This is a genomic window from Lyngbya sp. CCAP 1446/10 (genome assembly GCF_026130175.1).
Classification (GTDB): Bacteria; Cyanobacteriota; Cyanobacteriia; order Cyanobacteriales; family Microcoleaceae; genus Microcoleus.
Genome location: NZ_JAIGNI010000012.1, coordinates 1 through 104,590 on the forward strand (window position 1 = coordinate 1; position 104,590 = coordinate 104,590).

The 104,590-nt window shown below is 46.3% G+C and carries 79 protein-coding genes, 1 tRNA gene and 1 pseudogene; 49 read left to right on the plus strand and 32 right to left on the minus strand.

Translation table 11 applies throughout. The features are described 5' to 3' along the window. The 3 genes and pseudogenes from K4039_RS07685 to K4039_RS29920 all read right to left on the minus strand — a co-directional run. A pseudogene (locus tag K4039_RS07685) lies at positions 1-360 on the minus strand (RNA-guided endonuclease TnpB family protein); the annotation flags it as partial. Beyond that, positions 338-736: an IS200/IS605 family transposase gene (gene tnpA, locus K4039_RS07690; RefSeq protein WP_265234559.1), complete on the minus strand. Its 399-nt coding sequence runs from the start codon at positions 734-736 to the stop codon at positions 338-340. The gene tnpA and the pseudogene K4039_RS07685, both read right to left, overlap by 23 nt. Before the next feature lie 448 nt (positions 737-1,184). Further along, positions 1,185-1,346 carry a GIY-YIG nuclease family protein gene (locus K4039_RS29920; protein ID WP_375339792.1) on the minus strand — a complete coding sequence of 54 codons (162 nt, stop codon included), beginning with the start codon at positions 1,344-1,346 and terminating at the stop codon, positions 1,185-1,187. 577 nt (positions 1,347-1,923) lie between these two features. On the opposite strand from K4039_RS29920, the gene K4039_RS07695 reads away from it, so the two are divergent. Then, the gene (locus K4039_RS07695; protein WP_265234560.1) at positions 1,924-2,952 is read left to right on the plus strand and encodes a hypothetical protein; all 1,029 of its coding nucleotides are present in this window, start codon (positions 1,924-1,926) and stop codon (positions 2,950-2,952) included. Between the two features lie 187 nt (positions 2,953-3,139). On the opposite strand, the gene K4039_RS07700 is transcribed toward K4039_RS07695, so the two are convergent. Continuing rightward, positions 3,140-3,397 (minus strand): transporter suffix domain-containing protein, encoded by a 258-nt coding sequence (locus K4039_RS07700; protein ID WP_265234561.1) that lies wholly within the window; start codon positions 3,395-3,397, stop codon positions 3,140-3,142. Between the two features lie 186 nt (positions 3,398-3,583). After that, a complete protein-coding gene (locus K4039_RS07705; RefSeq protein ID WP_265234562.1) occupies positions 3,584-4,402 on the minus strand; it encodes a carbohydrate ABC transporter permease in 819 nt (272 codons plus the stop codon). Between the two features lie 180 nt (positions 4,403-4,582). On the opposite strand from K4039_RS07705, the gene K4039_RS07710 reads away from it, so the two are divergent. The 7 genes from K4039_RS07710 to rdgB all read left to right on the plus strand — a co-directional run bounded on the left by K4039_RS07710 (position 4,583) and on the right by rdgB (position 12,208). Beyond that, positions 4,583-5,275, plus strand: a complete 693-nt coding sequence (locus K4039_RS07710) for an aldehyde oxygenase (deformylating) (RefSeq protein ID WP_265234563.1) — start codon at positions 4,583-4,585, stop codon at positions 5,273-5,275. A gap of 143 nt (positions 5,276-5,418) precedes the next feature. Continuing rightward, on the plus strand, positions 5,419-6,438 hold the full coding sequence (locus K4039_RS07715) for a long-chain acyl-[acyl-carrier-protein] reductase (protein ID WP_265234564.1): 1,020 nt from the start codon (positions 5,419-5,421) through the stop codon (positions 6,436-6,438). 292 nt (positions 6,439-6,730) lie between these two features. Then, positions 6,731-7,711 (plus strand): acetyl-CoA carboxylase carboxyl transferase subunit alpha, encoded by a 981-nt coding sequence (accA, locus tag K4039_RS07720; protein WP_265234565.1) that lies wholly within the window; start codon positions 6,731-6,733, stop codon positions 7,709-7,711. A gap of 244 nt (positions 7,712-7,955) precedes the next feature. Then, complete coding sequence (locus K4039_RS07725; protein WP_265234566.1) at positions 7,956-8,681, plus strand: SDR family oxidoreductase; 726 nt, start codon at positions 7,956-7,958, stop codon at positions 8,679-8,681. Positions 8,682-8,872: 191 nt separating this feature from the next. Beyond that, on the plus strand, positions 8,873-9,607 hold the full coding sequence (gene folE, locus K4039_RS07730; RefSeq protein ID WP_265234567.1) for a GTP cyclohydrolase I FolE: 735 nt from the start codon (positions 8,873-8,875) through the stop codon (positions 9,605-9,607). Between the two features lie 275 nt (positions 9,608-9,882). Next, on the plus strand, positions 9,883-11,310 hold the full coding sequence (locus tag K4039_RS07735; protein WP_265234568.1) for a phosphoglucomutase/phosphomannomutase family protein: 1,428 nt from the start codon (positions 9,883-9,885) through the stop codon (positions 11,308-11,310). A 307-nt stretch (positions 11,311-11,617) separates the two neighbouring features. Further along, positions 11,618-12,208, plus strand: coding sequence for an RdgB/HAM1 family non-canonical purine NTP pyrophosphatase (gene rdgB / locus K4039_RS07740; RefSeq protein ID WP_265234569.1), 591 nt, complete (start codon positions 11,618-11,620; stop codon positions 12,206-12,208). 160 nt (positions 12,209-12,368) lie between these two features. On the opposite strand, the gene K4039_RS07745 is transcribed toward rdgB, so the two are convergent. Next, positions 12,369-12,707 carry a P-II family nitrogen regulator gene (locus tag K4039_RS07745; protein ID WP_265234570.1) on the minus strand — a complete coding sequence of 113 codons (339 nt, stop codon included), beginning with the start codon at positions 12,705-12,707 and terminating at the stop codon, positions 12,369-12,371. Between the two features lie 352 nt (positions 12,708-13,059). On the opposite strand from K4039_RS07745, the gene K4039_RS07750 reads away from it, so the two are divergent. The 8 genes from K4039_RS07750 to K4039_RS07785 all read left to right on the plus strand — a co-directional run bounded on the left by K4039_RS07750 (position 13,060) and on the right by K4039_RS07785 (position 21,237). Further along, entirely contained in the window at positions 13,060-14,352 is a 1,293-nt protein-coding gene (locus K4039_RS07750; protein ID WP_265234571.1) for an MFS transporter, read from the plus strand. Positions 14,353-14,690: 338 nt separating this feature from the next. Next, entirely contained in the window at positions 14,691-16,526 is a 1,836-nt protein-coding gene (gene ilvB, locus K4039_RS07755) for a biosynthetic-type acetolactate synthase large subunit (protein ID WP_265234573.1), read from the plus strand. A 315-nt stretch (positions 16,527-16,841) separates the two neighbouring features. Beyond that, positions 16,842-18,599 (plus strand): serine/threonine-protein kinase, encoded by a 1,758-nt coding sequence (locus tag K4039_RS07760; protein ID WP_265234574.1) that lies wholly within the window; start codon positions 16,842-16,844, stop codon positions 18,597-18,599. A 98-nt stretch (positions 18,600-18,697) separates the two neighbouring features. Then, positions 18,698-18,952, plus strand: coding sequence for a type II toxin-antitoxin system HicA family toxin (locus tag K4039_RS07765; protein ID WP_265234575.1), 255 nt, complete (start codon positions 18,698-18,700; stop codon positions 18,950-18,952). Continuing rightward, positions 18,952-19,161: a type II toxin-antitoxin system HicB family antitoxin gene (locus K4039_RS07770; protein ID WP_265234576.1), complete on the plus strand. Its 210-nt coding sequence runs from the start codon at positions 18,952-18,954 to the stop codon at positions 19,159-19,161. The genes K4039_RS07765 and K4039_RS07770 overlap by 1 nt, the downstream gene beginning before the upstream one ends. A 77-nt stretch (positions 19,162-19,238) precedes the next feature. Beyond that, a complete protein-coding gene (locus tag K4039_RS07775) occupies positions 19,239-20,522 on the plus strand; it encodes an FGGY-family carbohydrate kinase (protein WP_265234577.1) in 1,284 nt (427 codons plus the stop codon). 173 nt (positions 20,523-20,695) lie between these two features. Then, positions 20,696-21,040: a hypothetical protein gene (locus tag K4039_RS07780; protein WP_265234578.1), complete on the plus strand. Its 345-nt coding sequence runs from the start codon at positions 20,696-20,698 to the stop codon at positions 21,038-21,040. Next, positions 21,037-21,237 carry a hypothetical protein gene (locus tag K4039_RS07785; protein WP_265234579.1) on the plus strand — a complete coding sequence of 67 codons (201 nt, stop codon included), beginning with the start codon at positions 21,037-21,039 and terminating at the stop codon, positions 21,235-21,237. The genes K4039_RS07780 and K4039_RS07785 overlap by 4 nt, the downstream gene beginning before the upstream one ends. Positions 21,238-21,359: 122 nt before the next feature. Here the strand turns inward: K4039_RS07785 and K4039_RS07790 are convergent, their stop codons facing one another. From K4039_RS07790 to K4039_RS07800, 3 genes are all read right to left on the minus strand, one after another. Beyond that, the gene (locus tag K4039_RS07790; RefSeq protein WP_265234580.1) at positions 21,360-21,524 is read right to left on the minus strand and encodes a hypothetical protein; all 165 of its coding nucleotides are present in this window, start codon (positions 21,522-21,524) and stop codon (positions 21,360-21,362) included. Between the two features lie 15 nt (positions 21,525-21,539). Then, positions 21,540-23,885, minus strand: coding sequence for a DNA helicase PcrA (pcrA, locus tag K4039_RS07795; protein WP_265234581.1), 2,346 nt, complete (start codon positions 23,883-23,885; stop codon positions 21,540-21,542). Positions 23,886-24,143: 258 nt separating this feature from the next. Further along, positions 24,144-24,527 carry a YkvA family protein gene (locus K4039_RS07800; protein ID WP_265234582.1) on the minus strand — a complete coding sequence of 128 codons (384 nt, stop codon included), beginning with the start codon at positions 24,525-24,527 and terminating at the stop codon, positions 24,144-24,146. A 122-nt stretch (positions 24,528-24,649) separates the two neighbouring features. On the opposite strand from K4039_RS07800, the gene K4039_RS07805 reads away from it, so the two are divergent. Continuing rightward, the gene (locus K4039_RS07805; RefSeq protein ID WP_265234583.1) at positions 24,650-25,384 is read left to right on the plus strand and encodes an SIMPL domain-containing protein; all 735 of its coding nucleotides are present in this window, start codon (positions 24,650-24,652) and stop codon (positions 25,382-25,384) included. A 55-nt stretch (positions 25,385-25,439) separates the two neighbouring features. Here K4039_RS07805 and K4039_RS07810 read toward each other — a convergent pair whose 3' ends face one another. Both K4039_RS07810 and K4039_RS07815 read right to left on the minus strand, forming a co-directional pair. Next, positions 25,440-25,589 carry a hypothetical protein gene (locus K4039_RS07810; RefSeq protein WP_265234584.1) on the minus strand — a complete coding sequence of 50 codons (150 nt, stop codon included), beginning with the start codon at positions 25,587-25,589 and terminating at the stop codon, positions 25,440-25,442. A gap of 323 nt (positions 25,590-25,912) precedes the next feature. Next, complete coding sequence (locus K4039_RS07815) at positions 25,913-26,998, minus strand: hypothetical protein (RefSeq protein WP_265234585.1); 1,086 nt, start codon at positions 26,996-26,998, stop codon at positions 25,913-25,915. A gap of 736 nt (positions 26,999-27,734) precedes the next feature. On the opposite strand from K4039_RS07815, the gene K4039_RS07820 reads away from it, so the two are divergent. The 13 genes from K4039_RS07820 (at position 27,735) to K4039_RS07880 (ending at position 57,852) form a co-directional block, all read left to right on the plus strand. Beyond that, positions 27,735-28,916: a coenzyme F420-0:L-glutamate ligase gene (locus K4039_RS07820; RefSeq protein ID WP_265234586.1), complete on the plus strand. Its 1,182-nt coding sequence runs from the start codon at positions 27,735-27,737 to the stop codon at positions 28,914-28,916. Between the two features lie 389 nt (positions 28,917-29,305). Next, positions 29,306-30,622, plus strand: coding sequence for a GNAT family N-acetyltransferase (locus tag K4039_RS07825; RefSeq protein ID WP_265234587.1), 1,317 nt, complete (start codon positions 29,306-29,308; stop codon positions 30,620-30,622). 235 nt (positions 30,623-30,857) lie between these two features. Further along, a complete protein-coding gene (gene ruvX / locus K4039_RS07830; RefSeq protein ID WP_265234588.1) occupies positions 30,858-31,325 on the plus strand; it encodes a Holliday junction resolvase RuvX in 468 nt (155 codons plus the stop codon). Between the two features lie 302 nt (positions 31,326-31,627). Then, positions 31,628-32,203 (plus strand): DUF3727 domain-containing protein, encoded by a 576-nt coding sequence (locus tag K4039_RS07835; protein WP_265234589.1) that lies wholly within the window; start codon positions 31,628-31,630, stop codon positions 32,201-32,203. A 607-nt stretch (positions 32,204-32,810) separates the two neighbouring features. Beyond that, on the plus strand, positions 32,811-33,935 hold the full coding sequence (mltG, locus tag K4039_RS07840; RefSeq protein WP_265234590.1) for an endolytic transglycosylase MltG: 1,125 nt from the start codon (positions 32,811-32,813) through the stop codon (positions 33,933-33,935). A gap of 142 nt (positions 33,936-34,077) precedes the next feature. Beyond that, positions 34,078-34,599, plus strand: coding sequence for a YqeG family HAD IIIA-type phosphatase (locus tag K4039_RS07845; RefSeq protein ID WP_265234592.1), 522 nt, complete (start codon positions 34,078-34,080; stop codon positions 34,597-34,599). A 712-nt stretch (positions 34,600-35,311) separates the two neighbouring features. Then, positions 35,312-36,208, plus strand: coding sequence for a helix-turn-helix transcriptional regulator (locus K4039_RS07850; protein ID WP_265234593.1), 897 nt, complete (start codon positions 35,312-35,314; stop codon positions 36,206-36,208). 588 nt (positions 36,209-36,796) lie between these two features. Further along, the gene (locus K4039_RS07855; protein WP_265234594.1) at positions 36,797-40,750 is read left to right on the plus strand and encodes an SBBP repeat-containing protein; all 3,954 of its coding nucleotides are present in this window, start codon (positions 36,797-36,799) and stop codon (positions 40,748-40,750) included. A 32-nt stretch (positions 40,751-40,782) separates the two neighbouring features. Continuing rightward, the gene (locus tag K4039_RS07860; RefSeq protein ID WP_265234595.1) at positions 40,783-44,760 is read left to right on the plus strand and encodes a calcium-binding protein; all 3,978 of its coding nucleotides are present in this window, start codon (positions 40,783-40,785) and stop codon (positions 44,758-44,760) included. A 539-nt stretch (positions 44,761-45,299) separates the two neighbouring features. Continuing rightward, the gene (locus tag K4039_RS07865; RefSeq protein WP_265234596.1) at positions 45,300-53,633 is read left to right on the plus strand and encodes a DUF4347 domain-containing protein; all 8,334 of its coding nucleotides are present in this window, start codon (positions 45,300-45,302) and stop codon (positions 53,631-53,633) included. Positions 53,634-53,953: 320 nt separating this feature from the next. Beyond that, on the plus strand, positions 53,954-55,291 hold the full coding sequence (locus K4039_RS07870) for a cytochrome P450 (protein WP_265234597.1): 1,338 nt from the start codon (positions 53,954-53,956) through the stop codon (positions 55,289-55,291). Positions 55,292-55,500: 209 nt separating this feature from the next. Then, positions 55,501-56,046: a hypothetical protein gene (locus K4039_RS07875; RefSeq protein ID WP_265234598.1), complete on the plus strand. Its 546-nt coding sequence runs from the start codon at positions 55,501-55,503 to the stop codon at positions 56,044-56,046. A gap of 654 nt (positions 56,047-56,700) precedes the next feature. Continuing rightward, positions 56,701-57,852 (plus strand): matrixin family metalloprotease, encoded by a 1,152-nt coding sequence (locus K4039_RS07880; RefSeq protein ID WP_265234599.1) that lies wholly within the window; start codon positions 56,701-56,703, stop codon positions 57,850-57,852. A gap of 101 nt (positions 57,853-57,953) precedes the next feature. Here K4039_RS07880 and K4039_RS07885 read toward each other — a convergent pair. From K4039_RS07885 to K4039_RS07900, 4 genes are all read right to left on the minus strand, one after another. Beyond that, positions 57,954-58,027 (minus strand) — tRNA-Pro (locus K4039_RS07885). A gap of 37 nt (positions 58,028-58,064) precedes the next feature. Beyond that, the gene (locus tag K4039_RS07890; protein WP_265234600.1) at positions 58,065-58,430 is read right to left on the minus strand and encodes a DUF1818 family protein; all 366 of its coding nucleotides are present in this window, start codon (positions 58,428-58,430) and stop codon (positions 58,065-58,067) included. Between the two features lie 144 nt (positions 58,431-58,574). Next, positions 58,575-59,219: a hypothetical protein gene (locus K4039_RS07895; protein WP_265234601.1), complete on the minus strand. Its 645-nt coding sequence runs from the start codon at positions 59,217-59,219 to the stop codon at positions 58,575-58,577. 147 nt (positions 59,220-59,366) lie between these two features. Then, positions 59,367-59,600: a DNA-directed RNA polymerase subunit omega gene (locus tag K4039_RS07900; RefSeq protein ID WP_106148190.1), complete on the minus strand. Its 234-nt coding sequence runs from the start codon at positions 59,598-59,600 to the stop codon at positions 59,367-59,369. A gap of 79 nt (positions 59,601-59,679) precedes the next feature. Between K4039_RS07900 and K4039_RS07905 the strand changes: the two genes are divergently transcribed. The 3 genes from K4039_RS07905 (at position 59,680) to K4039_RS07915 (ending at position 62,371) form a co-directional block, all read left to right on the plus strand. Then, on the plus strand, positions 59,680-60,372 hold the full coding sequence (locus K4039_RS07905) for a GDSL-type esterase/lipase family protein (protein ID WP_265234602.1): 693 nt from the start codon (positions 59,680-59,682) through the stop codon (positions 60,370-60,372). 540 nt (positions 60,373-60,912) lie between these two features. Next, positions 60,913-62,166 (plus strand): S-layer homology domain-containing protein, encoded by a 1,254-nt coding sequence (locus tag K4039_RS07910; protein ID WP_265234603.1) that lies wholly within the window; start codon positions 60,913-60,915, stop codon positions 62,164-62,166. Then, positions 62,129-62,371 (plus strand): hypothetical protein, encoded by a 243-nt coding sequence (locus K4039_RS07915; protein ID WP_265234604.1) that lies wholly within the window; start codon positions 62,129-62,131, stop codon positions 62,369-62,371. The genes K4039_RS07910 and K4039_RS07915 overlap by 38 nt, the downstream gene beginning before the upstream one ends. Here K4039_RS07915 and K4039_RS07920 read toward each other — a convergent pair. From K4039_RS07920 to K4039_RS07950, 7 genes are all read right to left on the minus strand, one after another. Next, positions 62,357-62,881, minus strand: coding sequence for a pentapeptide repeat-containing protein (locus K4039_RS07920; protein WP_375339793.1), 525 nt, complete (start codon positions 62,879-62,881; stop codon positions 62,357-62,359). The two genes, K4039_RS07915 and K4039_RS07920, sit on opposite strands and share 15 nt — an antisense overlap. 185 nt (positions 62,882-63,066) lie before the next feature. Continuing rightward, positions 63,067-64,416, minus strand: coding sequence for an LCP family protein (locus tag K4039_RS07925; protein ID WP_265234605.1), 1,350 nt, complete (start codon positions 64,414-64,416; stop codon positions 63,067-63,069). Between the two features lie 14 nt (positions 64,417-64,430). Further along, positions 64,431-64,778 carry a DUF6717 family protein gene (locus K4039_RS07930; RefSeq protein WP_265234606.1) on the minus strand — a complete coding sequence of 116 codons (348 nt, stop codon included), beginning with the start codon at positions 64,776-64,778 and terminating at the stop codon, positions 64,431-64,433. A 162-nt stretch (positions 64,779-64,940) separates the two neighbouring features. Further along, positions 64,941-66,143, minus strand: a complete 1,203-nt coding sequence (locus K4039_RS07935) for an aminotransferase class V-fold PLP-dependent enzyme (protein ID WP_265234607.1) — start codon at positions 66,141-66,143, stop codon at positions 64,941-64,943. 146 nt (positions 66,144-66,289) lie between these two features. Next, positions 66,290-66,895 (minus strand): molybdenum cofactor guanylyltransferase, encoded by a 606-nt coding sequence (locus K4039_RS07940; RefSeq protein WP_265234608.1) that lies wholly within the window; start codon positions 66,893-66,895, stop codon positions 66,290-66,292. Positions 66,896-67,132: 237 nt separating this feature from the next. After that, the gene (locus K4039_RS07945; RefSeq protein WP_265234609.1) at positions 67,133-68,197 is read right to left on the minus strand and encodes an anthranilate phosphoribosyltransferase family protein; all 1,065 of its coding nucleotides are present in this window, start codon (positions 68,195-68,197) and stop codon (positions 67,133-67,135) included. 131 nt (positions 68,198-68,328) lie between these two features. Beyond that, a complete protein-coding gene (locus K4039_RS07950; RefSeq protein WP_265234610.1) occupies positions 68,329-69,324 on the minus strand; it encodes a LysR family transcriptional regulator in 996 nt (331 codons plus the stop codon). A 722-nt stretch (positions 69,325-70,046) separates the two neighbouring features. On the opposite strand from K4039_RS07950, the gene K4039_RS07955 reads away from it, so the two are divergent. Then, on the plus strand, positions 70,047-73,445 hold the full coding sequence (locus K4039_RS07955; protein WP_265234611.1) for a PAS domain S-box protein: 3,399 nt from the start codon (positions 70,047-70,049) through the stop codon (positions 73,443-73,445). Positions 73,446-73,791: 346 nt separating this feature from the next. On the opposite strand, the gene K4039_RS07960 is transcribed toward K4039_RS07955, so the two are convergent. After that, the gene (locus K4039_RS07960; RefSeq protein WP_265234612.1) at positions 73,792-75,153 is read right to left on the minus strand and encodes a HEAT repeat domain-containing protein; all 1,362 of its coding nucleotides are present in this window, start codon (positions 75,151-75,153) and stop codon (positions 73,792-73,794) included. A 216-nt stretch (positions 75,154-75,369) separates the two neighbouring features. Here K4039_RS07960 and K4039_RS07965 point away from each other — a divergent pair, with 216 nt between their 5' ends. Then, on the plus strand, positions 75,370-76,239 hold the full coding sequence (locus tag K4039_RS07965) for a lipid kinase (protein ID WP_265234613.1): 870 nt from the start codon (positions 75,370-75,372) through the stop codon (positions 76,237-76,239). 279 nt (positions 76,240-76,518) lie between these two features. Here K4039_RS07965 and K4039_RS07970 read toward each other — a convergent pair whose 3' ends face one another. From K4039_RS07970 to hemW, 4 genes are all read right to left on the minus strand, one after another. Next, positions 76,519-78,072 carry an FAD-binding oxidoreductase gene (locus K4039_RS07970; RefSeq protein WP_265234614.1) on the minus strand — a complete coding sequence of 518 codons (1,554 nt, stop codon included), beginning with the start codon at positions 78,070-78,072 and terminating at the stop codon, positions 76,519-76,521. A 256-nt stretch (positions 78,073-78,328) separates the two neighbouring features. Continuing rightward, positions 78,329-78,601, minus strand: a complete 273-nt coding sequence (locus K4039_RS07975) for a DUF1830 domain-containing protein (protein ID WP_265234615.1) — start codon at positions 78,599-78,601, stop codon at positions 78,329-78,331. Between the two features lie 115 nt (positions 78,602-78,716). Next, positions 78,717-78,977: a hypothetical protein gene (locus K4039_RS07980; protein ID WP_265234616.1), complete on the minus strand. Its 261-nt coding sequence runs from the start codon at positions 78,975-78,977 to the stop codon at positions 78,717-78,719. A gap of 226 nt (positions 78,978-79,203) precedes the next feature. Next, positions 79,204-80,571 carry a radical SAM family heme chaperone HemW gene (gene hemW / locus K4039_RS07985; RefSeq protein ID WP_265234618.1) on the minus strand — a complete coding sequence of 456 codons (1,368 nt, stop codon included), beginning with the start codon at positions 80,569-80,571 and terminating at the stop codon, positions 79,204-79,206. Between the two features lie 373 nt (positions 80,572-80,944). Here hemW and K4039_RS07990 point away from each other — a divergent pair, with 373 nt between their 5' ends. The 3 genes from K4039_RS07990 (at position 80,945) to K4039_RS08000 (ending at position 85,153) form a co-directional block, all read left to right on the plus strand. Then, the gene (locus K4039_RS07990; RefSeq protein WP_265234619.1) at positions 80,945-82,024 is read left to right on the plus strand and encodes a PIN/TRAM domain-containing protein; all 1,080 of its coding nucleotides are present in this window, start codon (positions 80,945-80,947) and stop codon (positions 82,022-82,024) included. 614 nt (positions 82,025-82,638) lie between these two features. Then, positions 82,639-84,018, plus strand: a complete 1,380-nt coding sequence (locus K4039_RS07995) for an MBOAT family protein (protein WP_265234620.1) — start codon at positions 82,639-82,641, stop codon at positions 84,016-84,018. Positions 84,019-84,034: 16 nt separating this feature from the next. Next, positions 84,035-85,153, plus strand: a complete 1,119-nt coding sequence (locus K4039_RS08000) for a GDSL-type esterase/lipase family protein (protein WP_265234621.1) — start codon at positions 84,035-84,037, stop codon at positions 85,151-85,153. 118 nt (positions 85,154-85,271) lie between these two features. Here K4039_RS08000 and K4039_RS08005 read toward each other — a convergent pair whose 3' ends face one another. After that, positions 85,272-87,479 (minus strand): Tex family protein, encoded by a 2,208-nt coding sequence (locus tag K4039_RS08005; RefSeq protein ID WP_265234622.1) that lies wholly within the window; start codon positions 87,477-87,479, stop codon positions 85,272-85,274. 199 nt (positions 87,480-87,678) lie between these two features. On the opposite strand from K4039_RS08005, the gene K4039_RS29785 reads away from it, so the two are divergent. Together K4039_RS29785 and K4039_RS29790 are read left to right on the plus strand one after the other, a co-directional pair. Then, the gene (locus K4039_RS29785) at positions 87,679-88,035 is read left to right on the plus strand and encodes a Uma2 family endonuclease (protein WP_321161582.1); all 357 of its coding nucleotides are present in this window, start codon (positions 87,679-87,681) and stop codon (positions 88,033-88,035) included. Between the two features lie 57 nt (positions 88,036-88,092). Then, positions 88,093-88,464 carry a Uma2 family endonuclease gene (locus K4039_RS29790; protein ID WP_321161583.1) on the plus strand — a complete coding sequence of 124 codons (372 nt, stop codon included), beginning with the start codon at positions 88,093-88,095 and terminating at the stop codon, positions 88,462-88,464. Positions 88,465-88,571: 107 nt separating this feature from the next. Here K4039_RS29790 and K4039_RS08015 read toward each other — a convergent pair whose 3' ends face one another. Then, positions 88,572-89,528: a class II fructose-bisphosphate aldolase gene (locus K4039_RS08015; RefSeq protein ID WP_265234623.1), complete on the minus strand. Its 957-nt coding sequence runs from the start codon at positions 89,526-89,528 to the stop codon at positions 88,572-88,574. Here K4039_RS08015 and K4039_RS08020 point away from each other — a divergent pair. Then, the gene (locus K4039_RS08020; RefSeq protein ID WP_265234624.1) at positions 89,497-89,769 is read left to right on the plus strand and encodes a hypothetical protein; all 273 of its coding nucleotides are present in this window, start codon (positions 89,497-89,499) and stop codon (positions 89,767-89,769) included. The two genes, K4039_RS08015 and K4039_RS08020, sit on opposite strands and share 32 nt — an antisense overlap. Before the next feature lie 107 nt (positions 89,770-89,876). Here K4039_RS08020 and K4039_RS08025 read toward each other — a convergent pair whose 3' ends face one another. After that, positions 89,877-90,602, minus strand: a complete 726-nt coding sequence (locus K4039_RS08025) for a phosphoadenylyl-sulfate reductase (RefSeq protein ID WP_375339794.1) — start codon at positions 90,600-90,602, stop codon at positions 89,877-89,879. A 77-nt stretch (positions 90,603-90,679) separates the two neighbouring features. Between K4039_RS08025 and K4039_RS08030 the strand changes: the two genes are divergently transcribed. After that, on the plus strand, positions 90,680-90,889 hold the full coding sequence (locus tag K4039_RS08030) for a hypothetical protein (RefSeq protein ID WP_265234626.1): 210 nt from the start codon (positions 90,680-90,682) through the stop codon (positions 90,887-90,889). A gap of 17 nt (positions 90,890-90,906) precedes the next feature. Here K4039_RS08030 and K4039_RS08035 read toward each other — a convergent pair whose 3' ends face one another. Then, complete coding sequence (locus K4039_RS08035; RefSeq protein ID WP_265234627.1) at positions 90,907-91,200, minus strand: hypothetical protein; 294 nt, start codon at positions 91,198-91,200, stop codon at positions 90,907-90,909. Between the two features lie 474 nt (positions 91,201-91,674). Here K4039_RS08035 and K4039_RS08040 point away from each other — a divergent pair, with 474 nt between their 5' ends. Together K4039_RS08040 and K4039_RS08045 are read left to right on the plus strand one after the other, a co-directional pair. After that, positions 91,675-92,835, plus strand: a complete 1,161-nt coding sequence (locus K4039_RS08040) for a glycosyltransferase family 4 protein (RefSeq protein WP_321161584.1) — start codon at positions 91,675-91,677, stop codon at positions 92,833-92,835. Positions 92,836-93,297: 462 nt separating this feature from the next. Continuing rightward, entirely contained in the window at positions 93,298-95,673 is a 2,376-nt protein-coding gene (locus tag K4039_RS08045) for an amylo-alpha-1,6-glucosidase (RefSeq protein WP_265234628.1), read from the plus strand. Positions 95,674-95,880: 207 nt separating this feature from the next. Here the strand turns inward: K4039_RS08045 and K4039_RS08050 are convergent, their stop codons facing one another. Next, positions 95,881-96,060 (minus strand): hypothetical protein, encoded by a 180-nt coding sequence (locus K4039_RS08050; protein ID WP_265234629.1) that lies wholly within the window; start codon positions 96,058-96,060, stop codon positions 95,881-95,883. Between the two features lie 14 nt (positions 96,061-96,074). Between K4039_RS08050 and K4039_RS08055 the strand changes: the two genes are divergently transcribed. The 5 genes from K4039_RS08055 to K4039_RS08075 form a co-directional block, all read left to right on the plus strand. Beyond that, positions 96,075-96,440: a response regulator transcription factor gene (locus K4039_RS08055; RefSeq protein WP_265234630.1), complete on the plus strand. Its 366-nt coding sequence runs from the start codon at positions 96,075-96,077 to the stop codon at positions 96,438-96,440. Between the two features lie 23 nt (positions 96,441-96,463). After that, the gene (locus K4039_RS08060) at positions 96,464-96,736 is read left to right on the plus strand and encodes a hypothetical protein (RefSeq protein WP_265234631.1); all 273 of its coding nucleotides are present in this window, start codon (positions 96,464-96,466) and stop codon (positions 96,734-96,736) included. Between the two features lie 257 nt (positions 96,737-96,993). Further along, positions 96,994-97,491, plus strand: a complete 498-nt coding sequence (locus tag K4039_RS08065; protein ID WP_265234632.1) for a chemotaxis protein CheW — start codon at positions 96,994-96,996, stop codon at positions 97,489-97,491. A gap of 189 nt (positions 97,492-97,680) precedes the next feature. Then, a complete protein-coding gene (locus K4039_RS08070; RefSeq protein ID WP_265234633.1) occupies positions 97,681-103,473 on the plus strand; it encodes a PAS domain S-box protein in 5,793 nt (1,930 codons plus the stop codon). Positions 103,474-103,768: 295 nt separating this feature from the next. Next, a partial coding sequence (locus K4039_RS08075) for an Hpt domain-containing protein (protein WP_265234634.1) occupies positions 103,769-104,590 on the plus strand: 822 nt, incomplete at its 3' end.

Genomic DNA, 104,590 nt, shown 5'->3' on the forward strand with positions numbered 1-104,590 from the left:
CAGCTTAAGGCTGTTTTTGCGGTATCCCGGCAGTTTAGGGTGTTGTGTGACCGTACCTTTTTTGATGCCCTTAAGTAGTCCAATATAAGACTGAAATGACTCTGCCACAGTCGTTAAAGTCTGTTGAGCTACGTGAGAATACAATGCCTTGAAATGGGGATTGCCTTTCAACAGTCTGTGTAAAGTGGCTTTACTTGGGAATTTCCCAGTTTTGAAATACAATTGCCGAGAATAGTAAAGCCCGCAATTGGCTAATTTGTTTGATTCTTCACAAACAAATTCTAGGATACTTTTCAAAGCTTGATCTGGGCTAATTAAATTTTGTTGGCAACCATAGTTAAACATTTTTTTGATTTTCAATATACTGCTTAACTACTGAGATAGGCACACCACCGACAGTTGAAATAAAGTAACTGTTAGTCCACAGCGTCGGCAATCGGCTCTTTAGCCAAGGAAATTCTTGGCGAAGAGATCGAGATGAGCGCCCTTTCATGTAACGAATTAGTTTGGCAATCCCAAATTGAGGATCGCATTCGACTAAAAGGTGGACGTGATCTGGCATTACCTCCATCTCGATCAATTCACTCTTAAACTCAGTCGCCACATCTAATAATATCTCTTTCAGACGAGTCTCAACGCCTTCAATTAAAACCTTGCGACGATATTTGGGACACCACACGATGTGATATTTGCAAGAGTAGACAATGTTTTTGTTTGACTTGTATTTAATGCTCATACTATAGTTATACAGCATTAAGCTGTATATGGTGCTAATTCAGCATTAAGCTTTGTTAAATACTGAAGGCGGTTGAAACCGCTGCCGACTTATCCCCATGTCTAAAGCCAGGGGCTTGCATCTCGCTTTTCGGTCATTGTGGGCTGTGCGTCGCTATCGCATCACCTTAAAATAGTAAGGCAGAGCCGTCAATGACACAATACGGTTTACTTAAGACGATCCAGGCGGTAAAAAATTATGAAAAATAAATACTCTTGTTTGCTTCGTTCCTCTCTTCGGACAATCTTAAGTGAACCCTATTGGTCAATGACATACAAAAATTTCAAAACTCATCATACAGATCTTGCCATTGTTTGTTGATACTATTAACTAAATCAATTTTCTTTTGTCTAGAACCAGCTTTAATCTGTTTCTCTCGTTCGATCGCGTCATATACATTTTCAAAGATTTAGCAGTAAACTAACTTCGTGATATTGTATTTTTTAGTAAATCCATCTATTAACTTTTCTTTGTGTTCGTAAACTCTTCTCTTTAAATCACTGGTTACACCTGTGTAAAGCACCCTGTTATGCTGATTCGTCATGATGTACACATAATATTGTTTGCTCATAAATGTCGATCAAAGGATGAGTTTTCAGCTTATACTATAGCCTCTGCGATTGCTTCGCGCGGACGCTCGCAATGACAGTTAAGTGATGATGTCATTGCGAGCTCACGAGCGAAGCAATCGCAGGGACTTGAGATTGCCACCGACAACTCGCAATTACAAACATAGTATAATAATTTTTCGATCGCCATTCAGGGCTCTGAGATTGCTTCGTGGGTACATTTGCAATGATAGTTAGGTAATGATGTCCGAAGAGAGCGTCCTCGCGAAGCAATCGCAGGGACTTGAGATTACCACCGACAGGTCGCAATCACAAATACGTAATCATAATTTTTGTGTCTGCGTTTAAGCTTCTGAGATTGCTTCGCGCGGACGCTCGCAATGACAGTTAGGTAATTATAGCCCGTTAGTGAAGCCGTTGAAGCCGATCGCCCTTCATCGTGCAATAATGATATAACCTGCACAAAAACTCTATCAGTAGTGTCAGCCTTGTCACCTTACTACTACAGATAGCGTCTCAAATCTCAACTTGTGCAAATTCCCAATTAAACCGGCTGTCGCTCTACACAATTTTCTCCTAATGGCTGAAGTCCCCCAATCTCCCGCAGAACTTGCCGAAGCCCTCAAAGGCTTGACCGATATCAACTTCCAATTACCAGACCCCGAAGACGAACAAATACCAGACTTCGACTTTGACAATCAGGTTGACAATGCCTGGAAAGTGTGCGATCGTTTCGACTTACAAACCGACATCTGGCGCGGACGCATTCTCCGAACAGTCCGAGACAGAGAAAAAAAAGGCGGCGACGGACGCGGTACCGGCTTCTTGAACTGGCTAAAAGAACGCGAAATTAGCAAAAGTCAAGCCTATTCTTTGATAGAATTAGCTAAAAGTGCCGAAACTCTGATCGACCAAGGAGATTTAGACCCAGAGTCCATTAGAAACTTCAGCAAAAGAGCCTTTGTAGAAACCGCCAAAGCATCTCCCGAAGTACAGCAAATGGTAACAGATGCTGCATCAAAGGGCGATCGTATCACCCGCCGCGAAGTCAAACAACTATCCGACGAATGGATGGCAATGAACTCAGAATTATTGCCAGAAGAAGTCAAAGAAAAAGCATCTAGCGGTTCTCTTCCTTCTCGCTATCTCGCTCCTTTAGTCAAGGAAATGGAGAAACTCTCTCCATCTCACCAAAGCGAAATTCAAAAAGAAGTAGCAGAAAATCCCGACGTAGATACTGTCAAACAACTAACTTCCGACGCCAAGAACTTATCCAAATATCTCGATGCCGCCGCCCAAGTGCAAGCTCTCAATCAGTCTCACTTAGACATGGAAATGGCTTTAGAAGAGTCTTTGCGAGTCGGCTGTTTGGGTACGACTGCTGATGTTGTAAAACAAGCTGCACTGCTCGAACAAACTGTAGTCAAACTCTACACTGTTTGGAAGCGTTTAGGCAGTTTGGCTGATAGATTGTACGTGGATACAGGAGCAAGTACACCGAATTTGCGCTTACTTTTGGGATGCTTGGACAGTCTTTCGGGAGAAAAAATTGAAGTGGATTTTGGAGACGGAGAACGCTCTATTCGTTTGCAAATTATCAGCGAATAGCTCAATCTTGACCGCAGATAAACGCCAATATCTGGGCTAAGTAGGTAAGGGTGAAAAACCTAGTATCTAGTAGGGGCGGGTTTAGCGTATGATCTATGATAAAAGCGAGTTTATCAGTGCAAAACCCGCCCTCCCCACGTAACGTTTATTTGTAACCACCTACTTAACTATCTGCATCAATCCCTGTTCATTTGCGCTTGAAATTTCGGATTTTTTTCCAAAGATAGCGGGGACTCAAATAACGCCGATATTTGGTAACTACTTCTTTCCCCAAAATTACCACGCTCAGCCAAAAACAAACTTCGGCCCCAACAGCTAGAATGATATTAATTGTAGTTTTTTCGGCGAGGCTCAGCGGCATAAACGGCACAATAAACAAGATTGCCACCCAGGGCACGAAAGATGCAATAAATAAAAACCAGCCCAGCTTTTGCAAATTCTGCATATATTTTATTTATTGGACAATTATAGATCAGACCGCGGTTTTAACCGCGCCTAGACAAAGGAAGCCCGAACGAGGGTGTAAAGAAAATAACGTAATTTCAACCGCCGAGTCTTCAACCCACGCACCATCTGGGTTTTGTTTGTAGAGACGCGGTTTCAACCGCCCGGTCTTCTTCGGACCTCCAACTCAATTCTTAATTCCCGTCGCCGCAATCCCGCGAATAAACTGCCGCTGACCAGCCAAAAACAGCAACACCACGGGCACAGTCCCAATCACCACCGCCGCCATCAACAACGGCCAACTGCTAGTAAACTGTTCCTGAAACTCAGCTAAAACCAACTGTACAGTCCGCAACTCTGGCCTCGTCGTAAACACCAGCGGCTTAAACAAATCGTTCCACTCGCCGATAAACGTAAACAAAAACAGCGTCACCAAAGCAGGGCGGGCTAAAGGTAACATCACCTGCCACAAAACCTGCCAGCGGTTAGCCCCATCCAGCATTGCCGCCTCCTCCAACTCCACCGGAATTGTCATAAAATACTGGCGTAGCAGAAAAATCCCGAAACCGTTAGCTGCCGTGGGCAAAATCAGCGCCCCATAGGTATTCAGCAAATGCCCCCACTTCAAAACCATGAAAATCGGAATCACCAAAAGCTGAAAGGGAATCACCAGTGTTGCCAAAACCACCAAAACTATGGCTTGTCGCCCCCGAAACTTCAGCCGTGCTAAAGCATAACCTGCCAAAGCAGAAGTCACTACCTGAAAAGCGGTAACTGCGATCGCCACTAGAGTAGAATTAGCAAATGCCAACAAAAAATTCCCCCGTCGCCAAGCCTCCTGATAGTTCGCAAAAGTCAGACTATTGGCCTTGACACCAACACCAGATGGTGATAAGGAAACCCAAAAAACAGCAGCCAGTGGCAGCAGCACCAGCGCAGCCCCCGCCAGCAACAAAACAAAACTCAGCAGCTCCAGTGCTTGAGACCGATCAAAGGATTTACCCATAAACTTGTGAATTAATCTAAAATAATAAGCTTGTGAGGCTCTCAAACCCGATCGCCTCCCAGATTCCCACACAATCGTAAATTTTTAGTCGAAAATAGGTAAAGTGTAGTGCACGCGACCCCCAAAATTTTAAGGGGTTTGGAAACATCCTACAAGGTTATATCAGGAGACGACATATCTATGCCCCAGCTTGAGGCCAGCCCAACAATTGACTTTCAAACCGAAACTTACAAAGATGCTTACAGCCGCATCAACGCCATTGTGATTGAAGGCGAACAAGAAGCTCACGACAATTACCTGACGCTGGCCGAACTGTTGGCTGACAAAAAAGAAGAGTTAATTGGCTTGTCCAAGATGGAAAACCGCCATAAGAAAGGCTTCCAAGCTTGTGGCCGGAATCTCAAAGTCACACCGGACATGGTATTTGCCAAGGAATTCTTTTCGGATTTGCACAGAAACTTCCAAACTGCCGCGGCGGATGGTCAGATTGTAACTTGCTTGCTGATTCAATCACTAATTATCGAGTGTTTTGCGATCGCAGCCTACAACATCTACATCCCCGTCGCCGATGACTTTGCTCGCAAAATCACCGAAGGCGTAGTCAAAGAAGAATACAGCCACCTCAACTTTGGGGAAGTCTGGCTGCAAGCTCACTTTGAGGAATCCAAAGCCGAACTCGAAGCCGCCAACCGCCAAAACCTGCCCATCATCTGGAGACTGCTAAACGCTGTCGCAGACGATGCCCGCGTCTTGGGAATGGAAAAAGACGCTTTAATCGAAGACTTTATGATTGCCTACGGCGAAGCCCTTGGCAACATTGGCTTTAACAACCGCGACATCATGCGGATGTCAGCACAAGGCCTCGCAGCCTAGTTAAATGGGAAATAAGGAATGGGAAAAAATGAAAATTAAAAATTAAAAAAGAGGCATCTCATTTTTAATTAGCAAATTTTCCTTCTTCCTTCTTCCTTCTTCCTTCTTCCTTCTTCTTCAATCTTCCTTCATTTGACAACTTAATGTTTGGTCTAATCGGTCACTTAACCAGCTTAGAACACGCCCAATCAGTAGCTAACGAGCTGGGCTATCCAGAATATGCCGATCAAGGGCTAGACTTTTGGTGCAGTGCACCGCCCCAGATAGTTGATCATATCACTGTCACTAGCATTACCGGGCAAAAAATAGAAGGCCGCTATGTGGAATCCTGTTTTCTGCCAGAAATGCTGGCCACTCGCCGGATTAAAGCAGCCACTCGCAAAATCCTTAATGCGATGGCACACGCTCAAAAAAACGGGATTAATATCACTGCTTTAGGTGGCTTTTCTTCGATCATTTTTGAGACTTTCAACTTGCAGCAAATTAAGCAAATTCGCAATCTCAAGTTGGAGTTTGAACGCTTCACCACTGGTAACACCCACACGGCTTACATTATCTGCCGCCAAGTAGAAGAAGCAGCCCCCAAATTGGGGATTGAACTTTCAAAAGCTACTGTGGCGGTTTGTGGTGCTACAGGTGACATTGGCAGTGCTGTGTGTCGCTGGCTCAATGTTAAAACAAATGTAGCAGAATTGTTGCTAATTGCCCGCGACAAAGAACGCTTGCAAGATTTGCAATCGGAATTGGGGCGAGGCAAAATCATGAAATTGGAAGAAGCCCTGCCGCAAGCGGATATTGTAGTCTGGGTCGCTAGTATGCCAAAGGGAGTAGAAATTGACCCCAAGACATTGAAGCAACCTTGTTTATTGATTGATGGTGGCTATCCAAAAAATCTAGCAACTCAGGTTCAGCATCCCGAAATTTACGTACTCAATGGTGGCATTGTGGAGCATTCCCTCGATATTGAGTGGAAAATCATGAAGATTGTCAATATGGATGTGCCGGGGCGACAGTTGTTTGCCTGTTTTGCCGAATCAATGCTGCTGGAATTTGAAAAAATGTATACCAATTTTTCTTGGGGACGGAATCAAATTACTGTGGAAAAGATGGAGCAAATCGGTGGAATTTCAGTTAAACACGGTTTCCGACCCTTATTAATGTAATTTTGATCTTAATAGTCAACAGTTAAAGTTGAAGTTGAATTTTAAAGTTTAACTGTTGACTATTGCGTCTGAATCGAAATATTTTTCTGAGAGCAGCCCGATCGCCCTGCTCAGCTTCGAGAGTATAATTCCGATGTTGCGGAATTTGATATCAATCAAAATTTAAAAATCAAAACTTCCGATTTCCCCCTCTTTTTCAGCATCCCCTAGCACGGTAGGATTGGATAATAGTCGGAAAATAGTCGAAAAATATCGATCGACTAAACCTTAAAACCCTATAGAAATTATCAGCGTGCCCAACTCAGACCGCAAACCACTACTCCTAGATTTTGAAAAGCCGCTGGCCGAACTCGAAGCCCGAATTCACCAGATTCGCGAACTCGCCGCAGAAAACAGCGTCGATGTCACCGACGAAATTCGCAAACTCGAAGCTCGTTCCGCCCAACTGCGGCAAGAAATTTTCAGCAGCTTGTCCCCCATGCAGCGGCTGCAACTCGCCCGTCACCCGCGCCGCCCCAGTACCCTCGATTACATTCAGGCAATTAGCGACGAGTGGATCGAGCTCCACGGCGATCGACGCGGCGGAGACGACCCGGCCCTCGTCGGCGGAATTGCCCGCATAGACGGGCGTCCCACAGTGATAATCGGCCATCAAAAAGGGCGCGACACCAAAGACAATATCGCCCGCAACTTCGGGATGGCTGCTCCCGGCGGCTACCGCAAAGCTTTGCGATTGATGGAACACGCCGATCGCTTCTCGATGCCAATTTTCACGTTTATCGACACTCCGGGGGCTTGGGCGGGCTTAGAAGCCGAACAGCTTGGACAAGGAGAGGCGATCGCCTGCAACCTCCGAGAAATGTTTCGCCTCGACGTTCCGATTATTTGCACAGTCATCGGCGAAGGCGGTTCCGGCGGAGCCTTGGGTATCGGTGTCGGCGAGCGGCTGTTGATGTTAGAACATTCTGTGTATACCGTCGCCACCCCCGAAGCTTGTGCGGCCATCCTCTGGAAAGACTCTGGCAAAGCCAACTTAGCCGCAGAAGCGCTCAAAATAACTTCCTGGGATTTGAAAAACCTCGGCGTTCTAGATCAGATAGTACCAGAACCTGTTGGTGGCGCTCACTCGAATCCCCTCAAAGCTGCGTCCATGCTTAAACAAGCTTTGTTGGAAAACTTAGCAGAACTAAGTCAGCTTACGGGCCAGCAGCGCCGACAACTCCGATATCAAAAGTTTCGGGACATCGGTGTGTTCACTGAAATTGCTGCTTGAGTCGATCGAGCAGAGAGTTATCAGTCAAAAATCTTTGAACTTCAAGCGAGTAACTCATAACTCGCAACCGATAATTCTGCTAATCCGTCAGCAGTGTTATAATTTCTCAGGTGACACCGGCTTAACAGTTCTTAATGTTTATCTCATAATTAACTGTTATCACCCGCAGCCAACAGCTTGCTAATTTGCCGAAGCAGGCTGCAACGCTTGAAAGATTTGCCGATAGAAAGTATCAGGAAATTTAATGAACGATCGAACAACAAAGCAGGCTCTGATTACCGGAGCGAGCAGCGGTATTGGCAAAGCGACGGCTCTAGCGTTCGCTGCTGAAGGCATAAATCTAGCTTTAGTTAGCCGAAAGTCAGAAAACCTAGAAGCCGTTGCCACAGCAGCCAGAGAATTTGGAGTGAAAGCAGAAGCTTATCCCTTAGACTTGGCAAAAATTGAGCAAGTGCAAAGCGGCATCAGCGCGATCGCCTCTCAATTCGGGCCCGTAGATATCCTAGTCAACAGCGCTGGCATGGGGTATACAGGCTCCTTGACCGAAACATCCCTAACCGACTGGCAGAGTGTCCTAGACCTCAATCTTACAAGCGTCTGGCAGTGCATTTTAGGAATTTTGCCGGGAATGCGCGATCGGCGATCGGGAATCATCATCAACGTTTCCTCGATCGCAGGTAGCCAAGCCTTCCCCAACTGGGGAGCCTACTGCGTCAGCAAATTCGGTCTCATGGCTTTGTCCAAGACTTTAGCAGCAGAAGAGCGAGCTGGCGGAATTCGCGTCACAGCCATTTGTCCAGGTTCTGTCAACACTCCCATGTGGGAAACAGACACCATGCAAGCCGACTTCGATCGCACCGCCATGTTAACCCCAGAAATCGTCGCCCAATCAATTTTGCACGCAATTCAGTTGCCGGCAAGTGCAGTAATTGAAGAAATCACACTCATGTCCAACGCCGGAGTTCTGTGAAATTGAGATTTTAGACTGCTGGATTTTTCATGAATTCAACAATCTTTGAATCTCTCGCTCTATCCCCAAATCAAAAATCGAAAATCGAAAATCGAAAATCGAAAATAGATAGCTCTATCCCAATCGAAAATCGAAAATCGAAAATCGAAAATCGAAAATCGAAAATAGATTCACCCTCACACCAACTTCTTATGACAATTGCATCGAACAGCAGTTCCAATGGCTCGAACTCAATCTCTACTGACAGCATGAAACTGTTAGAAACCCCAGACAACAACGCCCCGCGCATCAGCACTCGACCCGATCGCAATTCCTCGAACGGTCAAGAATCCAGCGTACCAGTACCCTCGGAAGTAGGGCAGGAAGAAATGATGGCCGCCGTTCGGACGATACTGCAAGGAGTAGGAGAAGACCCCGAACGCGAAGGATTGCTCAAAACCCCGAAGCGGGTAGCAGAAGCAATGCGGTTTCTCACCAGCGGTTACAGTCAATCCCTCGAAGAACTCCTCAACGGCGCGATCTTTGACGAAGGTCACAACGAAATGGTACTGGTGCGAGATATCAGCGTATTCAGTATGTGCGAACACCATATGCTGCCATTTATGGGCCGAGTTCACATCGCTTACATTCCCAATCAAAAAGTAGTGGGATTGAGCAAATTAGCCAGAATTGCCGAGATGTACAGCCGCAGATTGCAAGTACAAGAACGTTTGACGCGCCAAATAGCCGAAGCAGTTCAAACAATATTGGAACCGCAGGGAGTGGCTGTAGTAATGGAAGCCAGCCATATGTGCATGACAATGCGGGGCGTGCAAAAACCCGGTGCTTGGACGGTGACGAGTGCCATGTTGGGCGTGTTTCAAGAGGAACAAAAAACTCGCGAAGAATTCTTGAATTTGATCCGCCACCAACCGGCATTCTTTTAGTCAGTTGACAGTTGTCAGTTGACAGTTGACAGTTGTCAGTTGTCAACTGTCATTGGGCTGTGGGCTGATTGATGATGACTTTTAACCGCCCAAAAACGGGTACAAGCCCCCGACACTCCATAAATGGAACTCCCAAAATTTAAGAGTCTTGTTCAAGCCCCCAGATTCAAGGCTGCAAGTAAATCTAAAATCTAAAATCTAAAATCTAAAATCGACTGACGATCGACTGCTGAAGCCCATAAAATAGACAAGTGACCTATGGCTTGTGACTAAAAATGAATCCTATTAAATTCGGTACAGATGGCTGGCGCGGCATCATTGCTGACGATTTTACCTTCGATCGCGTAGCATTAGTAGCTCCCCTAGCAGCACAAGTTCTCGCACAAACTGGCGGCAACAATGCCAGCAGCGGTACTGTAATTGTCGGTTACGACCGCCGATTTCTGGCTGAAGATTTTGCTCTCGCAGCAGCTAAGGCAGTCCAGAACGCAGGATTTGACGTGTTACTGAGCGATTCTTATGCTCCAACTCCAGCTTTCAGTTTAGCGGCGAAACAATTAAATGCTTTAGGTGCGATCGTCCTGACAGCCAGCCACAATCCCGGCGCATATTTAGGATTAAAAGTCAAGGGCGGATTTGGCGGTTCAGTATCGCCCGAAGTTACGCAACAGATAGAAGCAAAACTCGAAAATCCGGCGACACTCGCAGCAACTCCCGGAAAATTGGAGAATTTCAATCCTTGGCCAGCTTACTGCAAAACCTTGCGGGAAATGGTAGATATTGAAGCGATAAAAGAGGCGATCGCCAGCGGTAAAATTACAGTATTTGTAGATGTAATGCACGGCGCGGCGGCGGGCGGCTTAGCTCAAATCTTAGAAGTTCCTGTGCAGGAAGTCAATAGCGATCGCGATCCGCTGTTTGGTGGCGGTGCACCAGAACCTTTACCGCGCTACCTGTCGCAGTTGTTCCGGGTGATGCGGACTCACCAGCGAAAAAGCTCTGGTTTGTCGATCGGATTTGTATTTGACGGAGATAGCGATCGCATAGCAGCCGTTGACTCAAGCGGCAACTTTCTCAGTTCACAAATCCTAGTTCCCATATTAATCGAACACCTAGCAAAACGGCGCGGCTTCACCGGAGAAGTCATCAAAACCGTCAGCGGTTCCGACATCATGCCCAAAATTGCCCAACTTTACGGCTTACCATTGTTTGAAACGCCGATCGGTTACAAGTATATAGCCGATCGAATGTTAACAACCAAAGTCCTAGTAGGCGGCGAAGAATCAGGAGGAATCGGCTACGGTACGCACATTCCCGAAAGAGACGCTTTACTGTCAGCGCTGTACTTGTTAGAAGCAGTCGTCAAATCCGGCGAAGACTTAAGCCAAATTTACAGCAGACTCCAAAAAGAAACAGAGTTTACCTCAGCCTACGACAGAATCGACTTGCACCTAGCAAACATGGCAGAAAGAGCGCGTTTGCTGTCGCTGCTGCAAAACCAACCATTAACAGAAATCGCCGGCAAAGCAGTAGTAGACTGCAACAAAGTAGACGGATATAAATTCCGCTTAGCTGACGGAAGCTGGCTGTTAATTCGGTTTAGCGGAACCGAACCAGTATTGCGGCTGTATTCCGAAGCTGCCACATTGAAAGAAGTGATGCACAACTTGAATTGGGCGAAAGGTTGGGCGCATAAAAATTAGAGTTTTTAACCGCAGAGACCACAGAGAACGCAGAGGAAAAGAAGAGATATAGATGAATAATTCCAATGTCAACGGATTTGATATCACTTATTTCTCCATTCTTCTTCTCTGCGTTCTCTGCGCCCTCTGCGGTTAAAAAAAATCTTTCTTATTCATAAATGAAAGAGTATTACTATAGAATCCACATTCGGCTTCCTCAACTATCACAATCGGTTTTTAGTTGTGTTTATTGAACAATTAAGCTGTAAATTATACTTTAGTACCGTAGATCAAAGGAGAAAAGTTTTTTGAAAGGCATAATCGACTGATGACAAATAATAAATTGCTAATTGTGGCTACGGGCAATCCGGGTAAACTTAAGGAAATGCAGCTTTATCTTCAGGATTTGGGGTGGGAATTGCGCCTGAAACCCGAAGAATTGGAAATTGAGGAGACTGGGGAAACGTTTATTGCTAATGCTTGCTTGAAAGCGTCTGAAATTGCCAAAGCAACTGGCCAATGGTCGATCGCCGATGATTCTGGTTTAATGGTAGATGCACTCGACGGTAGACCTGGGATTTACTCGGCGCGGTACGGTTCAAGCGATGCTGACAGGATATCTCGACTCCTCAAAGAATTGGGAAACGAAGCAAACCGGGAAGCACAATTTGTTTGCGCGATCGCGATCGCCCGTCCCGACGGTACAATTGCCTTACAAGTTGAAGGAATTTGCCGAGGCGAAATCCTCCACACTCCTCGCGGTACCGGAGGTTTCGGGTATGACCCGATTTTCTACGTACCCGCACAGCAACAGACTTTTGCAGAAATGACGCCCGATATCAAGCGATCGCACTCTCACCGCGGTCGAGCATTCCAGGCTCTTATACCACAAATGGCGAACATTGTCAACCCATATTGAGGAAAAAAGCCAAAACACAGGGTTACTGTGGCATTGGATATTGACACGCTTGGTATCAGAACTAAACAGGAAAGAGGTTTTTCGTTGGCAGTTACCAATGACCAATGAATGACCAATGAATGACCAATGCCCAATACCCAATACCCAATGCCCCAGTATCTTAGATTGCTTCCTGGTTCTTTTCGCCAGTCCGAATCCGGATAATTTGTTCTACAGGAGAGATGAAAATCTTGCCGTCGCCAATCTCGCCCGTGCGGGAAGCCGCGATAATTTTATCAACCACCATGTCAACCTGATCGTTTTCCACAACAATCTCGACCTTGAGCTTTTGCAAGAACTCAACGGTGTACTCAGAACCACGATAGCGTTCAGTCATGCCCTTCTGACGGCCAAAACCTCTAACTTCAGAAACGGTCATCCCTACAATGCCAGCATTGACGAGCGCGATTTTCACTTCGTCAAGTTTAAACGGGCGAATAATAGCTTCAACCTTTTTCAAGTTTCTCACTCCTAACATTACTACTTTCGTTATATTACTTAATCGGCGTGACATCTTTTAAGATCACTGCCAACAGCAACTATTTTGTAAAACATATTACCTTATGTTGTACTCACGATGAAATAATGCAGGTCAACATTTAACAACATTTCCTGATTTTCCGGCGGCGGTGGCTGTGCGGAGCCGATCGCGGTAGAGTGAAAAAGACCCAAGCCCTCCGCCACGGATCTGCTAAAACAGAAAAAGAACCGAGGAGACAGGATTTTTCGCCCGTTTCCGCTTTGCACTCCTTCAAATTTGCACGTATTGCTGAAAACTATAATTGCCAGAAGCGGTCAGTTAAACTATTCCTATGCACCCAGCTAGCCCTCCCCCTGACCGCAGCGGGCTTGATGCCCTACTGAGAAATCGCCCCTTCCTCACCTTGTGGACTGGGCAGTTGTTGGCCCAAGTGGCGGATAAAATCTTTTACGTATTGCTGATTATTCTGCTGAAAACTGGGGATTACCGACCCTGGCCAGTGTCTTGGCAACATTCGGAAAATTCTATGCTGTCAGCCGTGATGATTGCCTACACCCTGCCGGCGATCGTCTTTGGTTCGGCGGCCGGTATCGTCGTAGACCGCTTTTCCAAAAAGCAAATGCTGATCGGCTGCAACGTGATTCGAGCGGTGTTGATTGGATGTTTGCCGTTTTTGCCCAAAACTTTTGTCGTGTTGTTGACAGTCACGTTTTTGGTCTCTACCGTAACGCAATTTTTTGCTCCAGCAGAGCAGGCGGCAATCCCGCTGGCTGTGGGGCGAGAGGGACTGATGTCGGCAAATGCTCTGTTCGCCTCGTCCACAATGGGCGGGATTATTGTCGGAATGACGATCGGCGAACCGATATTTAGTTGGCTTAAACACAGCTACGGGCCAGCTTCTCAAGAGTTTTTCCTGGGCGGGTTGTACATGATCTCCGCAGGTTTGCTTTATGCCATGCACATCAAAGAAAATCGTGGCGGTAGCAGTGGCAAAAATGTTCATCCTTGGCAAGACTTCAAGGAAGGTTTGCGGTATTTGAAGCACAACCGCCTCGTCAGCAACGCGATGGTGCAGTTGACGATTTTGTATTCGGTGTTTGCGGCGCTGCAAGTGCTGGCGATCGCACTTTCAGGCAAAATAGGTCTCAAAGAAACTCAATTTGGGTTTTTGCTGGCTGCTGCGGGAGTCGGAATGGTCTTCGGCGCGGCGTTTTTGGGCCACTGGGGCGATCGAATGCACCACAAACCTTTGCCGTTAATTGGTTTCGTGATGATGGGTTTTGTGTTGGGAATGTTTGCCTTTACGAGACAGCTTTGGCTGGGATTCGGATTGAGTGCTCTGTTCGGTTTTGGCGCTTCCTTAATTAACGGCCCGATGCAAGCTCTGATTCAAGAAAAAACTCCTGAATCAATGCGGGGAAAAGTCTTTGGCTTGGAGAACAATGCGATTAATATTGCTCTCAGCTTGCCTTTAGCACTGACCGGCCCGCTGACGGATGCTGTCAGCAAAGCCGTGGGTTCCGATGATTTGGGCTTGCGGATTGTGCTGATGAGTTTGGGCTTTTTGGTTCCAGTGATGGGCTTGGCAGCTTGGCACCATACCCGCAAAGTCTTAAAGGCTTAAGAGTATCTTTAGATCACACGGCGGTTGAAACCGCGTCTACAAAAACGAAGTCCGCCTCTGCGGACTGGAGAAAATAAGGTAAATTTAACCGTCCGTTTTTTAACCCGCGCACCATCCGGTTTTTGTCTGTCTAGACGCGGTTTCAACCGCCCGGTCTTCTTCTGTTTGTTTTCTTCCTCTGCTGTTTCACAAATTCTCGATCGTCCGATCGCAAACCGTCGCAGCGCGAAACTTTTTGTAAAATATCAGCCGTTAAATTTTCAGACTTTGATTATTGAGATTAAAGTAGTATAAAAGCTTTCATTAAAAATCCTAATTAGTTTAAGGAAGGAAATTCTGTGCAACTAAAAACTAAAGTGGCCATCAAGCGTGCAACGGGTGGATTTGCTTTGATCGACAGCTTGATCCGCCACGGTGTCAAGCATATTTTTGGTTATCCCGGCGGCGCAATTTTGCCGCTTTACGACGAACTATACCGGGCTGAAGAAACTGGCGCGATCAAACACATTCTAGTGCGGCACGAGCAAGGTGCTGCTCACGCCGCCGACGGATACGCCCGCGCTACCGGACAAGTTGGGGTTTGTTTCGCGACTTCCGGGCCCGGCGCAACTAATTTGGTGACGGGGATTGCGACGGCGCACATGGATTCGATCCCGATGGTAATTATTACCGGTCAAGTGCCCCGTCCGGCGATCGGCACTGATGCGTTTCAGGAAACTGATATTTACGGCATTACTCTGCCCATTGTCAAGCATTCCTATGTAGTGCGCGATCCGAGAGACATGGCCCGAATTGTGGCTGAAGCTTTCCACATCGCGAGTACCGGGCGGCCGGGCCCGGTGTTGATTGACGTGCCCAAGGATGTCGGTTTAGAAGAGTTTGAGTATCTGCCGGTGGAACCCGGATCGGTTAGAATTCCGGGCTATCGTCCGACTGTGAAGGGAAATCCCCGCCAGATTAATCAAGCAATCCATTTGCTGAAGGAAGCGAAGCGTCCTTTGCTTTATGTGGGCGGCGGGGCGATCGCAGCGGCGGCCCATGAGGAAATTAAGGAACTCGCCGAGATGTTCCAATTGCCTGTCACAACAACGCTGATGGGCAAAGGCGCTTTTGACGAAAAACATCCTTTGTCGGTGAAAATGCTAGGGATGCACGGCACTGCGTATGCTAATTTTGCCGTTACCGAGTGCGATTTGCTGATGGCTGTAGGGGCTCGGTTTGACGATCGCGTGACGGGAAAATTAGACGAATTTGCAGCGCGGGCGAAGGTAATTCACATCGATATCGATCCGGCGGAAGTAGGCAAAAATCGCGGCCCAGACGTGCCGATTGTCGGAGATGTCCGGCAAGTTTTGATTGATTTGCTGCGTCGCTGTCGGGAAACTGGTGTTTCGGGTACTCCCGGACAAACTGGGGAATGGCTGCACAGGATCGATCGCTGGAAACAGGACTATCCGTTAGTTGTGCCTCACTACCCCGACATTTTGTCTCCGCAAGAGGTGATTTGGGAATTGGCTACTCAAGCGCCGGATGCTTACTACACGACGGATGTCGGTCAACATCAAATGTGGTCGGCTCAATTCTTAAACAACGGGCCGCGCCGCTGGATTTCCAGCGCTGGTTTGGGAACGATGGGTTTTGGGCTGCCGGCGGCGATGGGCGCGAAAATGGCGCTACCCAACGAGCAAGTCATTTGTATTGCTGGCGACGCTAGCATACAAATGAATATTCAAGAGCTCGGAACCTTAGCACAATACGGCATTAATGTCAAGGTTGTGATTGTAAATAATGGCTGGCAGGGCATGGTGCGGCAGTGGCAGCAGGCGTTCTACGGCGAGCGTTATTCGTCGTCGAATATGACTGTGGGGATGCCGGATTTTGTGATGCTGGCTGAGGCCTACGGCGTGAAGGGGATGCTGGTTTCAGGGCCGGATGAGTTGCAAGGTGCGATCGCTCAAATGCTCGCTCACAACGGCCCTGTGCTGATGAACGTGAAGGTGACGCGGGACGAAAACTGCTATCCGATGGTAGTTCCGGGCAAGAGTAATGCTCAAATGGTTGGTTTGCCGGAACGCAGCACGTTGCCATCTGCGGAGTTGATTTATTGTCCGAGTTGCGGCGCTAAGAATGTTTCGAGTAATAAGTTTTGTCCTGAGTGTGGGACAAAAGTTTAAGTAGGGACACGGCAATCATTCGTGTCAATTTAAGGTTAAACGTAGTCACAGATAGCTATCTGGTGATTAAGGGCTAGAACCCCCCTAGCCCCCCTTGCTAAGGGGGGGACAAGAATCTTCTCAAAGTCCCCCTTTTTAAGGGGGATTTAGGGGGATATGGCCTGGGATAACAGCGAGAGATACAAAGGTTTTCGGGATTAATTTGACACATATCGGCAATACCACGTCCTTACCTGGATCTGCTGTTCCACATTTAACACCATGTCCGCTGGCATCCCATCGAGAGCTTTAATCTGTAATTAATAAACATATTTTATGAGCCACTGTCTAAACCCTGATTGCCTATGGCAAAACTCGTCTGGCTCTACAAACTTCTGTCAAAAATGTGGGAATAAACTGCTATTGGGCGATCGCTACCGATCGCAAAAAATCATTGGACAAGGAGGCTTTGGGCGCACTTTTCTAGCTGTTGACGAGTATAAACCCTCAAAACCACCCTGCGTTATCAAACAATTTTACCCCCAAGCTCAAGGCACTTCTAGTATCAAGAAAGCCACTGAGTTATTTGAGCAGGAAGCAGTACGCTTAGAACAATTGGGTAAACATTCTCAAATTCCCGATTTATTAGCATATTTTAGTCAAGATGGACGGCAGTATTTAGTCCAAGAATTCATCGACGGTGAAAATTTAGCTCAAGCACTAGAATCTCAGGGATATTTTCGGGAAACACAGATTCGCGACTTGCTTAAGAATTTATTACCCACCTTCGAGTTCATTCACTCTCGCCAAGTAATTCACCGGGATATCAAACCAGAAAATATTATTCTTAGGCCAGATGGGCAACTGGTTTTAGTTGACTTTGGCGCGGCGAAATATGCGACACAAACTGCTTTATCTGTAACTGGAACGGTGATTGGGACTGCTGGATATACGGCACCGGAACAAGCCGCGGGCAAAGCCATTTATGCTAGTGATATTTACAGTCTGGGTGTCACTTGTCTGTATCTGTTAACTCAGGTTGAACCGATTGATTTATTCGATACAAGCGAGATGGAATGGGTGTGGCGAGAACACTTAAAAGCATCTGTCAGTTCGGAACTGGGTCTGATTTTAGATAAAATGATACTACCTGCTAGTAAGCGACGTTATCAATCTGCTACTGAAGTTTTGCAGGATCTTGGTACTCAATCACCTCAATCATCACCTCAACTGCCACATCAAACATCACCTCAACCATCACCTCAACCATCACCTCCACCGCCACCTCAACCATCACCTCCACCGCCACCTCAATCATCACCTCCACCGCCACCTCAATCATCACCTCAACCATCACCTCAACCGCCACATCAACCATTATCTCAACCATCACCTCAACCATCACCTCCACCGCCACATCAACCATCACCTCAACCATCACCTCAAACACCGCCTCAAACACCGCAACCGCAACCAGACTCCCTTAAATCTGCCCAGGGAGTTGACTATACTTATTTGCGAGATTTATTAGCAGCAGAAAAGTGGAAAGAGGCAGATCAAGAAACTCTCAAGGTGATGCTGAAAGCTGCTGGAAGAGAGAAGAAAGGTTGGTTTACTAGGAAATCAATTGATAATTTTCCTTGCGACGATTTACGCACCATCGACCAACTTTGGGTAAAATATAGTCAGGGTCACTTTGGCTTTAGCGTCCAGAAGAAAATCTGGTTAAAAGTTGGTGGTAAAGTTGATATTGAGACTAAATGTAAGCTAGGCGATCGTGTAGGTTGGCGAGAAGGAGAGCGTTGGTTGAACTACTCAAACATAACTTTTAATAAGCAAGCACCACAGGGACACCTCCCGGCTTGTGGGGTGTGGTTGTTTCGGCGGGTTGTGGTGGCGGTGTTATCTCTCGCTATTTTTGGGTTGGTTGGTGTGGTGGGTGTGTTTTTTTGGTTTTTGGGCTGGTTTGAGTTGAGTGTGTGTATTATTTTTCTTTTGTGTGTGTGGGAGTTGGTAGTGTTGAGAGGGGAGGGGGAGTGGGGGGGGGTTTTGATCTCTTCTCTCGCATCGAGAACTGTAAGCTGTAATCTATAACGATTTCAGCCCCTTGTCAAATCTTTTTGATCGAACCTTTTTTGACTAATTTATCGGATTTTAATCATTTCATTACCTGCTAATTGGATTAGTAATAAATGCCAATCAAAGTTAGAGATATCATTAAACAAATAGAGGCCGACGGTTGGTATCTAGCTAGAACGCGAGGGAGTCACCGCCAGTACAAACATCCTACTAAATCGGGTTTAGTTACAGTTCCCGGTAAACCATCTGATGATTTAGCTATCGGTACATCCAATAATATTCTCAAACAAGCTCAATTGAGAGAAGTCAAAGAGCAACAAGAACCTAACGAAGTCGAAACAAATCATCAAGATGAGGATCTCAACTAATGCGTTATGCCATTGTGATAGAAAAAACACCGAATAACTATTCAGCTTACGCGCCAGATTTACCCGGATGTGCCGCCACAGGCGCAACCCTTGCAGAAATACAGCAGCAAATTAAAGAAGCGATCGAATTTCATTTAGAAGGATTGCGAGAGGAAGGTTTACCAATTCCCGAACCAACTACGCTTTGTGAATATGTGGAAGCACGATAATCTCAGAAACCCGGTTTCTTGCTGACACACCCTACAACTACTGTCAACTGTCAACTGTCAACTGTCAACTGCTATAAATGAATCTTTATTTGGGAATAGATTTCGGTACTACGGGCGCTCGATCGACAATTATCGACTCCCAGGGTACAATCCATTGTGAGACAGAATACACTTTTGCCGACGCACAACACCTGGAATTGCCCTCGGTGTGGCAAAATGCACTCTCGGCTGTAATTGAGCAAATCCCCCCAACCATCCGCAATCAGGTAAAGGCGATCGCCCTTGACGGCACATCCTCCACAGTCATGCTGTGCGATACTGACGGTATACCCGTATGCGAACCAATTTTATACAACGATGCGCGCGGTGCAGCCGTTACAGAGAGATTGCGGGCGATCGCACCACCAAACCACACAGTATTAAGCGCTACATCCAGTCTGGCAAAACTCCTGTGGTGGCAAAACTTTCGAGGCTTTACCAGCCCACTTTATTTCCTGCATCAAGCTGATTGGCTAGCATTTTTGCTGCACGGAAAATTAGGAATTAGCGACTATCACAATGCTTTAAAACTCGGTTTTGACGTTGATACTTTGTGCTATCCCGATTGGCTGATCCAGGGAATTGCCGGCGCTGTAACGCCTAATTTACCGCACGTTGTCGCACCGGGCACGCCTGTGGGGGAAATTAAAGTGGCATTGGGCGATCGCTTCGGATTCCCCCCAGATTGTACAGTTTATGCTGGTACAACCGATAGTATTGCAGCATTTCTAGCAAGCGGTGTCAATTCACCAGGAGAAGCAGTAACTTCTCTCGGTTCTACATTAGCCGTCAAACTGTTAAGTTATACCCGCGTAGATGATGCGAAATACGGGATTTACAGTCACAAATTAGGCGATTTGTGGTTAGTTGGAGGCGCTTCTAATACGGGAGGTGCGGTGCTGCGACACTTTTTTACTGATGCTGAGTTAGATAATTATAGCACACAAATCGATCCAGAGCAAGGGAGTTTGCTGGATTATTACCCATTATTGAAAAAGGGTGATCGCTTTCCAATTAATGACCCGAATTTGTCGCCCAGACTAGAACCGCGTCCCGCTGATTCTGTGGAATTTCTGCACGGTTTGCTAGAAAGTATCGCGCGGATTGAAGCGCGGGGATATCAATTATTGCAGGAGTTGGGTGCAACTCCTTTGACAAAGGTTTATACTGCTGGCGGTGGTGCAAAAAATATGGTTTGGAGTGCGATCAGAAAGCGTTATTTGAAAGTGCCTGTGGTGACTCCCGTTAATACTGCGGCTGCTTATGGAAGTGCGTTATTGGCGAAGCAGGGAAGTGAATCGATTTTAGATATTAGATTTTAGGATTGAAGAAAGCGACCTCACGGATCAATGCGGAAAATTGTAACGTGGATGCTTTTAGTTAGGTTGAAAAGTGGTAAATTTGGACTGCGATCGCTCTTGATTAAAACTAAAATGAGAGGAAGCAAACATTCTGATATATTGTGTTAAGTTGTTATCCCTAAAAATCAAGGACAATGGCAAAGCTACCTGATGACATCCTGAACACAATTTTCACATTGCAGCGACGGCTAGTGGAAATCCTCAACGAAACAACTGCCACAGAATATATTTTAATGCAGCAGTTTGGCGAGACAGAAGCAACACTCCCCGAACTAGAATCCCTGGATAATGTTAAGGAAAGGTTGAGAAACCCTTACAATCGTTTGTACAGGCTTTTGCAGCAGGTGGCAGAATCTCAACCCGCTGCGACTGCGGATACGTTAAACTTTCTGTATAGAACGATAGAACAAACAGAGGCGGCTGTCGATGCCTCAGAAGCAACTATCCGAGAAATCAAAATGGATTGGAATTTGCAATGAATCAACAACCTAGAATCCCCGACGCTGAAACCAGAAAGCGACACGTTGACAAGATGCGTGAAGTCTGCCAACAGCTTGACGCTTTGACTCTAAACCTGGATGAATTAATCGCCATATTTGAAGCTGACAACCGCCGCCAGCGTCGAGAACGTTTGGCGGGTAAATACAGGCGTGTGGAATCTCAGGTAGTCGAATAAGATATAAGATATTGCATCATTCATTCTTAATAAGTCTTTTATGAACAGGCATCTTGCCTGTTCCACAAAGAGTGAATTTTATTGTGGAAAAGGCCGGAGATCCTGTTAAGCGATAAGATTTCCTACGCGATCGCCTCAAGATGCAGACGGCGGTTGAAACCGCGTCTATACAAACGATGTCCGCCTCCGCGGACTGAAGAAAAAAATGTAATTTTTACTGTAATTTTAACCGCCCATTCTTCAACCCGCGCACCATCCGGGTTTTGCCTGTATAGACGAGGTTTCAACCGCCGGATTTTCTATTACACTCGCTGCAACTTCGCCGTTCTCGGATCGATGATTTTGCGGCCCAAACCTTTAAATTTAATTGCCAGATTAGTTTTATCACCCACTCCCAAAACGTGGGTAATTTCTCCAACTCCAAAAGCATGATGAAAAACCCGTTCCCCAGTTTTCCACTCTGATGGAGAACTCCCAGAATGGGCTACTGAATTATTAGTCTTTCCCTGCGATGCAGCCGTTTTGGCCGTCTTAGTTTTCTTCGCACTTCCAGCCAGCAAATGTGTCGGTAATTCGCCCAAGAATAGCGAAGGCGTGCAGTGTTCGCGGTATCCTCCCCAGAGGCGGCGTTCGCGAGTGTGGGTAAGAAATAGCAATTCCTGGGCGCGAGTGATGCCGACATAGCACAAACGGCGTTCTTCTTCAACTGCTTTTGGGTCATCCAAACTGCGGAAATTGGGAAATAAACCCTGTTCCATTCCGACTAGAAAGACTACGGGAAATTCTAACCCTTTCGCGGAGTGCAGCGTCATCAGCGACACGCGGGAATCGTCTTCTTTCAAGTCATCTAAATCGGATGCTAAGGATGCTTTTGCTAAAAATGATGTTAGCGTCGGTTCTTCGTTTTGTTCTTCAAATTGGATCACCGCGTTGTACAATTCTCGAACGTTGGCGATGCGATTTTCTGCTTCCTCGGTTCCTTGATTTTTCAAATCGTCAATGTAACCAGAATCTTCGATAATTCCTTGGACAATTTGCGACGCGGGCGTAGTTTCAAGTTTTTGTTGCCAATTACTAATCATTTGGGCAAACTTAATGATAGCTTTTGCCGATCGCCCTGCGAGAGTATTTACAGAAGATTCATCGCTGAGGATTTCCCATAACGGAATCCCCAATTGGGTTCCAGCGTCTTCGATTTTACCAAATGTGGTATCGCCAATGCCGCGGCGGGGAGTGTTGATGATGCGTTTGAGGCTGACGCTATCGTCGGGATTGGCGATCGTCCGCAGGTATGCTAGGATATCTTTGATTTCTTTGCGATCGTAAAACTTCAGGCCGCCGACAATATTGTAGGGAATATCCAAGTACATTAACGCTTCTTCAAAGGAGCGAGATTGAGCGTTGGTGCGGTACAGAATCGCAAAGTTACTCCCGTGTTCGTACTCCGAGTTTTGGCGCTTCAGCGACTGAATTTGACCCGCTACAAATTGCGCTTCATCTATTTCGTTGTCAGCGCGCCATACCACAATCGGAGCTCCGGGTTCGCGAGTCGGCCGCAGAACTTTCTCGATGCGTTCGGTATTGTGTTCGATCAAGTGGTTGGCGGCTTGCAGGATGTTTTCGCGCGATCGATAATTCTCCTCTAATTTTACCATCGTCTGAGTTTTTTCGTCCGACAAACCATCGCCGAAATCCTCTTGAAATTCCAGCAAGATGGTATAATCCGCCATCCGAAAACTGTAAATAGATTGATCGACATCGCCCACCACAAAAATCGAGCGATTTTGCCATTTATCAAACTCTTTCGGGTCAACATTATTTGTGACCAACATCCGAATCAAATCATATTGAGTGCGGTTCGTATCTTGGTATTCATCAACTAAAATATGTCTGAATTTGTGATGCCAATAACTTAATACTTGCTCGTTTTGGGATAAGAGTTTAACCGGAACCAGAATTAAATCGTCAAAATCTAAGCCGTTGTTGGCGGCTAAAGCATCTTGGTAGCGGCTGTAAACATCCGCAATTACGCGCCCTCTGTAATCCGGTTCTGCGGCTAGGAATTCTTGAGGCGACCAACCTTTATTTTTAGCGTTGCTGATGACATAGCGGACTTTGCGCGGGTCAAACTTCTTGTCATCGAGGTTAAGGACTTTGGTAACAATTTGTTTGACGAGAGTTTGAGCATCTGACTCGTCAAAAATTGAAAAATTCTTCTTCCATTGGCGGCCTTTTTCGTCTTGATATTTCTCAATGTCGTAGCGGAGAATGCGGCCACAGAGAGAGTGAAAAGTCCCCATCCAAATCTGTTTGGTGATTTTTTGATAAATTTGCGATCGCAATCTGGTTTGCACATCCGGCGCTAAATCTGCCAAAGGTTTGCCATATTCAGCTTCAGCTTGCTGAGTCGCCAGCAATTTCTCAATTCTTTCTTTCATCTCCCTAGCGGCTTTATTCGTAAATGTCACCGCCAAAATATTTTCGGGATCGACTCGGTTGGTGCGAACTAAGTTTGCTACGCGGTAAGTTAGAGCTCTGGTTTTCCCCGAACCAGCCCCCGCTACTACTAACAGCGGCCCGTTGTAATGGACGACTGCTTGGCGCTGGGATGGGTTGAGGTGGCTGAGGTGATCGGTAGTTTGAGTCATAGCTGAAATGTTAGTTGTTGGATTTTTTTAAGGGATAAATAATACTTAGTATCGGATACGGGGAGTTTTTTTAAGGTTGGGTGCGATCGCTATATAATATAATATCAGATAAGACGGCGGTTGAAACCGCGTCTACACAAACGATGTCCGCCTCCGCGGACTGAAGAAAATTACGTAAAACGTAATTTTCAACGCCTATTCTTCAACCTGCGGAGGCGGGTTTTGTCTGTGTAGCCGCGGTTGAAACCGCCGGGTATTCTAACGTTTCAATATTTGTTTGAGCAAAATAGCTGTTAATATTCCCAAGCCGATCCAAATAGCAATAATTACAGCAGCGGTGGCCCGATTTATCGGTTTTCCTCGCTCTATTTCTGCGGCTGCTTTTTCCCGACACTCGGCTAAAACCTGTGGTGGAATCATCTTGAGTACCAGCCAAATCCCCAAGGGTACAATTATCAAATCGTCCAAGTAGCCGAGAATTGGGATGAAGTCAGGAATTAGGTCGATCGGGCTAAAGGCATACGCAACCGTAACACCCGCTAAAACTCTCGCATACCAAGGTACTCTCTGGTCTATACTGGCTAAATAAACAGCGTAAGTCTCTTTTTTTAGTTGGCGGGCAGCTTGTTTTAAGGATTGCATATAAAAACTAATGACACATGACTAAAAATTTTAGTTGCTAAAAATGTAACAGGCTGAATATTTGGCAATTCCAGTGCGAAGGTAAAGTATAGCATCTGTTGTATGTGAGGAGAATCGACTTTATGAATTCAAATTTGCAACGCGGTACTAGAATCAATTTCCGTAGTCTGCTAACAGCGTTATGTTTAACGTTAACTCTCGTGAGTTTTGTGAGATTAGATCCGGCGGTGGCTCAAGAACAGCGGATCAGAACGCTGACTGTGACTGGGCGGGGTATTGAAGCGATTCCGACAACTCAAACGCAAGTGCGTTTGGGGGTTGAGGTACAGGGGAAAACGGCGGCTGCGGTGCAGCAGGAAGCGGCGAGACGATCGTCCGCTGTGGTAGAGTTGCTGCGATCGCGCCAAGTGGAAAAACTCGAAACCGCCGGCATCAACCTCAGCCCGAATTACAGCAACGAAAACAATCAGCAGCGGATAATAGGGTATACTGCTACAAATACCGTCAGTTTTCGCATCAATACTCAATCTGCCGGCACTTTGCTCGACGATGCGGTGACAGCCGGAGCAACACGAATTCAAGGTGTGAGTTTTGTGGCCGCCGAAAGTGCGATCGAACAAGCTCAAAAACAAGCACTCAAAAAAGCAACTCAAGATGCTCAAGCGCAAGCAGATGCAGTCCTGAGCGCCCTAAACCTCAAGCGGGGAGAGATTCTAGGAATTCAAGTCAACGGTGCGATCGCGCCGGCTCCTGTGTACCAGAAGTTGGAGGCTCGCAGTGCTAGTTTTGCTACAACGCCCGTGGTGGGAGGGGAACAGGAGGTAGATGCTTCTGTGACTTTGCAAATTAGCTATTAAATAGTGAGGGGTTGAACTGGCCACCTCAGCTTGACCCTAACTATTTCTCGATTTATCAAGCAGCTTTTTCTACAAAAAACTTTAGCCGTTTTAACCATTTCTGCCAGTAGTCGAGCAATTGTTCGCGTCCCAACACAAATATTTCCGTATCTTCGGCCCCAAGAGCCACAACAATCAAAGCCTTAACAATTTTAGCGCCAAACAAAGTTTCACTCTAACTAAGTCGGTGGAAAAATTCATAATTATCTAAGGAAATATTAAGTGGCGTGCTCTGAGTTAAAGTGTAACTGCTCACCGCAACTTTATTGCGGTGAGCAGTTACGACAAATGGCTACAAGCTATTATGAACTATGAACGGAATCTCTCCTTCTTCAGGGGGAGAGTTCCTCAATAAATAGACTGTTCGTTAAACCCTAGGCGATCGCCGTCCTCCTACACAAAAAAGAGTGGACTCTTTTCTCAGATCCACTCTCTGTTAAACTCTCTTAGTGCTAGCTTTAACAAGCTGGAGTTAAGTCCTTAGTTTACCTAGTTCTTAATGATTCTCTTGTCATGAATGACCACTTTGTCCTTGAGTTCAGGACTGCCAGATATCTGAATATCGCTATCCTTATTTCCCTCTGCGGCGGATTCGGCTAGATATTGGGCAGATGGCTTAACATCGTGCGCTGCACCTTTAGCAGATTGGGCTGCATTTTGGGCAGATGACTTAACATCCTGCGCTGCACCTTTAGCAGATTCGGTTGCATTTTGGGCCGATGACTTAACATCCTGCGCTGCACCTTTAGCAGATTCGGATGCGCTTTTAGCAGATGACTTGATTGATTCGGCTGCACTCTTGCCAGATGACTGAAGCGATTCGGTTGCACTTTTTATAGATGGCTCCACTGCCTTCGCTGTATCTTTTACAGTCGATCTAAGATCCTTAGTGGCACCCTCAATTTCCTGAGCTACAGCTTTGGCAGAAGGCTTAACTTCATCGGCAGTGTTCTTAATAGAGTTCGCTGCACTTTGTATAGAAGGCTTGACACCTTCGACTGTCTGCTTTACTGAATCTTTTACTTCTCTAATCGTAGGTTTAACTTCCTCGGATGCGCTCTTGACTGCATTTACTACAGAAGGCTTGGCTTCCTTCACTGTCTGATCGACAGATTCGGCTATACTTTTAATCGAAGGCTTAGTTTCCTCAACAGTCTCCTTGACTGCTTCTGCTGTAGCTTTGATAGATGGTTTAACTTCCTCAGCAGTTTCCTTTGCTACTGTCTCTAGCTCTTCTATAGTGTGTTTAATACCGTCTGCTACAGTGTGTGCGGCATCCCCTAAATTATCTACAGCACGGTTAACAGTATCAGCAGTACCTTTACCAATCATAGCGCCAGCAACTGAGCCTGCTACAGCACCAAGAATGCCCCCAGAGCGAGCACCCAGTATACCACCGACTGCTGCTCCAGCTATCCTCGCACCAAGGCCAGAGCCTGATGATTGATCTTCCTGTGATTCTGCATTTTCGTTAGTCTGAGCCTGAAGCTGCTGGTTCTCGCTATTGTCAACATTCTTTTCCTGGAAGTCAGGATTGGCTTCAGGCTGGTTAAAAGGCTGCTTATTATCAGTCATAAATATCCTTGGGTATTACTGCTACATTTACTAGGTTAACTATATATTTCTCAGAAAGTCTACTGCCTAAGAACTAGATTTTGACTGTTACTTAAGAAGTAGATTCTTAAAGGTACTGACCACTACGGCGCTAGCGGATAGCTGTTCATTCGACCTTGAAGAAGCTGGAGGTGCGCGTTAGCGAAGCCCGCCCCTACGGGAGGCTCATCAACGAAGAGGATCGCACATCTGGAACAGTCTTAGCTTAGCTATCCAAAAATAACTCATGTATACAGACTTGTTTACCGATTAAATGATTAATAAATATTCTAAAAAAATGTGGAGAACCAGCTTACAAATTAACGTTTTAAAAAAATATATTATATATATTAGAAAAATTTTACTATTAAATTATTGAATTAAGTGATTTTTTGGTAGACGTTGCTGATTTACGGTAGGAAAGGCTAAATATGCAAGTCATAGAAACCAGTATCCACAAAAATTCGGGATTTTCAACTGATTTTTTTTATACCCTGATTAAGCAACGCTAGATTTTGGAGTGATCTAACTCACGAGGAGAGCTCTTTGAACAGCAACTTGACCGCTTTAGCCACCAGACGCGATCGCACTTACGTGTAATTGGGCATAAGTTCGATCGCCCTCAACAAACTCAGCAAATCCAATTACTACCGGATCGTCACTCAAAGTACCCGATATCGACTACAGTAAACACAAAATATTATTGGCGGTGATTTGAGTGATTGAGAGTTTAGCAACAGGAATCGCAGCAGCAGGTTCGCTGCTAGCATTGGGCGGATTGGGCCTAGAGTTGAACTATCGCCGGACTGGGAGTGCAAATAAACTAGAACTTACAGCCGGAGAATGGCACTTAGCCATAAACGAACCCAATCGCTATCTTTTAGTCGGCGAAATGGAGTTCCGCAACCTGACACAGCGGTTCGAGGTGATGTTGCCGGAAGTGCGCGCACAGGTGAAACTGCTATCAGACGGAAGCTTGGATGGCGTGATTTCCCAGACAAAAGTCATTCCTTGCCACAAAGACGCAAAAGCCCGATCGGACGATTACTGGTTCGGCTATATTGTTAAAGCCCAACAAAACACCAAAATTAAAGTTTCCGTAGACATTCAAGGGCAAGATTTAACCAAATTGCAGTCAGCTTGGGTGCAAATACATTTCATCACCTACGGCCCCGGCGGGCGCATCCCCAAAGTCCGCAACGTAGTAGTCCCGCTGCAATTTCCCAACTCGGACACCGTACCCGTCGCCCGCAATGTCGGAGTTGCAGAAGTCTTACCGATTCGCACGCACATACTGGCCGAACTCGACAATCCCGTGGAAATTGTCAAGCGTTACGTTTTGCCGCGCGCCGAGAAAGGCGATATCGTCGCCCTCGCAGAAACTCCCCTAGCCTTGATGCAGGGGCGCTACCGCCATCCCAGCGAAGTTAAACCCGGATGGGTAGCTAAGCGAGTTTGCTTGTTTTTCTTGCCGATGTCGAGTTTGGCCACGGCTTGCGGGATGCAAACTTTGGTGGATGTAGTCGGGCCTTGGCGCGTAGTTGCAGCATTTGCGATCGGCGCTGTGGCTAAAATATTCGGTAAACCGGGAGTCTTCTACCAACTTGCAGGGGAACAAGCCAGACTAATCGACGATGTTACGGGGACTTTGCCTCCCTTCGACCAATTTATCGTGCTTGGCCCGGACAATCCCCAGCAAGTTGTAGAAGAAATTCAACGAGAAACGGGACTTGCGGCGGCGATCGTAGACGCTAACGACTTAAAAGCAGTTAAGATATTAGCAGCGACCTCCGATTTATCGATCGCATTTTTAGAGCAAGCCTTACGCAGTAACCCCGCCGGGAATGCTGACGAGCGAACACCGGTCGTTTTAATTCGACCTCTGCCACAGAAATCTTGAATTGAAAAATGAAAATTGAAAATTCAAAAACACGATTTGAAATTTTTAATTTTTGCTTGATCGAGAAAGGGTGAAGAATTAAAAGTTATAAGTTTTGAGTTCAAAACTTCCCTAACTCTTCCCCTTTCTTAAAAAGGTTTGATTTTTCAATTTCTATTCACCACTTTCGTGCTGTTACGGTTCTGAACTTTCGTTAGAGACTCGCCAGCGAATTACCAATTAAGCTGTTCTACATTTAAATTGTGTGTTAAAAAAATAATCATACTCTTGTGGTATAGGCTTCGACGCCGTACCGAATATGCAATTTAAATGCGCGACCAATTACCAATTACCAATCACTAATTACAAATTACCAATTACCAATTTATACCTCACCTGAGAACTTCTATATGACTTCATTTCCCTCTCAAAACCAAAACCAGGTTGTAATTCGCCCGTTTCAGTACCGCGATATCGAGGCGATGGAACAACTGTGCGCGGAAACAGCCGAACAATCAGAAAAACGCAAGGATGCAAGCTGCGACTTGGTACTAGGTAAAAAGTTGCAGCAGATTCGTCGCTGGTACGGACTGGTAAAGCTGTTTAGCTTGTTTCCCAACCCTTGTCAATCCCTGTTTCGGGCTCACGTTGCTGAGGAAGAGGGGACAGTTAAGGGCATAATTCAGATTTCTCCGTTCAACCGCACCCGCAGCACTTGGCGGATCGATCGCGTCGGAGTAGACCCAGAAGCCCGCAGCAAAGGCATTGGTTCGATGCTGATGCGCTACTGCTTCGAGGCAGTCTGGGAGGCACGCACCTGGTTGCTAGAGGTGAATGTGGGCGATAACACTTCCCTGGCTTTGTATCGCCAGAACGGGTTTCAGCCGTTGGCACAAATGACTTATTGGTCGATCGCCCCGGAACGCCTCCAAGAAATGGCCTCCGCGACGCCAGATTTGCCCAACCTGCTGCCTGTAAGCAACGCGGACGCTCAATTCCTATATCAACTCGATACCGCGTCTATGCCACCGTTAGTACGTCAAGTATTCGATCGGCATATTCAAGACTTCAAAACCAGTTTTTTGGGCGCATTGTTTGAAGGTGTCAAACAATGGCTGGGCAAAACAGAGGTAGTCAGCGCCTACGTATTTGAACCGCAGCGCAAAGCCGCGATCGGCTATTTTCAGGTACAGCTATCCCGCAACGGCCAACAGCCACACGTCGCCCAGTTGACTGTACACCCGGCCTACACTTGGCTGTACCCAGAACTGCTATCCCAGATGGCGCGCCTCGTTCAAGATTTCCCAGTTCAAAGCCTGCAACTGGCTTCCGCCGACTATCAGCCGGAACGGGAAGCTTATTTAGAGCAATTTGGAGCCGTGCGTCTGGAACACAGTTTGCTGATGTCGCGATCGGTGTGGCACAAATTGCGCGAGTCCAAATTAGTCTCTCTCGAAGGACTCCAGCTATCAGAAATGCTGCAAAGCTTCCAGCCAACTCGCAAACCAGTACCGGGCCGGATGTCCTGGCTCGGCCCGATGGCTGGAGAAGCCGCAACAGGGCCCGCGTCGTCCGAGATTAAACCCTTTTTGTTAGACTCAGGAAAAAGTCAAGCCGAGCGAGTTAACCCATTGAACAGCCAGAATTCCGAATCAGAAGTAACAGATGCTAGCAGCATTTTGCCTCCTTATTTGCCGGAATTACCTCTAGACGGCGTGCAAGAATAAGACTTAATTCCTGATAGAAAAAAGCAGAAAGTAGAAACTCGAAAAAAAACTACCTTCTGCTTTTTGTTGATATCGAGCCAAAAATACCAATCTTACTTCTGACTTTCTTCCCTTCTTCCCTTCTTCCTTCGCGTTTTTCGCGGCTAAGCGCTTCGCGCAGGCTACGCCAACGCGGTTTGTTAAATCATAATTATTGCCGCGAAAAAGCAGTAAATCTACAAACTAAAATTGATTAATGTCCAACGAAAAATTATGGATTTCTGCCCTCGGATTAGATATCGGCAGCAAACGAGTCGGCATCGCCGGATGTGACGGCACTGGTTTAATCGCTACGGGGATTACTACTCTGGTACGATCGTCCTTCGATCGAGATGTAGCTTACCTCAGAGGGCTCGTGCAAGAGCGGAGAGTGGAAATTTTGGTTGCTGGCTTGCCCTACTCCCTGAACGGAGAAGTGGGCGCTCAAGCCCGACAAGTCCAGAAATATGCTAGTCGCATCGCCACCGCCTTAGATCTCCCCCTAGAATACGCCGACGAGCGCCTGACTTCTGTTGGCGCAGAGGAACTGATCCGAGATCAAGGGATGTCGCCCTCGCAAAATAAGGGTTTGATCGATCGCAAAGCAGCGGCCTTGATTTTGCAGCAGTGGCTAGACGAGCGCAGGCAAAAGATCGGCGCAATTCCCAATCCTGATAGGTTGTAACACAGGCATGATATCCTAGTTGTGCAAGTTTGCTACGCACACCTGTAAGCGTTGACAGATGGGAGAAAATTCCCCAGAACCTCGGTACTGAAGCAGCACATAATTGTGATTTGTCCTCAGTGTCGCCGGCGGACTCGGCTAAGATTTAAACGCTGCACTCCTCGCCTGTGGAAAATGCCGCGAGTCTCGCGGTTTAAGTTTGTGGAATAGCGATCGCCCGATCGACCAGAAGATCGCCACGAAAACTCCCAGTTGTCAAGCAAACATTACTGAATTATTGACGGAAAATTAAGATACACGCGATGTCCTCATCCCCAAACCGCAAAGAGAATGGCAGTTCCAATGAAGAGTCCGTCACCCTGACGGATGAACTTGGGCGCAAGCTGACTTGCAACATAGAGCATTCGATGAGCCTAGAAGGTCAAGAATACGCTTTGCTGATTCCCATAGACTCTCCCGTAGAAATTTTTACTTGGCACGGAGACGAAACCGACGAAGCAGCAATTCCTGTAGAAGACGAGGCCGAAATTGACAAAATTTTTGATATCGCTACAGTTGTCCTGCAAGAGCAGAACTTGAAGCTACGGCGCACGGCAGTCACACTCACTGTGGTTGGCGAATTGCCGGAATTTCCCGACGAGGATTTGGCGCCTGATGTCGATCCTGATGAGGAGTCGGAGTTTGAGGAACTAATGTGGTTGACCAGCTTCTATCACGAAGAACAGGAATATGCCATTTATACGCCTCTCGACCCGTTCTTTATCTTGGCTAGAATGAATGATGATGGCGAGCCAGAATTACTCTCGGAAGAAGAGTTCCAAAGGCTAGAACCGATGTTACCTATGCTAGAAGATCAATTTTTTGACGAGCTTGATTAAATATTAATTGCAGTCAAAAGGCATGAGGCAAAAAGCAGAATATTTGACTATTTTATAAAAAAGTCAACTGCTCGCCCGATCGAACTTTTGCGAGATTGCACCTTAGCCCTGTCAGCTCAGGCTGTAGAACTGGGCAGCGTGAAGGGGATCTTTTCAAAGGCTAGTATCCGTAACTTTTCGGTCATCAATCGCAGGTCATCAGTCATTAGTCGCTACTTAATCGCCGCTTATCGAGGACAACGGACTTTGACATCCTCCACTGCCTAAAGGCGAGTGGATTCCCAAACCTCACGATTTAAGTTTCTGCTTCATCCACCGTTGCATACCACAGTTAAAAACCATGTACCGTCTTACACAGAGTCCACAGACTTTTATTCCCATTTCAGACTCATCCGATCCCGATCGTCCATCGGTACGGTGTCAGCAAAAGCTTTTTGTACTTGTTGCTTAAAGTTTTTACCTGTACAAGCATTTCTGTACAGAACCCCCTAACTTGAGTTTTCAAGGTGCATTGCCTACTGCTTGATTTTCGCTTTTCGGCAACTTAAGTGTACCACACAAAATATAAAGCCGTCCTTTTAGGACGGGGTTTCTACCCAAATTTTCGATGAGTAAAGAAGAACTGACAAAAGGCAGCGCGCGCGAGAGCCGAAAAGGTACTCGGCAAGTCTCTAAATGGTTGTTTTATCTGGCGTTGCTGCCGGCAATTTGGGGCGTTTGCGCTTGGCAAGGCTGGGCTTGGTGGAGCTGGGCTGCGGCGCCACCTAAAACAGCCACTCAGTCAACTTCCCCAGGACAGGATGCTGCTGTTTCAATCCAAATCCCCCCCGGTACTTCCAGTCAAAAAATCGGCCAGGATTTGGAAGCGGCGGGCTTAATTCGATCGGCAGGAGCATGGAATATGTGGGCCCGCTGGCTGACTATGCAAAACCGCGACGGAGGTTTTAAAGCCGGAACTTACCAACTGTCGCCGACTCAGCCCTTGAGTGCGGTTGCCGAGAAAATTTGGAAGGGTGAAGTCGTACAGCAGAGTTTTACCATCCCTGAAGGGTGGTCACTGCAACAAATGAGCACTTATTTTGAAGCGCAAGGTTTTTTTCCGGCTCAGGATTTTATGGCAGCGGCAAGTCAAGTTCCTTACGCTCAATACCCTTGGCTGCCGAGCGGCTTGCCTCATTTGGAAGGGTTTTTGTACCCGGATACTTATCAGCTAGACGGCGATGCAGTGAGTCCGCAAGCTGTCATTAAACAAATGCTCGATCGTTTTGAGCGGATAGCTTTGCCGGTCTATCAAAAAAATCAGAACAATACTAAGCTTTCTTTGAAAGAGTGGGTGACGCTGGCGAGTATTGTGGAAAAAGAAGCTGTGGTGGCGAGCGAGCGCAATCGCATTTCAGGCGTGTTCAATAACCGTCTGAAACTAAATATGACCTTGGGTTCCGATCCTACAGTTGAATATGCCCTCGGCATTAGGCAAACTAAGGAGAAGCCTTTGACTTTTAAGCAGGTGGAAACGCCTTCTCCTTACAATACTTATATCAATGTAGGGCTGCCCCCAACTCCGATCGCAGCTCCGGGAATTGCCAGTTTGGAAGCGACTCTGACTCCTGAAAATACGGAATATCTGTATTTTATGGCTCGGTACGACGGCACTCACATTTTCAGCCGCACTCAGGCGGAACACGATGCTGCTGTGGCGAAAATTGACCAAAAAGTGCGATCGGGTCAATAGATAGGCAATGACTAATACATAAGTAAAAAGTCAAAAGTTACAAAGCCAAAGCCAAAATCATTGACTTTTGATTTTTTACTTTCTCAATGTTGAACTTTCCATGTCTTATTTCTCAATCTAAAATCTAAAATCTAAAATCATTATGACTTGGGGCAAACTACTACAGCCTGACTTAGTTTTAGGCAATTCGGTCGTAAATTTAACGGCTGATATTCTTGAGAAATATCATATTAAAGGATTAGTATTGGATGTGGACGAAACCCTAGTTCCCATGACAGCAATGAATGCTTCTGAGGAACTCAGCCTGTGGGTGGAAGAAATAAAACCGGTAGTATCGCTGTGGTTGGCGAGCAATAATTTAAGTCAGACTCGGATCGGTAGAATTGCTGAGTCTTTGAATCTACCTTACATCACTGGTGCAGCTAAGCCGTCGCGCCGCAAGTTACGCAAAGCTGTGACGGCGATGAATTTGCCTGTGGAACAAGTGGCGATGGTGGGCGATCGACTTTTTACTGATGTTTTGGCCGGCAATCGTTTGGGTATGTTTACTATTTTAGTCGAGCCAATGGTTGATGCAGGCTATGCGATGCGGAAATATCCGGTGCGTTCTTTTGAAGTTTGGGTGTCTCAAGCTTTGGGGGCATCTCTTGATCACAGAAAGTAGTCATTAGTTATTAGTCGTTATTCATTAAACTGTTGCACATTTAAATTATGGGCGTTGCTGAATTAGGGTATGATACGGGCAAAAATATGAGAGGGGAGCCGCAAATGATTTCTGGGATTTTGATGGGAATTGGAACATCTCCAAATTTGAGATAATGAATTAGTAATTTAGGCGTTGCTTAATCAGGGTATGAAATAAATAATTTTAAAATCCAGAAGCTTTGTAGACGCTGGTTTTTATGAATTGCATATTTAGCCTTTCATACCGTAAATCAGCAACGCCGACAAATCTTTCACCCTGGGTCTGTTCTAAAATTCACGGTTGCTTAAATTTGACACCCGCGGGTTTCCTGTAAAGTGCTTTTGTACTGTTAGGAAACTTTAGCGGGCGTCATTTTATTTGAGATTTGAGATTTGAGATTTGGGGATTTGAGTTCTAAAAGTTAATAATTTCAGTTCTGGACGGATGGGGGGCTAGAAACCCGGTTCTGAGGTCTGCGTGCGCAAGTTTTATAATTGTAGGCGCAACGGCTGCGATGAAAGTGCTGATTATCGACTCCCCTCTCCACCGCTTTATGGTCAATTTCCATTAAATTTTCTTACAAATGCTTGACAAAAAAACCGATAATATATAGATTAATTCCTGGTATTTTTTGTATAACTGCGGGAACTTCAGACATATAGAATAATAGCAACTGCCGCAGGTGCCAGCTATGTCCTCAGAGAAAGCATTAATTCTTGATTTTGCCCAGACAGAGGCGATGAAATTGATTTTGCCGCATCCGGCAATTCTATCTAGTCACGGCGCAAATTGGGAGGGGATTCATGTCGAATATCACCATCAGCCGCCAAACGAATCTCCCGAACACTCTCTCCAACAGCACAGCATTGGCATAATACTCTCTTCAGCTATCGGGGGAGTAGCACTGAACGGGAAACGCTACGGTAGCCAACCCTGCCAAAGTGGAGAGATGTTCATCGCTGCTGCTGGTACTGATTTTCAGTCATACGCAGTTGAAGAACAGGAATTTATGGCGATCGCCCTTGAACCAGACCACTTCGACAATACAGTTCACGAATCCACAAACGGGAATCTCATTGAAATTATACCGCACTGGCAAACCCGCGATCCATTAATTTTCGGCATTGGCTGGGCCCTCAAAACCGAACTTGAATCAGGTGGATTAAACGGTACTCTCTATGTCGATGCACTGAAAAACGCCCTTTCACTTCATTTGTTGCACCACTATTGTGCACAAAAACCCAAGCTACAAGATTTTGCAGGCGGTCTCGATCCTAGCAAATTGCAGATAGTTATTGACTACATCAATGACTATCTCAACCGAGACTTGCACTTAAGCGAACTTGCTAATCTAGTCCACATGAGTCCTTATTATTTCACTCGTTTGTTCAAACAATCTACTGGAATCCCGCCGCATCAGTACGTCACAAAATGCCGGATTGAGAAAGCCAAATTGTTGTTAAAACAGCCAGAATTTTCCATAGCATATATCTCCCAGCAAGTCGGGTTTAAAGACCAAAGTCACTTTAGCAAAACTTTCTGTAAAATCGTCGGTTTGAATCCGAAGAAGTATCGCGATCGACTTTAAATTTAGCAAAAGGAAACAACGCTGTGTTGTGTCCCTACATATAATATTTATTTTCCCATTTGTAGGGACACTCCAAGAGCCCATTGGTGATAACAATCGCCTAAAACCCCTGAGAAATCTCGCTTTTACCTGAGTCTAGATCCCCCTAAATCCCCCTTAAAAAGGGGGACTTTGATCGGACTCTTGTCCCCGCCTTTTTTAAGGGGGGCTAGGGGGGATCTGGCCCTAATCGTCAAACAACACTCTGTGACTGGGTTTGACGTTAAGTTGACACCAATGAGCTCTTGGAGTGTCCTTGACTGCCGTGTCCTTGACAATCGCGTGTTCCGCAGTCAAAGGACACAACAGTGTTGTGTCCCTACATATATGCCTTCAGGACTGGATAATATCTCGATCAATCCACATGATCGTCGATTTGTATGAGAGATTATACCGAGCCCGTAGCCCGTGTTACAATTTTTAATCAAAAATCCGAGAAATTTCGCAAGAAAATTGTATTTTTCGTAAATTATTCGCAAGAATTTACTATACAGCAGAGCTGGTGCTTGTATATACTTAGTCGCATAACATCAACCAGGGGTACCAGCTATGAGCTCTCAAAATCAACAGGCATCTTACGGTCAGATTCCCTTAAGTTTTATTGCAAATGCTGGACAAACTGACCAAAATGTGCAATTTCAGGTAAAAGGTGCCGGTCACAGCATCTTTTTCAGTCCCAACGAAATCTCCTTCACTGCTTTCTCTACACCAACTGAACCGGGAAATCCAGCAACAGCAACTTCTGCGACTGTCCGCAGCAGCTTAGCCAACAGCAACCCCAATCCCACAATTTCCGGCTTGCAACAATTGCCGGGAGTTGCTAACTTTCTCTTAGGCGAAGATTCCAGTCAATGGCACACCAACGTCCCCACATTTAACGGCGTAGTTTATCAAAACGTATATCAAGGAATTGACCGCGTTTTTAAAGGGACAGAAGGACAACTTAAAAGCGAGTTTTTGGTTGCACCTTTGGCAGATCCGAGCCAAATTCGGATGAACTATAGTGGAGTTAGCGATATCCGGTTGCGAGACGACGGAGCACTGATATTAGAAACACCGCTGGGCGAATTAATTGATAACGCACCGATAGTTTATCAAGATATCAACGGACAGCGGGTGAATGTTCCCGCCGCTTACAATTTATTAGGAAACGGTCAAGTTAATTTTACTTTGGGAAATTTTGACCCCACTCAACCCCTCGTTATTGACCCGGTTTTAGCTTACTCGACTTACTTAGGCGGCAGCGGAAGTGAGGGTGCTAACCGCCTCGCGGTAGATAGCACTGGTGCTGCTTACATTATTGGAACTACTGTTAACAATTTTCCTACTACTCCTGGTGCTGTCCAAACTACACCAGGAGGGGGTTTAGTAGATTTCTTAGTTACCAAAATCAATCCTGAAGGAACCGCATTAGTTTACTCTACATATATCGGTGGTGATCGCGATGATTACGGTTTTGGGATTGCGGTAGACAGTCAAGGTAATGCTTATTTAACCGGACAAGTCGATCCGGGTTATCCAACTACACCAGGTGCTTTTCAACCGACAATACCTGGTTACAATACTGGCGTAACAAAACTAAATGCGGCTGGGAATGCTCTAGTTTATTCTACTTTTTTAGGCGGTGGCGGAAATAGTCTCGGCAACGGCATTGCTGTAGATAGTAGCGGGAATGCTTATGTTGCTGGGCTGGCGGGCTCCGGTTTCCCCACAACTCCCGGTGTATCACAGCCTACATCCGGGGGCGACATTGATGCGTTTATTACTAAAGTTAATCCAACTGGCAGTGCTTTAGTTTATTCTACTTATTTCGGCGGTACCGCTCGCGAAGATGCTCAAGCCATTGCCATAGACAATAACGGTAATGCCTACGTTACCGGACTTACTTATTCTTCTGACTTACCGGGGACAGATTTAGGCTTTCAAAATGCCATTTTAGGTGGCTATGATGGTTTTGTCGGTAAATTTGATGCGAATGGTGCGCGCGCTTATTCCACTTATTTAGGTGGCACCGGCGATGATAAAGGTGCTGACATTGCTGTAGATAGTGCTGGAAATGCCTATGTTGTGGGAATTACCACTTCAACTGATTTTCCTATAGCTAGTACGACAATTCAAGCTGCTAATGCAGGTGGTGCTAATGATGCTTTTGTCGTCAAGTTAAATCCTAATGGTGTTAATTTGACTTATTCAACTTATTTGGGCGGCAGCGGAGATGACAATGGCCATCGCATTACGGTAGACAGTGCGAATAATGTTTATGTGACGGGGGATACGACTTCGACTAATTTCCCGATTAAGAATGCTCTTCAAAGTGTCAGCGGTGGCGGCAAAGATGCTTTTGTCACGAAAATTAATTCATCGGGTTCTGCCTTAGTTTATTCTACTTATCTTGGCGGCAGCGGCGACGAGTACGGTAATGGTATTGCGGTGGATAGTTCGGGTGCAGTTTATGTTGCTGGTTCTACTGCTTCTACTAATTTGCCAACAGCAAATCCTTTCCAAGCGGCGAATGGGGGAAGTGCCGATGTTTTTATTACTAAACTAATTCCTGGGGGACCGCAGGTAAAGATTATTGAGTCGGGCGGCAGCACTAATGTTGCAGAAAGTGGCACGACGGATACTTATACAGTTGTTCTGACTAATCAGCCTACTGCAAATGTGGCGATCGCGCTCAACACCGGCACAGAAATTAAGCCGATTGCTGGCCTTAATTTCACTCCAACTAACTGGTTTTTACCGCAAACCGTGACAGTCAGCGCAGTTGATGATACTGTCGCAGAAACTTCGCCGCACGCTGGCCCGATCGCCCATACTGCTATCAGTACCGATGCTAATTATAACGGCGCGACTGCAAGTTTTACAGTTAACGGTACTGCGGGCAATGCTGTCAATGCTAACATCACCGATAACGACATCGCAGGCGTTACCATTACTCCTGCTACTACGACTGCTACGGAAGGCGGTGTCAATGGCAGTTATACCGTTAAATTAAATACTCAACCGATCGCACCTGTGACGATTAACGTGGCTACAGGCAGTCAAATTCAACCAATTACAGCACTGAATTTTACTGCAACTAATTGGAATGTCGCTCAAACTGTGGCGGTGGCTGCTGTTGACGACAATTTAGTTGAAGGAAATCATACAGGTGCGATCGCCCATACTGCTACCAGTAGCGATGTTAAGTATAATGGCGTCACCATTGGGGGTGTCAATGTCGCCATTACCGATAACGATACAGCAGGTTTCAGCGTTGCACCTACGAACATAACAGCTACAGAAGGCGGTGCCACTGGCAGTTACAAAATCCAACTCACAGCCCAACCGACTGCACCAGTTAATATTAGCTTTAATACTGGCAGTCAAATTAGCCCGATCGCCACACCGATTACTTTTGACAGCACTAACTGGAATGTTGCCAAAACTGTGACTGTGACTGCGATCGATGACAATCTAGCACAAGGAACCCACAGCGGCACGATCGCTCACACAGCTACCAGTACCGACGCCAATTATAACGCCAAAGCGATTCCCGATGTGACGGCATCGATTACTGATAACGATAGCCCCGGTGTGTCGATCGTGCAAGCGGCAGGCAGTACAAATATTGCTGAAGGAGGTGCAACCGATACCTATGGCGTAGTTTTGACTACCGCACCTACTGCAAACGTGACGATTAATTTTGACGCGGGTACTCAAATTAGTACGATCGCACCTATCACTTTTACGCCGACTAATTGGAATGTTGCTCAAAATGTGACTGTTAGCGCGATCGATGACAGTATAGCCCAAGGAACCCACAGCGGGACGATCGCTCACACTTCTGTCAGTACCGATACTTTGTATAATGGGCTGACAATTTCTCCCGTGACTGCGACGATTGCTGATAACGATACGGCTGGTGTGACTGTTTCACCGGCAAGTACAACTGCGACAGAAGGCGGTGCAACTGGCAGTTATACACTTAAGCTAAATTCGCAGCCGACGGCGTTAGTTACTCTCAGCTTTGATGCGGGAAATCAAATAAGTGCGATCGCCTCTGTTAGCTTCGACTCTACTAACTGGAATGTGGCGAAGTCAGTCACAGTCACGGCTACAGATGATGCGGTTGTCGAAGGAAATCATGCGGGCAGTATTTCTCATAGCGCTGCGAGTGCTGATAGCAAGTATAGTGCGATCGGCATTCCGGTTGTCAATGTCGCCATTACCGATAACGACACTGCGCCAACGCCAACGCCTGTTACCCCAACGCCAACGCCTGTTACCCCAACGCCAACGCCAACACCTGTTACCCCAACGCCAACACCTGTTACCCCAACGCCAACACCTGTTACCCCAACGCCAACACCTGTTACCTCAACGCCAACACCTGTTACCTCAACGCCAACACCTGTTACCCCAACGCCAACGCCTGTTACCCAACGCCAACGCCTGTTACCCCAACGCCAACACCTGTTACCCCAACGCCAACACCTGTTACCCCAACGCCAACACCTGTAGGCATTACCGATAACAAAACCCTATGGTGCGGTTTGGAAAAAGGATTAGACAAACTGGAAAACATTGTTAACGAACAACTCAATGTGTTCAAATTGCCAATTTTAGGGCGACTCAGCGGTATTTCTCCTAATTTTATTAGCGATTTCAAAAATAGTCTAGTCAATACGGTTAAAAATGCAACTGATTTCACACCTAGTCAGCTAGAAAATAGCATTCAGGAGGTTGTTGGTTCGGCATTCGATGTTAAAGTCGAGAGTAGTTCAAATCCCAATGACACTAACTTAGTCATTAAAATCGGCAAAAAATATCAGCTCGATAATATTAATTTTGCTGAAGATTTAGGGCTGCCAGCACTAGGCTTAAAAGTCAAAAAAACTCCGAAGCCCGGGAGTCAAATTTTCGCGGCACCGACGGCAAATCTATCTCGTTTTACCAATTTATCCAATGAGATAGAAGCATCAAGTATCAATTCCACTATCAGCGATTCAGACACATTAGCAACTATTATAGATAGTGGTAATGTATCTCGTTTTAGTTCAAGCGTTCCTTATCAAACAGCGATTTCACCAGTTGCTTCTAAATTCTTAAATCTACCTGAGCAATTACCCAACTTTGACTATGAGTTATCTATTGGTGTCGGTTACAACAAAGATTTTGGCTGCTACATCGATACTGACAATACCAAATTAAATGCTAACTTTAAGTTAGGACTTCCTAAAAAATTCAAACCTCAAGCCAACCTCGCTTTTTTACAAGCTGAATTCACCGACGATCCGGAAAACCCAACTCAACTAGATGCCAACTTTGAAGTCAAGTTGAATGACTTAGATAATCTGGGCGGCGCTGATGATGGCAATCGTTTAACTTTGTCTGAGTTAGACGGCAGTTATCAGTTAGAAGACTTATTTCAATCTAGCTTAACCAGTAATGCCAATCTCGGTTTGCACGGCAAAACTAGCATCGACGGAGATGCTGCTTTTCCATCTTTTGACTTCGATTTAGCAGTCAATTGGCCGCTGATTGATTATAAGAATGGTAAATTAAATAATTCGCCTTCATCCTCAACTTCTCCGTCAAGTTCATCGAGTATATCAAATTTCAATTCAGCACTTTTATCTAGCCCAAATTTTTCAGCGTTAAATCAATCGCTAGGTTCCGCAAATTCAAACACAGGCACGACTTCAAATTCATCTTCATTCTTGCCATCAAATAATCAGGGAAATATAGGTTCGCCAACCACCGACAATCCCTTTGGCGGATTGCCTAACCCGAAAGTCGAATTCAACAACCTCAAACTCGATTTAGGAACCTTTATCAGTAACTTAGCTAAACCAATACTCACCACTGTTTCTGATATAATCGATCCTTTTAGACCTGTTATCGATTTCCTGAATACAGACACTAAGTTACTGTCAGAAATTGGCGTTGCTGGCCCCTTCGATAACAATGGAGATGGCAAAGTTTCGATATTGGAACTGGCAACTAAATTATCCACGGGTAATGTTGCTACTGACTTCTTAAATGCAGTTGTCAAAATCGACGAGATATCGCAATTGGCAAATAGCCTGTCAAACTCTTCAGGAAATATTGCGATCGATTTAGGCTCCTACAGTTTAGGGAATATTAATGTTGCCAAGCCCAACTCTAGCCTCAAAAACAAAACACCGAAACTGACAAACTCAGTGTCGGATATTTCTCAACAAATTAATTCTAAAACAGGCGGCAATCAAAAAAAGTTTGTCAATAAATTTAAGAGTGTTTCTGGCTTAGATTTGCCAATTTTAACGAAGCCAGAAACAGCGATTCAACTCCTTTTAGGAAAGCCAGATGTTGTCCTTTTCACCTACGATATGCCTCCCCTGGGAATAGACTTCAATTTTAGAAAAGAGTTTCCTATATTTGGGCCGATATCAGGATTGATTGAAGGCAACTTTAATGCGTCAGCACACCTCGCATTTGGGTATGATACCTACGGATTAAAAGAATGGAAAGACGATGAATTTTCTCCGTCATCAGCCTACAGAGTTTTAGATGGTTTTTACGTGAGCGATCGCGCAAATGCCGATGGTACTGGTGCGGATGTTGATGAACTTAAAATCAATGCTGGTATTAAAGCAGGTGTCGGAGTAAATGCAGTGGTTGCCAGCCTTTATGGAACGGCTGGAATAGAAGGAAGCATAGGCATTGATTTAGTAGATATTGGAGAAAACAACGGCACAAGCGACGGTAAAATCCGAGGTTCTGAAATTGGCTCCCGCATTAGCAAACCCTGGGAACTTTTTGATATATCAGGTCAAGTTAATGCTTTTTTAGGGCTAGAGGTTCAAGCTATAGTTCCTTGGGAATTTTGGGAAGGAAAACAAACAGTTTGGAAAAAAGATTTTGCCACATTTGAGTTAGCAAAATTTGGCACTGGAGAAAGTTCAAGAAAGAGCGGTAGCGGTGTTAACAGTTACCTGACTGGAGCCAAAGTTTTCTTTGATGCTAACTTTAACGGCATCCAAGATGAAAAAGAACCTTTCACAATTTCTAACGTCGATGGCAGTTTTAACTTAGATGTCTCTCTCCCCGAATTTGACAAAAACAACAGCGGCGAACTCGAACCGGATGAAGGCAGACTTGTCGTTACTGACGGCATCAATACGGCGACTTATTTACCGCAGCAAACGCCACTAACTGCAACACCAGATGCTACGGTGGTTACTCCTTTAACCACTTTGATGGAGAAGTTGGTTGCACAAGGTATTAATCCTAATGAAGCAGAGACTAAAGTTAAAGCAGCATTTGGAGTATCGCCAGCAATTGACTTGACTAGCTACGATCCGCTACAAGCAATTACCCAAAATGACTCTAACGGTTTGGCTGTTTATGCAGCGCATATTCAGGTACAAAATGCAATTGTTTTGACAACGAATTTGATTAGCGGTGATTCCAATATTGCTAAAACTGAAATTGCCGATCGCCTAATTTCTACCATTGCTAACCAAATTCAATCCGGCGCTGTCGATTTAACCAATCCCGCGCAATTACAAACCGTCATTCAGTCAGCCGCCACTCAACTGCAAGCACAGACAGCATCTAATCTTGCACCGGAAGTTGCTAAAATTATCGCAGAAGGGAATCAGCGGGTACGGGCGATCGCCTCCAGCAACCTCCCATTAGCAGACGCAGCAACTAAAATTGCCAAGGTACAACAAGTAGAACAAGGTGAAGTTGCCAAAGACTTGCAGCAAGTCGCGATCGGCAGCAAGACAATTCAAGAGGCGATCGCCGAAAATACAGGCACATCTTTAGACGCACAAATTCAATCAGCAACCGTCAATAACCCAACAATTCGCCAGAGTGTAAACAGTGACTCCACTCCTGCCCAACCTTTCCCCGACAGCGGCATAGAATTAGTCAACAATTCCCCCAATCAAAAAATCGGTACTGATGGCGACGATACTCTAGGCGGCGACAGCAGCGACGATGTTTTCAGCGGCAAAAAAGGGAATGATTTGATTTTCGGGTTTAACGGCAATGACTGGATTAATGGCAATCAAGGCAATGACTTAATCAATGGCGGTTTTGGCGACGATACCCTTTACGGTGGCAAGGGAATTGATACTATCACCGGTAGCGACGGTGGCGATATCATCTTTGGCAATCTAGGTGATGATATCCTAGACGGTAGCACTGGCAATGATACCTTGCGCGGCGGCAAAGGCAACGATCTGCTCAATGGCGGTGATGGCGACGACTTCCTCAGCGGTGAAATGGGAGATGATAGCTTGATTGGAGGCATCGGGAGCGATCGCTTCCTACTATCTGCCAATTCTGGCATTGATACGATCGCCGATTTTGAAGATGGCACAGATTTACTAACACTCGCCAGCGGCATTACTTTTGCACAATTGGCGATCGCTCAAAATGGCGGTGCAACCTTAATTCGCTTGGCGGCAACCGGAGAAATTTTAGCTTCTCTAAATGGGGTGTCGTCCAGTCTGATTAGTGCAGTCGATTTCAACTGATATCTTGCACTGATCGCAATAGTCCTTTGACCCCTCTCCCCTCCCCTCGATCGGAGAGGGAAGCCCAATTCTTACTCCCCTTCCGAATAACAAATTTATTCCTTTCCCTCTCCTTGTTCATTGCCTTAATAGACAAGCACAGCTATTCCTGACAAATGATTAAGCGGGGTAAGTAGACAAGCGCGAAAAAACAATAAAATATTTTAGGGGCGGATTTAGCCTGGATCGCGAGATACAAGAGAGTTTATTAGTGCAAAACCCCCCCCGACCCACGTTTTGTTTATTTGTACCCACTTACTTATAGAAGCCGGATTTGGTATAAATTACACTGCTTAATTTCGGTATATTACAAAAAATTAAGTAATTTCACGACAAAAATTATAATTAATGTAAATTTTTGATGAGGATTTCAGTAAAAAGGCTATGTTCGATTCACATGAATTTCTTTGCATGCGCCAGATATTAATCAAACCCCTTGCATAGCTGCCAGCGGTCTAGACATCAGCTATGACAATTGTTAGCCGATCGGTAGGTGTATTATGTCCAACTCAATCACCCAACCTTCTAGCAGATCGATCGCATTTATCGACACAGCCGTACCAGACTATCAAACTTTAGCAGACGGCGTTATCCCTGGAACCGAAGTAATTCTATTGGATTCTAACTGCAACGGCTTAGAACAAATTGCAGAAGCGTTGCAGGGAGGTAAATTTTCAGAAATTCACATCATCTCTCACGGCACACCTGGCAGCCTGGAACTAGGTAAAATTCAGTTGAGTTGGGAAAAGTTGAGCGATCGCGCCGACAATTTCCTCAAAGCAGTCAAGGCATGGACGCGCTGGCTAACACCAAATGCTGAAATTCTTCTCTACGGCTGCAATGTTGCTGAGGGAAATTTAGGTAAAGCATTTGTACAGCGCTTGAGTCAGCTAACAGGAGCTAGTGTTGCAGCTTCTTCCAGGCTTACAGGCATTGCAGCATTGGGTGGCGACTGGGAATTGGAAGTGACAGTAGGGAAAATTAAAGCACCTTTAGCATTTTGGCCACAAGTTCTGACAGGTTACAACTACGTTCTCTCCAGCTTCAGTGCGGCCACCAACTTCAGCGCCGGCTTGACTGCGACGGCAACTCCCATTTCGATCGCACCGGGCGACTTTAATGCAGACGGCTTCCCCGACTTAGCCGTGGCAAACCTTAACTCCAGAGATATTTCTATATTGTTAGGGACTGGTACGGGCAGCTTTGGTACTGCTGCCAACTTATTTAACCCTGGCAACGAGGTTCCCAATTCCATTGCAATCCGCGACTTTAATGCAGACGGCAACCTCGATTTAGCTGTGGCGAATCCTACCACTGGCACCAACGGCAATTTCGTTTCGATCCGGTTGGGGACAGGTACAGGTACTTTTGGTAATCCTACCAACTTCGGTCTGGGAATAAATCCAAAGGCGATCGCTGCGGGCGACTTTAATGGAGATGGCAAGCCCGATTTAGTCACAGCCGGTAGCAACATTTCAATTCTTTTGGGAGAGGGTACCGGTAGCTTTAGCACTCCCACTAGCATTAATGCAGCGGCATTTCTTTCGATCGCCACAGCCGACTTTAACGGCGACAACAAACTCGATTTAGTCGCATCGAACAATAGCCTTACTAACAACATTTCCGTGATGTTGGGAGACGGTATTGGCAACTTTAGCGCCCCCGTTAACTTTAGCGCGGGGACAGGGAATCATTCTGTCGTTACAGGCGACTTTAATGGTGACGGCAAACTCGATCTCGCCGCATCGAACACTGCCACTAACAACGTCTCAGTCTTGTTGGGGGATGGTACGGGTAATTTTGGTACAGCCATCAACTTTAGTGTCGGATCGTCTCCCGAATCTGTGGTAACGGGCGACTTTAACGCCGACGGCAAACTCGATCTAGCTGCATCCAACGGCGGCGATAACAACGTCTCAGTCTTGTTGGGGGATGGTACGGGTAATTTTGGTACGGCCACTAATTTTAGTGTCGGGACAATTCCCCGTTTCATGGCTGCGGCAGATTTTAATGCAGACGGCAAGTTGGATCTAGCTACGCCGAACTTTTCCTCTAAAGATGTCTCGATTCTGTTGAATTCACCCAATACAGTCAATTTTGGTGCGGCTACTTTCAGCGGTACAGAAGGAACAACAGACACAGTAATTAATATTCCCGTTATCATCAGTGGTGGCACTCCCTTAAACGATGTAGTTGTACCAATTGTTATCGATCCGAGTAGCACAGGCACCCAAAATTCAGACTACACGATTTCCCCTAACTCGATTACTTTCGCCGCAGGTGCAACAGGTTCGGCACTTACCAAGAATGTTGCATTTACTATTAAGCCTGACAATATTCCAGAGAACGCCGAAACCGCAATTCTCAATTTGGGTACAATTACTGGAGGCGTTGCTGGTACAACAAAACAAACAACACTGACAATTGCAGCTAACGGTCAAATTTCTTACGCCATTGCTGCTGGTATTCCCAGTATCCTCGAAGGCAACACAGGCACAACTCCTTTAACTTTTACTGTGACTCGCAGCGGCGGCACTGGTGCGGCGAGTAGCGTCAATTATGCGATCGCCGGAACTGCTGTCAACGGTACTGACTATAACAAGATCGGCGGTACTTCCGGGGCAACCGGTCTGACTGGTACGGTTAATTTCGCTGCGGGCGAGACATCCAAAACTTTGACGCTGGATGTTTTAGGCGATAGTGCGATCGAACCTGACGAAACTATTACTGTCACGTTATCGAATCCAGTTGCACCCGGTCAAACTCCGACAATTACAACTGCTAGCGCGACAACGACTATTACTAATGACGATACTGCCGGAATTGCAGTCAATCCCGTTAGCGGATCAGTGACGACAGAAGCGGGTGGCACTGCGACATTTACCGTCAAACTTAATACTCAACCTAGTGCTAGCGTGAGCATTGGTTTGAGTAGTGACAATCCGGCGGAGGGAAAAGTTTCTAGCAATAGTTTAACCTTCACATCTGCTAACTGGAATCAACCGCAAACGGTAACGGTGACGGGTGTTGACGACACCATTGCTGATGGCAGTAAAACTTATAATATCGTTACCGCTGCGGCTGTTAGTACCGACAGCAATTACAACAATGTCAATCCTTCGGATGTCAGCGTTACTAACAGCGACAACGAAACTCCTGGGATTACCGTTAACCCGACAGCGGGATTAACTACGACTGAAGCAGGCGGTACGGCTAATTTCAGCGTTGTCCTGAACACGCAGCCGATCGCACCAGTGGCGATCGCACTCACCAGTGACAATCCCGCAGAGGGAACTGTTTCGACAAATAGCCTAACTTTCACTCCCAATACCTGGAATACTCCGCAGCAGGTAACGGTAACAGGTGTTGACGACAGTGTAGCCGATGGCGATCGCGCTTACACTATTGTCACCGCTGCCGCTGCGAGCACTGATAGCAATTACAGCAACCTCAATCCCACCGATGTCACTGTTAGCAATAGCGATAACGATACAGCAGGTGTCAGCATTTCTCCTGCGAGCACAACTGCTACAGAAGGAGTTGCGACTGGCACTTATACACTTAAACTAAATTCGCAGCCAACTGCACCGGTCACAGTTAGCTTTAATACGGGCAGTCAAATAAATGCGATCGCCGCGATTAATTTCGATGCAGCTAACTGGAATGTCACGCAACCAGTCACTGTCACCGCTGTTGACGATGCGGTTGTTGAAGGAAATCATACGGGCAGTATTTCTCATACGGCTGCGAGTGCTGATGCTAAGTATAACGGAATTGGGATTGTGGACACGACGGTGGCGATTACCGATAACGATATAGCGCCGACACCAACACCAACTCCAACGCCGATACCGACGGGAACGCCATCACCGACACCAACTCCGACACCGACGGGAACGCCGACTCCGACACCGACGGGAACGCCGACTCCGACACCGACGGGAACGCCGACTCCGACACCGACGGGAACGCCGACTCCGACACCGACGGGAACGCCGACTCCGACACCAACTCCGACGGGAACACCGACTCCGACGGGAGCACCGCTACCGCCAGACTCAAATTCGCCGACACCGACACCAGTCACGCCAACACCAACGTCATCTGCACCGCGAAGGATTGGCAATGACACCATTGCTGGTGGCATCGATGCAAAGAATTGGTGCGGTGTAGAAGCTGGATTGGATAAACTTGAGAAAATTTTTGACAATCAATTACAGGCAGTTAACCTACCCATTATCGGCCCACTCAAGAACATTTCCCCAGATTTTATTAGCAACTTCAAGACTAAGCTAGTCGATGCAGTTAAAAATGGGGCAAATCAAACGACAGATCAGTTAGAAACAACTATCCGCAATGTACTTGGGTCAGAGTTCAAGGTTAAGGTAAATCAAAATTCTACTCAAGATGAAAATACTTTGCTAATTTACATTGGCAAACAATATCAAATTGCCGATGCTAACCTCTCCCAAAATTTAGCAGTACCAGGATTAGGTTTTACTACAGATGGAAAAGGACAATCAAAAGCGGATTTTGACTTGTCAATAGCTGTGGGTGTCAATAAAGATTTTGGTTGCTTTATAGATACCAACAAAACCAAGCTGACAGCTAATTTTGACGCAGGAATCGATGACAAGTTTAAGGCGAAAGGCAATTTAGGCGTTTTACAAGTTGACCTGAATAATCAAGCTCAAAATCCCACTAAGACTGAAGCTAAGTTTGCCGTCAATTTGAAAGATTTAGATAATTTGGGAGGTGCGAATGATGGCGATCGCTTAACTCTCTCAGAACTGAACGGCAACTATCAGTTGTCAGATTTATTCGATTCTACCTTAACTGCGAATGCTAATCTAGGTCTCCAAGCTAAAACTAGCATTAAGGACAATCCTGCTTTTCCTTCCTTCGGTTTCGATTTGGGTGTTAAGTGGCCGATCGTTAATTATGCTAACGGTCAATTAACGACACCGCAACAGCCAACAGTTAACATCGATAATGTCTCTTTTGAATGGGGGCAAACATTAGAACAGTTAGGTCAACAATTAAATCAGCTTCAGGACAATCTGAATCAAAATTTAATGCAAGTTAACTTGCCAATTTTAGGGAAACTGAAAGATGTTATCCCAGGCAATTCAGATGCTTTAAATTTCATTGACACTGTGAGGGAGAGTACGGTTAATGAGTTGAAGTCATTGAGTGTTAGCAGCCTCAGTTCTACCCTTCAATCTCTCATCCAAGACTCGATTGGTGGTAATTTCAATTCCGAAGCATTAGGTTCAAAATTAACTTCTGAATTTAGCCAGCGCTTTACTCAAAAACTTGCCAGCAATTTGCAAGAAGGATTAAGAAAATATTTCCCTGAGTCCGTCTCGACAAAATCTTTTCTAGGTCTCTATTTCCCCAGACCGAGTTTGAAGGTAATTGGTAATGGGACTCCAGACGATATCAACCTGCAAATTTCTCTAGATCGAAATTATGATTTCCCAGATGTTAACCTTTCTGGAGATTTAGGAATTCCGGCATTAGGTTTAAATGTCAATGGTAAAGCGCAATCCAAATTTGACGGCAATTTGTCCTTGGGATTTGGCGTCAATAAAGATTTTGGCTTCTATGTTGACACCAACAAAACTAAACTGGCAGCCAATGTAGAAGCTGGTCTCGATGATAATTTCAATGCCCAAGGTAACTTAGGATTTTTCCAAATAGACCTTGCCAACGATGCCAAAAATCCTACCAAAGCTCAAGCAAAATTTGCAGTAAAATTAAATGATTTGGATAATTTGGGAGATAATAATGATGGCGATCGCTTAACTTTCTCAGAACTGACCAGCAACTATCAGTTGTCAGACTTATTGACTCCCACCTTAAATAGCAGTGCTAATCTCGGTTTAAAAGCTAAAACTAGCATTAACGGGAATGCAGCTATCCCCTCCTACAACTTCGACTTAGCAGTCAATTGGCCGATTTTCAATTACGCCAACGATCAATTAACCGGGCCGCAAAAACCAAATGTTGCATTCAAAAATATGCAGCTCGACTTGGGTAGCTTTATCACGGGTTTTGCCAAACCTATTATTACCAAAGTCAATGATGTTGTTAACCCGGCTCGTCCTATCATTACTGCACTCAACAGCGATATTAAACTGCTGTCTGAATTCAGTGCTATCAGGGATTTCTTTGACCAAAATAACGATGGCAAGGATGGCAAGGTGACGCCGAAGGATGGTAAGGTGACGCTGGTCGAAGTGGGTGCAAAGCTGGCAGGCAAAAAGATCGATACTCGATTCCTAGATGCCCTTCAGTACATCGGCGAAGCAAGTCATTTGCTCAAGAGTCTTTCATCTCAAGAGGGCAACATTGCTATAGATTTAGGTGACTACGCGATCGATTTCGATGCCACAGATCCCAACGCTGATACTAAAACCGCTAAGACAACTAAAACCAAAATCCCGGCATCTCCCACTGACCAAGCTAAATCAAAGTCAAAGGGCAAGACTCAAGAGTTGCTGACCCTCTTTCAAAAGATGGATGGGCTGAGTTTTCCGATCTTGACCAATCCTCAATCTGCCATCGACTTGCTGATGGGTAAACCGGATGTCAACTTGTTCACCTATAAAGTGCCAAAACTAGACTTTAACTTCAAGATTGATCAAGAGTTTCCTATCTACTCCATTCCTAAGGTAAATGTAGGTGTCAACGGCAAGTTAGAGGGAGAGTTTGAAGCTAAAGCTAACTTTGCGTTCGGCTTTGATACTTCTGGACTTTCTCAATGGAAACAATCTGGCTTTAATGCCTCAGATGCCTATAAAGTTCTCGATGGCTTCTACGTGAGCGATCGCCAAAATGCGAATGGTACGGGAGACGATGTAAATGAACTCAAGCTCAAGGCTAGTATTAAAGCTAGCGGCGGGGTTAATGTTTTGGTAGCTAAAGCTTATCTCACGGGCGGTATTGAGGCGAATGCTAAGTTAGACTTGCTCGACGTGGGCGAAGACCTGAGCAAGGGCACCAGTGGCGATGGCAAAATTCATGCCTCAGAAATTACTTCCGGTATCAGTAATCCGCTGAACCTGTTTGAAGTCAATGGCGATGTAAAAGCCGCCCTAGATTTTAAGGCTGATTATCGCTCGGTCAAATTGAGCTGGACGGAACTCCCTAAGGTTACATGGAACACAGCTTACGAGAAGCACCTGGGTGAAATCAAACTGGCTGACTTCCGATTGGGAAGTGGTTCGACGCGCAAGAGTCGTGCCATTGACGGTTACATAACGGGTGGGCAAGTCTTCTTTGATGCCAACTTCAATGGGGTGCGAGATGATAATGAACCCTTCGCCTTTACTAACCCTGATGGCAGCTTCGACCTCACAATAGAACTAGAAAAGTTTGACAAAAATCAGGATGGCAAGATCGACTCTACCGAAGGCAAAATTATTATGACCAACGGGATAGATGTCTCGACCTATTTGCCTCTAGACACTCAGTTGTCTTCTACTCCCGAGTCAGAGGTGGTGACACCTTTAACTACCGTCATCGCTGAGTTAGCCCAGCAAGGTACTAACCCTGAAACTGCTGAAACTCAAGTGAAATCGGCGCTGGGGCTGCCGGCTGATGTTGATTTGGGCAGCTACGATCCGCTAGAAGCAATTACTCAAAACGATCCGAACGGGTTAGCTGTTTATGCCGCCCACGCCAAAGTACAAAATACCATTGTCTTGGTAACTAATTTAATTAGCGGTGCTTCAACCACTGCTAAAAATGAGATTGCCGATCGCATTATTTTCACCCTTGCCAACCAAATAAAATCTGGCACTCTCGATTTAAGCAATCCAGCACAATTGCAGACCATTATTCTGTCGGCGGCAGGCGAACTGCTTTCCCCGCAAGTATCTCCCATTGCCTCCGATGCTGCAAAAATTATTGCAGAGGGCAATCAACGGATTGGCGCGATCGCATCCAGCAATTCCTCGTCTTCAGATGCAGCCACCGAAATAGCCCGCGTACAAAAAGTCGAACAAGGCGAAGTCGCCAAAGACTTGCAGCAAGTAGCAGCAGGAAGTAAAACGATTCAGCAGGCGATCGCAGAAAATACAGGCGCATCCCTAAATACCCAAATTCAGTCGGCGACAGTTAACAACCCTACTGTCCGCAATACTGTAACAGATGATTCCAGCGCACCTTCAAATCCCGAAGAACCCTTCCCCGATAGCGGTATAGAATTAGTCAAAGATGGCCAAAACACTGTCGAAAGCACTGATGGTGATGATACCCTAGTCGGTAGCGCTGCTGATGATTTGTTGCGCGGCAAAAAGGGAAATGATTTCCTGTTTGGCCTTGATGGCAATGATTGGATCAACGGCAATCAAGGCAACGACTTGATCGATGGCGGAATCGGCGACGATACTCTCTACGGCGGTAAGGGTTTTGATACCTTGACAGGTGGTGCTGGCAATGACTTCATTTCTGGCAATCGAGGCGCAGATATCCTGATGGGTGAAAAGGGCGACGATACCCTCTACGGCGGTCAAGGCAATGATATTCTGCTAGGAGGTGAAGGCAACGATTACCTCAGCGGCGATTTGGGCGATGATACCTTGATTGGAGGCCTGGGGAGCGATCGCTTCTTACTATCTATTGATGCGGGCATCGATACTGTTGCCGATTTTGAAGATGGCAAAGATTTGCTGATTCTCGGTAAAGGAGTGACTTTCTCGCAATTGGCGATTACTGAAAGTAATGGCATAACTCAGATTAGTTTTGCCTCAACCGGAAAAGTTTTTGCTTCTCTAACTGGGGTATCTTCGAGTCTGATTAGTGTCGCCGATTTTGCCTCAATCTAATAGCAAGTAGTCGCAGATAACCGTAGTTATCTGCGACTCTCAGAAATTGGCGCTAACACTTAAAAACTAGAGAGTATATATACTTACCAGCAATCGTGATCAATTACAGTCAATCTCCGGAACCAGGCTAGACTTGGACGCAAACATATTCAGTAGAATTAATCTATATTGCCACGACGTTCACCAATAAACATGGCTATAGTTATACTTACTGATTTTCGCATTTCTGGGGGTATTGAATCCTACTCAATAAGGACTCAATACCCTCTTGCTGCTAAAGGCGAAGCGTGTTATAGCCAGAGGATCTCGGAGGAATTATCATGAACCTAAATTTAGATACTATTTTCTCACCGCTGATGAACCCGGCCCTGAATGAGTTTCAGGCTTGGGCTTTGCAAAACCCCCAGGAGGGCCTCAGCAAAACGATGCTGCCCGCGATCGCCCTAATTGAGGGTTTAATTGCCAACGAACCCACCTATTTGCAAATCAAACGGCTGGCTTTCGGGGCGAATTTTTGCTGCGCGGGACAAGTGGTGATGGGAGAGTTTGCCACACTCGAAGCAGCACTCACATCGCCCCAGGCGCGCGGATGGAGGCTGGGTACTTCTGTGCTCGATCCGGATCTCTCCCCCAACCAAGATGTCGGCGGTAGGAACCTGTTTTTGCTGTCTTTGTCCGATCGCGAACCAGACGGTAGCAGCAACCACGCAGCCTTCCGAAGCTGTATGCAGAAGTATCTCTTCAACAGTGCGACAACCACTCGCCAAGGAGACGAAATCAGCAGACGGTTACTCGATCGGCTAGCAGCAGATTATACCGAGATGCCGCACGGCGCGGGGGGAGCGTTTTTTACGGATGTGAAGCGCGGTTGGATGGGATTTTTAGTCCCATACCTGCACTACGTAATTTTTGGGATTAACCCAGATGACAAGCCTGCGATCGAACTTCTCACCGATTTACACTACATCCGCCAAAGCCCCGCGCACTACTTCGCCGTCGCCGGCAGCCTGCTGCAAAGCCTGAACCTGTTTGGACACGGGGATTTGTCGGCTCTCATCGAGCGCGCGGCGACGATTTACGAAAATTCTCCCGCTTTAGCCGACTTCGAGGAGAACTCGGAAAACAACGGGATGACTAGGCGGGAATTGGCGAAGCTGATGACAGCGATTATGGGGATAGCGGGACTGCAAGGCCCCCTGCACTTAGGTTACACGGCTATGGGATACCGCCCTCTACCCGCGTATAAAGGAACACAGACGGCTGAAATTAATCCGACTGAGTTTTGGGACGATCTCGATTTGGACGATCGCCAGTCGATCGAGCTTTTCCTCCTGGAATGCGCGCGCCTCTGGGCTCCCGTCAGCGCCACCCACCGAGTCGCCACAGAGCCATTTACCGCCACGCTAGGGGGCAAAGAACGCACTTTCCCCGCCGGCACCAAGGTACTGATACCGCTCAGTCTAGGGCTGCTTGACGGGAGTTTCTGGGGCTCTACGGTGTACGAATTCAACGCTAACCGCGAGAATTTGTGCCCTTATCATATGGGTTTTCATGCGGTGGGCGATCGCAGCGCGGGACGGATTTGCCCCGCTAAAGACGTTGCAATGAATATGCTGGTGGATGTGGTGAGTACAGTTGGTAGAGTTCGGCGATCGTAACAGGCAAGATGCCTGTTCCACAACACATCAAATTGCTTGTGGAGTGTCTCGCCCTTGCAACAGGCAAGATGCCTATTCCACAAGACATCAAATTGCTTGTGGAGTGTCCCGCCCGGCCTTGAAAAGAAGTCCACCTTCACGGACTAATAAATAAAGGGGGTATCTAACCTGACAGGAAATCACAACTATTTTCGAGGTTAAATAATACCATGTTAATCGAAACAAAAAAACTAAAAGACATCGCAACTTGGATGAAACCAGAGCATCCACCCGAATTCCCCGAAGCCCTGCAAGGTATCTTCTTTATGGACGGGAATATTTTGCCAGACTATTGTCTGACGATGTACAATTCAGAATGGAATGCTAACCAACGAACGTTATTGCTGCGGATTTATGATCCAGTTGTCTGGACATTTCATTCATCAATGGCGGGACGGATGTTACTTTATGCCGTCAAATTTTCTCGCTTCAGCTACTTGTTCCGCTTCTCGGATGCAGCTTTGCAGCACGGGCACATCACGCCGATCGTGTTTGGATTGTCTGTACCACCGTGGCTGATGGATTTTTTGATCGATCGAGATCCGAATACTCCGAATGGGGATATTTGGGATCGCAGAAACTCGTTTTTCGGCAGAGCTCCTGAAAAAGGCTATACACTCCGCAGAGTTGTCAACAAAGATGGAAACCCCACATCAGCGTTTCCAGATTTTTTGTCGAAAGTTGGCAGTGATTGTTTAATCATTGCTCAAGAGTGAAAATATTTAGGTTTAGGAAAACTACAAAACCCGCTTAATTCGGCGGGTTTTTGCGATCGCAGCGGCGGGATTTGAATCGGCGACCTCTACTATGCCAAGTTTGATATGATAGCCTATAAAGGCTATGCAGTAAGCTCTCCCAGGCTATTGTCAATTATTGATATCAATACTTTGGATAGTGTTTGATTGCCAACCTTAAAATAAGGGTTTCAGGGCGATTGCGCCATCGAGATCCGAAGGAAAAATCAAGGGTTTCAGACTCCTGTTTAAAAACTGTCCGGACTATTGATCCTTTACAGTGTAAAGCGGGAAACTAGAATGGGATATCACGAGTTCCCTGTAAAGTGCGATCGCCCTCTCCTCATGCAATATTGAGGGTAGGAAGTCTATCCGAAGCCACTTATCAGCCCAACAAAAAATCAGGGTTTCATAAGGATCTAAGTCAGTCTACACAAGCTCAGGACATCGCATTTATCTAGGTCAGTGTTTACAGGTTTGTAGTTTCTATTTGCTGAAGCTACTGCGTTCCCACTTGATTCAGGTAAATGAAAATAAACATTCTCAAAATAGCTGGTTCTTTGGAAGGACTTTTGCCGCGATTCAGCACAGGTTGGGAATTAAACTCCCTAGGTATTCACTTGGAAGGAATTTGTCATGACTAAAATTTCACAAATCGACTCTGATCAAATTGAGCAATTACTAAAACGCATCGAACAACTTGAAGCTAAGATGGAAGATGGTTCAGGTAGCGCAGAATCTGGCAAGGAAGCACAACATTTTTGTGCTATGCCAAAGGTTCCTCTACGCACCTTCGATGCGAGCGTGTCCCCGGAGCGCGCTCGTCTAATACAGTTCATCCAGAAGAAGTGGGTTAACGGTACAAAATTACGTTATTACTTTTTTGATAGTGGCCCAAATTCAGGCCCGAATGAGCAGAAGGAGATTGTCCGCCAAGGGTTTGAGGTGTGGAAAAAGGTAGGGATTGGTATCAAGTTTGAGGAGGTTCGGAACATCAGCGAGGCAGAGATAAGAATCGGCTTTCTGCAAGGGGATGGAGCTTTCTCATTTCTTGGCCGCGATGCGCTCGATATTCCTAAGCAAGGCGAGCGAACCATGAACTTTGGCTGGGATCTTCGGCAAGATCCCCGTGGGGTAGATGTCCCTGTTCACGAGATAGGCCACGCTTTAGGTTTCCCTCATGAGCACCAAAACCCGTTTGCAGGTATGGTATGGGACGAAGAAGCCGTTTATAAATATTTTGGCGCTCCTCCTAACAATTGGGATCGAGATACAACTTTTTATAATGTGCTCCAAAAGCTTGAAGTAGGAGAAGTTGAGGGGTCAAAGTGGGACCCGAACTCAATCATGCACTACGCTTTTGCAGCCGGACTGATTGAGAAACCTGTGGAGTACCACAAAGGATTAAAGCCTGCTGGCGGACTTTCTAAGCACGATGTGTCGCAGGTACAATTATTTTATCCCCCGCTTGATGACTCGAATTATACAGAACTTAAACCGTTCCATTCGGAGATTCTGTCCCTCGCGCCTGCTGAACAGAAAAACTTTGCGATTAACCCTTCTGCTACTCGAAGCTATACAATTGCGACTTTCGGCAAAGCAGATACAGTCATGGTTCTGTTCGAGGATCAGAGTGGTGATTTGAAGTATGTTGCTGGTGACGACGACAGTGGCACAGACTTGAATTCACAAATCAATGTTCGGCTTTATCAAGGTCGGCGGTATGTGCTGAGAATCCGCTTATACTCTAACTTGGCTCCTGGCGAAGCCTCAGTGATGCTGTGGTGAGGATTTCTCGATCGCACGCCATCAAATTCACCGCTGATTGAGAATAGGCAAAAATCCCTAAAAACAACAAAACCTTCTCGTTTGAGAAGGTTTTATCACGATCGGAGCGGCGGGATTTGAACCCACGACCCCTACTACCCCAAAGTAGTGCGCTACCAAGCTGCGCTACGCCCCGACAGCTTTAATAGCTTAGCATGGAATTCCCAAAAAAGTCAAAAAACTTTTAAAACTTTTGCAGCCTGCACCAAACTCGGAACCGCAGCCGCCGCCCAAAAACCCTCGCAGCGACGGCCAGTATTCAAGATCAACTGCACGCTGTAAGCTGCGGGATAGCCTTCTACCTGCACCCAAACCAAATCGCTTTCGGCCTCAATGGCGATTTTTTCCTCGTCCATCAACTCAGAAGCCATTTGACTCATTGTGGCGGCCAATTGTCCCAACAAGCGGCAAAAATCGTTTAACTCAGCCTCCGTAAGTTCGATCGCCCAACCCTCCCCAGCCACCAAACCCTGAAACTCCTGGGCCTCTGGGTTCCATCCCAAACGCCAGCCCGCACCAGTCTTAATTACACGTTCCATCGATCGATTTTAAATTTTTGATTTGGGATTGATTGGGTGATTTTAGGACTTATCCGCTGCTGTTGAGAAACCGGGTTTTTCTCGCGTTTACTTCGTACCAGGCAGCCGCCGCCCAAAAACTCGGTTTCTAGGCCTCGTCCAAGCTTACGGTGTCAGCAACTTTGCATCTCCCGGCTGCGGCTGCGGTGTTTCGGGGGAAGTCTCGCGCCCTTCGGGTTTTTGGCCCGCCGCCGGTGCGCGCGATGACCCGGAATTTTCCGTAAAAACATCCACCAAAGCTTGAACCAAAGCATCCCGCTGTTTTCTATTTAAACTTTGAATAGCAGTGCGATCGCGTTCCATCGGATTCGATCGCAAAACGTCTTTTCCCGGATACACGCCTTCCACCAAATAATCGGGAGTCGCCCCCAGATAGTCAGCTAAACTCAACTTCCAATCAAAACGGTAATTCGGCGGCCGTCCTTTGACAAACACGTGATATCGAATCAAGCGCCCGACTAAAGTATTGTTGGGATCGACTTTTCCAGTTTCCTTAGAAACGTAGTTATTCTCGATCGGGAAATCGGGCAATTTTTCATATACAAATTTCCAAGCATCTTGCACCCTCAATTGCTGTGGTGCAGATCGCCCCGCAACCAACGGCACAGACGCAGAACTCGCCAACAGCGAAGGTTCCACCGCCGACACACTTAATTTACCCGATTCCAATACCCCACTCAAAAGCGTGAAAATCGCCACACTCAAAGTAACTAACAGAAAACTTAAGCCCAGCTTGAATTTCTTTTTCACAGTTTTGACAATTTCAAAAATAGAATAATTTCATAAATAAACCTAATTTATCGCCCATCCACGCCATTCTAGTTTGAGAAAGTTTTGAGTTTTGAGTTAACAAAAATTGCTGGCAATTCAACACTCAAAACCCAAAACTGCCGAAGTCTAGATGTCTCCGATAATTTCCGGCTGAGTCAGTTCATCCGACATCTCAAATATCGCCCGCATCACAGGCTTCATCATTTGAGTGTCATCCATATTCTCGAAATCTTCATAGCGGCGGCGTTTGGCGCGATTCGCCACCTGCACCGTGATCCGATAGCGGTTGGATGCAGCACCGATCAACTCTTCCGCCCGACGGGTTAGCTGAGTTGAATCGAAGGTTGGACGCTTAACCATGAGATTACCTACTTTATCTAATGTTACATTCTAGTCTAGTATGCGAAGATTCAAAATTACTAACTGAGTATCATTGCTTATGCAGGCAACAACAGCCTATTCCTTTGGTCACTTGCATCGGGTAAATTCTCATCCCCTCAAATTGGTTGCTTTCGGCGACAGCTTAATCTACGGTTTTGGCGACGGTGTAGGCGGTGGTTGGGTGGAAAGATTGCGGCGCCAGTGGATGTTAACGGAGAGCGCAGGACACGTTTTATACAATTTGGGCGTTCGGGGCGATCGCACCTATCAAGTCGCCCAGCGCCTCGAAAACGAGTTTCGGCACCGGGGCGAGCTCAGAAACCGCGTCCCCGATGCGATTATTCTTTCCGTAGGCCTCAACGATTCGGCGAGGGTGCAGTCGCCTACCGGGCGCAGTTATACTGATTTTGAACATTTTAAAACTGTTTTGGATAATTTGTTAAACCTGTCCCAACAACTTTGTCCGGTGATATTTGTCGGGATGGTGCCTGTGGATGAAAGTAAAATGCCTTTTCAAGATTGTTTGTACTACAATCACGCCGACCAATATCGGTATAAAGAGGCCACAAAGTTAGCTTGTTTGGAACGGGAAATTCCCTATTTAGATATTTTTGATAAATGGATCGATCGTGGTAATATTTGGTGGCGTTCTTGTCTAACTTCGGATGGTCTTCATCCGAATGCAGCGGGGTATCAATCTTTATTTGAAGATGTGACAAGTTGGGAACCGCTATTAGTCATTAGTCATTAGTCAGTTGACAGTTGACAGTTGTCAGTTGACAGTTGACAGCTTGCCCGATCGCTTAGAGAAGGGTTGACAGTTGACAGTTGTCAGCTCTCGTAGCCGAAGGAAGTCGAAGGGTTGTCATTAGTCAGTATAGGATGTACGGCTAATCAAGAAACCGGGTTTTTTCACAGACATAGTTTGTCGCAGCCCACAGTTGCGGTAAAAAGCCCGGTTTCTGCATACCCGTGCGTCCTCTTCACTTACCTGAAAAGTGTTCTGCGGCGCACCATACATATAGAGGTTCTGCGTAATTCCTGTATAAGTTCCAGGTAGATAAGGGGGATAAGCAACATAAGGATTTTAAGGAATTTAAGAATTTTAAAATCCACACATCGGTTTCAAAATATTTATTTTAAAAGACCCTATCTTCCCCTCACCACAAATAAAAGCATTCCATAATGGTTACATAACTGAGGAAAAGAGTAAGCTAGGCAGGAATTAATCAGCCTAAAATAAGCTTACTTATCCTTAATAAAAAACTTGTGTAAATTGGAGAATCAAAAAATGTCTGTATTACATCGCATTAAATCCGGTACATCTGTTTTATTAACACTGGGAACCGTTGCCGCAAGCGCAGCGCCGATGCTAGCTCCCGCGCCTGCTTTTGCTCAAACAGCTTTTTCGGATGTTAGTAATAACTATTGGGCAAAAGACTTTATTCAAGATTTGTCAGAAAGAGGAATTATTAAAGGATTTCCCGATCGCACTTTCCGCCCGGATGCACTGGTAACACGGGCTGAATTCGCGGCAATGATCCGTTCTGTGAAAAAGGCGAAAACTCGCGGTGCTGTAGGGTTTGCCGATGTTCCGTCTAATTTTTGGGCAAGCGGGGCGATCGCAGAAGCTTATGAAATGGGATGGATGTCTGGCTATCCCGGCAATGTTTTCAGGCCAATGCAGCAAATTCCTCGCGTGCAAGTTGTAGTCGCTTTAAATAACGGACTTGGGTATGAGCCTACTTGCAATTTTCAAGATGTTCTCAGCTACTATAATGATGCGGGTGAGATTCAAAGTTATGCTGTCAAAAGTGTGGCTGCTGCTACTGAAAAACAGTTGGTTGTCAGCTATCCCAATCCTAAATCTCTGAAACCAAATCAGTCAGCCACGCGGGCGGAAGTCGCTGCTTTTATCTATCAAACATTAGTCAGTACCAATCAAGCAAAAGCAATTAATTCTCCTTATATTGCTAAGATTAATGTTAGCGATTCTGTGGCTGTGAAAATTCCTAGTGGGGTGACTATTCCTATCGAATACGCCAAAGGCAAGATTTTGCTCGCCCCCAATGACAAGTCTCCGATTACTCTGACTGTGGCTGCGGATATCACAGGGAGTAATGGCAAAGTCCTGATACCCGAAGGCTCGAAAATTAGCGGCGAATTGCGATCGACTGCTGCGGGCGTTCAGTTTGTGGCCCAAGAATTAAGTATCATCAACGGTAGCAGAGTGCCTCTGAATGCTACTTCGCAAGTGATTACTCGGAAAGAAAGTGTGACTAAGGGCGTGAATGTTGGTAATCTGATTAAGAATACGGCTTTGGGTGCAGCAGCGGCGGCGGCGATTGCAGGAGTTACGGGCGATCGGGCGATCGCAACTGAAGAGGTGCTAGGTGGCGCGGGAGTCGGGACTTTAGTCGGAGTCTTTTTGGGGCGAGATAAAGTTGATTTATATGCTGTTAATCCTGATACTGATTTAAATTTGCTGTTGAATTCTGACTTGGTATTTGGCACTGCAAACACAGGCATTTGTAGCGCTCGATAGAGCAGAAGGAAGAAGGAAGAAGGAAGAAGGAAGAAGGAAGAAGGAAGAAGGAAGAATAATCCTCGACACAGAACCTTTATTTGTTGTCCGAAGAGAGGAACGAAGCAATCACAGGGCCTTGGGATTGCTTCGTTCCTCTCTTCGGACATACTTAGCCAATCGTGCGTCAGCCCTGTTTAACTTTAAATTTCTACAGACATCCTAAACTTTCTCGTGTAGAAACTCCCGTCACGGGATTGACACCATCTGCTTTTTCGCACATCATTGTTACTTGATAAGCGTCGATAATCGCGTCTGTAAAATCAGCGCCGGAAATTGCCGCATCAAAAAACCGAGTTCGAGTCATAATTGCTTCGGTGAAATTAGCATTCGTCAAATTAGCGCCATCAAATGTAATTCTATCTGCCAAAGCACCGGAGAGATTCGCACCTGACAAGTTGGCCTTCCACAAAACTCCCTTAGTCAAAATCGCATTGGTTAAATCTGCGCCTTGAAAGTTGGTTCCCCGCATCTCAGCAGCGACGAATGTTCCGCCCGCTAAGTCAGAATTGGAGAAATCGCGATCGGACAAATTAATATTTGTATAATTAATAATTTTTTTCGGTAGCGCAAATGCCGGAGTAGCACTCAGCATTACCCATCCAAAGGCTAACGCTACACTTAAAATTAGGCTCAGTAAAATTCGGAATACACTTTTCATAGATTTTTTACTCATGGTATTTGACTGATGATTAAGTTACAAATAGACATTACATGGGGAGGGCGGGTTTTGCATTGATTAACTCGCTTTTACCAGAGATTCTACGCTTAACTCGCCCCTACAATTTACCGCGAAATAAATATTTTTTTGCGTTTACCTACTTAATGACTACTGACAACTGACTACTGACTACTGACTAATTAAAATCGCTTTACTAAATCTTCGCCGACGCGAAGTGTCAAGTCAGATTCGATTTCACCAGTAGAAGATGCTTCAATTTTACCGTCGCCTAGCGCTTTTTGCAGGAGATTTGCTGCTTCTAAATCGCCTTGCTGTACAATAATTTGACTTTGACGCTGCTTGTCGGGCCAATCCTGCACTACAGATACACTAGAAAAGCCCTTTTTTGTGAGAAATTCAGCGACTTTTTTGGCGGTTTTTGGGTTGCTAGAAGCGTTTTGGACGGCGATTTTGAGGTTGCTGGGCAAAATGGACTGGCTGGGATTGCGAAATCGCCCTTGGGCAAAATCGGGTACGCTTTGCTTGAAATATTGTGTCATAATCCGATCGCGCCCAGCAGCATCTAAAATCCAATAACTCCTCAAATCCCCTTGTGCTGAACTCGAACGTCCGGGCAACATCACCATTTTAAAATTATCTCGCTCCAATTGCAAACCGAAATTTGCGATCGTCAATATTTCCTCAAAATTTAGGTTTGTATCCACATATTTTTGCATCAATCGCACAATTTGTGGCAAGCGCACCCATACTGATGGACTGGCGAGGCGGTTCCGAATAGCTTGAATTAAAGATTGCTGCCGCTGAATGCGGCCGATATCTCCCAAACCGTCGTTGCGGAATCGAGCAAATTGTTCTGCTTGTTCTCCGTTGAGAGTTTGCCATCCCTGTGCTAAGTTTATTTTTAACTTTTGGGCGGTATCTGTATAGGACATCGCGCGAGGTACAAATACCTCAAGGCCGCCCAACAAATCGACTAATTCCCGAAACGCACCGCTGCTGATTCGCACGTATCTTTCAATAGTCGCATTGTTCAGGATACTGCTAATTAATCGCGTCGCCAAAGCTGCTCCTCCTCTGGCATTAGCTTCATTAATTTTGCTGAAGCGAATTCCGGGAATTTCAACTTTTGTATCTCGCGGAATTGAAAGCAAACTAATAGATTTATCTCTTGGATCGATGTGAAATAAGAGTATTGTATCGCTGCGACCGTTAAAAATTTCACGGGAATTGGCTGATGCTTCCGGCACGCGGTCAATTCCCAGAATCAAGATATTCACAGGCCGCGATAGACGGTATCCAGATGGCTGGGATGATGTATAGTTAAAGCCTGTAATATCTAGGACTTTGCTAATAATTGGCGGTTCCACGGGGGCTAAGAGGGCGGTAATTGCCCCAATTGCTGCGGAGATGGCTGCTATGAAAATTAGCAAAAAGAGCCAAAATACATACAGGGCTAATTTAGGCTTTTTTCTAGTTTCGCGATCGACTGGTTTAAGAAAGTTTCTTTTAAAGATTGACAAGTTTTTCATTGACTTGCTGTTGATTATTGCAGTTTTTCAGCTTTGCAGTAAAACTTGGGCGGTGCTTCTGCAAAGTATTTGAACAAAGCCGGACACAGCCAGCCTTCCATATTTTGGGTTTCCCACCGATACCAGTTACCGCCGTATTCTGCTTTAAACCACAGCATTTCTGCTTGATATCCGGGAAATGGATTGGCTGAGAATAAAAGTCGGAAACCTCGATCGGCATTGGGAATGTCTGCGACGATCAGGTTAATCATTTCGGGGACGCCCTGAACAAATGGTTCTTGGATAAGTCCGGCTCGCTCGTCGTCAAAAACCCAGGTGTACTGTTCACGATAGGGGTAAATTACCATCATGGCATTTGACATCGTATTCTCCTCTTTTCATTTCGTTTATTTGGGCTGGGAAATGTGATTCTGAATACATTATATTCTCCAAACTGCTTCGTAGTCAGGACTTTAGTCATTATTTATTGATGGGAAGAAGACTGAAGTCCTCACTACGAACCTCTGAATGTTTGTAGTTGGGTGTTATGTTTTTTGAATGGGATTTCCCGCTGAAATTCCCGTAAGCTCAACTAGCGCCTTAGCCAAATATTCATATTGCGGCAAAGTATTGTAAAACTGAGCTGAAATTCTCACCAACCGCTTGCTAGTATCCGGCCAAGGAATCACCGGTACTTCAATTCTAAAAATCTGCCACAGCGCCTCTTGCAAGGGTGGAATTCCTCCCTTTGCAACTGCATCAGATTTGTCATCTAGCAGTGGTACAACAGCCATAGAACCCACCATTTCATCAGGACAAGGCAGTGGCAAATCTAATTTATCTGCTAATATCTGTCTACCAGCCAATGCTAAAGTATGATTTTTTGCCATCAATTCTGGCCAGCCACCGCTCAACAAAGAACCCATAAAATTAATAGCTACAGGTACGCACAAATAGGGACTTGGATCGACTGTTCCCATCCAGTCAAATTCTAGTTGAAAGCGCGATTTGTCAGCGCGCGGTGAGTTTGCCCCGTGACTGATGGTAGTTGGCCGAATGCCATCTTGTTTGTCGCGCCGCACGTACAGAAAAGCCGCACCTTTCGGGGCGCACAGCCATTTGTGGCAATTTCCTGTATAGTAAGCTGCGCCAATTCCTTCTAAATTCAGTGCTACCATTCCGGGCGCGTGAGCTCCGTCTACTAATACATCTACGCCGCGATCACCTAATTCGCTGACTAACTGTTTGATGGGAAAAATTAAACCTGTTTGGCTGACAATGTGGTCTAGTAAGGCTAATTTTGTTTGCGGGGAAACGCATTTAATTATGGCTGCAATAATTTGTTCTGGCGATTCAATTGGAAATGGTATTTCTGCGACTATCACTTTAGCGCCTGTGCGCTCTGCTATGAAATCAAGTGTGTTGCGGCAGGCGTTGTATTCCTGATTTGTGGTTAGCAATTCGTCGCCGGGAGCAAAAATTAGCGATCGCAAAATGGCATTTATTCCCGTTGTGGCATTCGGCACAAAGGCTAAATCTTGCTCACCCGCGCCGATAAAGGCGGCTAACTGGTTTCTGGCATTATCTAACAGCGGTTCAAATTCCCGCATTAAAAAGCGCAATGGTTCTCTTTCTAGTTGTTCTCGAAAACTGGTTTGTGCTTCCAGTACGGGAATCGGACAGGCCCCAAAGGAGCCGTGGTTGAGGAATGTTATTTCGCGATCGAGTAACCAGTGTTCGTTAATCATTAGGAAGAAGGAAGAAGGAAGAAGGAAGAAGGAAGAAGGAAGAGGGAAGAAGGAAGAAGGAAGAAGGAAGAAGGAAGAGGGAAGAGGGAAGAAGGAAGAAGGAAGAGGGAAGAGGAAAATAAATATTACCAATTACCAATTACCAATTACTCATTACCAATTACAGATTTTAACTTGTCAAACTCTTCTAATGTATTGCAATTTGATAACATTAGTGCTTCTGTTTCCCCTACGGGTAGAGGGATTGCTTGGATTTGATTTAACCACTGTTGAAATGAACGTCCCCCTCGGTCAATAAAACTTTGTAAACTGGGGAGAGATTGTTGGCGGTAGAAGCCGCACAATGGCTCCCAGCGCGAATTCTGATAGGGCACAACTGCTAAGGTAGATGGGGGAAATGCTGTTAGCTGACTAGCCCAATTCTGAACAATCTGGGCATCTAACAAGGGCAAATCGCAAGCTAGCAGTAAAATCCATTCGGCGGCAATTTCTGTTAATCCCTGAGTTAATGCGACTAAGGGCCCGGAGCCCGGATTGTACTCTAGCAGAAATTGGGATTGTTGGGTTAAGGTCGATCGATAGCGATCGGGCCAAGCAGTCAGAACATACACTTGTGGCGTTACAACTGCTGCAACCTCACACGCCCGCTGCAATAGGCTTTTACCCTCAATTTCCAGCAGAGCTTTATCTCTACCCATCCGCGAACTTTGACCGCCTGCGAGCACAATTACTGCAATTTTATAGTTAGTCATTGGTCATTGGTCATTGGTCATTGGGCATTGGGCATTGGGCATTGGGCATTGGGCATTGGGCATTGGGCGAAGCGGAGGGATTGGGCGAAGCGAAGCGGAGGGATTGGGCATTGGTGATTGGTCATTGGTCATTGGTCATTAGTGCTATCCCCGCTCGCGAACCTTATCATTAGTCACAAAGAAGAAATTTTTATCATTGTATTGTGTACAATACGCACCCAACCTGATTATTTATTCTCAATTTAAAGCGCTAACTGCTTTGCTAACTTCCTCAAGTTTTTGCACGACTTGACCGCTGCTTAATAACGTTTCTGCTTCAATCAAACCAGAGTTTATATCCAAACAAACTCCGCTGCGCCACAGATGAAATCCACCGTTCCAGATAGCTGATTGCATCAATTCTGAGGGTTTTCCCAGCAATACTTCCTGCATTTGTTTGAATAACTCAGATGCTGATTCAAAGGCGGGATTTGTGCTGCTAAAACCGTAATCTCCGTGGGCTAAAAGCATTCGCTCGAACTCGGCACCCGGTTTAGCAATGCCGATAATTGCAGTCCGATCGCGCGGCAAGTCGCAACTGCCCTCCAATCCCTTGACTGTGGTATAATTTTTGACTCCCCGCAACTCAAAGGCTGTTTGAAACATACCTTCTGTCGGCGGGTGCACGTAGCCGGAGATGACGTTAACGTCGCCGGCGCAGGGACACCACATCAACTCCATTGTCGAAAAAGGTGGCCGTTTGCCGATTTCGCGGCGGTAGGGAACTAAACTCGCGGCTTGAGGAAAATGCTTGGGAAGGTAAACAAAACCTAAACCGGTACTGTCAAAAACTTGCTGGACTTTTTCTAAACTAAGTTTTCTCCAGTCAACTCCCAAACCACGCCAAATTTCAATCAGGGGAATGCCTTCTTTGGTTGGCGTGATATCTCCCCCGTGCATGACGGTTGGGACGCCAGAGGCGGCTAATATTAGGGCGGTTAAAGGGCTAATTGGAGCGGTGCGCGATCGCCCGTCGTAGGCAACGCCAAACACTGCCACGCTAGAGACGGCAAACCCTTTTTCTCGGTTGGGAGGGGCCAGCATCGGCCCCAATTCTTCATACGCATCGAGCATTCCGGCTAATTCTTCGCCGGTGGGCCGTTTGATGCGGTGGGAAATCATGAAAGCTCCGATTTGAGCTGGTGTGGCTTCTCCCAGTAGCATCATCCGCGTGGCTGCTGCTGCTTCCGATCGAGTTAGGTTTTCTCCTGTGTGTACTCCGCTGCCAATTTTTCGCAGCAATTCTCTAAATGCGTCACTCATAATTCTTGAAGTTGGTAATTGGGCATTGGGCATTGGGCATTAGTCATTAGTCATTAGTCATTGGTCATTAGTCATTGGTAACGCCCTAAAATCTCAAATCTCAAATCTCAAATCTCAAATCTAAAATGGTATTAACTTCCTGATTTTTCTACCTTGATGACATCAACTGGTGGCACAAATTCGCGTACCAGATTCCAGAAATGGGCGATCGGCGGAATTTGCATTCGATCGTGTGTTGTCACTAACACGACTTCGCGAGTCCAAGTCGGATAGATCGCCGATTTTCCGTTAGCGAAGCCCTCGAAGAGGATCGCCGAAACCTTTAAATTTGCGCTTTCTTGGGCGATCGGCCGAATTGCTAAAGTGCGATCGTCCCTAGCGTCTAGCAAAGCTGAATGTGGCAGCAAAGCAATCAATTCTCCCTGGCGCACCACACCTCGAAAAGCATCGAGAGTGTTGAGTTCCAAAACAGCATGAAGTTTAGCACCGATGCGTCCGAATTGTTCTTGCACCATGCGCTGCATTCCGTACCCGTCCTTAAATACCACTTGCGGGTAACAAATCAATTCCGGCCAAGGTACTCGATCGTACTGGGCGAGGGGATGAGCCGCTGCCATCAATACCTCGATCGGCTCATTGTAGAGCACCTCAACCAACATTTCCGGGGCTTGAGTAAAATAGCGGTTGTTCATCACCACCGCGATGTCCACCAAACCGTCTTTGAGAACTTTCAAAGCTCGATCGCTCCCCAGCGATGTCACCCGCAACTGCACGTTAGGATAATCGTGGCAAAACCTTTGCAGCACAGGCGGCAAATAAGCAGCGCAAACCGAGTGAATCGCAGCCACGCAAAGTTCCGGCTGTTTTCCCGCCAACAAGTCTCCCAATTCGACCGCAGCATTTCGCCAAGTCTGACAGATTTTGCGAGCGTGAGGTAACAGGAGTTCCCCTCCCACAGTCAGCTTGGCGTAGGCGGTGCGGTGAAACAGAGATAAACCCACTTCTGCTTCTAGTCCTTGCACTTGACGGCTAATAGTCGATTGGGTAACGCCGCATTTCCGGGCTGCTTGCTGAAAGCTACCGGTTTCAGCAACTGAAAGAAATGCTTGAAGCTGCTCTAAGCGCATGGATGTTTAATTGGAGATGGTTTCAGAAATTTGACTCGGAGATCATCAGAGAGATTAACCGATTTAGTAGAAGAATTTAGTACACCTTGATACAGGTACAGATTAGTAGACAGGATTGCATAAATCTTTGATTAATACAGGAACCGCAGATGGACACAGATGCAACCCAGATAATTTCAAGATAATTTGTAAATGAGTGCAAGAGGTCGAGTTTTGATTGTGGTGCCAGAGGCGCGGATGCTTGGCTCTACGAATTAACTTGATCGGGCAGAATTTATTCAGCCCAATTAGATTTCGATCCTCTAATTATCCAATTTTTAATCCATTTATGAGTTGGTAAATTTATCAAAAAAGCGATTTTATTAAGCTTGCTCGAAATTTTTAAATTTGTAGCTAAACAGCTTTAATGAACTGCACAGTCAAATTCGCTTCATTAATTGTGCTAACTAACTTATTTGTTGGGAAGGTTAAAACTCAAGAAATAGCATTTCTTATGGGACATCTTTGACTCTTATAGTACCTCGCTATTCCTATTGTTGTCAATAAGTGTCCGAATATTGCCGCCTGAATGAAACCTCCGATGAACTTTCATGCTCTACCTAAAATCACTGTTATTTTCTGTTGGTTTTTGTATAAACTAGGAATTGGCGGGTCAGCAAGACAAGTGCAAGTAGGATCGATCGCACAGGAAAGGCGAAATGCTGCAATTATCTCTAAAGATTATGTCATTTAACTACAAATTTATTCCCCAAGATGGATTGGAAGAGTGGCAACCTCAGCTAATGGGACTGCACGCGGTCAGCGATTTGTTAATTGCCTTGTCCTATTATTCAATTCCAGCGATGCTGATATACTACTTTGCCCGGAAGCAGCATGATGTGCTTTTGAGCAAAGGGTTTATCCTATTGGGAGCGTGGTTTTTCTGCGGCGGGACAACTCACCTGATGCAAGTTTGGATGCTGGTGCATCCCAGCTACTTGCTCTCAAGTTCGATCGCCGCCATTACCGCTATCATCTCTTTGTGGGCTGTCGCGGAACTGATGCCATCGCTTTCTCAAGTGTTGGCTGCGGCTGGGGCGACACAATTAGCAGCAAATACAGCGCTGGGAAGTGCAAAGGTCGATCGACCGCAAGCCAACTCTACCATTAAAAATCCCGCCGCCTCCCCCACCACCGAACTCCAGCAAATTAACCAGCAATTGCTCGCAGAAATAGCGCAGCGCCAGCGAGTCGAGGAATTATCACTTGAAACTGCCCGAAAGCTGCAATCAAGCGAAGAACGCTTTCGGGCTTTTCAGGAATTATCTCTAGACGGATTTAACGTGTTCCGCAGCATTCGCGACGGCTCCACAATTGTGGATTTTGAATGGGAATACGTCAATCCCGCAGCGGCAAAAATTCAGCAGAGCACTCCTGAAGAATTAACCGGCAACCGATTGCTGCAAGTGCTGCCTGGTCATCAAGAGAGCGGTTTGTTCGATCGTTACGTGCAAGTTGTAGAAACAGGAATTCCCCTCGATACCGAGATTTCTTACAACAGCGAAGGCATTGTCGGCTGGTTTCGGATTATGACTGTTAAATTGGGCGACGGTATTGCTATTTCTTTTAGCGATATTACTAGGCGCAAGCAAGTAGAAGCATCCCTGCGCGACGCGCTGCAAAAACTGACTTCTCATTTTGAAAATACGCCTTTAGCAGTGATAGAGTGGGATGAAAATTTTCGACTCAGCGGGTGGTCTCCGGCTGCCGAGAAGATTTTTGGCTGGAAGGCGACAGAAGTTTTAGGCAAGCATTTTAGCGAATGGAACTTTATTTCAAACGGCGATGTTGAAGATGTACAATTGGCAATTGATAGTTTAAAGAACCAACAGGCTCCGTGCAATGTTGTTCACAATAGCAATTATGATAAGTCGGGTGCGCTGGTGCATTGCGAGTGGTACAATTCGGCTTTTTACAGCGATTCTGGACAGTTAATATCGATGCTGTGTCTGGTTTTGGACGTGACGGAACACTTTAAGTTTATGGAAGTGCTGCGACAGTCTGAAGAGCGGTTTAGGATTGCTGCTGAAAGTGCCAGCGATTTGATTTACGAATGGGATATCGAGACTGGTATTGTGCTGTGGTTCGGTCACGTAGATGAACATTTGGAGTACGAAAAAGGTGGATTTCCCAGGACGAGAGCAGCTTGGAACAGTATCTTGCATTCGGAAGATAGCGATCGAGTCGAGGCTGCGGTCGATCGCTATTTAAGCGCGTCAAACCGTTCTGCTACCCCATTTTTTCAGGAATACCGCGTGCAGTGCCAGGGCGGCGGCTTGCTCCACTGGATTGATCGGGGAAAAGCAGTGCTTGACAAACAAGGCCATCCCTGGAAATGGATCGGTGTGATTAGCGACATCAGCGATCGCAAACTAGCCGAAGAACAGCGGAATCTAGCCTTAGCGCGGGAACAAACCGCCCGCCGCGAAGCCGAAGCCAGCGAACATCTTTACCGCGTCCTCGCTGAAGCCATCCCGCAAATAGTTTGGACTGCTTTGCCCGACGGCTGGGTTGACTACTATAACCAACGCTGGTTTGAATACACGGCCTTGACACTAGAGGAAACTCAAGGCTGGGGGTGGCAGCCAGTTTTGCATCCAGATGACCTGGAAAATTGCCTAGAACGCTGGAATTACTCGGTGCAGACCGGGGGGACTTATGAGGTGGAATACCGCTTTAAACGGTCATCTGACGGGGCTTACCGCTGGCATCTGGGTCGGGCAGTGCCGGTGCGGGACGCTCTTGGGAACATCGTCAAGTGGTTCGGGACTTGTACAGATATTGACGATCGCCAGCGATCGGCCCAAACAGCCGATTTCCGCGCCCGATCCTTAGCTTTACTGTCCTCGGCTTCCCTCGATTACCAGGAAGCGCTGCAAGGTTTGGCAGATTTAGCAGTGCCAGGGCTGGGAGATTGGTGCTGCGTGCACTTAATCGAAGCTGACGGCTCGATCCGCTTGCAAGCAGTTGCTCACAGTGATCCGAGCAAAGTGGCTCTATTGTGGCAAATCGACCGCCGAATGCCCGTAGACCCCGATGGACGACACGGAGTAGCCAAGGTGCTGCGGACTGGGGAGTCGAAGCTTTACTCAGAAATACCGGATTGGGCGATCGAGGCCATTGTACCAGACAGGGATCTGCTGTTCGTGCTGCGATCGCAAGCCCCGCTATCAGCAATCTGCGTGCCACTGATCGCTCGCGGGCGGACTCTGGGAGCGATTTCGCTGCTGTGCGGAGAGTCCGGCCGCCGCTGCGAGCACGGCGATTTGGTTTTGCTCTCGGATTTGGCGCGGGATGTGGCGGTGGCGATCGATAATGCGCTGCTTTACCGGGAAGTTGCGGAAGCCAATCGGATTAAAGACGAGTTTTTGGCAACGCTTTCTCACGAGTTGCGGACACCTTTGAACGCGATTTTGGGCTGGGCCCAAATACTGCGGCAGCGCCAGTTGAGTGCCGAAAAAATGGCTGTGGGTTTGGAGACTATTGAGCGAAACGCGCGGTTGCAGACTCAGATGATTGAGGATTTGCTGGACGTTTCCCGGATTGTGAGCGGTAAAGTGTGTTTGAAGCTGCGCCCGGTGGATTTGGTGCCGATTCTAGAAACGGCAGTGAAGACGCTGAGTCCTGATGCTGAAGCTGGTGGAGTTGAATTGGTGAGTTTTTACGGCGAAGGGGTGAGAATTTTGAGGGGCGATGCTATTCGTTTGCAGCAGGTGGTGTGGAATTTGCTCTCGAATGCGATTAAGTTTACGCCGCCGGGGGGGCGCGTGGAAATCAGGCTCTCGGAAGAGGGGGAACCGCGATCGCCCGATAGCGCTATGTTGTCTCTGTCTCCGGTTCACTCTCTGGCGATCGCCTTTAGCGATACGGGAATTGGCATCAGCAAGGAGTTTTTGCCGTTTGTGTTCGATCGCTTCCGCCAAGCTGACAGCAGTTCTACGCGCCATTACGGCGGGCTGGGACTGGGATTGGCGATCGTCCGCCATCTCGTGGAACTCCACGGTGGCAATGTCTGGGCAGAAAGTCCTGGGGAAGGACTCGGCTCGACTTTCGGGGTGCGATTGCCGATCGATCGTAGGTAAATTTGACTGTTGACTGTTGACTGTTGACTGTTGACTGTTGACTGTTGGCTGGTAAAGAAGACGGCGGTTGAAACCGCGCCTACACAGACAAAACCCGCCTCCGCGGGTTGAAGAATATCCGGTTGAAATTATCTTATCCTCTTAAGTCCGCGGAGGCGGACATCGTTTGTGTAGGCGCGGTTTCAACCGCCGTCTTTTCCTAATTCTCCGTCTTTTCCTAATTCGCCGTCTTTCCTAATTCTCCGTCTTTTCCTAATTCGCCGTCTTTCCTAATTCGCCGTCTTTCCTAATTCGCCGTCTTTCCTAATTCGCCGTCTTTCCTAATTCGCCGTCTTTGCTAATTCTCCTACCATTCTTGCAGGGCGATCGCCATTCCTTGTTTTAATCTTGGTTCGAGACTTTCTTGTTTAACTAAACTTTCTAATTGCTGCCGCACCTCCGCCGCACCAAGCCGTTTGAGCGCTGCCGCGCCGTGCAGCCTGACACTATTATCGCCGTCAGCTAACAATTGAATCAACACGTCTAGCGCTCTGATATCTCCTAATTGTCCTAACGCTAAAGCTAAAGATTGTTTGATTTTGGCAGGCTGCACCGCCGGATGATTCCCCTCCAGCAAACCGATCGCAATTTCAGCAGCTTTTACTTTTAACTCCGGCTTTTCCACTCGCCCTAAAACAGCGGCAATTTCTTGACAAACAGCAGGATTAATGTTATGAATTTGCAAAGATTCGCTGGTAGTTAGCACTCGATCGCTATTTGTGAATTCGCCCGGTTGTACGTTAAAAGGCGATCGCCCAATCAGCGCAGTTTGCAAATATTCTAAAGCAACTGCGGTTTCGCTCCAGCCTAGGGCGCGCACAGTTTCGATTTGCAATTCAAGGGGAGTTGCGGGGTTTCGCAGCAATTCAAATAAAGCAGCCGCTGCTGCATCGGTTTTCAGTCGCCCGATCGCGATCGCCGCTTCCTGACAAACTTCTAATCGAATATCCCAAAGCAAAGGTTTAAGCAACTTAACTAAATCCAATTCTGCATCTAAATAAGCACGAACTCCCAGAGCTCGCACCGCTTCTTTTCGGACTGATGTCGCCACATCTGTGAGCGCACCTACCAGTATCGGCGGAATGCGGGAGTCGTGAAAACTACTCAGCGCCTCGATTGCAGCCACCCGCACCGCAACTTGAGAATCTTTGACGACACTCAACAACGGTGCGATAATTTCGGGGCGGCGAATTTGGGCGAGGGCTGCTGTGGCAAACTGTCGCGAGTCTTCCTGCTGTAAGAGAGTTGCTAGGGATTCTATGGCTGTCGTGCCGAAATTCGCGAGGGTTTCCGCCGCAATTTGGCTCAATTCTTCCTCGGAATTTTCGATTAATTTTACTAAAGCTGGTATCACTTCCGGGCGATCGAACTTTCCGAGGATGCGGGCGGCAAACCACCGGGGCTCGGTGTCTGCGTCTTCGTCTTCGAGCAGGGCGATTAAAGGTGCGATCGCGCCATTTCCCAGATTAGGCAATACTTTAGCAATTTCCCAGCGGTCTTGAAAATCCCCCAATTCTAAGGCTGCGATTGCTAAACTGACAGCTTGCTCTAAAATATGTTGTTCCGGCTGTTGGCTGCCCTTGGCTGTCACTTGCTGCAAGCATTCGACTAAAAGAGGCCAGTTTTGGCGATCGGCAGCAGCTTGCGCTTGTTCTACAATATTAGACATAATTTTAATTTAGCTTCAAGAAGGTAGATGACAGCTAGCTGAGAATGAAAAATACTTTTCAGCTATATTCTGCTAAAATTATCCATTTTTTGACATTTTTGTCAATCCATCATAACTGGCAAAATGGAAATCAAGCATTAATTTCATACAGTTAAGCAATCAAGCTATACTTTTCGTAATTTAAAACGCTCAATATCCCCAATTTGAAATTACCAGATGAAAAAAGCTCTACTTTTAGTAAACCAGCACTCCCGAAAAGGGCAAAAATCATTATCTCAAGCCACTATAAAATTACAATCACTAGGCTTTGAGTTAATTGTAGAATCTACCAACCACCCCGACGAACTTTCCGACACAATTCGGCGCTACAAAAATCAAGTCGAATTAGTCATCATCGGCGGTGGCGACGGCACACTAAACTGCGCCATCGAAGGTTTAATCGACACTAAATTGCCCCTCGGTATTTTGCCAATGGGAACTGCTAACGATTTAGCCCGCACTCTCGAAATCCCTACAGATTTATCCGCAGCTTGCCAAGTAATTGCCAGAGGTAAAGTTCGCCTCATAGACTTAGGTTGGGTAAACGGACAGCATTTTTTTAATGTGGCAAGTTTGGGATTGAGCGTGCAAATTACCCAGCGGTTGACTAAAGATGTGAAGCAGCGCTGGGGAATTTTAGCTTATGCGATTACTGCTTTACAAACAATTTTGAAATCGCGACCATTCAGAGCAGAAATTAAGGTAAATAACCAATGTTTTTATGTTAAAACAATTCAGATTGCCATTGGCAACGGTCGCTATTACGGCGGTGGCATGACAGTTGCCGAAGATGCCACAATCGACGACAGACGACTAGATTTGTACAGTTTAGAAACACAACATTGGTGGGAAATCATTGCTTTGCTGCCAGCGATGAGACAAGGAAATCATAGCAGTTGGCCAAACGTTCGCGCCTTGCACGCTCAAGAAATCGAGATTAATACTAGCAAGCGCCGTCGGATTAATACCGACGGTGAAATCACAACTCACACACCTGCAAAATTCCGAGTAATTCCCCAAGCTTTAGCAGTTATCGCTCCTGCATAACTCACAACAGCTTATTAGGGACGGGCAAGATGCCCGTTCCACAAAAAATTAATTTTCTTGTGGAATAAGCCGTTCACTTAACGCTTTTTTGTCCGAAGAGAACGTCCGCGTGTTAGCAATCGCAGTATATATTTTTCACATGGTTTGATAGACCCAACAGTCTTAAGTGAACCGTATTGAATTTTAACCGCCGCTTCTTCAACCCGCGCACCATCCGGGTTTTGTCTGTATAGACGCGGTTTCAACCGCCCAGTCTTCTAAAAATCAAATTACTGAGAATTAATAATCCCCTCCAGCGCCGTATTCCCACGCTTCAACTAATCGGTGAAAATAATATTGCTGTTCCACACCTAAATTTTTCACCTGCGGTTCTACCGCTTTCCCCAAAGGCTGCAATCCCGTATAAATCCCTAGATTAACATAATGAATCATCCAATCAAGTAAATTAGCTATTCCCACCTGCGGGATAATTTTCAAAACTAATCCAGGATGGCTAATTGCTGTTTTAAACAAAGTTTTTGACAAAGCCGGGAACAGCACGATATCCTGAAGAAACGGTTTGAGCACTGGTTCTCCCAACTCTTCCATTACCTGAAATACAGTAGCCAAAAGTTGATTGATTTGATTGGGATCTATTTTTTGATTCATCGCAGCACTCATCGAACGCTGAAACAACCAGGTGACTGATAAATTGGGTTGATAAGGTTGCAAAAGTGCCAGGGAATTTTTGTCGAGACTTTCGCTTGTCAAAGCTTCGTCAATTCCGAAAGTTAATCGTTTGAGGTGGCGCACCATTGCCCCGAAACCACCGAAGCTGAGGGGCGATTGGCTACCACTGCTATCTCCAACTGGAAGTATCCGATTCCAAGGCATTTTTAGAGGGCTTTGGCGGTAGCAGGGAAAGAATCCGTAGAGTGCTCTTTGGAATTTTAACTGTTCGAGTTCGACGTTTTGATATTCGGGCAGCAAGCGCAAATATTCTTCAAATAATGTTTCTAAACTGAATCTTTCTGTGTCAGCGTCTATGTAGGTAAATAAGTAAGTGGTGCGCCCGTCTCTAGCGGGAAATGCTTCCCAAAAGTATTGGCATTGATTTTGCATTGGGGTGAAGGATGCAAATATGTCGCCAGTCTCATTGTTGGGGTATCCTTGGGCGCAACTGCCGACTACTAAACATACTGCGTCGGGTTTTTTGCCTTGTCTGGCTTGGCGGACAATGGGCGAAAAATGTCCCATTGCATCTAATAATAATCGAGTTGCAAATAAATTGTTTTCGGTATTTTCGGATTCTACGAGAACTCCGTTGGGATGAATTGTTGCTGTTTTAAATGGTGTATTTTCAAATAGTTTGCCTCCGGCTTGGATAAATTTTTGTTTGAGGGTTTCGAGGAGGTAAACTGGATAGATTCCGATGTTGAGTACGTCGCGCACCCAGATGTCGGGGGTGTTGGTAAAGCTGATGCGGGCTGGGTTGTATTCGGTGGCTATTGCTTTGTCTATCTCAGCAGCCGTCAGCAAATTTAGTTCGAGGAATGCGTCTAATTCTTTGCGAGAAATGTTCCATTCTTGTTCGCGCCCTCGCAGGATGCCGCGTTCGAGTAAGGCGACTCGCCAACCCCGCACGGCTAAGGCTGTACCGATTAATATTCCTAGGGTTCCGCCGCTGATAACTATGTCGAAATCGAGGGTTTCTAGGGGTTGTTGGCTGTGTTTGACGGCTTGGGGTGCTGGTGCGGTGTTTTGTTTGAGGTTTTCCCAGAGTCGATCGACCTTTCGCAGGCCTCCAAGGGCATCTCCCGGCACTTGGGAGAGGATTTTTTCGGTGAGGGACATCAGGTTTTAGTATTAAACAGTGGTGGATTTTATATAATTTAACTTAGATCAACATTTCGGACAGTCTCAGGGCTGATGCGCATGGGGCAAGAAACCCGGTTTCTACGAGTTTTGGGCTTCGTAACGAGAAATAGACGAAGAAACCGGGTTTCTGAGGTGTGCGTGCAAGATTAAGTTTTTATCATCACACCCAAAAACCCGGTTTCTGAAAAAAACCGGGTTTCTACCCCTCGCTACTAAGTCTGGGGAATCATTTTCAATCAGCCGCGCTTAATTCTTCAACTCGCAGCCGATCGCACAAAATTCCATCGCACACAATAGCACCCGTCTCCGCACACCTGCAAACTTCTAACTGAGCTTCTGGTAATGCTTCAAACAAAAAACGTTCCCCCGGAAATACCGTCCGCTCAAAATACCAATTAGGTATATTTGTGATCCGAGCAATTTGTACTTTGCTGGTATTATTCAGATACCAACACAAAATGCGCGTATCACCTTCGCAAATTACCTCATTTAGTGTCAAATTCATATTTTTAAGTTGTTTGTGAAATTGTGCGAGCGATCGGCGACGAACCTAGAATAAATATAGCATATTCCCAGTTAAAACACAATTTTTTATACATTTTTTTTTTACATTGTTTGGGTTAATTAATCAATTTCGCCGTGGAAATATCAGCGCCTTCCACGTATTCCCAAGAAGGTGCAAAAGCAGGCATTGCTAAAGTGCAAGATTTCCATCCTCCCCTCACAGGTGCGTTCAACAATTGACAGTGACCGACTGAACCTCTTGCCTGTTGGTAGTGACCGCAAAAATTACACTTGGAAGCCAGATTGCCAACGCGATCGCTAATTACAAGGCAGGGCTGGTTTTGGGTTTGGTTGCGCTCGATAGTTAAAGTGTTCATTAAATTACTTTTTAAATGTTCAGTCTTAAGTATGACGGCTGGAGTGCAGTCGTGGCCTCTATCTCAAGGCTTAGTTCGCCTTTAAGTTTTGTGTAGGGATCGATAGAAAATATATTATTTTTGACAGGATCAAGCTAGGGAGCAATTGAATTTCCTTTCGGTGGTATTGGCGGCCCCGGCTTTAGGGCCGATCGCGCTTGCTGGGGATATACTTCCTCAGACAGAGCTAATTATCCTCACCTAACTTGCTGAACAAATCGGCTAAAATTGTATTAGAAAATAAAAAACCTTCGGGATCGCTCAACCTCAAATTGCCCGAAAGTGGCAGTTTCCCGGCCTCGCCTAAAATTGCGTGAAGCGGATCTATCCCGTAGGGAATCGCCCCATCCACCGTCACAATTTCCACCCATCCTTGTCGCCAATAGGGCTGCAAACAACGCCAAATTTTATCAACCGTTTGCTGAGTAAACTTTTCAGTCAGCGCCGACAGGCTAACTCCTGCTGCTAAACGCAAACCTAGCATCAGCGTTTCCAACAAAATGTCATTTTCTGAGACTTGAAAATTTTGCTCAATTTCTCGCTTAATATCTGGCTGGGTTTCCCCACTAAGTTTTGGGGTAGCTGGAGAATTGACGGCAGAGATCGATCGCACCCACTGATAATATTCTTGAGTTTTGCGAGGCCTTGTCACCCTGCGGCCTTGTACGTAACTAGCCGCCCCCATTCCCAAACCGTAATAAGGGCGATTTTCCCAATAAACGCGGTTGTGGCGACACTGATAACCGGGCTTAGCGTAATTAGAAATTTCGTAATGTTCGTAGCCAGCCCCAGTCAAAATTGAGCGCGCCAAACGGTACATTTCAGCAGCGGTTTCATCTGCTGGTAACGGCTGCGCGCCTGCTTCAAAGTACCGCCCGAAAGCTGTTCCCTGTTCCACAATTAAGTCGTAACTCGACAGATGAGTCGGGCAAATTTCTACTGCCGATTTTAGGGAAGTTTCCCACTGTTCTAAAGTTTGGTGCGGCAATCCCGAAATTAGGTCTAAACTGAAATTAACAATCCCAGCCGATCGCACTATTTCTACTGCTTCAAAAATTTCGGCCACCGAGTGCGATCGCCCGCAAGCTTGCAGCAATTCATCCTGAAAAGCTTGCACTCCCAAACTAATTCGATTTACTCCCGCCGCTGCATATCCCCGCAACTGTTCTAAAGTAAAAGTACCAGGGTCTATTTCTATAGAAATTTCCGCCCCAGCATCAATCCCAAATTTTTCGTCGAGAGTCTCTAAAATCTGGCTCAATTGACCAACAGAAAGCAGTGAAGGCGTGCCGCCACCAAAAAAAACTGTCTTCAGAGACGCGCCGAAATTTTCAGTTTCTTGAATTTCTTGACACAGTGCGGCAACGTATTGCACGATTGTGCCGGAATTTTCGCCATTTTTGCGATCGCCCACCACAAAAACCGGAAAATCGCAGTAGTAACAGCGACGGCGACAAAAAGGTATGTGCAGGTAAGCCGAACTGGGAGTCCCCCAATTTACTGCTTGCACACTTTTTTTAAATTCAAATGTTAAATAATCTGTGGTATTGTCCATTACTTTTTAGCCCAACTTGCCAGTTCAAATCTAAAATTTTAATTAAACTGTCATAAATAATTATGTATATTATGACGAATTTTTAATAAAAGCACAATGTCACGGATGAGCTTTTCCAGTTTAACCGCAATCGGTTTTGAGTAGCAGTAATTCCCGAATTGACCGCTCTCTGGGCCGTTGGTACCAATTTATCAGAGCTAATCGGGCGCGCTGAATGCCCGAAGGCTCTATCGCAGATCCCTCAAATGGTACAAGCGCGAAATATAAATTAATGAAAATCTCTAAGTAAATATAGCGATATCCGATCGCAACTAGGAAAAAACTATCAGCACTGTAAAGATATAATGTAAACAAATTCATTAACCTAGAACTAATGCTAGACGCAATCATAATTATCTCATTCATAATCGCAGGCGGAGGCATCGGCTATTACGGAGTCGAACTCCTGCCGAGCAATCTGCTGGAGCAAGTTACAAATATACAAGGTTTAAGTTCTGTACTAGGTTCGTTTGGAGCATTAATCGGCTTCGTGATGGGATTAGTGGCTCAAACAACCTATCGACGCTTGGAAAAACAAGTCCGCGATATGCCGGTGGAGATGCTGCTGACGCGGGCGATCGGCTTAATCATCGGACTGCTAGTCGCGAACTTAATGCTGGCTCCGCTGTTCCTGCTGCCAATCCCCCGCGAATTCGGCTTCATCAAACCTCTAGTCGCAGTCTTGGGAAGCGTCATGTTCGGCTTCACAGGTGTTAGCTTAACCGACACTCACGGCCGCGCTTTCTTGCGACTGATCAACCCCAAAAGCTTAGACACGGTGTTGGTAGCCGAAGGCACTTTCAAACCAGCCGCTGCCAAAGTTGTCGATACAAGCTGCATTATTGATGGTCGGATTGAAAACCTACTAGAAACAGGTTTCCTTGAAGGTCAAATTATTATCCCACAGTTCGTCCTGCAAGAATTGCAACTGGTAGCTGATTCCGCCAACGATCAAAAGCGAGTGCGCGGGCGACGCGGGTTAGATATTCTCAACCGCATCAAAGAAACATATCCAGAACGGATTCAAATTCACTCTGCTGACTACGAAGATATAGCTACAGTCGATGCTAAATTAGTCCGCTTCGCTTTGGAGATAGACGGCGTTTTGCTCACCAACGATTACAACTTATCGAAAGTAGCTACCGTCCAAAAACTACCGGTTTTGAATATCAACGATTTGACTCATGCGGTTCGCCCGACTTATTTGCCCGGAGATACGATCGAACTAAAAATCCGCAAAGAAGGCAAAGAACCCTCTCAGGGCATCGGTTACTTGGATGATGGCACAATGGTTGTCGTAGAAGCAGGTAGCAGTTACGTCGGTGCCGAAGCACGAGTGGTAGTCACCAGCGCCCTGCAAACCAGCGCAGGCCGCATGATTTTCGCCCGCCCTCAAGAGTCCGCTATTGCTTGAAACTCGCAAACAATGGCTAGGGCAATTAGGATTAAATTTTGCGATCGTTCCAATCTGCCTCGACTCTCTACCGCGCCCGGTATGACGAGTCGGGGCAGTGGTTTTTTTTGTGTCTTAAATGTTGGGAATCAGTAAGTAAAAATAATCCTTTTTACTTCTACGGCGGCACTTGGAAAGCCAGCAAGGAAAAATAATCAGCTTCTTCTTTTTCTTCTTTTCTCTTGCTTCGCGTGCTTCGCGTCTTCGCGGTTCAATAATATCAATATTTAGAAACGAGGAAGCACCCATAGCCTATCTGTATTTCGGCAAAAACACTATTAACTCTTTCTTGATTAACACATAAATTACGTTCTCTTCCTGAGTCCCTCCCTCGGACATCATTTCACCCTTGGGCGGTTTCCACCGCAGTCCGCTCTTTTAAAAATGTTACCGAACATTCTGATCACGATCGATAGCAATTCTCAATCAATCGTAAGGTTTTATACTTTTCGATCTGACCCTGCACGTTCGCGTCTTTGCGGTTTGTTACGAAAAAAAATGTTCCGATCATTGACAACTGGTATCTCTCTAGATACGATTCATTTAGCGATCGCTAAAATTTCAAATTTCAAAAAATGTTGTTTAACTCCACATTATTTTTGGTCTTTTTGGTCGTGGTGGTGTATGTCTATTACTTGCTGACACCGCAATACCGACGTTGGTTTTTGTTATTGGCTAGCTACTGCTTTTATTGGGTGTGGAGCGTACCGTACTCACTGCTAATGGTTGGCTATACCCTGCTAGCCTATATAACAGCTCGCATTATCGACTCATCAACTAAAAATAGAGACAGAACTACTGCGTTAATTAGTTTTCTAGTTGTAGTTTTAAGCACTCTGTGTTTGTTCAAGTACGCAAACTTCTTTTCGGATTCGGCTTACTCCCTGTTAGGATTTCATCCTTGGCCTCAACTGAATCTGCTATTGCCTCTGGGCATTTCTTTTTACACCTTCGAGACGATCAGCTACGTAGTCGATGTTTACAAGCGCATTACACCGGCTGACAAGTCACTTCTGGACATAGCACTGTACGTTATTTTTTTCCCTCATCTTGTGGCTGGGCCGATCATTCGTGCAGACGATCTCGTTCCGCAGTTGGCGTGTCGGGCATCGGTAGATTGGGTTCGGATTCGCAGCGGCATTGCCCAAATCATCTGGGGGATGCTGAAAAAAGTTTTTATAGCTGACCCGATGGCACCCATTGCCAGCGAGGCTTTTAGCGCGCCTGAAAGTGTTTCCGGGCTGGGGCTGTTATTGGGTACCTTCGCCTTTGCAGTTCAAGTCTACTGCGACTTTTCTGGTTATTCAGATATTGCGATCGGGTCTTCTCGCCTATTGGGAATTGAACTGCCACCAAATTTTGACAGACCTTATTTGGCCTACAGCATTACTGATTTCTGGCGCCGCTGGCACATTTCACTGTCAACTTGGCTGCGCGATTACCTTTACATTCCCCTCGGTGGCAACCGGCAGGGCAAACTCCGTACTTATGTCAACCTGACGATCACAATGCTGCTGGGAGGTCTCTGGCACGGTGCTGGATGGAACTGGGTTGTTTGGGGGGGTTTGCAAGGGGCAATGCTCTCAATGGAACGAGTGTTTGGACTCGCGTCGGCGCCCAAGTCGAAAGCGAGTTATTTAATTCGCTGGCTGTTTACCTTTTGTCTAATTTCTATTTCTTGGGTACTCTTCCGATCGCCTGATTTGAACAGTGCTGGTGCGGTATTGGGGCGGATATTTACCTTTGCTGACGGCCGGATACCTATTGACTATCGCCCGCTGTTATACCTGGGCTTAGTTTTGCTAGTTGAATGGGCGGATGTGAAGCAACGGTGGATGAGCTGGGCTCAGATGCACCCAAATTTGCTCAAGTGGATTGCTTGGGCGATCGCAATTGCGCTGATGTTTACCTTCGCCGGTGCCTCAAGTTCAAATTTCATTTACTTCCAGTTCTAATTCGGATTGATAAGTTATGCTCCAGATATTTAATGACCAGGCACTTTCTCATGTAAAAACCGCATTTCGCCGCACTTCAATAGACTTGTCAAAACTATTGTTAGCAGCTTTATTATTGGAAGGAGTTCTGCAAGTTATTGCTCCTGAGTACGCGAATAACGTGTTCGATCGCGAATTTACAGGCGGCCATCCCATCGCCATGAGCAGTGCGGGAAATCGCGGCCCGCTGCTGCCCATCCAGAAAGCTCCCGGCGAAGTGCGAATTCTCGGCATGGGGGATTCCACAACATTTGGGACTGGGATTGCAGCAGAAGATACTTGGCCAGCTCAACTAGCAACTGTTTTCCAGAAAAATGGTGCCAAGGCAACCTATCTCAACAGCGCGATAGAAGGTGTTACCCTCAAAGAAATTAACTATGTTTATCGCAACCAGTGGTCTGCCTACAAACCAGATGTAGTAGTGCTAGCAGTAGACAACAACATGGTATCGATGACGTGGTTTCGCCGGGAGGACAAAGCTGTACCGAAAAACCCCTATCTAGAGCCTGCCCCTGAATCCAAACTGGAAAATTTGAAAAACGGATTAAAACAAGTTACTCGCGTCTTAGCTTCTCCTTCCTGGCTCAGAATCAACTCCCAAAAAGGCTTGTATTTGTTGGGTTTATCCAATAACAACATCAAGCCGGAAGTTCCTTTGGGCGCAACGCTAGCCTCTGGCTGGAAGCAGGCTAATCTGCCTCCAGATCTCCCTGAACGCGCTTGGAAGCAGTTTGAAACAGATTTGAGTGTACTCCGGGACTCGATTGCTGCTGACGGTCGATCGTTGGTTGTACTTTATTTGCCGGCTCGTTTTATGGCTTTTGACGGGTTTTCTGACAATGAGCAGCAAGTGCCCAAAAATCGGTTGACTATTGACGCGGGGAAGCGACTGGGGGAAATTAGTCAGTCACTGGGTGTGCGCTATCTCGATGCTACTGAACCAGTCCGCCGCGGTAGGGCGGAAATTGCCCAAAAAGAAGGTCGTTCTGCTCCGATGTACATTAAGTTTGATAGTGTCCACCTTGACAAAGACGGCAATCAAGCTGTTGCAGAAGACTTGTTCGGGCTCCTTAGCAAATCTGAAAAAGCTCGATAAAATCTGTCTTTAGTGTTGATATCATGTCCGGTCGATCGCTATAACAAAAATGATTTGTAGTGCGGACTTTAGTCCGCTTTCATGTTGCGGACTGAAGTCCGCACTACGAACCCTAGTTTTAGCGTCGGCGCGGGGTCGGAAGCCGAATATCGCTCTTTTGCGGTTGCGGTTTTTCTTGCAGCTTCATCGTCAAACTAACCCGTTTTAATTTCTCATTCACCTCCAAAACCCGCACTTTCACAACTTGTCCGACTTTGACAATTTGTGTAGGATCGTCCACAAAGCGATCGGCTAATTGAGAAACATGAACCAAACCATCTTGGTGGACTCCCACATCAACAAACGCTCCAAAGTTAGCTACATTAGTGATGATGCCTTCCAATTCCATCCCAACTAGCAAGTCAGAGATTTCGTTAATTCCGGCTTGGAAAGTGGCATATTTAAACTCAGCCCGCGGGTCTCTTCCCGGCTTTTCTAGTTCCGAAATAATGTCTCGGAGTGTCGGTTCTCCGACTTTTTCTGTCACATATTTCTTAATATTTACAGTCTTAATTTTTTCCGATATTTGTGTTATTCCGGTCAGCGGCAAACTTAAATCTTTGGCGATCGCCTGCACAACCGGATAACTTTCGGGATGAACTGCTGTATTGTCCAGCGGGTTTTCGCCGCCACGAATGCGGAGAAATCCGGCTGCTTGTTCAAAAGCTTTCGGGCCGAGTTTTGGAACTTTTAGCAGTTGGCGACGATTTTTAAACGCGCCGTTTTCGTTGCGGTAATTAACAATATTTTTGGCAACTGTTGCTGTCATTCCCGACACAAAAGTCAGCAGTTCTTTCGAGGCTGTGTTTAAGTCAACTCCGACATAGTTAACGCAGCTTTCGACTGTTTCGTCGAGTTTCTTTTTGAGCAGCTTTTGGTCAACGTCGTGCTGGTATTGACCGACTCCGATGGATTTCGGGTCAATTTTCACAAGTTCGGCTAAAGGGTCTTGCAAGCGCCGTCCGATGCTGACTGCGCCGCGAATTGTGATGTCGAGGTCGGGAAATTCGGCGATCGCCACATCACTCGCTGAATAGATCGATGCACCGGATTCATTCACCATGACTTTAATCGGTTTTTTGTCCATATCTGCCAAAACTTCCGACACAAAGTCGTCTGTTTCGCGGGAAGCTGTACCGTTGCCGATCGCAATTAATTCAATTTTATATTTTTCAATCAAATGCTTGACAATTTTACCAGCTTGCTGTCTTTGACCTACGGCTTGGTGGGGAAAAATTGCTTGATATTCCAAAAACTGCCCAGTTTCATCGAGGGCGGAAACTTTGCAGCCCGTGCGAAATCCCGGATCGATCGCCAATGTGGGTTTCATTCCCGCCGGCGCTGACAGCAGCAACTCGCGGAGGTTGGTTTCAAAGGTGGCGATGGACTCGATGTCAGCGATGGCTTTGTTGTGCGATCGCACTTCCGTAATCAACGAAGTCTTCATCAGACGGTTGAAAGCATCCCTCAAGGTCGATCGATAAAACTCCTTAACTTCGGGTATCCTAGTTCTAATTTCGCGCTCTTCCAAATAAGCCATCACCGCCGATTCATCAAAGGCAAATTCTAAATCTAAAACCCCCTCCGTTTCCCCGCGAAACAGCGCCAACATATTATGTGACTGAACATTTCTCGCAGCAACTTGATAACTGCGGTACATTTCAAATTTCGTACTTCCTTCCGGGAAATCAGCTTTAATTTTCGAGACAAAAACCCCAGTTTTCATCAAAAAATCTCGCAAATAAGCTCGGTATTCAGCTTTTTCGGAAACTGCCTCCGCCAAAATATCCCCAGCACCTTTAAGAGCATCTTCAGCAGTTTTTACGCCCTTTTCTTCCGAAACATATTTAGCTGCTTCCGCTTCCATATCGGCAGGTTGAGCCGTCGGCAAGTTCAGACACTTAATAAAAATTGCCAGCGGTTCCAAACCTTTTTCTCTTGCAATTGTCGCCCGCGTCCGCCGCTTGGGTTTGTAAGGCAGATAAAGGTCTTCGAGTTCATTTTTTTGCAAGCACGACTCAATTTTGGCTTGCAATTCTGCCGTGAGTTTGTCCTGGGAGGCGATCGTATCTAAAATTGACTTTTTGCGGTCTTCGATTTCCGTCAAATAGGTAAAGCGATCGGAGATATCCCGCAAATGAATTTCGTTTAGTGAATCGGTACGTTCTTTGCGGTAGCGGGCAATAAACGGAATAGTTGCGCCCTCGGCGAAAAGTTCCAGAGCATTATTGACTTGGGAGAGATTGATGGAAAGTTCTTGAGCAATCAGTTGAGGAATGTTGAGCATAGTGCAAATTTTAGAGTCAATTGCTGGCGGTTACTCAATTATTTATGAGTTGCGCTAATTAAGAGGGAAATGAACCGCAGAGGCGCAGAGGACACAGAGGAGGAAATGAGATGAATAAGACTTTGAGAGAGAGTTTTATCTGTGATCATAGCACTGTTACAATGATGTTAGCATAAATGCAGTCTTTTCTCAATATTATATGTTGCCTTTTAAATATCCAGTGCCGCAAAGCGATCCGCCGCGATCGCCCAGAGAAACGCTACCGACAATGTACGATTTGCCTAGCGAAGACCCGGAGGAACCTAGTTTGCCCGACGAATTTCACGATTTGCAGCCGCAGTTATTAACCCTGGCGTTTCGCCCTCCAAATTATCAGGCTTCTGAGATATTTAGCAGCACCGACATCAACCTGTATTATGACGTGCAGCACACTCTGTGGCACAAGCGCCCGGATTGGTTTGGAGTGGTGGGAGTTCCCCGACTTTACAATCGATCAGAACTACGGATGAGTTACGTTACTTGGCAAGAAGGTGTGAATCCTTTTGTAATTGTATAACTGCTTTCGCCGGGAACAGAAAAAGAAGATTTAGGCGCAAATATCGATGATGAAAAGTTGCCCAGTCAGCCGAATGCTGTCGGTAACGGGCAAGTTTTGCGGCCGGAGACGAATGAGAAACCCCCTAGTAAATGGGAGGTTTATGAGCAGATTTTGCGGGTTCCTGTTTATGCTGTTTTCAGCCGCTATACTAACAGGTTGCGAGTGTTTGCATTGAATGCCGGACGCTATCAAGAATTAGAATTGTCTGACTCGCGAGTGTGGATTGCTGACCTAAGTTTGGGCTTGGGTTTGTGGGAAGGGGAGTTTCAGGGAATCGATCGCCTGTGGTTACGCTGGTATGATGTTGATGGCAATTGGATTCTGACTGAGGCGGAACAGCGGCTGCGGGAATCTGGCATCGATCCCGATCAATTTTTAAACCGTTAGAAAGGACGGTTGAAACCGCGTCTACACAAACGAAGAGAAGACGGCGGTTGAAACCGCGTCTACACAAACGAAGTCCACCTCCGTGGACTGAAGAAGATAACGTAATTTTAACCCGCGAAGGTGGGTTTTGTGTGTATAGCAGCGGTTTCAACCGCCCGGTTTTCTTGTTTATTACTGGCACTATTTGCGGTCAATTCGTCCGCATAAGGCGACTGATGCAAATAAGCTTTACCCGCAGAACCAAAAAGTTGTAGTTTGCCAGAAATCACCGATCGCATAGCATCGATCGCCTTTTGCATCACTTCCAACAAATCCGGGTCAGACAAAGAACTGCTAGTTTTCAAAACATCCATATAAGCATCGCGAACTTCCGTATTTACATTAAACTTAGACACACCTAATTTAATAGATTGATTAATCATTGATTCCGGCAAACCGCTAGCACCGTGCAACACTAACGGCACCGAAACTGAAGCACGAATTTTTGCCAAACGCGGAAAATCGAGTTTTGGTTCGCTGAAATATTTACCGTGAACGTTGCCAATTGTTACCGCTAAAAAATCCACCTTAGTTGCTGCAATAAACTCTACAGCTTCAACTGGATCGGTCATCTTTGCGGCTTTTTCTTCAATTGTCAAACCATCCTCCGTGCCGCTAATTCTGCCGATTTCCGCTTCAACTACCGCACCGTTAGCGTGCGATAATGTAGTCATTTCGCGCGTAAATATTAAGTTTTGTTCGTAGGACAAAGGAGAACCGTCTGCCATGATTGACTTGATGCCGGCGGCGAGGGCGAGGTGAATGTCCTTTTCTGAGGTGCTGTGATCTAAGTGTACTGCGATCGGCACTAAAGACTTCCGTGCTGCTTCCATGCAAAGCGCGACTAAAGGCGATTTTCCGTACTTAAGCGCGCTGGGGTGAAGTTGCAGCATCGCAGGACTTTGCAGCGCTTCAGCGGCATCAATCACGGCTTTTACTCCTTCGAGGTTGTACACATTAAAAGCGCCGATCGCATAAGCATTTCTCCGGGCCGTGTTCAGCAATTCGCTAGTTGAGGCGAGCATAAGTACCTGGCATAAAAAATTTTCAGAAGGAAGAAGGAAGAAGGAAGAAGGAAGAAGAAAGAAGGAAGAAGGAAGAAGGAAGAAGGAAGAAGGAAGAAGGAAGAAGGAAGAAGGAAGAAGGAAGAAGGAAGAAGGAATCCGTAGGGTGCGTCGCTATCGACAATCCCTAAACAAACATCGACAATCTCACAGCGACGCACCTTATACAATAGTTATTGTTGGGTGCGTCAGGGCTGAATAATTTGACAAAAAACCAATAATTCTCCCCCTGACGCATCCTACATTTAGCTACACTTTGTATGCGAATTCTTTGGTAATGTGCGCGCTGCACACCTACGAATTCATTTACTATTTTTGTGCATTACCAGCGTGCAAACCGCACTCTTTCATTGTCGATTCTTCCCACCACCAACGACCTTCGCGTTCGTGTTGGTTTGGCAATACTGGTTTCGTACAAGGTTCGCAACCAATGCTGACAAAACCGCGTTCATGCAGCTTGTTGTAAGGCACATCCAAAGCGCGAATGTAATCCCAAACCTCTGCCGAAGACCAGTTTGCCAAGGGGTTAAATTTAATTAACTCATGATCCGGAGTTGAGAATCCACCGTCAACTTCAATCACCGGAATACCGTTGCGGGTACTGGGACTTTGGTCTTTGCGCTGACCGGTAATCCAAGCATCGAGAGTATTCAGTTTGCGGCGAAGCGGCTTGACTTTTCGCACACCACAGCATTCTTTGTGACCGTCTTGATAAAAACTAAACAATCCCTTTTCTTCTACTAGGGCTTGTACTTCTGCTGCATCGGGAAACATTACTTCTAGTTTAATGCCGTAATGTTTTCTGACTTGATCCAAAAACTGATAGGTTTCTGAGTGCAATCGTCCGGTGTCTAGCGTAAAAACGCGGAAGTTTTTCGTAATTTTTGATGCCATATCAATCAGAACTACATCTTCGGCACCGCTGAAAGAAATTGAGATATTGTCAAAATTGTCTAGGGCAAATTTGATAATTTCTCGCGGTGTTTTTTGACTGTATTCTGCTTCTAGGGTGGCAATGTTGAGATTTCTCTGGATGGCAACCATATTTTCGCGCGATCGGTGTTCTTTTCTCTAACCCTCGATTATAGCCGATCGCAGTATCTATCTCACAGATGAATTTTACTGCATCTTGCGACAGTCTTTTCGGCTGGGCCCACGATCGAACTCAAGAATGGCGATCGCCCGTTTGTCGCAATTTGGGTCAACCCAAAACTCCTCTACCGGGGAAAATTGGACTAAGCTGTTCTACATTTAAATTGTGTGTGAAAAATCAATCAAACACTCTTGTGGTACGTTGCTCCGACGCCGTACCGAATATGTAATTTAAATGCGCGACAGCTTACCCATTTAAACCGACTGCTACATCAACATTGAATTCTGAGCCGGAGAAAAAACCTACTTGAAAATTAAATTGGCGCCTGACTTCTAATAAAATAGGTGCGATAATTAATTCGGCGCGAGCCTTTTCGGTATTAATTGCAGTGGCTAAAGACACATTTTCATTTAAGGTTGTTTGCAAATAGGAACTTGCCGGCAATTCTGGGATATCCGCAAACAAATCCAAGGGTTCCTCTACTGTTAAATTAAACGATTTTCTAACTTTGGCTATGGTTGTGAAATTACTGTATGCCATAGGTTATACCATTTGAGATTTTCGATTTGGGAATGACTAATGACATAAGGGTTAGGAGCTTTCCTGGGGTTGCATTCTTTTTTTGAAATGCTATAATTTCCTCTATTATTATTGCACGAATTAATCGGTTTTTTTTTGACAAAAATCTCTCGCGAGTGCGCGATCGCTCATAATTGAAAAACCAGGTTGATTCGATCGCCAGCGCATAGCTCCTGTGATTGTAATATTTTACACAATTTTCGATTTGAAGGGAAGGCACCACTGGGAAAACTAGCTGGCGTTGCGTGTTATTCTCTCTTTCGGCAGAAGTCAATTCAGCTTGTCCGTGCCGTAGTAGCTAGCGCGCTTTCAAAAGCGAAGGACAAAAGGGCGATCGCCCGACCTGACAATCTCCCTCCCAGGTAGCATAGACTAAATTGGTAAATTGTTATTAAATTTAATTGTACGCGACAACAACTCGAAAATGAAGAGACATTGCCAACACTACCTACGGCAACAACCCTGTCTCGCGTAGCAAATTTTACAGTAGATAAAACTAGAAGGTTTGTGATGAGAATTGCCCAAATTGCCCCCCTATTCGAGCGAGTTCCGCCCCCAGCTTACGGAGGAATTGAACTGGTGGTCAGCCTCTTGACTGAAGAATTAGTCAGAAGGGGACATGAAGTCACCTTATTTGCCTCCGGCGATTCAATTACTTCGGCTAATTTAGAATCAGTTCACCCCAGAGCGTTGCGTCTAGATTCCACTGTTAAAGAATACGGCATTTACGATATGATGCAACTGAGCAAAGTATATGGAAAAGCCGGAGAATTCGACATCATTCACTCCCACGTAGGCTGCGCAGCTTTGTCTTACTCGCACTTAGTAAAAACGCCCACAGTTCACACCCTCCACGGCATTTTTACCCCAGACAACGAGAAGATGTTTAGCTTGGCCCGCACTCAGCCCTATGTAAGCATTTCCAACTCTCAGCGAGAAGATAGATTAAATCTAAACTGCGTCGCCACAGTCTATAACGGCATCGATCCGGGAACCTACGAATTTCACCCGCAGCCGGACAATCCTCCTTATTTAGCTTTTCTCGGTCGAATTTCATCGGAAAAAGGGGCGCATTTAGCCATACAAATTGCTAAGGCTTCCGGCTGGCATTTAAAGATGGCAGGCAAAGTTGATGTTGTCGATCGCGAATATTTCGAGCAAGAAATCAAGCCGCACATCGACGGCGAACAAATAGAATATTTAGGCGAAGCCAACCACGCTCAAAAAAGCGTGCTGATGGGCGGTGCAGTAGCGACATTATTTCCCATTACTTGGCGCGAACCTTTCGGGTTAGTTATGATTGAGTCAATGGTAACGGGAACGCCCGTGATTGCCATGAAATTAGGCTCGACTCCAGAAGTAATTGTTCACGGAAAAACAGGTTTTCTGTGCGAAAGCGTGGCAGAATGTATAGCTGCTATCGAACCTTCCCGGCAACTAGATCGCAGCGCTTGCCGCCAACACGCAGTCGATCACTTCAGCGTTAAAACAATGGTCGATGGCTATGAAGCAGTTTACCGACAAATTTTAAAAGAGCGCTTTTCCCAAAACGGTCATGCGCATCATTTGACAGAATTAGAACTGCACAGCAGATAGCTGCGCGAGGACAAGTTAAACGCACGGCGGCTTTAGTCATTCAAAATTTACGTACAACATTTAAAAAGCTGGGTTTTTTACTAAAAAGCCCGGTTTTTACCTGAGTTTAATTGGGATTTTAGTTGTGGTAAAGCCAGGATCAAACTCTCAGCAGCAGTAATAAGTACATGGCAGTGGCGTGTCCATACAGAATTTCATTTGATTGAAAACAGCAATATTAGTTGAGTAGATATTCTGCTGATTTTCTCCTAATCGCTTCAATTTTTGGGGGGATTAGGAGAAAAATTAAATTTATTTGATTAATTTAACTGTTAGTTGGCAGCAGGCGAAAAAAATGGTATGATGCCAAGAGTGAAGTATTACATCAGGGCGGTTCATATTTAAATGTAATGTCAAAAGTCAAGAGTCAAAAGATCTAGAAAGTTAAACTTTTGAAAAGATGGGAAGCCACTTTTAGTAACAATGATTGATACATATGAACTAGAAGGAAAAATATTTGTCGCCGCTGCCGAGGCACCTATAACTGAGTGGCCTTGCGCGATCGCCGATCGACCTCAACCAACACTCACCCTCAAAGACGACGATTTATTTCTGATTACCGACACCCTCGGCAACATCTCAGGCTGCTTAAAAGACGACAGCGTGGCCAGCCTCGGATTGTTTTGCCACGACACGCGCTTCCTCAGCCGCCTAGAATTGCAAATCGAAGGGCGATCGCCAATTTTGCTCAGCAGCAATACCGAAAAAGGCTACCTGCAAACAGTGTTGTGTTCAAATCCCTGCATTGACGATCGCATCCGCGCCGAAACCATAGGCATCAAGCGAGAAATGGTGCTCAACGGCGGTTTGTTTGAAGAAATAGAAATCACCAACTTCACCACAAAACCAGTAAGCTTTGAAATCAGTCTCAGCTTCAACTCAGATTTCTTAGACTTATTTGAAGTCCGGGGTTACGGGCGCTCCAAGCGCGGCACAATCCTGCGCCCGGTACTCGAAAAAACCAACGGATTATCCCAGGGTTCTACAGCCGAAAAACCAGCCCTTCTCGCTAACGAGAACGCCAATAGCGACGAAAATCAGGCAGCCGAAAACCCAAATTTGCCAATTTCGGCATCAGAAACAAACCCGATCGATCGATCGGCGATCGCCCAATATCCATCCTGCCACCTCCAAGACAATTTAACCCTTGCCTACCAAGGTTTAGACGGTTTGGTGATGGAATCTCGCATCGAGTTTTACAGCCAACCGCCAGCAATGCTTCAGGGAAACACAGCAGTGTGGGGCATCTCCCTAGAATCCCACCAAACAATCAAATTGGGATATCGGCTCAAAATGCTGATAGACGGCAAATCCATCTCCCAAGTCAGCACTCCCGCAACTTTAACTCAAGCCAAAGCAGCAGAACTTTTAGAAGAGCGAGAATGGCTGAGCGAAATTACCCGAATCAAATCGGGGGAAAACACCTTTAACCGACTTCTCAAATGTGCCGAACAAGACATTTATTCCCTGCGGCAAACCTTTGGTAAAGGCAAAGCAATTTCAGCCGGAGTTCCCTGGTTTTCAACATTATTCGGCCGCGACTCGATCATCGCTGCTTCTCAGATCTTAATTCTCGATCCAACTTTAGCCCGAGAAACCCTGACAACTTTAGCTCACTATCAAGGCAAAAATGACGATGATTGGCGCGACGAAGAACCGGGCAAAATATTGCACGAAATTCGCATGGGAGAAATGGCTCGCTGTCAGGAAATCCCCCACACTCCCTATTATGGAACAGTGGATGCAACGCCGCTGTGGTTGATGCTTTACGCTGAATATTATGCCTGGACTTACGACAGCCAAACTTTAGATCTTTTGTGGCCAAATGCCTTGGCAGCGATGGAATGGATCGATCGCAAATGTGCCGCAACAGGCTACCTTAGCTATTACAAAAAATCCCAGCGCGGCTTAGCAAATCAAGGCTGGAAAGATTCAGGGGATTGCATCGTCAACCGCGACGGCGTAATGGCAGAAGGATCGATCGCCCTTTGCGAAGTCCAAGCCTATGTTTACGCTGCCAAAACCAGGCTGGCAGGGATTGCCCGCATCAAGAAACGCATCGATTTAGTCGATCGCTGGGAAGAAGAAGCAAAAGACCTGAAAACCCGATTCAACCGTGATTTTTGGATCGAAGACTTAGGTTATTGCGCCCTAGCATTAGACGGCGAAGGCAAACCCGCAGACAGCATTTCATCTAATCCCGGACACTGTTTGCACCTCGGCATTTTGTCGCGAGAAAAAGCTCGCAGCGTAGCAGAAAGATTGCAAGCTCCAGATATGTTTAGCGGTTGGGGAATTCGCACCCTATCCTCAAAATCTCCCGCCTACAACCCCATCGGCTACCACACAGGCTCAGTCTGGCCGCACGACAACGCTTTAACAGCTATGGGATTGCGATCGCTAGGCCGCGTCGAACAAGCCCTAGAAGTAGCTCAAGGCTTATTTGACATGACATTGCTGCAACCCTACGAGCGTCCCCCCGAACTTTTTTGCGGCTACGAGCGCAACAGCGAGAGCGATCGCCCCGTGCAGTATCCTGTAGCTTGCTCGCCCCAAGCTTGGGCAACCGGCAGTATTTTTCAACTCTTGCAAATGATGTTAAATCTAGTTCCTGATGCCCCTAACAACCAACTGCGAATTATCGATCCAGCCTTGCCAGAATCCATTAATAAATTGTCGCTAAACAACTTAAGGATCGGCTCAACTTTGCTGGATCTAGAATTTGAGCGATCGGGTTCTTCAACCGCTTGTCGGGTGATGAAAAAACGCGGTAATTTACGAGTAATTATCGAAGCTTAAATTGAAGAAATTGGGAATTAGAAATTCCCAATTTTCAATTTCCTCAAAATCGGCTAATATCAATTTAATGTGAAGTTGTACATATCTCGATCCCCCTAAATCTCCCTTAAAAAGAGGGACTTTGATCGCAATCTTGTCCCCCCCTTATTAAGCTATGCTAGGGGGTATCTAATTCTATGCAGCCTCATAAAAAATCGGCTAAATCCGTTATACAATCCGTTGTCGAACTTCCCTCTTCCCTTGGGCCATGCGATCGGCTATATTATATTTAGAAGTGCATTTATTTGTTTGCTGGCGTGCCGCAGTCAAACAGCCGTAGGGAAGCGGGGCAAAAGCCATCGCACCACAAGCTTCTGAATCAAGATTGTCAGCAGTCAATAACAGCAAGGAAGTGTGGAATTATGTCAAAAATTTTAGTAGTGGACGACGTTCCCAGCGAACTGGAAATCATCTGCCGCATTCTTCAAAATGCTGGAATGCAGGTGATCCGGGCTGGCGACGGCGAAGAAGCGATCGCCCTGATCCGAAAAGTGCCCCCGGCTCTGGTCGTTTTAGACGTAGTGATGCCACGTATGAACGGATTTGAAGTGATCAGAGAATTGCGGGGCGATCGCGCAACTGCACACTTACCAGTAGTATTTTGTACTCATAAAAACACTGATATCGACAAAGCCTGGGGAACCGATTTAGGCGCAGATGCTTACGTCAGCAAACCCTTTGAACCTCAGCAACTCGTCAATATCGTACAGCGCTTGCTTTCAGCGTAAACAAAATATATCTCTTCTCAAGAGTGGGAATTGGGAATTGGGAATTGGGAATTGGGAATTGGGAATTGGGAATTGGGAATTGGGAATTGGGAATTGGGAATTGGGAATTGGGAATTGGGAATTGGGAATTGGGAATTGGGAATTGGGAATTGAAAATTGGGAATTGGGAATTGAAAATTGGGAATTGGGAATTGGGAATTGAAAATTGGGAATTGGGAATTGGGAATTGGGAATTGGGAATTGAAAATTGGGAATTGGTCATCGATCATCGCTTGCGCTTGACCAAACTAACTTGAAAAGCGCTATATCAAGTATTCAGAAGCTTTCATAAAACATCATAGCGAGAAACTACATTTTTTCAAATACACTGGGTTTATGAATCCATTAAAAATTGTATCTATAATGATAGCAATCATTCCCGTTGCCCAACCCGCGATTTATTTAACCATTTGATCCTGCAAAACTAATGCTGAAAAACTTGCAGCGAGCGATCGGCTTTCCTGACCAACCAAAATCCTAATTTGTAAGATACACTAGAAACAAAAAATCAGCAATGAAAACAACTGCTCCCCCGGTGGGGAATCAGACAAGTGGAACAAAGCAATTTCTCCTTTTCGGTCAAGGAGGCAGTCTCTTTGGCGTAGAGTTAGAAGCAGTGCGGGAAGTCCTTTCCCTCAAAGAACAACCGATTTCCCCGGTTCCCAACACCCTGCCATTTTTGCTGGGATTAACCAACTTGCGGGGCGAAATCTTAGCAGCAGCAGACTTTGGACGGTTTGCAGGTATCGAGCCGGTTGACACCCACCACCCAAGCAGCCGCATCCTAGTGGTGGAAGCGCCAGATCCGCGAGACGTGAGATTGTCGAGAATGCGGATGGGCTTGGCTGTCTCCCGCGTCGAAGGAGTTTTACCTTTAAATCCCGATCGCATTGTCTCAGCAATCGATGTCAGTCCTGATCTAGCTCCATTCTTAAAAGGTTTGTACAATTCCGAAGGACGCTTGCTAATGATTGTCGATGTAGAAGCGATCGCCCATTCCGAACGCTGGTAAGTAGAAGGAAGAAGGAAGAAGTCAGTAGTCAGTAGTCATCAAGTAGAAGGAAGAAGGAAGAATATGGAGTCAATCTAAAATCTAAAATCTCAAGTATAAGGAAGAAGGAAAAATATGGAGTCAATCTAAAATCTAAAATCTAAAATTGATCCATCGCCCGCATTTAAGTTGCCAACTATAAATTTTATCATGAAACTTCTCTATAGCTCGATCGCAACAACTTTCACCCTCACATTACCTGACATCTCCCCATCGCTGCTAGCTGGGGTTGCTAATTGCATCATTTGTGTCTGTTACTTTGCCATTGCTGCGCTGATCAGCTTAGGTTTGTGGCGAAACCGTCAATTTGGGTTCGATATCTTCGCCACAGTCACAGCAGGCATATTTTGGAGTTGCGCTTTCGGACACAGCGGCCACGCCGCCGAATACCTGGGACTGCCGCACTCCCCGGTAATGCAAACTGTCTCCGATTGGATAACTGTCATTCCGGCGATCGGATTTTTGAGTTTGTCCAACCGCTACCAGTTATTAGTAGGTTCCACCCAAATCCTGAACTCCAAAAAAGAAACAGAACAAGCGCTGAGCGAAACTACCCAGCGATTTCAGGCAATCTTCGACCAAGCTTTTCAAGTGATCGCATTATTGCAGCCAGACGGTACTCTGCTCGAAGCCAATCGGACAGCACTAGAATTGGGCGATTTCCAAGCATCAGAAGTGCTGGGGCTGAAATTTTGGCACACACCTTGGTGGGCCTCATCCCCAACCAACCAGCAGCGCCTAAAAACCAACATTCAACAAGTCTCGACCGGCAAGTTTGTGCGGGAAGAATACGAAATCACCGGAGCCAACAACCAGGTGACAGTCATTGACGTGTCGTTTAAACCGCTGTTAAATGAAACAGGAGAAGTATATCAAATTCTCGCCGAAGGCCGCGATATTACCCAGTTGAAAGAGACAGAAGCCCAATTGCAGCAGCTCACCGCAGAACTAGAGCAGCGAGTCAAAGAAAGAACCCAGCAGATTCAGGAAACCAACGCACTATTGCAACAGGAAGTTCGCGATCGCACCGCTGTTCAAGAGCAATTAAAAGCCTCAGAAGAATTCTTAAACAACATCCTCAACGCCATCCCAGACCCGATTTACGTCAAAGACGAACAGCACCGCTGGTTAACATTAAACGATGCCTTTTGTCAATACATGGGTCGCAGCAGATCAGAACTAATGGGCAAATCCTACGACCTGTTCTTGCCCAAAGAGGAAGCAGAGATATATCGAGAAAAAGACGAATTAGCTTTCTTGTCAAATACCAGCACCGAAAGCCAAAAAACTATCACAGACTCAGCAGGAAACACCCGGTTTCTTTGCGGCAAAAAATCAACATTTGTAGATGCCTGTGGCAGGAAAGTCCTCGTTTGCGCGATGAGAGATATCACCAAGCGCCTGCAAATGGAAGAACAAATGCGGCAAACACTGGCAAAAGTAGAAAATTCCCAACGTTTGCTGCGGACAGTAATTGACGCCACCCCAGACTGCATCTTCGTCAAAAATCAAGACGGCCGCTACGCCCTAGTCAATGCAGGTTTCGCCGCCGCCTTCGGCAAAACTCAAGCAGAAATTATCGGCAAAGACGACGCAGAAATCGGTATATCGGTCGATCATCGCATCTTCGGTAACACCCACGCCGAAACAGACTCCCAGAACCAAATCCAAAACTTCCGGGCCGACAACCAGAGTGCGCCGGCTCCCAACGACTCCGCCACCTTAGCCGACGGCAAAATACACGTCTTCGACACCCAGAAATTGTCCCTCAAAGACGCAGAAGGCAACATTATAGGCGTTCTCGGCTTCGCGCGCGATATCACAGAAAGCCGCGAATCCGAACAGCAGCTACTGCGGCTTAAAGCCATCCTAGAAGCCACAACAGACTGGGTAGGGATGGCAGACTGCCAGCAGCGCACCATCTATCTCAACCAGGCCGCCAGAGAAATGTTAAAAGTTGGCGCGGACGCAAGTTTAGCCGAAGTCAGAATTTCCGACCTGACATCGCCCAAAAGTGTTGATACTATTATGAACGTCGGCATCCCCGCAGCTAGTCGGGATGGGGTGTGGAGCGGCGAGACAATTTGGCAGACTTTAGACGGCGAAGAAATACCGGTTTCTCAAGTAATTATTGTCCACAAATCCGAGAGCGGAGAAGTTGAATTTATGTCAACGATCGCCCGCAACATCAGCAATCGCAAGCGCGCGGAACAATCCTTGCAGCAGAACTTGCAAATGCTCGACCTAGCCAGCGATGCTTTGATTATTCGAGAACTCGACGGCACGATTGATTACTGGAATCAAGGCGCTGAAAAAATCTACGGCTGGAAAAAGCAAGAAGCTTTAGGAAAAGTTACTCACAGCTTGTTTGATACGAGATATCCCCAACCTTTAGCATCAATTTCAGCACAGCTAGAACAGCAGGATTATTGGGAAGGAGAACTGATTCACACCACTAATTACCACACCAAAATTACCGTATTCAGCCGCTGGACTTTGCAGCGGGATGAACAGGGAAAACCCAAAGCAATTTTAGAAATTAACAACGATATTACAGATCGCAAGCTGGCTGAAATCGAAAACCAAAAATTGATTTTGCTCGTAGAAAGCAGCTCTGATTTTATCGGCATGGCAACAATGGAGGGAAAGCCAAAATACATGAATGCCGCTGGAATTAAGCTCGCGGGATTGCAAAATATTGAAGAAGTCCAAAGCAAAAGTATGTATGAATTCTTCACACCAGAAGACGCTAAGATTTTCAGAGAAGAAATCGTGCCTGCTACTGTGCGAGACGGTTTTTGGCAGGGCGAATTCCGCTTGAGGAACTTTCAAACCGGCGAAAATATTCCCGTTGACTTCACCCTATTTACAGTCAAAAACCCAGAAACTGGCGAGCCTATGGGGTTCGCAACAGTTAGCCGCGACATTAGCGATCGCAAACGCGCAGAAGAGATGCTGCGCGATCGCGAAAGACTGTTCCGAGCCATTTTCGACCAATCGTTCCAATTAGTCGGGATGCTAGAACCAGATGGCACCGTCTTAGAAATCAACCAAACAGCCATGACAATCGCCGGAATCGGGCGCGAAGACTTCGTGGGCACGCAGTTTGCCGACAATCTGTGGTGGCAGATTTCCCCAGAATCCAAGCAAAAAATCGAAGCTGCGATCGCCTCTGCCGCCGCCGGCGAATTTGTCCGCTACGAAGCCGACGTGCTGGTTGCTGGAGGTGCTGTGATGACTGTGGACTTCTCCCTCAAGCCGATCGTAGACGACAGTGGCAAAATCGTGATGCTGATCCCAGAAGGCCGCGACATTAGCGATCGCAAAGCCTTAGAACGAGAATTAGTTTTGCGTCAATCCCGCTTTGACGCATTTTTTGCAGCCGCCCCGGCCGCCATGTTTATCTTTGACGACCAGTTGCGGTTCGTGCAAGCAAACGAGAAATTAGCCGAAACTACCGGCGTTTCAGTTGCCGAACACCTCGGCAAAACGGTGAGGGAAGTTTTACCGGACATGGTTGATACCCTAGAGCCGATTTTGCAGCAGGTTCTCGCCACCAACCAACCGTTTTTAAACGTTGAGGTGTCGGGAACAACTCTCAACCAACCGGGCGTTATCCGAGATTGGCTGGCGTCTTACTTTCCTTTGGCCGGAGAGGACGGCAAACCGATGGGTGTCGGCGGTGTGGCGATCGAAATTACCGATCGCAAAAAAGCAGAAGTAGAGCGCGATCGGTTTTTCACCCTCTCCCTCGACTTGCTTTGCATCGCCGATTTTGAAGGCAAATTCAAGCGCCTCAATCCCGCTTGGGCAAAAACCCTCGGCTACACCGTAGAAGAACTGCAAGACCAATCTTTTATCGATTTCGTCCATCCCGAAGACTGCGAAAAAACCTTAGCAGAAACGGCAAAAATAGCTAACGGGGCCGAAGTAATCGCTTTTGAAAACCGCTACCGGTGCAAAGACGGTTCCTACAAATGGCTGTCGTGGAAGTCGCGACCGCTAATAGAAGAAAAGATCATGTATGCAGTCGCTCGCGACATTACCCAAAGCAAACAGGCGATCGTCCAACTGCAAGCAACAACAGCCCAATTAGCCAGCTCCGAAGACAAATTTAGAGGCCAAAGCAATCTTTTGCAACTGTTAATTGACAGCATTAGCGACGGCGTAGTTGCTGCCGACGAAAATGGCAATTTTGTTTTATTCAACCCCGCCGCCGAAAATATCTTTGGCTTGGGTTCGACAGATACTCCCCCCGACGAGTGGTCGGGAAAATACGGCTTATTTTTGCCAGATGGAGTCACTCCCTATCCCACAGCCGACATACCTTTAGCGCGCGCAATTCGAGGAGAATCAGTACGCGAAGTAGAGCTTTTCACTCGCCACGCAGCCCAGCCGGAGGGCCTGTGGATAAAAATTAGCGGCAGCCCGCTCAAAGACGAAACCGGAGCAATCAAAGGCGGTGTAGTCGTTTGCCGCAACGTCACCCAAGAAAGAGCATCCCAGCAGCAGATGCAGGAGTTGGCCGAGACACAGCAACGCTTGCTGCAAGAACTCAAAACGCGGCAAAATGCCCTAGACGAAGCTGCGATCGTCAGCGAAACTGACATCAAAGGCCTGATTACCTACACCAACGACAGATTCATTCAAATCTCCGGTTACAGCATGGGAGAATTGCTGCACCGCGACCACCGCATCGTCAATTCCGGCTACCATCCCAAAGGATTTTTTGCCGAAATGTGGCTGACAATTTCGCGCGGCTTGGTGTGGAAAGGAGAAATCAAAAATCTGTCTAAAAATGGCTCATTTTATTGGGTAGATTCGACGATCGCCCCCATCTTCGATACCAGCGGCACAATAATCAAATATATCGCCATCCGCTTTGACATCACCGAGCGCAAAGAAGCAGAAGAACGGCTGGAAAAATTGGCAGCAGAACGCAAAGCAGAAGCCGATTCGATGACGCAGCAAGTCCTCAAATTGTTGGGAGAAATTAAAGGCGCGGCTCAAGGCGATTTGACAGTCAGGGCGGAAGTTACCAACGATGTTTTAGGTGCTGTCGCCGATTCTTTCAACTTCTTAATCGGTTCTCTGCGGAAGGTGGTAACGGGGATTCAAACTTTAGCCGAACAGGTAACATCTGCCACTGGCGAGTCAATCAGCAATACCAGCCAACTCACCCAACAGGCGGAAGTTCAAGCAACAAAAATATCTGCGATCATGCGGGAGATCGAGCGGATTGTGAATTCGATCCGCGACGTGCGAGATGTTTCGGTGCGGGCTGAAACAGTCGCCCAGCAATCTTCTCACACCGCAGAAGTCGGCGGTATGGCGGTCGATCGCGCTGTCGAAGGCATTAACGGACTCCGGTTGACGATCGCCTCAACCTCAAAAATGATGAAGCGTTTGGGCGAATCTTCGCAGCAAATTGGCAAAATTGTCACTTCGATTTCTCAACTGGCTTCCCAAACCAATTTGTTAGCTCTCAATGCTACGATTGAAGCGGCACGAGCGGGCGAACAAGGTTTGGGTTTTGCGGTTGTCGCCGAAGAGGTGCGGAAGCTTGCAGAGCGATCGGCCGGCGCTACTGAAGAAATCTCGGAAATTGTCGGTACAATTCAAGAAGAAATCAGCCGCGTGATGAAGGCAATGGAATCGGGAACTTTGGAGGTAGTGGAAGGCACTAAGCTAGCCAGCGAAGCTAAAACTCACCTGAATGCCATCATCGAAGTTAGTCGAGAAATGAATGCTTTGGTGCAGAATATTACTCGCGCTTCAGCGAAACAAACTGTTTCCGCTGAGGAAATTTCTAACAGTATGCAGCAAGTCAATGAGATTGCGAATACAACTGCACAAAAGGGTTCGGATGTCAAAGCATCTTTGGACGATTTGTCCGGTTCTGTTGACAAATTGCAAAAGTCCGTGGCCAATTTCCGCAGTTAGTAATCAGTCAAAGGTTTGTAGTGAGGACTTTAGTCCTTAGAAAATGCGGACTAAAGTCATCACTACAAACCAATCTTAATAAAGTTTGTTGAGATCAAATTATTAAGAAAGAACCGAGGCGATCGGTAAGAGTTAAAAACTACTGGTTGCCGATCTTGGTATTTATAGCAACCGCCACATCTGGCGCTGACATAAATAACCTGATGAATAGATCCGATATCCGTTAAGCATAAATGGTTAGATTCCTGTACTGTGCAACTGTCAACTGTCCACTGTCAACTGTCCACTGTTATATATGAATGACGATGATTTAAACGAATTAATAGATGCTTTTACCGCAGAAACGCAAGAGTTTCTTCAGTCAATGGAGACTCACTTGCTGGCGATGGAATCCGCCGATTTGAAAGGGCGACAAGCGGCTGTTAAAGAAATGTTTCGGGGCGCTCACTCGATTAAAGGTGCGGGCTCGATGTTGGGGTTTCAAAACGTGTCGGCGGCTGCTCACAGGCTGGAGGACTGTTTTGTCATTTTGCGCGATCGCACAGACTTGTCGGCCCTGGAACAGGCAACTGTGACTATTTTGCTGCAAGGTGTGGATGCTCTCAAAAAGATTGCGATCGAAGCCATCCAGCACTCGGATGTCACCACTCCCGATCAAACGGCAAACTTGGAGGCGATCGCCCAAATTCACGCCCAGTTCGAGGCAAAATACGGTAAGCCCGAACCGCCACCAGTTCCCCCAGCCAGCCAATCGCCAGCCCCCGAAACCCTGAAATTGATTTTTGAGCACGAATTGCCGCCAATCTTCAATCGCCTAGAAACTGAGCTTTCCCAAGCTTCTGAGGCAGATTTGCCAAAAAGCGTCACCGCCCTCAACCAGGTTTATTACCAACTATCCGGTTTGGCTGGAATGCTGCAATTGCCAGATTTTGGGACAGTCGCTGAACCCCTCAGAGATTTGATCGACTCAAAGGACTTGACTCTACAACGGTTGCAGTCCGACGGTTGGGCGATCGCCCAAAATTTGCAAACCGCACGCCAGCAGATATTAGACGGAAGGGCGATCGAACTCCCCCAAATCTCCCCCCCACCCTCCGACGAATCACAAGCATCCGAA

Excerpts from the sequence above, each read along its gene's own strand:
- tnpA (WP_265234559.1), bottom strand. The coding sequence starts at position 736 with ATGAGCATTAAATACAAGTCAAACAAAAACATTGTCTACTCTTGCAAA.
- K4039_RS29920 (WP_375339792.1), bottom strand. The coding sequence starts at position 1,346 with ATGAGCAAACAATATTATGTGTACATCATGACGAATCAGCATAACAGG.
- K4039_RS07695 (WP_265234560.1), top strand. The coding sequence starts at position 1,924 with ATGGCTGAAGTCCCCCAATCTCCCGCAGAACTTGCCGAAGCCCTCAAA.
- K4039_RS07700 (WP_265234561.1), bottom strand. The coding sequence starts at position 3,397 with ATGCAGAATTTGCAAAAGCTGGGCTGGTTTTTATTTATTGCATCTTTC.
- K4039_RS07705 (WP_265234562.1), bottom strand. The coding sequence starts at position 4,402 with ATGGGTAAATCCTTTGATCGGTCTCAAGCACTGGAGCTGCTGAGTTTT.
- K4039_RS07710 (WP_265234563.1), top strand. The coding sequence starts at position 4,583 with ATGCCCCAGCTTGAGGCCAGCCCAACAATTGACTTTCAAACCGAAACT.
- K4039_RS07715 (WP_265234564.1), top strand. The coding sequence starts at position 5,419 with ATGTTTGGTCTAATCGGTCACTTAACCAGCTTAGAACACGCCCAATCA.
- K4039_RS07725 (WP_265234566.1), top strand. The coding sequence starts at position 7,956 with ATGAACGATCGAACAACAAAGCAGGCTCTGATTACCGGAGCGAGCAGC.
- folE (WP_265234567.1), top strand. The coding sequence starts at position 8,873 with ATGACAATTGCATCGAACAGCAGTTCCAATGGCTCGAACTCAATCTCT.
- K4039_RS07735 (WP_265234568.1), top strand. The coding sequence starts at position 9,883 with ATGAATCCTATTAAATTCGGTACAGATGGCTGGCGCGGCATCATTGCT.
- rdgB (WP_265234569.1), top strand. The coding sequence starts at position 11,618 with ATGACAAATAATAAATTGCTAATTGTGGCTACGGGCAATCCGGGTAAA.
- K4039_RS07750 (WP_265234571.1), top strand. The coding sequence starts at position 13,060 with ATGCACCCAGCTAGCCCTCCCCCTGACCGCAGCGGGCTTGATGCCCTA.
- K4039_RS07760 (WP_265234574.1), top strand. The coding sequence starts at position 16,842 with ATGAGCCACTGTCTAAACCCTGATTGCCTATGGCAAAACTCGTCTGGC.
- K4039_RS07765 (WP_265234575.1), top strand. The coding sequence starts at position 18,698 with ATGCCAATCAAAGTTAGAGATATCATTAAACAAATAGAGGCCGACGGT.
- K4039_RS07770 (WP_265234576.1), top strand. The coding sequence starts at position 18,952 with ATGCGTTATGCCATTGTGATAGAAAAAACACCGAATAACTATTCAGCT.
- K4039_RS07775 (WP_265234577.1), top strand. The coding sequence starts at position 19,239 with ATGAATCTTTATTTGGGAATAGATTTCGGTACTACGGGCGCTCGATCG.
- K4039_RS07780 (WP_265234578.1), top strand. The coding sequence starts at position 20,696 with ATGGCAAAGCTACCTGATGACATCCTGAACACAATTTTCACATTGCAG.
- K4039_RS07785 (WP_265234579.1), top strand. The coding sequence starts at position 21,037 with ATGAATCAACAACCTAGAATCCCCGACGCTGAAACCAGAAAGCGACAC.
- pcrA (WP_265234581.1), bottom strand. The coding sequence starts at position 23,885 with ATGACTCAAACTACCGATCACCTCAGCCACCTCAACCCATCCCAGCGC.
- K4039_RS07800 (WP_265234582.1), bottom strand. The coding sequence starts at position 24,527 with ATGCAATCCTTAAAACAAGCTGCCCGCCAACTAAAAAAAGAGACTTAC.
- K4039_RS07805 (WP_265234583.1), top strand. The coding sequence starts at position 24,650 with ATGAATTCAAATTTGCAACGCGGTACTAGAATCAATTTCCGTAGTCTG.
- K4039_RS07815 (WP_265234585.1), bottom strand. The coding sequence starts at position 26,998 with ATGACTGATAATAAGCAGCCTTTTAACCAGCCTGAAGCCAATCCTGAC.
- K4039_RS07825 (WP_265234587.1), top strand. The coding sequence starts at position 29,306 with ATGACTTCATTTCCCTCTCAAAACCAAAACCAGGTTGTAATTCGCCCG.
- ruvX (WP_265234588.1), top strand. The coding sequence starts at position 30,858 with ATGTCCAACGAAAAATTATGGATTTCTGCCCTCGGATTAGATATCGGC.
- K4039_RS07835 (WP_265234589.1), top strand. The coding sequence starts at position 31,628 with ATGTCCTCATCCCCAAACCGCAAAGAGAATGGCAGTTCCAATGAAGAG.
- mltG (WP_265234590.1), top strand. The coding sequence starts at position 32,811 with ATGAGTAAAGAAGAACTGACAAAAGGCAGCGCGCGCGAGAGCCGAAAA.
- K4039_RS07845 (WP_265234592.1), top strand. The coding sequence starts at position 34,078 with ATGACTTGGGGCAAACTACTACAGCCTGACTTAGTTTTAGGCAATTCG.
- K4039_RS07850 (WP_265234593.1), top strand. The coding sequence starts at position 35,312 with ATGTCCTCAGAGAAAGCATTAATTCTTGATTTTGCCCAGACAGAGGCG.
- K4039_RS07855 (WP_265234594.1), top strand. The coding sequence starts at position 36,797 with ATGAGCTCTCAAAATCAACAGGCATCTTACGGTCAGATTCCCTTAAGT.
- K4039_RS07865 (WP_265234596.1), top strand. The coding sequence starts at position 45,300 with ATGTCCAACTCAATCACCCAACCTTCTAGCAGATCGATCGCATTTATC.
- K4039_RS07870 (WP_265234597.1), top strand. The coding sequence starts at position 53,954 with ATGAACCTAAATTTAGATACTATTTTCTCACCGCTGATGAACCCGGCC.
- K4039_RS07875 (WP_265234598.1), top strand. The coding sequence starts at position 55,501 with ATGTTAATCGAAACAAAAAAACTAAAAGACATCGCAACTTGGATGAAA.
- K4039_RS07880 (WP_265234599.1), top strand. The coding sequence starts at position 56,701 with ATGACTAAAATTTCACAAATCGACTCTGATCAAATTGAGCAATTACTA.
- K4039_RS07890 (WP_265234600.1), bottom strand. The coding sequence starts at position 58,430 with ATGGAACGTGTAATTAAGACTGGTGCGGGCTGGCGTTTGGGATGGAAC.
- K4039_RS07900 (WP_106148190.1), bottom strand. The coding sequence starts at position 59,600 with ATGGTTAAGCGTCCAACCTTCGATTCAACTCAGCTAACCCGTCGGGCG.
- K4039_RS07905 (WP_265234602.1), top strand. The coding sequence starts at position 59,680 with ATGCAGGCAACAACAGCCTATTCCTTTGGTCACTTGCATCGGGTAAAT.
- K4039_RS07910 (WP_265234603.1), top strand. The coding sequence starts at position 60,913 with ATGTCTGTATTACATCGCATTAAATCCGGTACATCTGTTTTATTAACA.
- K4039_RS07920 (WP_375339793.1), bottom strand. The coding sequence starts at position 62,881 with ATGAGTAAAAAATCTATGAAAAGTGTATTCCGAATTTTACTGAGCCTA.
- K4039_RS07925 (WP_265234605.1), bottom strand. The coding sequence starts at position 64,416 with ATGAAAAACTTGTCAATCTTTAAAAGAAACTTTCTTAAACCAGTCGAT.
- K4039_RS07930 (WP_265234606.1), bottom strand. The coding sequence starts at position 64,778 with ATGTCAAATGCCATGATGGTAATTTACCCCTATCGTGAACAGTACACC.
- K4039_RS07935 (WP_265234607.1), bottom strand. The coding sequence starts at position 66,143 with ATGATTAACGAACACTGGTTACTCGATCGCGAAATAACATTCCTCAAC.
- K4039_RS07940 (WP_265234608.1), bottom strand. The coding sequence starts at position 66,895 with ATGACTAACTATAAAATTGCAGTAATTGTGCTCGCAGGCGGTCAAAGT.
- K4039_RS07945 (WP_265234609.1), bottom strand. The coding sequence starts at position 68,197 with ATGAGTGACGCATTTAGAGAATTGCTGCGAAAAATTGGCAGCGGAGTA.
- K4039_RS07950 (WP_265234610.1), bottom strand. The coding sequence starts at position 69,324 with ATGCGCTTAGAGCAGCTTCAAGCATTTCTTTCAGTTGCTGAAACCGGT.
- K4039_RS07955 (WP_265234611.1), top strand. The coding sequence starts at position 70,047 with ATGTCATTTAACTACAAATTTATTCCCCAAGATGGATTGGAAGAGTGG.
- K4039_RS07960 (WP_265234612.1), bottom strand. The coding sequence starts at position 75,153 with ATGTCTAATATTGTAGAACAAGCGCAAGCTGCTGCCGATCGCCAAAAC.
- K4039_RS07965 (WP_265234613.1), top strand. The coding sequence starts at position 75,370 with ATGAAAAAAGCTCTACTTTTAGTAAACCAGCACTCCCGAAAAGGGCAA.
- K4039_RS07970 (WP_265234614.1), bottom strand. The coding sequence starts at position 78,072 with ATGTCCCTCACCGAAAAAATCCTCTCCCAAGTGCCGGGAGATGCCCTT.
- K4039_RS07975 (WP_265234615.1), bottom strand. The coding sequence starts at position 78,601 with ATGAATTTGACACTAAATGAGGTAATTTGCGAAGGTGATACGCGCATT.
- K4039_RS07980 (WP_265234616.1), bottom strand. The coding sequence starts at position 78,977 with ATGAACACTTTAACTATCGAGCGCAACCAAACCCAAAACCAGCCCTGC.
- hemW (WP_265234618.1), bottom strand. The coding sequence starts at position 80,571 with ATGGACAATACCACAGATTATTTAACATTTGAATTTAAAAAAAGTGTG.
- K4039_RS07990 (WP_265234619.1), top strand. The coding sequence starts at position 80,945 with ATGCTAGACGCAATCATAATTATCTCATTCATAATCGCAGGCGGAGGC.
- K4039_RS07995 (WP_265234620.1), top strand. The coding sequence starts at position 82,639 with ATGTTGTTTAACTCCACATTATTTTTGGTCTTTTTGGTCGTGGTGGTG.
- K4039_RS08000 (WP_265234621.1), top strand. The coding sequence starts at position 84,035 with ATGCTCCAGATATTTAATGACCAGGCACTTTCTCATGTAAAAACCGCA.
- K4039_RS08005 (WP_265234622.1), bottom strand. The coding sequence starts at position 87,479 with ATGCTCAACATTCCTCAACTGATTGCTCAAGAACTTTCCATCAATCTC.
- K4039_RS29785 (WP_321161582.1), top strand. The coding sequence starts at position 87,679 with ATGTTGCCTTTTAAATATCCAGTGCCGCAAAGCGATCCGCCGCGATCG.
- K4039_RS08015 (WP_265234623.1), bottom strand. The coding sequence starts at position 89,528 with ATGCTCGCCTCAACTAGCGAATTGCTGAACACGGCCCGGAGAAATGCT.
- K4039_RS08030 (WP_265234626.1), top strand. The coding sequence starts at position 90,680 with ATGAATTTTACTGCATCTTGCGACAGTCTTTTCGGCTGGGCCCACGAT.
- K4039_RS08035 (WP_265234627.1), bottom strand. The coding sequence starts at position 91,200 with ATGGCATACAGTAATTTCACAACCATAGCCAAAGTTAGAAAATCGTTT.
- K4039_RS08045 (WP_265234628.1), top strand. The coding sequence starts at position 93,298 with ATGATTGATACATATGAACTAGAAGGAAAAATATTTGTCGCCGCTGCC.
- K4039_RS08055 (WP_265234630.1), top strand. The coding sequence starts at position 96,075 with ATGTCAAAAATTTTAGTAGTGGACGACGTTCCCAGCGAACTGGAAATC.
- K4039_RS08065 (WP_265234632.1), top strand. The coding sequence starts at position 96,994 with ATGAAAACAACTGCTCCCCCGGTGGGGAATCAGACAAGTGGAACAAAG.
- K4039_RS08070 (WP_265234633.1), top strand. The coding sequence starts at position 97,681 with ATGAAACTTCTCTATAGCTCGATCGCAACAACTTTCACCCTCACATTA.